Below are 105,223 nucleotides of genomic sequence, written 5' to 3' on the forward strand. Positions count from 1 at the left end.
TGAGAGTGAACTTCTAGGTAGGTTCGCCGTCTAAGGTGCGATGTGTCATTCGTTTGCTGTGCGACCTTCCGAATGCTGATTTGTAACGTTCTTGGGAATAACATCCAACTTGTCTAGCGCAGACGCTCCGCAGGCGGGGCGTCTTCAGGAGAACGGCGTGGCAAACGTCAAATTTTTTCAACCGATCGACATGCTCGGCGCATTGATCCTGCCCGGCGCGGTTATCGCGGAGAATGAGGAGCGGATCCTCACCGCGCATGGGCTCGGCGTCTATGTGAAATATACCGGGCACTTCGTCGAGAAGGCCAACGGGGACACCGGCGGAACGATCGATAACGTCACGGAATCGGCCTACGGCTTCAAAGTCTATTCGGCGCAGGACGCCTTCGCCAACGCGGCGCGGATCTTCAATGCGCACGATGGCGAGGACGCCTTCAAGATCCTCCTGCACGGGCCGGACCGGATGTTCGGGTCCCCCGGGCCGGACGAATTCTTAGGCTTTGCCGGCAACGACCTCATGCGCGGCCGTGGTGGGGACGACGCGATGTTCGGCGGCTACGGCAACGACACGCTGATCGGCGACGACGGCGACGATTGGCTGAATGGCGGCCCGCGCAACGATGTCCTCATCGGCGGTGAGGGGGCCGACACGTTCGTGTTCGACAGCAGAGCCGGCCTCGACGTCGTCAAGGATTTCGAGAGCGGCGACCGGATCTTGATCGATGCCTCGCGCGATTCCGATTTCGCCGGCGCGACGATCGACGATGTGTCGATCGTGGAGATGCGCGGTTCGGAATGGGTCGTGGTGTTCGATCAGCCGGTCGTCAAAGTCTATGGCGAGGCGGTCGACTATTCGGACATCATCTTCGTCTAGGACGGGGCCGCCAGGAGGCGCTTCTGCATGAGGACGAGGTCGAGATAGACCCCGTATTTCCAGCCCGCCTCCGGCAGGATCCCCGCCACGTCGAAGCCGACGGCCTTGTGAAAAGCGATGCCGTCGGCGTTCGCGCCGCTGACCCCGGCGACGAGGGAGTGAACGCCCGCCGCGCGCCCGTGCGCTTCGAGCGCCCCCATCAAAGCGCGGCCGAGCCCGTGTCCGCGCGCCTCCGGCGCGAGATTGATCGACAGCTCCTTGGTGCGCGCATAGCCAGGGCCGCCGCGGAAGGCGCTGTAGGTCGCAAAGCCGACCACCGCGCCGTCCGCCTCTCCGACATAAAACGCCTCGCCCGCCGCCTGGCGCTCGGCGATCATCGCGCCGATGCCGTCGACCGTCTTCAGCACCGTCGTGAACGTGATGTGCGGATCACGGATGATCGCGTTCCAGATCTCGACGATCGCGGCCGCGTCGGTGAGGAGGGCGGGGCGGGTGTTCATCGCGGGCCGCCGGACGGCGCGGCAAGACGGGTGCTCATCGGTGGGGGTCGATCCTTGCGTTGGCGTGCAACCGGTCCATTCGCGATGGATCAGGGCCGATGCGCAATATCATATTAGTGCAATATGAGCCGCCCCGGCGGACTTTTTGCACCGACGCCCCACCGGCGACGTGACGGTGGGAGGCGCGGTTTCGCGTGCCGCGGCCCGCATTCGCGGCCGGATCGGCGGGCGGCTCGGACTGTCACATCGCCATTAAGAAGGGGGAATAAAGCTCGGCGGAAAATTCCCCGCGAGGACCTCATGACGATCCGTTCCTTTACGCTTTTGGCCGCCTTGATGGCGACGACGGCCGCCGCTCATGCCGAGACCTTCAACCGCATCGCGAGCTTCGAGGTCCCGCGCAATCTTCCGGACGGCACCCCCTCTGAGACGCCGACCTCCGCCGAGATCATCGCCGCAACGGCCGACGGGATGATGCTCGCTTATACCGACAGCCCCCTCGGCGCCGTCGGCCTCGTCGACATTTCCGACCCGAAGGCGCCCGCGGCGGTCGGCGCGATCATGCTCGGCGGCGAGCCGACCTCGCTCGCCATTTTGGGCGAGTCCGCCTTCGTCGCCGTCAACACCTCCGAGAGCTACACCGACCCGTCGGGCATCCTGAAGGTCGTCGACCTCGCCGGGCGCACGGTGAGCGACAGTTGCGATCTCGGCGGCCAGCCCGATTCCGTCGCCCTCGCGCCCGGCGGCGCCTTTCTCGCGATCGCGATCGAGAACGAGCGCGACGAAGACCTCGATGACGGCGCCATTCCCCAGATGCCGGCCGGCAATGTCGTGATCATCCCGCTGTCGGAGGAAGGGCCCGATTGCGACGCGATGATTACCGCCGACCTCACCGGCCTTGCCGAGATCGCGCCGGAGGATCCGGAGCCCGAGTTCGTCGACATCAATGCGGCGGGCGCGATCGCGGTGACGCTGCAGGAGAACAACCACATCGTGATCCTCGCCCCGGACGGCACGGTGACGGCTCATTTCCCGGCCGGCGAGGTGACGCTCGACAAGGTCGACACCGCGCGCGACGGGGCGATCGACCTCACCGGCACCGTCACCATGAAGCGCGAGCCGGATTCGGTGAAATGGATCGGGGAGGATCATCTCGTCGTCGCCAACGAGGGCGATTATGAAGGCGGCGCCCGCGGCTTCACCATTTTCGGGGTGGATGGGACGGTCGCTTATGAGGCGGGCGCGAGCCTTGAATATGCGTTGATCGGAGCCGGCCATTATCCCGACAAGCGCTCCGACAAGAAGGGCATCGAGCCCGAGGGCCTCGAGGTCGCGACCTTCGGCGAGACGACATATCTCTTCGTCCTGTCCGAGCGCGGCTCGGCGGTCGGCGTCTATGCGCTCGATGAGACGGACCCGACGCTGACAGGCATCCTGCCCTCCGGCATCGCGCCCGAAGGTGCCGTCGCGATCCCGCAGCGCAATCTTTTCGTCACCGCCAATGAGGCCGATCTCATCGAGGACGGGGGCGTGCGCGCCCATGTGATGATCTACGCGTTGCAGGACGCGCCGGCGGCCTATCCGACGATCGTCGCGGCGGCCTCCGAGATCCCGGCATTCGGGTGGGGCGCGCTCTCCGGTCTCGCCGCCGACCCGGCGAACCCGACGACGCTCTATGCCGTCAGCGATTCCTTCTACTCCGCCAATCCCGCGATCTTCACCATCGACGCCGCCACGACGCCCGCCACGATCACCGCATCGACGACCGTGACGCGCGACGGCGCGCCGGCCGAAAAGCTCGACCTCGAGGGGATCGTTTCCGACGGGGAGGGCGGCTTCTGGCTCGCCAATGAAGGCAACAGCGAGAAGGACGTGCCGCACGCGCTCTATCATGTCGACGCGAGCGGGGCGATCATCGAGGAGGTGCCGTTTCCGGACGCGCTCCTCGCCGGAGAGCGTCGCTTCGGGGCCGAAGGCGTGACCAAGATCGGCGATCGTCTCTGGATCGCGATCCAGCGTGAATGGGGCGACGATCCGAAGGGACACGTGAAGCTCGTCAGCTACGATCTCACCGACGGGAGCTGGGGCGCGGTGCGCTATCCGCTCGAGGCGGCCGAGACGGGTTGGATGGGCCTTTCCGAAATCACGGCGTTCGGCGACACCGTCTACGTGATCGAGCGCGACAATCAGATCGGCTCGGCGGCGAAGGTGAAGGCGATCTATGCGATCCCGGCGGCCGAGCTCGAGCCGCAGCCGCTCGGCGGCGAACTGCCGACCGTCACCAAGACCCTCGCTCACGACGCGATCCCGGACCTTGCGCGCTTCGGCGGCTATACCGTCGACAAGCTCGAAGGGTTTGCGGTCGGGTCCGACGGGACGGCCTATTTCGTCACCGATAATGACGGGGTCGACGATTCGTCCGGCGAGACCTTCTTCTGGTCGGTGGGCGATTTCGCGAACTGACGGGATGGCCTAGCGGCGCGGCGGCTTGGTTGCCGCGCCGTGGCTCGATGCCATGGCCGTGCGTGTGGCGCGGCCGTGGCGCTCCGACTTCACCAGAAAACAGGGGGGAGCGCCTGTTTCCCGGAGCCAGCCATCGCTGAGTGATGCCCTGAGGCGGATGGCGAGGGAGGGCAAGGGACGCTGCGCTCTTCGCCCTTGCCCTCCCTCACCATCCCCCTCTTCACGGGCCTCAGCGATGGCTGGCTCCGGGAAACAGGCTGAGGACCGCCTTTTGCCTTCGGGGGGGCTGACAGGCCGTGCCCCGCATCAGAGCGCGGCGTCGCGGTCGATGGGGTGCGGTGGACGGTCTCTTGTTGCGTTCGCCGGGGCGGCCGTGCTGTTTCTGTGAGCGCGCCATCATGGCGATCGATCGAGGCGATCGTCGGAGCCGGGTTTCCGGCGCTGACGCGCTCTTCCCGGCCGTCTTCTCTCAGCGGTTCATGCCGGCTTCAAGCGCCGGGCGCGTCGGCGGCGGCGGGGTCGCCGTGCCGGGTGGATTCGCGGGAATACGGCGCGCCGTGCGATCATCGACGAAAATGGAGGAACCGGAATGTCCGACACGATCTACCACACGCTCGAAGGCTTTCCGCGCTCGATGTCGCCGAGCAGCCACGCGACGGAGGCGGACGGGTTCGTCTTCCTGACGGGGCAGTTTCCGCGCGACCTGTCCGACCCGGAGAAGGATCTTCCGGTGGGGATCATCGCCCAGACGCGGCAGACGCTGCAGAACATGGAGGCCGCGCTCGGCGCGCTGGGGCTCGGGCTCGCGCACGTGATGAGCGTCCGGGTCTTCCTGACCGAGTTTAAGCGCGATTATGACGACATGAACGCCGTCTATGCCGACTTCTTTCAGGGCGAGGCGCGGCCGGTGCGCACCTGTGTGGGCGTCACCGATCTCGTGCGCGATTCGTTGATCGAGATCGACTGTATCGCGCGCCGTTGAGGCCGCTCACGCGGTGTGGATCGCCTTCAGCTCTTCCGCGACGAGATGCTGGAGCGCCCACAGATTTCGGTCGCGAATGCCGTATTCCTCAAGGTGCGCCACGGTGTTGTAGAGATATTCGGCGCACGAGCCGACGCTGCCGCAGGCGCGGGCGAGGATATAGGCGATCTCCTCATGGCTGAGCTTGTCGGTGACGCGCTCGCCCTTCGGCCCCGCCCAGAAGGTGAGGACGCGCCGGTTGCCGGTCTCCGTCCGCACCGTGATCCACCGCACCATGTCGCGATTTTGGTGAAAGCGGACCTCGCGCACCAAGGCGGCGCGGATTTCCTCGAGGCGCCCCTCGTCGGGCAGGCGATAGATCAGCCCGTCGCAGCGGCCGCCGCGCTCGAGCGCCATCATCAGGCCCGGCTGCTCGGGTGAGCCGCGAAAGCGCCGCAGCTTGAGGCAGAACGAGCGGTGCCAGCCGAAGGCGGTCGCCCGTTCCTCGGCGACATGCGCGAAGCCGGGTTTCCAGATCAGCGAGCCATAGGCGAAGATCCACAGCGGATCGGAGCCGCATTCGGCGTCGAAATGGCGGGCGAGGGCGTCAAGCTCGTCGTCCGTCAGGAGGGTCCAGCCGGGCTCCGGGCCGAGATCGGGCTCCTCGCGCAGACTGAGCGCGACGAGCTCAGGGGTCAGCATCATCGGTCGTCGTCAGTCCTTGTCACGGCGGTGGCGGGCATTGCGGGTTGAGACCAAGGGTCCATCGGATTCAGTTAGGTGCGCAACCCGTGCCATGCCACTTTTGTGCCGAACGAACCGGCGAACCGGAATATCGCGGACGCGGCCGGGCTCACATCACCCACATGCGCAAGGGCATCCAGATCGCCATCACGATCATCATGATGTTCTCGGTGAGCGAGACGAAGCCGAGCGGCACGTTGCTGCTTCCTCCGACACAGGCGCATTTCAGCTCCCGCTTGTCGATATAGACCGCCTTGAACACAGATACCGCGCCCACGGTGCCGATGAAGAGGGCGATCGGCGCGGCGACGACGGTGAGGACGCCCGCGATCATCAGGATGCCGGCGAGCGTCTCGCCATAGGGGTAGAGATAGCCGTAGCGCACCCACCTGCGGGCGAGGAGGTCGTAGTTGAGGAACATCGTCGAGAAGCTCTCGACGTCCTGCAGCTTCTGGATACCGAGAAGGCACATCGCGATGGCGATGAACCACTCCGGCAGGCGGATCGTGAGGATCGTTCCGGTCGCGGCCCAGGCGACGGCGAGCGCCATCAGGAAGGCGACCGCGAAGATCGCGATCACCGGGCGGTAGCTCGTCTCGGCCTTGTCGGGGCGAGCCACGCCGAAATAGGCGCGCGTCTCGTCATAGCCGCCGATCCGCTCGCCATCGATATAGACCTGGGGTGTCGTCTCGACGCCCTCCCGGGCCTGGAAGGCGTCGGTCTCGGCGCGCGTCGTCAGCCAGTGATCGTCGATGCGGTAGCCCTCGCGTTCGAGGAGGGCCTTCGTCTTGAGGCCGAAGGGGCAGAGATGGTCCTCCATCACCATGCGGTAAAGTGTGGCGCTCTTCTCCTTGGGCGCGGTCGCAGTCGCCATGGTACTCGCTCCATTGATGAAAAGGCGCATCGCCGTGGTGCGCGGTGTATGAGGCCAACGCCGTGCGGCGGTGTGGGTTCGGGGCGGGGCGCCATTGTGTTTTGCGCCGCGCTCGGGTTCCGTGCCCGCAGTCCTGCGCCCAAAGGCAATGTCTTTCCCTATGTCCAGCTCCCGTATCCTGGCGGCGCTCGCGTTCATCGCCTTCGTCAGTCTCGGCCTTCCGGACGGTCTTCTCGGCGTCGCGTGGCCTTCGATCCGGACGGATTTCACGCGGCCGCTCGATTCGCTCGGCACGCTCGTCGCGCTGACGACGATCGGCTATCTCGTGTCGAGCTTCATGAGCGGCGCGGTCATGCGCGTCCTGTCGATCGGCCTCGTTCTCGCTTTATCGACGGGGGCGGCGGCGACTGCGCTCCTCGGCTTCGCGTTCGCGCCGGCCTGGCCGGTCCTTCTCGCGTGCGGCCTTCTCGCCGGGCTCGGCGGCGGGGCGGTGGACGCCGCGCTCAACGCCTATGCCGCCCGCCATTTCGATGCGCGTTCGCTGAACTGGATGCACGCCTTTTATGGGGTCGGCGCGACCCTCGGGCCGATCATCGTGACGGCCGTGCTCGAAATGGGTCTTCAGTGGCAACGGGCCTATCTCGTCGTCGGGTCGGCTCAGCTGGCGCTCGCGATCACCTTCTTCCTGACTCGTGCGCGGTGGGGCGCCGCGCCGATGACGGTCGCGCATCAGCCGAAATCGGAACGGCTCGTTCACACGCTGAGCCGGCCGATCGTCTGGGCGGGCATGGCGGTCTTCTTCGTCTATGCAGGTGCGGAGGTCGCGACCGCGCAGTGGAGTTATTCGCTGCTCACCCTCGGGCGCGGGGTGGACGAGACGGCGGCCGGGCTCTTCGTGACGCTCTATTGGGCGAGCCTTGTCGCGGGCCGCGTCCTGTTCGGCATCGTGGCGCACCGGATCGCGCTCGTGCCGGCGCTGCGGGTCGCGATCATCGGCTCGATCGTCGGCGCGCTGCTCTTCTGGCTGGAGCCGACGCGGACACTGTCCCTCGTCGGCCTCATGACGATGGGGTTCCTGTTCGCGCCGGTGTTCGCTTCGCTGATCAGCCTCACGCCGGCCCGTGTCGGGCTCGCGCACGCCGACACGGCGATCGGCTTCCAGATCGCCGCCGCCGGCCTCGGCGCGGCGTGCCTGACGGGGCTGGTCGGCATCGGGGCGCAGGCCTTCGGGCTCGGGGCGATCGGCGTGTCGATCTTCCTCCTGACGCTCGTTTTATGGACGGCGTTCGAGCTCTTCATGTGGCGGCGCCCGGTCTGAGCGCGGTCAATCGAAGGCGAGTTGGATCTTGATCGTCTTGTGCGGCTCGTTCTCGAAGAGCTCGAAGGCGGCGCGAGCATCCGCCGCGGGATAGGTCTGGGTGACCATGGCGGCAGGGGCGAGGGCGCCGGTTTCCAGCCAGTCGACCACCTTCGGCAAAAGCTTGCGATTGAGGCGGGACCCATAGACGGTCAACTCCTTGGAGTTGATCTGCTGCTGGATGATCGTTGTCGGCTGGGGCGAGAAGCCCATGATGGCGACCCGACCGGCGGGCCCGGCGAGCCGGCAGGCGTCCTCCATCAGGGCCGGCACGCCCGCGCAGTCGATGACGAGGGTCGGGCCGAGACCGCCGTTCATCGCGCGCGCGAGGGCGTCGATATCGTCGACCCCGGTCCGGGCGGTGATGTCGGCGCCGAAGCGGGCCGCGCGTTCGAGACGGGCGCCGTCGGGATCGGCGATCATCACCCGCGCCCCTTCGAGCTTGGCGACCTGAAGCATCGTGAGGCCGACCGTTCCGGCGCCGTAAAGGAGGACGTGATCGGTCGGGTCGCATCCGGTGCGCAGGAGCGCGTTCGCGGCGATCGAGAACGGCTCGGCGAGCGTTGCGACATCGAACGGCAGGTCGGGCGACACCTTGATCGCGTTGTCCGCCGGGAGCGTGACGAAGGGGCGGAAGCCGCCATCGCGATGAACGCCGATCACCTCGAGCCGGGCGCACACGTTCGATCGGCCGATCCGGCACGGATAGCAGACGCCGCAGCTCACGACCGGATCGACGACCACGTGATCGCCTTCGCGCAGTCCCGTCACCCCGTCGCCGACGGTTTCGACGATGCCGCCGAACTCGTGACCGATGACGCGGGGATAGGTCGCGTAGGGGTTCGTGCCGTGGAAAATGTGGAGGTCGGAGCCGCAAATGCCCCCGCGCACGATGCGCAGCATCACCTCACCGGGGGCGGGCGGGATCGCCTCGCTCGGCACGAAATCGAGATGGTGGGGGGAGGTGACGGCGATCGCCATGGTCATGTCGGCGTTTCCTCTATCTTGGCGCACAGCGCCCGCCGACTTTAGACGATCGGGTGAGCCGCGAAACGGGGCGCGGCACACGTGTGGGCGGGGCGGGGCGTCCCGCTGCCCCGAAACGAAAAAAAGCGCCGCTGGCGCGACGCTTTTTCCAGATCGTGTGGTCGGGGCTGGTTCAGCCGCGGCCGACGAACGGCATTTTCGTCGCCATGATGGTGAGGAACTGCGCGTTGGCGGAGGCGTCGATGCCGGCCATGTAGAGGACGGTGTCGGCGACCACCTGGACGTCCATCAGCGGCTCGACGCGGATTTCGCCGTCGGCCTGGGGCACGCCCTTCGCCATGCGGGCGGCCATGTCGGTCATCGCGTTGCCGATATCGATCTGGCCGCAGGCGATGTCGAACTGGCGACCGTCGAGGCTGATCGACTTGGTGAGGCCCGTGATGCCGTGCTTGGAGGCGGTGTAGGCCGCCGAGCCGGGACGGGGGGCGTGGGCCGAGATCGAGCCGTTGTTGATGATGCGGCCGCCGCGCGGGTTCTGATCGCGCATCATGCGGAAGGCACGGTTCGCCATCAGGAAGGCGCCGTCGAGGTCGACCGACACCACATGGCGCCACTGGTCATATTCGATATCGCCGAAATTGGTGGTCGGGATGTTGTTGCCGGCGTTGTTGAAGAGAACGTCGATCCGGCCATAGCGCTCGCGGATTGCCGCGAAGAGGGCGTCGACCGTCGCCGGATCGGTGGCGTCGCAGGCAAAGGGCATCACTTCGCCGCTCGCCTCGGCGGCGACCGCATCGAGCTTGTCCTGGCCACGGGCCGCGATGACCACCTTGGCGCCGTTTTTGGCGAGCGTCAGGGCGCACGCCTTGCCGATGCCTTGGCTCGCCCCGGTCACGAGAATTACTTTGCCTTCGACTCCCACGGTCGCATCCTCCAATATGATTCTGACCCGTGGGTTAGGCCGTTCGTCGCGGCAGATCAATCTCTGCCGCGACGTTTCAGCGAGGATTTATGCGGGTTCGCCGACCGGCTGTGGCGGCACGACGGTCCACGCCTCACCCGCCCCGAGGACGCAGGATCGGCCCGATGGTAGCGTGATCAACGCGGTCCACGAGCCGTTCGGCGAGGCGTAGAGTTCGAGAATGCGCTTGTTGTTTTGCAGACCGAACGAGCGCTGCGTCTCACCGAATTTGCGCGACAGGATCTCGATGATCTCGTTGCGGTTCTTGCAGACGGTGGTGGCGGCTTGGGCCGGGATCGACGCCGTCGCCAGGATCAGGGTCGCGGCGAGGCAGGCGGATAGACGAGCTGACCGCATGGCGGCTTCCTTTCTATCGCTGGCGGCCGTCGCTCCGCGCGCCGCCTAACGGGTCCGAGATGTCATAGGTCGTTTATCGCGTTTAAACTCTAGATTGCGCTTGGTGGCCCGAGGATAACCTGACGGACATCGCCGTGGCGGCCATCGACATCGCGCCCCGGTGGCGTGCATCGCCAACGGAAGCCTCCCTTGGATTGTTCGAGCGGAGCGGCTGCCTATAGCGGCGGCCGCTCACCATTCGCCACAGCCTGCATCATCGCCCATTGGCGGGGCAGAATGTGGGGCAACGCATACTCGTCCACGATCGTGCGCCGGCTTACTTGCCCTAAGCTTGTGCAGTCGACGTCGCCGCGCAAGATCTCATCAATTCGTTCGGCGATATCGTCCACATCAAAGAAATCGGCGAGGATCCCGTTCTCGCCATGGCGGACCAATTCCTCCACCGGCGGGGTCTTCGAGCCGACGATCACCGCGCCCGTCGCCATCGCCTCCAGCATCGACCAGGACAGGACGAAGGGGACGGTGAGGTAAACGTGCGCGCGGGTGATTCGGAACATGTCGCGCAGCGTCGGGAGCGGGACGAGACCCATGAAATGGACCCGCGAGGTGTCGAGATCGAGCGTCGCGAGGGCGTGCTCGCGGTGGGTCTTGCCGTCCTCACGGGTGCGGCCATAGGCGGTGCGGTCCTGCCCGGCGATGAGGACATGAAGGTTCGGGCGCCGCTTTTGGAGCTTTTCCACCGCCGCCATGAATTGTGGAAAGCCGCGATAGGGCTCCATGCCGCGTGCGACGTAGGTGATCACCTCGTCGTCCTCCGTGAAGGTGCGGTCGCCGACGGTGACGCGCGCGGGGCCGGGGCAGAAAAAGTCGGTGTCGACGCCCTCGTGCAGGACGCTGATATTGTGCCTCAAATGCGGAGGGAACTGACGCCGCTGCCACTCGGTCGGCGAGGTGCCCCAATCCATCGAAGCGAGGTCGAGGAGGACGGGGACATTCTTGAAATGCGCCCGCGCGGCGACGTTATGGTCGATCTCTTCGAGGAAATCGGTGTCGCTCCCCCGCGGCTGATAGTACCACTCGAACAGGCTGAGGAGCTTCGTCTGCGGCCACAATTCCTTGATCAGCAGCGACGGTCCCCAGCCCGAATGGGCGCAGACGAGATCCGGCGTCCACCCTGATTTCTTCAGCGAATAGAGCGCCTGAAACGCGGCCTGCGCGGTGAGGACGGCACGCTCGGTGACGATGAGCATCGGATGGATCGCGGGGGTCACCTCGCGGTGCAGCGCGTAGTCGATCCGGCGAATGCCGAATTGTTGGGCATTCGACTTCAACGTTCCGGCCAACATCTCGACCCCGTCGACGGACTTGAGGTGTTGGGCGATCCGGCGGTACTGGCCAGGGAAGTTGTTGTGCAGGAACAGGATTCGCATGAGGGCGATCTCTAACAGGGCTGGTCGAGCTCGGTCGATTCGGGGTGGTCGCGACGATGATGCATAAGAGCACGTCGTTTGCGCCATCTTGCAATCAGAGACGCCTTCTAGGACAGTCCAACCGGCGCACGGCCCCTAAGGGTGCGCGGTCTTGCACCCAAGGACACATGCGAGGACGTCCATGCCTACCCCGATTCTGATGCCTGCTCTGTCGCCGACCATGGAGGCCGGTACGCTGGCCAAATGGCTCGTGAAGGAGGGCGACACGGTCTCCTCCGGCGACGTGATCGCAGAGATCGAGACCGACAAGGCCACCATGGAGGTCGAAGCCGTCGACGAGGGCGTCGTCGGCAAGATTCTCGTCGGCGAAGGCACGGCGGACGTTCCGGTGAACGAGCCGATCGCGCTGCTTCTCGGAGAAGGCGAGGACGCGAAGGATCTCGACGGTGCCGCCGCGTCGAAGCCGGCCAAGGCCGAGGCGCCGAAAGAGAGCGCGGCGAAGGAAGAGACCGCACCCGGTGGCGCGGCCGACGCGACGCGCACCTCCGCGAATGGTGCCGCCGCCCCGGCGTCCGCGCCGTCCCCGGCAAAATCCTCCGGTGAGCGCGTGTTCGCTTCCCCGCTCGCCAAACGGATTGCCGAAGAGGCGGGGCTCGACATCTCGGCGATCGATGGTACCGGCCCGCACGGCCGTATCGTGAAGCGCGACGTCGAAGAGGCGAAGGCGTCGGGTGGGGCGAAAGCCGCCAAGCCCGAGGCCGCGCCCGCCGCCGCCGGGAAGGCTCCGGCCGCCGCAGCCGCCGCGCCCGCCGGCATGTCGGACGATCAGATCCGCGCCATGTACGAGGCGGGCACCTATCGCGAGATCCCGCACGACGGGATGCGCAAGACGATTGCCCGCCGCCTGACCGAATCGAAGCAGACCGTCCCCCATTTCTACCTGACGGTCGATGTCGAGCTCGACGCCCTCCTCAAGGTCCGGGGCGAATTGAACGCCGCCGCGCCGACCGACGAGAACGGCAAGCCGGCCTACAAGCTTTCGGTCAACGACTTCGTCATCAAGGCGATGGGCCTCGCGCTGAAGGCCGTGCCGATGGCGAACGCGACCTACACCTCCACCGCGCGCCTCGTCCATGAAGGCGGGGTCGATGTCGGCGTCGCCGTCGCGATCCCCGACGGGCTCATCACCCCGGTCGTGCGCAAGGCCGACCAGAAGACGCTCTCCACCATCTCCAACGAGATGAAGGATCTTGCCAAGCGCGCGCGGGACAAGAAGTTGCAGCCGTCCGAATATCAGGGCGGCGCGACGGCGGTGTCCAATCTCGGCATGTTCGGCATCAAGGACTTCGCCGCCGTCATCAATCCGCCGCACGGCTCGATCCTCGCGGTCGGCGAAGGCTCGCCGCGTCCGGTGGTGAAGGATGGCGCGCTCGCGATCGCAACGGTGATGACCGTGACGCTCTCCGTCGATCACCGCGTGGTCGATGGCGCGCTCGGCGCGGAAGTTCTCCAGTCCTTCAAGGCGCTGATCGAATCGCCGATGCGCCTCTTCGTCTGAGGCTCCGGCCCGGCGCCCGTGCGCCGGGCGCCTCCATCGTCGCAAAATCAGCAAAGCCCGCCGCGCCCGTCGCGGCGGGCTTTCGCGTGCCGGGGTCAGCGCGAGGCGAGTGCGAGGAGCGTGTCCGTCACCGCCTCGAAATGCGCATCCCACCCTTGGGGCGGCACGATGGCGGCGGCCTTCTCGGCGACGAGGGCCGGATCGCGCGCATAGGCGAGGATCGCCTCGCGCCAGCCGAGTCCGTCGAGCGGTGATAGGAACAGCGTTGACGGCCCGCCGATCTCGCGGTGCGGCGCAATATCGGAGGCGATCACCGGAACGCCCATCACGTGCGCCTCGACGATCGGCAGCCCGAAGCCTTCCACGAAGGACGGCGTCAGGAGCGCCCGCGCCCCGGCGAGATGCCGCGCGACGTCGGTATCGCTGAGGCCGCCGGTCGCCGTCACGTGCGGCTGTAGCGCGTCGCACCGCTCGATGAGGTCGATCGCCGTGCCGTCGCCGCCGCGCTTGCCGATCACCATGAGATGCGGCGGATCGGGTTCACGCGCCACGATATCGCGCCAGACGTGGAGGAGCATCGCGAGATTCTTGCGCCGCTCAACACTCGACAGGTGCACGAAGGTCGGCCGGTCGGGGATGATCGGATCATCCGTCTTCACGAGCCCCGGCGCGACATGGACGACCGACGACCCGAAGTCGGCGTCGGGATAGAGCGCATGAAGCACCGACTGCGTCGCGGCCGACACGGTGAACACGTGGTCGGCGTGCGCCGCGAGGGTGTGGAGGCGCCGCTCGTGCAGCGCGCTCGCCCGCGCCGTCTCGTATTCGGGATGGGTGATCGGGATGAGATCGTGGAGAAGGGCGGCGAAGGGGCCGGGCAGATCGGCAAAGCGCGCCGCATCGTCGAGCCCGTCATGGCTGACATTGAGCGTCACGTTGGGCGCGCCGTCGGCATCGAGCGCCTTCGCGCCGCGCAGCAGCGAGAGGTGGCGCGTGCGGCCCGCGACACGCTCGGCCCCGAAGCGGAGAGGCGAGCGCCCGGCGCGGCCGAATTGCGGCGGCCGTCCGGACGTCCAGCGCGCCTCGAGCGTCGCGAGGACATGCTCGAGCGCACCGTCTCGCAGCATCACGAGACGGTGGCTCCAGCGTGTGACCGGGCGCACGGTGAAGGCGGTTTGCGTCCCGGCCCAGCGGGCGTACATCAGATCGATGCGGTCGATACCGGTCGGCCCGCCAAAATGCTCATAGCGGCGGACGAGACGGCTGACGTCGAGGAAAAGGACCGGGCGGCGCATGGATGTTGGAGTTGGGGCTGCCGCGAGGCGCCCGTCAAGTGAACCGTGCGCAACCGGCGCGCATTGAGGACGAAAACTGAGGACGAACGGGCAGGAGACGCGCCATGAGGGTCACGACCGTTGCCCGGATCGCTCGGCAGACCGCCCGGCCGATCGCCGTCGCGCTCCTCCCGGTTATCGTCCTCGCGTTCGCTGCCGCGCCCGCCGAGGCCCGGCCGGACACGCGGACGATGACCTGCGAGGCGGTGAACGGCTTCATCCAAAAGGAGGGCGCCGTGGTGATGACAACGGGGCGCTACACCTTCCGCCGCTTCGTCGCGAATCGCGCCTATTGCGACCCCTGGCAGTGGGCGCAGCCGGAATATGCGCCCACCCGCGACACGCCGAAATGCCCGGTCTTCGGCGTCTGCTATGATCCGCCGATCGACTTTCACACCTTCGACTGAGCGCAGCCTTGACCCCAGTCCTTCGCGCGGCCGTCGCCGCCTTCGTCACACTCGCCCCGCTCGCCACCATCGCGAAGGCGGATCCCAACCTTGCCGTCGGCCGGGCGAATCATGCCGGCTACGACCGCCAGCGTCATTGCACGATGTTCGCGATCGCCCCGCGCGTCGCAATCACCGCCTCGCATTGTCTGAGGGGCCTCGACGCGGCGCAGATGCAGCTTTTGTTCGGCTATGACCGGATGGGCTGGGCGCTCCACACCAATCCGACTCGGGCCGTCGATCTCGGCCGGGACGTGACGGCGCTCTGCCTGGCGCAGGACGCGCCCGCGACGCTCGCGATCGGCGAGGCGGACGGGGCGGAGACGGTCGACGTGATCGGCTATGCCCGGCGCCGCCAGCACGCGCAGACCGACTCCGCGTGCCGGATCGTCTCGCGCGACCGGGACAAGCTGCTCCTCGATTGCCCGCAAGATCCCGGCACGTCGGGCGGTCCCGTCCTCGGGGCCGATGGCGGCGTGATCGCCATGATGTCGGCGACGGCGCGCGACGCGTCCTTTGCCGTGCGGCTGCCGGCGGGCGCGGCCGAGGCGTGCCGGTGAGGAAAAGCGACTGATTCGACCGCGATTTTCGCGCGCCGGCAATGCAGCAATGCCGCGCGGGGCTTTCACCCCGCCGCGCCCAATGCTACCGACCGCGGACGCGATCGAAACCGGCGAACCGATGCCTGAACTCTTTGTCGAACTCTTGAGCGAGGAAATTCCCGCTCGGATGCAACGCCGCGCTGCGGGCGACCTCACGAGGCTCGTCACCAATGCGCTGGTCGATGCCGGCCTCACCTATGAGGGCGCCTATGCGACGGCGACGCCGCGCCGTCTCGTCCTTGCCGTCACCGGCCTTCCGCCGCGCTCGCCCGACCGGCGCGAAGAGCGCAAGGGACCGCGCGTCGGTGCGCCGGAGAAGGCGCTCGAAGGCTTTATGCGCGCCGCGGGCCTTGCCTCGATCGACGAGGCGGAGGTGATGACCGATCCCAAAAAGGGCGACTTCTATATCGCCCGCACGACGGTTCCGGGGCGGGACACGATCACGATCGCCGCCGAGGTGATCGAGGAGACCGTTCGCCGCTTTCCCTGGCCGGTGTCGATGCGTTGGGGCGAGCGTTCGGCCGATCCGGCGCCGCTGCGCTGGGTGCGTCCGCTCACCTCCATCATCGCGACCTTCGGGCCGGACAACGAGGACCCGGAGATCGTGCCGGTCGATCTGCCGGGCGTTCCGGTGGGCGACACGACCGTCGGCCATCGGTTCCACGCACCGGGCAAGATCCGCGTGCGGCGGCTCGACGATTACAAGACATCGCTCGAAAAGGCGCGCGTGGTGGTCGATCTCGACCGGCGGCGTGACCAGATCCTGCACGACGCGAAGAATGCCTGTCACGCGCTCGGCCTCGACCTCGTGGAGGACGAGGGGCTTCTGGAGGAGGTGGCGGGCCTCGTCGAATGGCCGGTCGTCCATATCGGCCGTTTCGAGGATTGGGCGCTCGATCTTCCCGACGAGGTGATTCGCCTGACGATCCGCGAGAATCAGAAGTGTTTCGTCACCCGCGACGCGGCGACCGGTGCGCTCGCCAACGCCTTCGTGCTGACGGCGAATCTCGAAGCGCCGGACGACGGCGTTGCGATCACCGCCGGCAATGAGCGGGTGGTGAAGGCCCGGCTGTCCGACGCGCGCTTCTTCTGGGAGCAGGACCGCAAGACGCCGCTCGCGACGCACGCGAAGAAGCTCGAAGCCGTTACATTCCACGAAAAGCTCGGCAGTCAGGCCGCGCGGGTCGAGCGGATCGCGGCGCTGGCACGCGAGATCGCGCCGGCCGTCGGCGCCGATCCCGACATCGCCGAGCGCGCGGCGCGCCTCGCGAAGGCGGACCTCGTGACCGGCATGGTCGGCGAGTTTCCCGAGCTGCAAGGCTATATGGGCCGCCGCTATGCCGAGGCGGAAGGTCTCGAAAGGGCGGTCGCGGCGGCGATCGAGGAGCATTATGCGCCGCTCGGCCCGAGCGACGCCGTGCCCGAGGCGCCGGTGTCCGTCACCGTCGCCCTCGCCGACAAGATCGACCAGCTCGTCTCCCTCTGGGCGGCGGGCGAGAAGCCGACCGGCTCCGGCGACGCGTTCGGCCTCCGCCGCGCGGCGCTCGGGATCATCCGCCTGATCCTCGCCAACGCGCTGCGCGTGCCGCTGGCCGGTGGCGGCGCGGAGACGGTGATCGCCAAGACCTGGGCGCAGCTCCGCTCGCTCGACGTCCACGCCGAGATGACGGCCGCGAGCGAGGCCGCGTCGGACGCATCCGGCGCGCCATGGATCGTCGATTTCATCCTCGAGCGCTTCATCGTCCAGCAGCGCGACGCCGGCGTGTCGGCGGACACGGTGCGGGCGATCATCCCGGTGCTCGCCACGATCGATCTCGTCGACATCGTGAACCGGATCGCCGCGCTCTCCGATTTCCTCGCGAGCGAGGATGGCGCGACGCTGATGGCCGGCTACCGCCGTGCCACCAACATCCTGCGCGCCGAGGAAAAGAAAGACGGCCCCGTCTCGGGCGCGCCCGATATGGGCGTTCTCATCGAGCCGCAGGAGATTGCGCTTGCCGAGGCTGTCGCGCGGGTGAAGACCGACGTCGCCGAGGCCGTGGCGCGGGAAGACTATGCCGCCGCCATGGAGGCGCTCGCCGCGCTCCGTACGCCGGTCGACACCTTCTTCGACACCGTGCTCGTCAATGCGGAGGATGCCTCGCTGCGGTTCAACCGGCTGCGGATCTTGGCTGCTCTGCGGGAGACGACACTTCAAGTGGCGGACTTTTCCGCCATCTCCGGCTAACCTTGCGTCATAAGGACGACCCTTCGGAGGAATATAATGGCTGACAACGGCTCCGCGTACGACGTCATCATCATCGGGTCGGGGCCTGGCGGCTACGTCACGGCGATTCGTGCCGCCCAGCTCGGTCTCAAGACCGCGATCGTCGAGAAGAAGCATCTCGGCGGCATCTGCCTCAACTGGGGCTGCATCCCGACGAAGGCGCTCCTGCGCTCGGCCGAGGTCTATGACCACGCCAAGCACGCCAAGGATTATGGCCTGACCGTCAAAGATGTGAGCTTCGACATCGCGAAGGTGGTGGAGCGCTCGCGCGGCGTCTCCAAGCAGCTCAATAACGGCGTCGGCATGCTTCTGAAGAAGAACAAGGTCGACGTGATCTGGGGCACCGCCAAGGTCGAGAAGGCGGGGACCATCACCGTCGAAGAGGCGCCCGATGCGCCGAAGGGGGCGTTGAAGGGCGGCACCTACACCGCCAAGCACATCATCATCGCGACCGGCGCCCGCCCGCGCGCTCTGCCGGGTCTCGAGCCGGACGGCGAGGCGATCTGGACCTATTTCGAGGCGATGGTCCCGAAAGAGATGCCGAAATCGCTGCTCGTCGTCGGCTCCGGCGCGATCGGTGTCGAGTTCGCGAGCTTCTTCAACTCGATGGGCGCGAAGGTCACGATCGTCGAGGTGCTCGACCAGATCCTGCCGGTCGAGGACGCCGAGATCGCGGCGCACGTCCGCAAGCGGCTCGAAAAGCAGGGGATCGAGATCCTGACGAGCGCGAAGGTCACGAAGGTCGACAAGGGCAAGACCCAGAAGGTCACCATCGAGAAGGACGGCAAGACCGAGACGCGCGAGGTCGAGAAGATCATCTCCGCCGTCGGCGTCGTCGGCAATATCGAGAATCTCAATCTCGAAAAGCTCGGCGTGAAGACCGAACGCGGCTGCATCGTGATCGACGGCTATGGCCGCACGAACGTCGACGGGATCTATGCGATCGGCGACGTCGCCGGCCCGCCGATGCTCGCCCACAAGGCCGAGCATGAGGGCGTCGTGTGCGTCGAGGCGATCGCGGGTCTGAAGCCGCATCCGCTCGACAAGCTGAAGATTCCGGGCTGCACCTATTGTCAGCCGCAGGTCGCCTCCGTCGGCCTCACCGAGGCGAAGGCGAAAGAGGCGGGCCGCAAGGTCAAGGTCGGCCGCTTCCCCTTCATCGGCAACGGCAAGGCGATCGCGCTCGGTGAACCGGAAGGCATCGTCAAGACGGTGTTCGACGCGGAGACGGGCGAGCTTCTCGGTGCGCACATGGCGGGCGCCGAGGTGACGGAGCTCATTCAAGGTTTCGTTGTCGCGATGAATCTCGAGACGACGGAAGAAGACCTGATGCACGCCGTCTTCCCGCATCCGACCTTGTCGGAAATGATGCACGAATCGGTCCTCAACGCGTACGGCCGCGCCATTCACATCTGATTTTCGTCATCCTCGCGTCCCATTCAGCTCGCATACATTTGCAAGCACGCAATCGTCTCCGGTCGGGCTTCGGCCCGAGCGGGACAAAAGCGCGCCCCTGGTGATTCCATCGCCCCGCCCGGTCGCCGGACGGGGAGGGAGCACTAGGTGAGAGCGTGTGAATGAAAGGAAGGACGACATGGGACAGATGACGAAACTGGGTGTGGCAGCGGTGCTCGTTGCGGGATTGACCGTGCCCGCCTTCGCCCACGTCGCAGACGGACCGCAGCGCCAGACGCGTGACAGCGCCTCGCAGGAGACGTCGCTCGTGGTCGCGCAGCTCACCGACAAGGAAAAGGCCCGCCGCCAGCGCCAGGTCGAGGCCGAGCGCAACCGCCAGGCGCGTGAGGCTGTGCGCGACAAGAACCAAGCCGCGCGTGAGGCGACGCGTGACAAGAATCAGGGTGCCCGGCAAGCCGAAGCGCAGCGTACGCAGCAGCGCAGTGTCGATCGGCTCCAGGCCGAGATCGACGCGGAGAATAAGAAGGCTTTGATGCCGTCGCAGTAAGCCGACCAAGGCCTTCTTTCCCCTAAGTCTGATCGATACGACCAATTGGCTCCGGGTTTACTCGGAGCCTTTTCGTATGGCGGATGGCCGCAATGCAGCGTGTCGGTCCGCGCGAAGGCCCGTCGGCGGGGACGGTCAATCTTAAGTGTCTTTTATCGATGTTCGGTGCGGTCCGAAAGCATTGGATGGTGCGGAACGGACACGTGATTCAGCGGTTCCCGTTGGGTGGTAAGTCTCCTTCTGTGTTCATGACGAACGTGGACGTCTCGGCATCTGAAACTCTACCGCGGTGTGGCAGCGCAAGACGCGGTTCACCGGGGTGAATGCAATCTGAGCGGCCCATTCAGGAAGCATACAGAACGTGGCGACTAAAGAGCACTTTGTGCAATGCGAAAGGATGGGCAAATGCGTCATGTGGTGACATGCGCGCTGGCGGGATTAATGGCCACGACGGCCATCCCGGCGTCCGCGCGCTATGTGGGCCCGGAGGTCGCGACGATCGCGGCCCCAGGCGTCACCTTGGTCCAAGACAATTCCGAGGAACGCAAGCAGCGACGCGAACAGATCCGCGAACAGCGGCAACAGCAGCGCCAGGAAAGGCGCGAGCAGCGGCAGGAACAGCGCGCCAATCAAGGACAACCCAACGAGCAGCAGCGTCAGCGTCAGGCCGAACGCCAGCAGGAGCGCCAGCAGCAGCAGCGGGCGCGACAGGCCGAGGTTCAGCGCCAACGCCAAGAGGCGCAGCAGGCCGACCGCCAGCGTCAGCGCCAAGAGGCGCAGCAGGCTGAGCGGCAGCGTCAGCGTCAAGAGGCGCAGCAGGCCGATCGGCAGCGCCAGCGGCAAGAGGCGCAGCAGGCCGATCGGCAGCGCCAGCGGCAAGAGGCGCAGCAAGCCGAGCGGCAGCGTCAGCGGCAAGAGGCTCAGCAGGCCGATCGGCAGCGTCAGCGCCAGGAGGCGCAGCAGGCCGAGCGGCAGCGTCAGCGCCAGGAGGCGCAGCAGGCCGAGCGGCAGCGTCAGCGTCAAGAGGCACAGCAGGCCGAGCGTCAGCGTCAACGCCAAGAGGCGCAGCAGAACGAGCGCCAGGCTGAGCGTCAGCGTCAGCGCCAGCGTCAAGAGGCGCAGCAGAACGAGCGCCAGGCTGAGCGTCAGCGCCAGCGGCAGGAGGCGCAGCAGAACGAGCGCCAGGCTGAGCGTCAGCGTCAACGCCAAGAGGCGCAGCAGAACGAGCGTCAGGCCGAGCGTCAGCGCCAGCGGCAGGAAGAGCGTCAGGCCGAGCGCCAGCGCCAGCGCCAGGACGCGCAGCAGAATGAGCGGCAGCGTGAGCGCCAGGAGGCCGTGCAGGCCGAGCGGCAGCGTCGCCAGGAGGCCGTCCAGGCCGAGCGCGCAGAGCGTCGCCAGGAGCTGAACCGGAGCGATCGACAGAACGCCGTTCAGGAAGAGCGCCAGCGTCGTCGTCTCGACGAGCTGCGCGAAGAGCGCCGTGCCACGCGCGAGCGTGACAATCGCCAGGGCGCCGGCCAGGACGAGCGGGAGCGTCGCCGCGAAGCGATCCGCGAGGACCGTCAGCGCGAGCGTCAGGCCGATCGCCAGCGTGATCGTAACGACCAGCGCGATCGTAACGACCAGCGCGAGGCCAACCGCGAACAGCGTCGGCTCGATGCGCTGCGTGATGAGCGCCGCGAAGCCCGCCGCGACGCGCGTCAGGACGAGCGCCAGCGTGAAATCCGCCTGGAGCGTCGCCGTGAGGTCCAGCGTGCCCGTGCGGAAGATCTCCGCGAGGCCAACCGCCGGTCCGAGCGCCGCGCCGACGAGCTGCGCAACCGTCGCCAGGAGCTCCGCCGCGAGTTCCGCCGTGACCAGCAGGTCGCCGAGCGTCGCCGCGAGCGCGATCGCAACCGGTATGAGCGCGTGCGGGATTGGGAGCGCCGCGAGGCCGACCGTTACCGTGATGGTGGCCGGTGGGATCGTCGCGACTGGCGGTTCTTCGACGACGCCGACATCGTGCGTCGTGGCCGTGACCGCGTCGTCTACCGCGATTATGGGCGTCCGTTCATCGTGAACGCGCACCCGAACCGCTTCCGCTGGCGGGCCGATCGCTATGACGTCTACGGCTTCAACAATGGTTGGACCGAAACCGTCGTCGTCCGTCCGAACGGCGTGCGCGTCGTCACGATCAGCGACAGCTATGGCTTGCCGATCCGCCGCTATCGCGAGACGCCGGGCGTCGGGATCGTCACCCTGTTCAACAACATGCCGCAATGGTGGGGCGGCAATCAGGACGTCATCGTCGACGTCCGTCCGGTCACGGTGAACATTCCGCGCAACGAGTACATCGTGGAGCCGTCGCGTGCGCCGGTCGAGCAGGTCTATCAGGCGGTGACGGCCGAGCCGGTCGCCCAGCTCGACCGCTCCTATACGCTGAACCAGGTGCTCTTCAATGAGAACCTGCGGGACTACATGCCCCGCGTCGATATCGACACGATCACCTTCGCCATGGATTCGGCCGAGGTGCCTTACGAACAGATCGACACGCTCGAAGTCATCGGCGCGGCGATCGAGGAGGCCGTCGCCGACAACCCGCAGGAAGTGTTCCTCATCGAGGGTCACACCGATGCGGTCGGCGCGGATCTCTACAACCTCGAACTCTCCGATCGCCGGGCCGAATCGGTCGCGACGATCCTGACCGAGTATTTCGAGATCCCGCCGGAGAATCTCGTCTCGCAGGGCTTCGGCGAGCAGTATCTGAAGGAGCAGACCGACGGGCCGAGCCAGGTCAATCGCCGGGTCGCGATCCGCCGGATCACGCCGCTCCTGTCGACCGATGACGAGATCGCCGGTCTCGACCAGGACGACCTCGCCAACATCGAGTAGGCCGGGTCACCGCACAAACAAGAAGGGCCTGCCGTCCATGACGGCAGGCCCTTTTTTTGTGCGCGCGCCGCCGCGTCAGGCGCTGCGGAGAATGCCTTCCATGGCCAGCGCGGCGGCAAGCACCGTCTCGTCCTCTCCGGCATTGGCCGAGACGAGGAAGGAGACCGGCAGCGGCGAGGGGCTCGACATTGGCATCGCGACGCCCGGAAGGTCGAGGAAGTTGCCGACCATCGTGTTGCGCAGCGACTTGAGGTTGACCGTGTTGAAGAGGTTCGGGTCGGCGTCGAGCGGGGCGATCTCCGGTGCGACATGCGGCACGGTCGGCCCGACGAGGAGCGCGCCCTCGAGCGAGGTCTTGAGGCTCTTCGCGAGGCTGACGCTCGCCCGCATGACGGTCAGAAGATCGTGCGCGCTCATCTGCTTGCCGCGCAGGATGCGCGCGACGACGCGGCCGTCCATCTCTTCGACGTCCGCCCCCTCGACGCGATCGCGGTGATAGTCGTAGGCCTCGACCGCGGTCACGGTGCCGTAATCGGCCATGATGCGCGCGGCTTCGCCGAGTTCCGGCACGACACGGGTCGAGACCTTCGCCCCGGCGCGCTCGAGCCGTTTGATCGCGGCCTCGAAGGCGTCGATCACAGCCGGCTCGCAATCGTCGAGGAAGAGGGTTTCGGAGATCACGAGGTGGAGGCCCGCGATGTCGGCGCGTGCGATCGTCGGCGCGACCCCGCGCATCGCGGCGTCGAGGAGGACGCAATCCTCGACGGTGCGGGCGAGGGGGCCGACACTGTCCAGCGAATAAGAGAGGGGGGTGACGCCCCTTTTGTCGATGCGGCCGACGGTCGACTTCGCGCCGACGACGCCGTTGAAGGCGGCCGGCACGCGCACCGAGCCGCCGGTGTCGGAGCCGATCGCGGTCGTTGAGAGCCCGGCCGCGACGGCGACCGCGGAGCCGGACGACGATCCGCCCGGCGCACGCGGCGTCACGTCGTCATGCGGGTTGGGGCAGGTGCCATAATGCGGATTGAGGCCGAGGCCGGAATAGGCGAACTCGGTGAGATTGGTCTTGCCGAGCGCGACCATTCCGGCGGCTGCGAGCTGGGCGACGACGGGGGCGTCGGTCTCGGCCGGGGCGGCATGGCGCAAAAGCTCCGAGCCGGCGGTCGTCACCTCGCCCGCCATGTCGAACAGATCCTTCCAGGCGACGGGGACGCCGTCGAGCGGGGAGGCGGGGCGGCCGTCTTTGTAGCGGGCTCGGGCGGCTTCGGCCTCGCGCAGCGCGCGCTCTCCGGTGACGGCGAGGAAGACCGCCGATCCCTCCGAGGCGGCGATGCGGTCGAGCAGCACCTCGGTCACGGCGACGGGATCGGCATCGCCCGTCAGATAGGCGCGCGCCAGCGGCGCGGCGGCGAGATTGGCGGCGCTATCGGAAGTCAGATCGGTCACTCGGGAGCCCCCTACGGATTGGCATTCTTCTTTAGCGCATCGCCGGGGCGGATTGCACGGCGCGCGGCAAAATGGGGATGGTGCGCCGCCTCGCCCCGCGCACGGCGAGCGTCACCGCGTGGCCCGCCGCGGGGAATGGTCGGCGGAGGCGGAAGGCGTCGCCGGCGATTTTGCCGGTCTCGGAGCGTGGGCGGGCCGGACTACGGGCGGAGGCTCAGGCCAGGACGGCCTTCGGGGCCTCGCTGAGCACACCGGCGGCTGCCTCGGGCGCCGGGCCGCCATGGGCCCAGTCGAGCAGCTCGATCGTGTGGACGACGGGGCGCGTCTCGCTGCCGAGCTGGGTCATGCAGCCGATATTCCCGGTCGCGACGAGCGTGGCGCCGGTCGTCTCGATATTGGCGAGCTTGCGCTCGCGCAGGCGCGCGGCGATCTCGGGCTGCATGATGTTGTAGGTGCCGGCCGAGCCGCAGCACAGATGTCCTTCCGGCACGTCCTTCACGGTGAAGCCGGCGGCGGTGAGGAGCGCCTTGGGCAGGCGGGTGATCTTCTGCCCGTGCTGCATCGAGCAGGCGCTGTGATAGGCGATCGGCGCTTCGGGCGTGCGCACCGGCGCGCCGAGATCGAGATCGCCGAGGACTTCGGTGATGTCCTTGGTGATCGCCGACAGCGCCTTCGCCTTCGCGGCATAGATCGGGTCGGTCCGCAGCATGAAGCCGTAATCCTTCACGGTCGTCCCGCAGCCGGACGCGGTGATGGCGATCGCGTCGAGCCCACCGTCTTCTTTGACGGTCCACCAGGCGTCGATATTGGCGCGGGCGGCGGCGAGCGCGTCGTCCTCGCGTCCCATATGGTGGACGAGAGCGCCGCAGCAGCCTTCACCCTCGGGGAGCACCACCTCGACGCCGGCCCGGTTGAGAAGGCGGATCGTCGCCTCGTTGATCGACGGGGCGAGGACGCTCTGGGCGCAGCCGGTCAGCAGCGCGACGCGCTTGCGCCGCTTGCCGATCGCCGGATAGGCGCCGCGCTTGGGCGTCGCCTTTTTGGGCATCTCGGCCGGGGCGAGGGACAGCATCGCCGACAGGCGGGTGAAGATGCTCGGGATCGGGGCCACCGTGCGCGCGCTGTTGACGACCGCCGGCGCGGCGAGGCCCTTCAAAGAACGGTTTTCGTTGTCGACCCGGCTGTTGCCGGCGGCCTCGGCGTGCGGGCGCGCCGGATTCGGCAAGAAGAGGCGGGCGAGCGGCCGGGTGAAGCGCGCCATCGCCAGCGCGGTGCGGAAGCGATCCGGGTAGGGCAGGATCTTGGCGAGCATGATGCGCAGCAAGCGATCGGTGAAGGGTCGCTTGTAGGTCGCCTCGATATGGTCCCGCGCATGGTCGACGAGGTGCATATAATGAACACCCGACGGGCAGGTCGTCATGCAGGCGAGGCAGGACAGGCAGCGGTCGACATGGCGCACGTCCGCCTCCGTCGCCGGCCGGTTCTTCTCCAGCATGTCCTTGATGAGATAGATGCGCCCGCGCGGACTGTCCCTCTCGTCGCCGAGGAGGACGAAAGTGGGGCACGTCGCCGTGCAGAAGCCGCAATGAACACAGGCGCGTAGCACCTGGTCACACGTCTTGATGTGCGGATCGGCGAGCTGCTCGGCTGTGAAATGTGTCTGCATGGTTTCGACGCTGTTGCGGAACGTATTGTTGTTCCAGTTTCTGTTTCCGCTTGGACTGAGACGGCGCGCGCCGTCTAGATGAAGAACCCGTACGGGTCCTCGATCTCCAGCCTTTGCGCGACATTGATCAGGCCCTTGACCGATCGTGCCACCACCCAAACCGCGATCAGCGGATAGAGGAGGAGGCCGATACCGACAAGGGCGAGAACGCTTGCGACGATATTGGCCGCAAAGCCGATCCAGAAGGTTCGGACCTGGTAGGTATAATGCGTTTCGAGCCACGCCGCCGGATGCGCGCGCCGTGCCTGATGGGCGAAGACGGCGCCGAGGATCGCGACGAGCGGCAGCGCGAGGCTCGCGAGATAAGCCGCATAGATCAGCTTCACATTGACGACGCCCGGACGCACCCGGAACGGGTTCCAGGCCGACCGTTTGCCGCGGCGGCCCGCCCCGTCCCTCATCTCGTCCTTCGCCTCGTCCCGCCATGGCGCCTCGGCGCCGGCTTCGGGCCGTGCCGTGTCAGCGTCGCCGGGGATCGGGGATGCCTTTTTGCGCAGAGTGGCCGGCGAGGCGGTCGTGGCGGGCGACTGGGACGGGGTCGCGCTGCGACGCTTACGGGGCTTCTTCGCCGGCGCCTCCGCCTCGGATGCGTGCGCTCGGGCGCCGATATTCGGCACGCTGGAGCCCGGGGTCGGGCGTCGGGTTGAGCGCTCGTTCATCGCCGGGACAAGGACCGTGACCGTATTGCGTGAGCGTCGAAGCATCGCAGGATCCTGCTTAGCGTGCCATACGCCCTGGGTTCAAAACCGCTTGGGGATCGAACGCGTTCCGCAATCGTTCGGAAAGCGCCTTGAGGGGGGCAGGTGAGGGATGGAAGGTCGCCACCTCGGCGCGCAATGTCGCCGGCGCGCGGATCAGCGTCGCATGGCCGCCGCCCGCCGCCGCGACCGCGCCGCGCAGCGCAGCGGCGCCCGCGTCCCCCGTGATCGGAGCCTCGACCCACAACAGGCCGCCCGCCCAGTCGAACATCACGCGGCTTCCGGCCGGCGCGGCCTTCGCGACCTCAGGCCCCGCCGTCGGCGCGACCGAGATCCGCCAGACCGCGTGTCCGGTGCCGACAAAGGGCGTCACGTCCCTGACGGCCGACCAGAGCGCCCGCGAGGCCGCCTCGTCGAGAACCGAGAGGGAGGCGGCCGCGAACATCGTTTGAAGATGCGACAGCCGCGCCGAGACCGACGGGCCGAAGCCTTCGAGGCGGAGCGCCGTCGCCGGGCCCGTCACGCCGTTCGGCGCGACCTCCGCCGGCAGATGGGCCGCGCCCGACACATCCGCCGAGGAGCCCATCGCGCGCGACATCGCCGCGACCGCCTCATCCGCCGTGAGGCCGGCGAGGACGAGGGTCACTTCGGTTTCCGGCCGGGGAAGAACCTTGACGGTGAGCTCCGTCGCGACGGCGAGCGTGCCCCACGAGCCGCAGAGCGCGCGGGAGAGATCATAGCCCGTCACGTTTTTGACGACCTTGCCGCCTGCCTTGAAGGCCTCGCCGCGCCCCGAGATCGCGTGGACGCCGAGCATATGGTCGCGCACCGCGCCGGCCGTGAGGCGGCGCGGGCCGGCGAAGTTGGTGGCGAAGGTGCCGCCGAAGGTCGCTTCGCCCACGGCGCCGAGAAGCGGGGCGAGGTTCGGCGGCTCGAAAGCGAACATCTGACCCTTCTTGTCCATCTCGGCCGCGAGCTCGGCCATCGTGGTGCCGGGCCGCAGCGTCAAAACGAGCTCTTCCGGCTCATAGGCGACGATGCCGTCGAGACCCGACACGTCGAGCGTCGCGGCGGCCTGGGTCGGCGGACTGATGGAACGCTTCGTTCCATGGCCGACGACCTCGAACGGCTCGCCTGCGTTGATCGCCCAGACGATGGCCTCGCGCACCTCGTCCTCGGTCTGAGGGGTCAGCGTTCCGCCCAACGGTTCATTCTCCTCGCAGCTTCGAACCTGATACCGGATTCGGCTGCCCATGCGTTCGGTGAAATGTCGGCTCGCGGGGCGGCGGTGGCCGTCGCCCCCGGTTTGCCTCGCCGAACCGCGTCGTCAAAAACGTGGAATGTCGGGGAAGGGGAGCTTGCCGTGATGAACGTGCATCCGGCCGAGCTCGGCGCAGCGGTGAAGCGTCGGGAAGACCTTGCCGGGATTGAGGAGGTGGTGCGGATCGAACGCGCACTTCACCCGCTGCTGCTGCTTGAGGTCGTCCTCGGTGAACATTTCCGGCATCAGGTCGCGCTTTTCGACGCCGACGCCATGCTCGCCGGTGAGGCAGCCGCCGACTTCGACGCACAGCCTCAGAATATCGGCGCCGAACGCCTCGGCCCGCTCGAGCTCGCCCGGCTGATTGGCGTCGAAGAGGATGAGGGGGTGAAGGTTGCCGTCACCCGCGTGGAAGACGTTCGCAACCCGCAGGCCGTGCTTGGTCGACAGATCGGCCATCCCCTGGAGAACGCGCGCGAGCTCGCGGCGCGGGATCGTCCCGTCCATGCACATATAGTCCGGCGAGATGCGGCCGACGGCGGGGAAGGCGGCCTTGCGCCCGGCCCAGAACGTCGCCCGTTCCTCCTCCGACTGGGAGACGCGGACATGGGTTGCGCCGAATTGGTGGGCGATCTTTTCGACGCGCTCGAGGAGATGGTCGACCTCCACCTGCGGTCCGTCGAGCTCGACGATGAGGAGCGCTTCGACATCGCGGGGATAACCGGCATGGACGAAATCCTCCGCGGCGTGGATCGCGGGCTTGTCCATCATCTCCATTCCGCCGGGGATGATGCCGGCGGCGATGATCGCGGCGACGCAGGAGCCGGCATTTTCCGTATCGGGGAAGCCGACGAGGACGGCGCGCGCCGTCTCCGGTGAGCGCAGGATCCGCACCGTCACCTCGGTGACGACACCGAGAAGGCCTTCCGAGCCGACCATGAAGGCGAGCCAGTCATAGCCTTCCTGGTCGAGATGCTTGCCCCCGACGCGCAGCACCTCGCCCTCGATGGTGACGATCTCGAGGCCGAGCACATTGTTGGTGGTGAGGCCGTATTTGAGGCAATGGACCCCGCCCGAATTCTCCGCGACATTGCCGCCGATCGAGCAGGCGATCTGCGAGGAGGGGTCGGGGGCGTAATAAAAGCCTTCGTGCGCGACGGCCTGGGTGATCGCAAGGTTGGTGACTCCGGGCTGCACCGTCGCGCTGCGGTTCGCGAAGTCGATATCGAGGATGCGGTTGAAGCGCATCATCGACAACAGGACCGCGTCGCCGAGCGGCAGGGCACCGCCGGAGAGCGAGGTTCCGGCGCCGCGCGGCACGACGCGGATCTCGTTCTCGTGACAATATTTCAGGACGGCGGCGACCTGCTCGACCGTTTCTGGCAAGACGACGACGAACGGGAGCTGCCGATAGGCGGTGAGCCCGTCGGATTCGTAGGTTCGCATTCCGGTCTCGTCGTCGACCGTGCCTTCGCCCGGAACGATGGCCCGCAGGGCGGCCACGATTTCGGCGCGGCGTGCGAGCGTTGCCTCGTTGAGGGCCGGCATCGCCAATCCGGACATCGTCCACTCCCTTGTTCGCGTTCGGCGCAAGCTGGCGTGAACGGGCCGCGAACGCAAGCCGCGCAATCGTGCGGCGCGCGAACGAATCGGTGTTCGGGCGGGCGCGAGACTGGTGCGATGCTTGATCGCGCCCGGCGGGCGGGCAAGGACAACGCGCCTCACGCCAGCGATTAAAGCTGTGATAGATTGGGTGCGGTGCAACAAAGCGTCCGGCCGAAAACACTGATCGGAGCGATCAATTCCTGGACCGTTGAATCTCTATGGAATTGGCCGCGCCTTTGTTGCCAGCATCCACCCTTACGACTAGAACGCACCTGACTCAGACTGGGGGAGATTTGGCGTGGCGACTGTGGCTCATGACACGATTGACAGCACGGCCGATGCAGCGGGCGACGCTCCGCGGACCGATTTTGCCGATCATCAGCGGACGTATGAGGCCTTTTTGCGGCTCTCGAAGTGGACGATCCTCCTGATCGTGCTGCTCCTGTTCGGAATGCTGATCTTTCTCGTTTGACGCCTCCGGTTTGAGACGACCCTAAAAAGAAATTTTCTCCAATGATTGGGGGCCGATTTTGAAGATCGCCGTAGCCGCTGAGGCGGAAGATACGCGCGTCGCCGCAACACCCGACGTGGTGAAGCGCTATGTGAATGCCGGTGCCGATGTCGTGATCGAGACCGGCGCCGGCGCGAAGGCGCGTGTCACCGACAGCGCCTTTCAGGACGCCGGGGCGACGATCGCGGCATCCGGTGTCGAGGCCGTGAACGGGGCCGACATCGTGTTGACCGTCCGCCGTCCCGCACCCGAGACGCTCGCCGCGATGAAACAAGGCGCGATGGTGATCGGCGCGCTCGACCCTTATGGCGACGAAGCCGGCCTCAGGGCGATGGCGAATGCCGGTGTCGCGTCCGTCGCGATGGAGCTGATGCCGCGCATCACCCGCGCCCAGTCGATGGACATCCTGTCGAGCCAGGCGAACCTTGCCGGCTATCAGGCCGTCATCGACGCGGCCGAGGTGTTCGACCGCGCCTTCCCGATGATGATGACCGCCGCCGGCACGGTTCCGGCCGCGAAGGTGTTCGTGATGGGCGCGGGCGTCGCCGGCCTCCAGGCGATCGCGACCGCCCGCCGTCTCGGTGCCGCCGTCAGCGCGACCGACGTGCGCCCCGCGGCGAAAGAGCAAGTCGCCTCGCTCGGCGCGAAGTTCATCGCGGTCGAGAACGACGAGTTCAAGCAGGCCGAGACCGCCGGCGGTTACGCCAAGGAAATGAGCGACGATTATAAGCGCCAGCAGGCTGAACTCGTTGCAAGCCACATCGCCAAGCAGGATATCGTCATCACCACGGCGCTGATCCCCGGCCGCCCTGCGCCGAAGCTGATCAACGCCGCGATGGTGAATGCGATGGCGCCGGGTTCGGTGATCGTCGACCTCGCGGTGGAGCGCGGCGGCAATGTCGAGGGCGCGGTTCCGGGTGAGGTCGTCACCATCGGCGGGACGACGATCATCGGCCATCTCAACGTGCCGGGCCGCATCGCGACCACCGCCTCGCTGCTCTACGCCAAGAACCTCTTCACCTTCATCGACACCTGTCTCATCGACAAGGAATCGAAGGCGTTCTCGCCCAAATGGGACGACGAACTCGTGACCGCGACGCTGCTGACCAAAGACGGCGCGCTGGTCCACGAACGCTTCGGCGGAGCCAAGCCCCAGAGCGCGGCCTGATAGGGACCCACCATGAAAGCCTATGCACAAGAGGCGGCCACCGGCGCCGCCGATTCCGCAGCGCAGGCGGCTGACGTCGCGGCCGAGGCCGTCGCCGCAGCGACCGGCGGTGCGATCGATCCGACCGTGTTCCGCCTGTCGATCTTCGTCCTCGCGATTTTCGTCGGCTACTATGTCGTGTGGTCGGTGACCCCCGCCCTCCACACGCCGCTGATGAGCGTGACCAACGCGATCTCCTCGGTGATCGTCGTCGGCGCCCTTCTCGCGACCGGCGTCTCCTTCATGGAGGCGGAAGGCGCGATCTGGGCGAAGGTGTTCGGGTTCATCGCCCTCGTGTTGGCGAGCGTGAACATCTTCGGCGGCTTCCTCGTCACGCAGCGCATGCTGGCGATGTACAAGAAGAAGAAATGAGCGAGCAGTCCATGCGGGCGATGCGGCCCGCCGACGGCGTCCCGGCCGTCTTCACTGCGAACGCCCCCAACGCCAACGAATCGAGAGCGCGATGACCGCCAACCTCGCAGCCATCCTCTACCTCGTCTCCGGGGTTCTCTTCATCCTCGCGCTCCGGGGCCTTTCGCATCCGGAAACCTCCCGCCAGGGCAACTATTACGGCATGATCGGCATGGCGATCGCCGTCGTGACGACGCTCGCCGCCGGCGTGCCCGACGGGCTCGGCTGGGTCCTGATCGTGATCGGCATCTCGATCGGCGGCGCGATCGGCGCGATCACCGCCCGCCGCATCCCGATGACGGCGATGCCGCAGCTCGTCGCCGCCTTCCACTCGCTGGTCGGTCTCGCGGCGGTGTTCGTCGCCGCCGGGGCGCTTTATGCGCCGGAAGCGTTCGGCATCGGCCATCCAGGCCACATTCACGGTGCCTCGTTGATCGAAATGTCGATCGGCGTCGCGGTGGGCGCGCTCACCTTCACCGGCTCGGTGATCGCCTTCGCCAAGCTCGACGGGCGCATGTCCGGCAAGCCGATCATGCTGCCGGGGCGGCACATTCTGAACCTTGCGATCTTCATCCTGCTGATCGTCCTCGTCGTCTTCTTCGTGCAGACCGAATCCGTCATCGGACAGCGGTCGCTCTTCTGGGCGATCACGATCGTCGCGCTGATCCTCGGCGGGCTCATCATCATCCCGATCGGCGGGGCGGACATGCCCGTCGTCGTGTCGATGCTGAACTCTTATTCGGGGTGGGCGGCGGCCGGCATCGGCTTCACGCTCGGCAACACGGCGCTGATCATCACCGGCGCGCTGGTCGGCTCCTCGGGCGCGATCCTGTCTTACATCATGTGTAAGGGCATGAACCGCTCCTTCATCTCCGTGATCCTCGGCGGGTTCGGCGGCGAGAGCGCGGGTCCAGCCGGCGATCTCGGCGACCGCACCGTGAAGCAGGGTTCGGCCGAAGACGCGGCCTTCATCATGAAGAATGCCGGCAAGGTCGTCATCGTGCCGGGCTACGGCATGGCGGTCGCCCAGGCCCAGCACGCGCTGCGCGAGATGGCCGACACGCTGAAGGAAGAGGGCGTCGAGGTGAAGTATGCGATCCACCCCGTCGCGGGTCGTATGCCGGGCCACATGAACGTCCTCCTCGCCGAGGCGCAGGTGCCCTATGAAGAGGTCTTCGAGCTCGAAGACATCAACTCCGAGTTCGCCCAGACCGACGTCGCCTTCGTCATCGGCGCGAACGACGTGACCAATCCCGCCGCGCGCGATGATCCGTCCTCGCCGATCTACGGGATGCCCATTCTCGACGTCGACAAGTCGAAGACGGTGCTCTTCGTGAAGCGTTCGCTGGGGTCGGGCTATGCCGGCATCGACAACACGTTGTTCTACAAGGACAACAACATGATGCTGTTCGGCGATGCGAAGAAGATGGTCGAAGAGATCGTCAAGTCGCTCTGAGCGGCGCGCTCCTCACCACGACGAAACGGCCCCGGACGGTGCACCGTCCGGGGCCGTTTTCGTTCCGGCAGGCTCAGCGCCGGCTGCCGATCTCGACCGTGAAGCGTCCGGTGTCGAGCGATGCGACCGGCACCCCGCCGCTCGGCGTCACGCAGTGCGGGTAGGAGCTGCGGGCCGCGGCGAGCGACAGGAGATGCAGCGAGGACGCGAAGTAGGTCGTCGGACGGAAGCGCTGGATCGCCGCCGGCAGCGGCTCGGAGCGGGCGGCACAGGCGGCAAGCGCGGCGATCGCGCGGTAGCCGGGATCGCCCATGGTGGCGAGCGGGGTGTCGGCGGCGAGGTCGTAGTCGATCGGCGCACGGTTGCCGCGGACGTTCCAGGCATTGTCGAAGGGCCGGAACTCGCTCGCCGGGACCCGTCCGCCGAGCGCCATGTAAAGCGGGATGCGGACCGCGTCGTAGGAGGATTTCGGCGCGAAGCCATTGGCGGTGGCGAGAAAGCGGTCGCGCCGCAGGGTGATCCAATCCGGTGCGAGACCTTCCCGGCCGGTCAGTGCGGCGGCGGTGAGGCGCAGCCCGCTCTGCCAGGTCTCGAGCCACGGATGCCGGCTGTCGACGTGACCGAACATCAAGAACGCGCCATAGACATAATAAGAGAGGTTGACGACCGGACCGTCGGCGCTGTCCCCCTCGTCGAAGCCGAATGCGCCCGGGCGCAGGCGCACGATGCCGCCCCGCGTCTCGAGGAGGTGACGGCCGATCGCGTCGATCAGCGGCGCCGCCGCCGCGAGATAGCGCGTGTCGTCCCACTTCAAGGCCGCGAGGACGAGCGCGTAGGCGATCAGGAGGTCGCCATCGCTCGCGTTGTTGCGGTCGACGATCGAAGGAAATTGGCGCGGATCGTAGAGCCAGGAGACGAGCCCGTCTTCGCGCAACCGCATCCGGCTCCAGGTGAACGCGACGATGCGATCGAAGGTCGCCCGGTCGTCGGCATAGACGGCGAGGAGAAGCCCGTAGCCCTGGCCCTCGCTGTGCGACTTGCCACCCTTCTCGCGGTCGATCACACGGCCGTCCGCCTCGATGAAGGCGCTGCGATATGCGCGCCATTCCGCTTCATGGAGAACCGTCGGGACCACATCGACCGGCGCTGCGACGCCCCGTTCCGCCGAGACGGCGCAAGCGAGGAGAAAGAACGCGGCGAGGATCTGCAGGGCCCAACGTGGCATGTCACCAACTCCATCGAGTGTTCGATAGAGCGAGAACGCGTGATCCGACCTTTGGTGCGGATCGAATTTGAAAGAACGGCGAATATCAGCATTGGGTAAAAGTAAAATCGAACGAAATGTAAGATATGAATCTCGAAAATTGATGAAGATGTTAAATAAATACTACTGACATTTTCGGGGGCTCTCGGATATGCGCCGTCGGGCGCTGGTCTGCGTCCGGGGCGCGCATCGCATCGCCGGCAGGGTGCTCTTTCGGTCCCTTGCGCGCCCCGATATAGACGGAACCGACGGCAGGCCGCGCACGCACCGCTTATAAGCGGGGCGTCGATCCTGCTCGGCGCGCACGGACCTGCGAAGAAACGAAAGCGGAGACGACATGACGAGTGATCTTGCCATCGCCCAGAACGCCACAATGCGGCCCATCGGCGAGATCGCCGCCCGTCTCGGCCTGTCCGACGACGACATCATCCCCTATGGCCGCGGCAAGGCGAAGCTCGCGCATCCTCCGGCGGGCGGCAACGGCAAGCTCATTCTCGTCACCGCGATCAGCCCGACGCCAGCGGGCGAGGGGAAGACCACCACCACCATCGGCCTCACCGACGCGCTGCGCCATGTCGGCCAGAATGCCGTCGCGTGCCTGCGCGAGCCCTCGCTCGGCCCGTGCTTCGGCGTCAAAGGCGGGGCGACCGGCGGCGGCTATGCCCAGGTGCTGCCGATGGAGGACATCAACCTCCATTTCACCGGCGACTTCCACGCGATCACTTCGGCCCACAATCTCCTCGCCGCGATGGTCGACAACCACATCCATTGGGGCAACGAGGCCGGCATCGATCCGGGCCGCGTCACCTGGCGCCGCGTGCTCGACATGAACGACCGCGCCCTGCGCGATATCGTCGTCGGTCTCGGCGGCCGGGCGAACGGGCAGACGCGGCAGAGCGGGTTCGACATCACCGTCGCCTCCGAGGTGATGGCGATCCTCTGCCTCGCCCGGGACAAGGACGACCTTCAGCAGCGGCTCGGCGAGATCATCGTCGGCCAGCGGGCGGACGGGTCGATGGTGCGCGCCGCCGAGATCGGAGCGCAGGGGGCGATGGCCGCGCTCCTCAACGAGGCAGCGCTTCCCAATCTCGTGCAGACCCTCGAGGGGACGCCCGTCCTCATCCATGGCGGACCGTTCGCCAACATCGCGCACGGCTGCAATTCGGTGATGGCGACCAACGCCGCTCTCGGTCTCGCCGACTATGTCGTCACCGAAGCGGGCTTCGGGGCCGATCTCGGGGCGGAAAAATTCTTCGACATCAAGTGTCGCAAAGCCGGCCTTGCCCCGTCGGCCGCGGTGGTCGTCGCGACCGTCCGCGCCCTCAAGATGCACGGCGGCGTCGCGCGGGCCGACCTTCAGACGGAAAATGTCGATGCCGTCGTCGCCGGGGCGGCGAACCTCGTGCGCCATGTCGAGAACGTCAAAGGCTTCGGCGTTCCGGTCGTCGTCGCGATCAACCGCTTCACGGCCGACAGCGAGGCCGAGCTCGCGGCCGTCGCCGAATGCGTCGAGGGGCTCGGCGTGAAGGCCGTCCTTTGCGAGCATTGGGCGAAGGGCGGGGCCGGCGCGACGGGGCTCGCCGAGGAGGTGATCCGTCTCGCCGAGGCGCCGAGCGGCTTTGAGGTGCTCTATCCCGACCGGATGCCGCTGTGGGACAAGATCGAGACCGTCGCCCGGTCGATCTACCGCGCCGGCGAGGTGATCCCTGCCGCTGGTGTGCGCGAAAAGCTCGCCCAATGGGAGGCGGCCGGGTTCGGCGCGCTGCCGATCTGCATGGCGAAGACGCAATCGTCCTTCTCGGCCGATCCCAAGCGGCTCGGCGCGCCGACGGGCTTTGCGCTGCCGATCCGCGAGGTGCGTCTTTCGGCCGGCGCGGGCTTCGTCGTCGCCCTCACCGGCGAGGTGATGACGATGCCGGGTCTTCCCCGCCATCCGGCGGCCGAACGCATCGGTGTCGTCGACGGGGCCATCACCGGGCTCTCCTGAGGCGGATTGCGCCTTGCGGCGGGATGGCGGGATTGCCTAAACGATCCTGCCGGCCTCTCGCGCAATCAGCGATGGATGAGGCGACGAGGTGAGGTGCTCTCTGCCGTGACCGTGTTGCGATGAAGAGGACGTCAAGACGCACGGAAGACGGCGGGTGGAGTGTCGACCGCAGCCGCCCGCTCGCCTTTCGCTTCGACGGGACGGCGCTGACCGGGTGTCATGGCGACACCATCGCCTCCGCGCTTCTCGCCAACGGCATTCGCAGCGTCGGAGGCGTTCCGATCGCCGCCGCCGGCCCTCGGGCCGGCGCCCCTCCGCGTGCCGCCGCCGATGCGCGAGCCAACGCTGATGCGCGAGCCGACGCTCATGAGCAAACTGGCGCCGATGCTCGGGCCGACGGCTTTGCGCAAGCCGGCGTCTATGCGCGAGCCGAGGCCTATGTGGTTTGCGGCGCGGCGATCCTTCCGGTCGCCACGACGGCGCTGGAGGAGGGGATGGCGCTCACGCCGCCACCCGGTCCATCGCCCCGATTGGCGTCCTCGATCACCGCCGATGCGGGCCGGACCCCGGACGCGGCGGGCAGGTCGCCTGCCATGGTCCTGCCTTCGAGCCCGGCGAACAGCGTTCGCCGTGCCTGGCCCGCGCGCGTCCTCGGCTGGTTCCGAAGGCGGACGTCGCCCCCTCCCGCGCGCAGTCCGTCGGACGTGCGAAAGCCGACGTCCGACCATATCACCGCCCATGTGGATATCCTGATCGTCGGCGGCGGCGCAGCGGGGCTTGCCGCGGCGCTGACCGCCGCCCGTGGCGGCGCACGCGTCCTCCTTGCCGAGGCGATGCCGTCGGTCGGCGGCCGTCTCCTCACGCTTGCCGATACCGCCACCATCGATGGCCGCCCGCCGGACGCCTTCCTCGCGCGGACGGTGAGCGCGCTCGACCAGCTCGGTGCGCTGATCCTCACCGATACCGTCGCGGGGGCCGATGATGCCGGCGTCTTTCTGTATCAGCGGAGCGGCGGCGGGCACCTCTGGCGGGTCCGTGCAGGGGCCTATGTCTGGGCGGCGGGCCATGCGGCAGATGAGGCCGATCGCGAGCCGGAGGGCGTGATGTCGGCCGCGGCGGCGCTCACCTTCGTGCGCCGCTTCGGCGTCGCGCCCGGCGCGCGGGCTGTCGTGGCGGCGGAGGCTGAGGCCGATGGCGCGGCGATGGTCGCCGAGATCTTGCGCGACGCGGGCGTCGAGGTGGCCGCCATCGTGGGTGAAGGCGGCGACGAGGCGCACCGCGGTCACCGGATCGCCGCGTGCGATGGCGGCGCGCGGCTCACCCATGTCCGCATCGCGCCGGGCGCGGGCGGACGGGGCGAGCGGATCGCCTGCGATCTTCTCGTGCGGGTCGGTGCGCTTCGGCCGGTCGCTCCGCCCGACACCGGATGCCGGGCGACCTGGCGGCCGGCGGTCGGCGCGGGGCTCGCCGAGGCGCTTCAGGCGGGATCGGACGCCGGCGTCGCGGCCGCGCGCGCCGTGGGGATCGAGGCCGAACCCGTGAGCCTCCCGGTCGCCGACGGCGCGACCTTGCCCGTCGCGCGTGCGGGGAGCGTTTCGCCGGCCCCGATCGCGTTACCCGACGCGGTGCGAGACGGGCCCTATATCGGCGCGATGGCCGAGCCGGTGCGCTTCGTCCCGGCCGACCCCTGGCACCGGGAGCGCGCGGTCTATGAGGCGCTGGGCGAATGGCGCGTCCCGTCGGCCTATCCGGGGGCGGGCGAAAATGTCGAGCGAGCGGCCTACCGCGAAGCGCTCGCGGCGCGGGAGATCGGCGGCATAGCCGACATGTCCGCCGCCGAGCGGTTCGAGATCGTCGGCCCGCGCGCGCTCGCAACGATCGACGGCATCGTCTTCGGCGGCGCGCCCCGGCTCGGCCTCGATCAGGCCGCGACCGCTCTCGCGCTCGGCGCGGATGGACGGGCGCTCGGCTTCCTCCGTGTCGACCGGGTGGCGCACGATCGCTTCGAGATCCTCGCCGACCCTCGCCTCGCGGCGGTGCGGGCCCGTTTCGCGCAATCGCCCGTCACGGTCACGGATCTGTCCGACACCTATGCCAGCGCCGTGGTCTGCGGGCCGGAGCGCGGGCGCATCCTCGCGGCCGTCTTCGTTGAGGCGTTGCCGGCGCTGCCCAAGGGAACGCGCGTTCTCGTGCGCCTCGACGGGGTGGAGCTTTGGCTCCTGAAAAGCTCCCAATTCGGGCATGGAAGCGTCGAGATCATCAGCCCGGCGCGCTATGGGCTCGCGCTCTGGGAGCGGCTCGTCGCCGCCGGCGCGGCGATCGGCGCGGCGCCGATCGGTCGCGCCGCGATGCGTCTGTTGTGGATGGAGGAGGGGCGGGTCGACGTCACGCCGGCACTGCGCCTCGATCCGGCGGCCCTCGGCCCCGCCTTCGCCGATCCGGCGCGCCCGCACGCGTCCCAGTCGGTGATCGGCCTCGTTCCGATGCGGCCTGTGGTGCTCGAGCCCGGCGCGCGGCTCCTGACGCGGACGAAAACGCCGCTCGGCGCGGTGCTCGCGGGCGCCGTCTCACCGTTCCTGAAGCGGCCGATCGCCCAGGCACTCGTCGACGCGAGCCCGCCGCCCGCCTTCGGCTCCAAGCTCTTCGCCGAAGGGCCCGATGGGCGGACCGTCGCGGTCCGTGTCGTTCCCGCGCGCGTCTTGGAGGAGCGGCCATGAGGCGGTTGTCGTGGACGAGCGCGCTCGGCGGCCTCGATCTCGCCGCCCCGGACGGGTCGGTGACATTGCGGGAGGCGGACGCGCGCAGCCTCCTGCGGCTCGATGTGCCGGCGAGCGAGGCGGTTGCGGTCGGCCAGGCGATCGGCGCGCCGCTGCCCGAGCCGGGACGCGCGGCGTACGCGCGGGCACCGCGAGGGCCGGCGCGCGAGACGGAGGTCGCGATCCTTGCCGAGGATGGCGGCTATCTCGTGATGGCGCGCTTCGGCCTCGCCGCCGCGTTGGCTGCGGAGATTTCGAGCGTCCTCGCCGCGACGCCGCATCATCTCGTCGACCGCAGCGGGGCGCTCTCCGTGCTCGTCCTCACCGGCGGTGTCGATCATATCCTCGCCCGCATTTGCGGCGTGGATCGGTCCGCCCTCCGCCCCGACGACGTCGTGCGGACGATGGTGGCGCGGACGCCGGCCACCTTGTGGTGGCGGCAGGAGCGGTGCGAAATCATCGTAGGCGCGTCGCGCGCGGCGTTCGTCGCGTCCCATCTTGCCCAGGCGGGCCGGGCGCTCGGCTTGCCGGCGGCGGCGCTTCCCGCGCACCGGCTGGTGCCGTAAGAAACGCCGAAACGAAAAAACCCCGCCGGCTCGGCGGGGTTTTCGTCATCCTAGCAAACAGGCTCAGGCCGCTCGGATGGTCTTCTTCGCGCGCAAAGCGAGAGCGCGATCGAGAAGGCCCGTGTCCGAGAGGAGGCTGAGCCGCTCTTGCGGCTCCAGCCAATCGGCAAGCTCCTCGAGGCTTTCCGCCTCGTCGAGCTTCACGGTCGCGAGCGCGGTGGCCGCATCGAATTTGCCCCGACCGCGCTCGCCGGGTTCCAGCGAGAGACGGTGTGCCCAGCACAGCTCCTGATCGTCCGCGAGGGTGATGAGGGCGTTCCCCGGCAGAGCAGCGGGGAAATAATGGGCCAGGCGCCGTGCCGTACGCAAAACCTCCGGCGGCTCGGCTTCCTGTGGGGTGATCATCAGATAGGCGCGCCGCAGCCGCCGTCCAAGCCATGGCGAGCCCATCGCCTTGGAAATCGGCACCGCGAAGATGAGCGCCACCAGGGTCGGCGACATCCAGGCCGCGAGTTCGGGCGAGTGGAACCACGCGATCGCGGCGAGCGCGATGCCGACGAGAACGTGCAGCATGTGATAGCGGGCGACGATCGCCCACGGCACGCTCGCCCCTTGGCGGGCCTGCGGCGTCCAGCCCACGGCACGGCCAAGCATGATCGAGAAGACGATCTGCGTCTGCGCGAGCATCATGATCGGCGCGATCATGGTCGAGATCAGGAGCTCGACGAAGGCGCCCGCGACGAGGAAGGCGGAGCCACCGGCGGCGCGGCGCGTCGGACCGTGCAGGATCGCGCGCATGAGGCCCAAGGCCTTCGGCAGCAGCAGGACGCCCATCGACAGGATGAAGAGCTGGATCAGCCGCTCCACGTCGAAGGCCGGCCAGTTGGGGAAGAGGGCGAAGCCGTGCGGGAAATATTCGGGCCGGATGAAGGTCGCCTGCACGGCGAGCGCCATACCGGTGAGGATCAGAAGCAGCCAGATCGGGCTCATCAGATAGGCGAAGATGCCCATCAGGAAGTGCACGCGGCTCGCCGCGGTGAGGCCGGCCGCGCCGACGATGCGGCCGTGCTGCAAGTTGCCCTGCGCCCAGCGCCGGTCGCGCGTGATGATGCCGAAAAGATCGGTCGGCGCGCCCTCATAGGAGCCCTTGATGTCGTTGCGCAGCGTGACGCTCCATCCGGCGCGGCGGATGAGGGCGGCCTCGACGAAATCGTGGCTGAGGATGGTCCCGCCGAAGGGCGGCTTGCCGGGAAGTTGGGGCAGGCCGGCCGCGCTCGCGAAGGCCTCCATGCGGATGATCGCGTTGTGCCCCCAATAGTTGCCGTCATCCCCCTGCCAGGCCGAGACGCCTTCGGAGACGACGGGGCCGGTGATGGTGTTGGCGAACTGCTGGGCGCGGGCAAACGGGGTGGTCCCGCCGATGAGGATCGGGCCGGTCTGGATGATGCCGGATTTCGGATCGTCGATCATCGCCTGGCGCAGCTCGGCGAGGCATTTGCCGGTCATCAGGCTGTCGGCATCGAGGACGACCATGTGGTCGTAACGGCCGCCCCAACGGCGCACGAAGTCGGCGACGTTGCCGGCCTTGCGGTGGGTGTTGTGACGCCGGCGGCGATACCAGACGCGCGTGCCGCCCGCGAGGCGGCGCAGATTGGCGAGCGCCCGCTCTTCGGCGATCCAGGTTTCGGCGTTCGTCGTGTCGGAGAGGATGAACACCTCGAAATGGGCGCGCGCCTCGCGCGGAAGATCGTCGATCATCGCCGCGAGGGCGCTGAACACCTCGCGCGGGTTCTCATTATAGACCGGCATCACGAGAGCGGTGAGGCCGCCTGTAGCGCCACCCGTCTTGATCCGCTTCGGATGGCGCACGGCAAAGAGCGCGCCAGCGACCGCGGTTCCGGCGCTGAAGCCGATCCAGGCGCTCGTGACGGTGAAGACGATGATGAGGAGCCACTCGAGGCTCGCCATTCCGCCGACATTTGCCGCAGCATACATCTCGTGCACCGCGAACGCGGTGACGAGGATCGTCACCAACGCCACGGTGGTCCGGGCGGCGGCGGTGCGCCAACCCGGCCAGCCGAAACCGGCGAGATGGTCCGTCGGCGACCGCGTATACCAATCGAGGTTCTGCTCGGGCATGCGCAAGGGCGCCGGAGTCGGCGTGAACGTTATGTTGTCCATCTATAGAGCCACTGCTCAGCAGGTTGGCCGTCCGCCAGCGTGAGTTGAAGTCTCAATTCCGCAAGCGTCTCGGCGTCGGAGTCGAGTTCGAATGTGATGCGGAGCGTGTCAGGCTCCGGGGTCGGGAAATGGGTGAGATTGACGATCTTGCCGGCAGAGGTCTCGACGTTCACCTCCACATCCTCAATCGAGTGCCCCTTCATCGCGTAATCAATTACGAAGAGTTCCCGAGTGGCGAATTGGTTCCGTCCGATGCGCGTATTTGACACCCGCGGCCCGTCCGGGGTCGCCGGGGCATCGGCGTTCCAGTGGATCCGGTAGGTGATTTCGTACGGTTCTCCCGCCTTGATCGGGGCGTTCGGCTGCCAGTAAGCGACGACGTTGTCGTTGAATTCCTGGCCGCTCGGAATTTCGAATAGAACGACGGCGCCGGACTGCCAGTCGCCGATCGGCTCGACCCACGCCGAGGGGCGCGTCTCGAACCGGGCGGCGGCGTCCTCGTAGTCGTCATAGTCGCGCTTGCGCTGGATGAGGCCGAATCCGCGCGGTGTCGTGTCGACGAAGGCGGAGACCTGCAGACGCGACGGATTGGACAGGGGACGCCAGAGCCACTCGCCGTTGCCGGTGTATATGGAGAGCCCGTCCGAATCGTGCACGGCGTTGCGGTAGTCGTCGAAATTGCTGCGGTTCACGCCGCTGAAGAGGAACATCGACGAAAAGGGCGCGAAGCCGATCGTTTTGATGTCCCGGCGCGGGAAAAGCGTCAGCTCGACATCGGTCACGGTTGCGTCACCTGGTCGCACCGTGATCCGATAGGCGCCGGTCGTCGACGGTGAATCGAGGATCGCGTTCACGACGACGGCCTTGGCGCCCTCCTGCGGTCGCTCGATCCAGAAGGACCGGAAGACCGGAAATTCCTCGCCCGTCGGCTGTCCGGTGTCGATCGCGAGACCGCGCGCGGACAGGCCGTAATTCTCCCCGGCGCCGACGGCGCGGAAATAGCTCGCCCCCTGGAAGACGGCGAACTCGTCGAGCTTGTCGGGCGAATTGATGGGGGCGCGGAGGCGGAAGCCGGAGAAGGGGATATTGCCTTCCGGCGCTTCGGTGTCGGCCGGCGGGTCGAAAATATAGGTCGACCGATCGAAGACCACGCGCTGGGCCTGATCGCCGGTCACGAGCCACAGATCGACGGGCTGGTTGAACACGAAGCCGGCGAGCAGCGCGTCGAAGAAGAAGCGGTCGTCGGAGGAAAGGGGGATCGGCCAATCGGGCCCCGGCCGCATCGCGCTGTAGGCCTGATAGCTCATGGTCCGCAGCGCCTCGGGAATCTCGTCGCGACGGTCGACGAACGGCTTCGTCGAAAGCGCGCGCGCCGCGACGATCATCTTGTCGCGCGAGAACGGGACGGATTCACCGAAAGGCTGGGCATTTGCCAGCGTCGCGAAGGTGAGGGGCGAAACACCGAATGCGGCGGCTGATGCTCCGGCAGCCGCACCCTTGATGAGGTGCCGTCGGTCAACGGACATCCGGGCAATTCCTTCTCGGACGAATTTCTGCAGGGGGTCTAGAAAGCGATTTAGACACGATGATGACCGCGGACGGTTCAATGTCTGGATTATATGCCTGGGACTATACGCGGGTCAGCTTACAAAAAGGCTGCCTTCGTGAACGCGCGCTGAATTGCCGTAACGAGGGGCGCATCGGCCGCGGGCATCGGGTAATCGGCGAGCGCGTCGGCGCGGACAAATTGCACGTCGGCAACCTCTCGCGGCGTGGGCGTGCCCGTCCACGCCCGCACCGCGTAGAGCGGCATGAGGAGATGAAACGCATCATAGCGATGGCTCGCGAAGGTGAAGGGGACGAGGGTCGCCGGATCGACATCGACGTCGATCTCTTCCTTCAATTCCCGAGCGAGGGCCGCTTCGGGCGATTCGCCCGCCTCGACCTTGCCGCCGGGAAATTCCCAGAGGCCGGCCATCGATTTGCCGGTCGGCCTTTGCGTGATGAGGATGCGGCCGTCCTCGTCGATGAGAGCGGCCGCGACAACGAGAAGAAGCCGCATGGCGGGCGTCAGGTCCGATAGTCACCGTTGATGGCGACATATTCCTTGGTGAGATCGCAGGTCCACACCGTGTCACGCCCGCCGCCGAGGCCGAGATCCACGCGGATCGCGATTTCGGGCTGGCGCATCACGGCTGACGCCGCCGCTTCGGAATAATCCGGATCGCGTGCGCCGTCGAGTGCGACGCGTACGTCGCCGAACCAGATCGCGAGGCGGTCCCGGTCGGCCGGCTCGCCGGCTTTGCCGACGGCCATCACGATGCGGCCCCAATTGGCGTCTTCGCCGGCGATCGCGGTCTTCACCAGGGGCGAATCGGCGATGGAGCGGGCGATCTTCGCGGCGGAGGCGTCGCTTTCGGCGCCCTCGACGGTCACCGCGACGAATTTGGTGAGACCCTCGCCGTCCTTAGTGACGAGATGGGCAAGCTCCAGCGTGAGGCTCGCGAGCGCCTCGGCGAATGTCGCGCCGTCGGGGCTCGCCGTATCGTCGATCACGACGCCGCTCGCCCCGGTCGCGAAGGCGAGGACGGTGTCGGAGGTCGACGTGTCGGAATCGATGGTGATCTTGTTGAAGCTCTTATCCACAGCCTCCTTCAGCATCATCTGAAGGACGGGAGCGGAAATCCGCGCATCGGTCGCGATGAAGGACAGCATCGTCGCCATATTGGGCGCGATCATGCCGGCCCCCTTGGCGATTCCGTTGATGGTGACGGGATTGCCGTCGAGCGTGACGGTGCGGGTGACGACCTTCGGAAAGGTGTCGGTCGTCATGATCGCCCGCGCGGCCTCGGCCCATCCGGCAGGCTTCAGCCCGGCGACGAGATCGTCCATCACGCCGGCGAATTTATCGGCGGACAGCGGCTCGCCGATCACGCCCGTCGACGCGAGCATGACGTGTTCGGCCGCGATCGACAGCCCATCGGCGACGAGGTCGGCGGAGCGCTGCGTCGACTCGCGCCCCTTCATGCCGGTGAAGGCGTTGGCGTTGCCCGAATTCACGAGCAAGGCCCGGCTCGCCCCGCCCGACAGGTGCGCCTTGCACCAGTCGACCGCGGCGGAGGGGCAGCGCGAGGTCGTGAAGACACCAGCGACGCTGGTGTCTTCGTCGAACGCCATCAGGAGCACGTCCGTTCGCCCCTTGGTCTTGATGCCGGCCATGGCCGTGGCGATCCGTACACCGCCGATGACGGGCGGCTCGTCGATCTTCGTCGGGGCGAAAGGAGATGGCGTCATGCTCGGGTCGCTTACTGCTGGCTCTCTTGGGTGTCGGTCGTGTCGTCGGTGCCGGTCGCGGCGGCCTGGTCGGGCCGTTCGATCGTCGCGTCCTGTTTTAGACGATCCAGCTCCTCGACATAGGCCTCACGAACGAGAACCTGTTGAATTTGCTCCGAGACCTGCTCGAAGCTCGGCACCTCGACGGGGCGCTTCTCGTCGACTTTGATGATGTGATAGCCGAAGCGCGACTGCACAGGCTCCTGCGTCATCTCGCCGGGTTCGAGCGCGAAGGCGGCCTCCTCGAAGGCCGGGACCATCTGGCCCTTGCCGAAGAAGCCGAGCGAACCGCCGCGGCTCTTGGAACCGGGATCGGTCGAATATTCTTCGGCGAGCGCGGCAAAATCGCCGCCGGCGTCGAGCTCTTCGATGATTCGCTTCGCCGTTTCCTCGTCCTCGACGAGAATGTGGCTCGCGCTCACCTCCTCCTCGGGTTCGATCTTGGCGACTTCCTCGTCATAGCGGGCGCGGACGGCATCGTCGGTGATGGCCTCGCCGATCACTTTTTCCATGTAGGCCTCGCGCAGCGCCTGGGTGCGCAGATATTTCATGCGGGCCTTGAAGTCGGCATCGTCCTCGAAGCCTTGCTCTTCGGCAGCGGTGGCGAGGATTTCCATGTCGATCAGAAGGTTCAGCACCATTTCGTCGCGCTGACCTTCCGGCACGCGGTCGAGGGTCTCGCCGAGGGTGGTGTAGGCGAGGGCAACATCGGCCATCGTGATCGGTGCCCCATTGACGGTCGCGAGCACCTGGTCATCTTGAGCCATAACCGGAGTCGTGGCGAGGGCTGCGGCAATGGCCACAGTTCCGTAAATACGCTTAAACATGGGTAAGGTCCCTGTGGGTGGGCCGAGGAGCGCTTGTTTGACATGCCCTCCGGCCAAACATATGTCGGATCGCGCGCGCTAGACAGCATTTTCGCCGCCCTGCGCTGGTTTCGTTGCCGCGCGCCGCTCCGCTTCGACGAAGGACATTGGATGCTCGGCACCCTGACCAAACGCCTCTTCGGTTCGGCTAACGACCGCCGAGTGAAGGGCTACCGCAGCCGCGTTGATGCGATCAACGCCGCCGAACCCGAATTCCAGCGCCTATCAGACGCTGAGCTGAGGGCAAAGACGCAAGAGTTCAAGGACAAGCTGGCCGCCGGCGCCAAGCTCGACGATCTGCTTGTCCCCGCGTTCGCCACCGTTCGGGAGGCGGCCAAGCGCACGCTCGGCCAACGCCATTTCGATGTGCAGCTCATCGGCGGCATGGTCCTCCACGAGGGCGGCATCGCCGAGATGAAGACGGGTGAGGGCAAGACGCTCGTCGCCACGCTCCCCGTCTACCTCAACGCCCTCACCGGGCGCGGCGTCCACGTCGTCACCGTGAACGACTATCTCGCCCATCGCGACGCCGACTGGATGGGGCAGGTCTACCGCTTTCTCGGCCTCGAGGTCGGTATCATCGTCCACGGCAAGACCGACGCCGACCGCCGCGCCGCCTATGCCGCGGACATCACCTACGGCACGAACAACGAGTTCGGCTTCGACTATCTGCGCGACAATCTGAAATATGACATTCGCCAGATGGCCCAGCGCGAGCACAATTTCGCGATCGTCGACGAGGTCGATTCGATCCTGGTCGACGAGGCGCGTACCCCGCTGATCATCTCCGGTCCGCTCGAGGACCGCTCCGAGTTCTACAACACGATCGACGCGTTCGTGCCGAAGCTCGAGGAAGAGGATTACGAGATCGACGAGAAGATGCGCACCGCGCACTTCACCGAGATCGGCAACGAGAAGCTCGAATCGCTGCTGTCCGAAGCGGGCCTCATGAAGGGCGATTCGCTTTATGACGTGGAAAACGTCTCCGTCGTCCATCACCTTCAGCAGGGGCTGAAGGCGCACAAGCTGTTCCAGCGCGATCGCGATTATATCGTGAAGAACGGCGAGGTGATCATCATCGACGAGTTCACCGGCCGCATGATGCCGGGCCGCCGCTATGGCGAGGGCCTGCACCAGGCGCTGGAGGCGAAGGAAAAGCAGCCGATCCAGCCGGAGAACCAGACGGTCGCCTCGATCACCTTCCAGAACTATTTCCGCATGTACAACAAGCTCGCCGGCATGACGGGCACGGCGGACACCGAGGCGGAAGAGTTCATGGACATTTACGGGCTCGAGGTGCTCTCGATCCCGACGAACGTGCCCGTCGCCCGCGTCGACGAGGACGATCAGGTCTACCGCACGCAGGATGAGAAATACGCCGCGATCCTCGAGGTGATCCGCGAGGCGCACGCGCGCAATCAGCCGATTCTCGTCGGCACGACCTCGATCGAGAAATCCGAGCAGCTCGCCGAGCGCCTCAAGAAAGACGGCTTCCGCCAGCGTGACGTGACCGCCCCCGACGCTGCGGTGAAGATGGGCGCGACCTCGAAGGGCGGCAAGCCGACCTTCCAGGTCCTCAACGCCCGTTATCACGAGCAGGAGGCCCGCATCATCGCGCAGGCCGGCGTTCCGGGCGCGATCACCATCGCGACCAACATGGCCGGCCGCGGCACCGACATTCAGCTCGGCGGCAATGCCGACATGCTGATCGCCGAAGAGCTCGGCCCGCGGGTCGATGGCGGCGACACCGACGCCGAGCGCGCGGAGAAAGAGGCCGAGATCCGCGCCCGTGTCGAGGACATGAAGCAGAAGGCGCTCGAAGCCGGCGGCCTCTTCGTCCTCGCGACGGAGCGGCACGAAAGCCGCCGCATCGACAACCAGCTCCGCGGCCGTTCCGGCCGTCAGGGCGACCCCGGCCGCTCGCGCTTCTACCTGTCCCTTCAGGACGACCTGATGCGCATTTTCGGCTCGGAGCGCATGGACGGGATGCTTCAGCGTCTCGGGCTCGAAGAGGGCGAGGCGATCGTCCACCCGTGGATCAACCGCGCCCTCGCGAAGGCGCAGCAGAAGGTCGAGGCGCGCAACTTCGACCAGCGCAAGAACGTCCTCAAATACGATGACGTGATGAACGACCAGCGTAAGGTCGTGTTCGAGCAGCGCCGCGATCTGATGCGCGACGACAGCGTCCGCGACGCGATCAACGAGATGCGCGACGACGTCGTCGACACCCTGGTCGCCAAGCACATCCCCGAAAAAGCCTATCCCGAGCAGTGGGACACGCAGGGCCTCCACGACGAGGTGCAGCGCGTCCTCGCCCTCGACGTTCAGGTCATCGAGTGGGCGAAGGAAGAGGGGATCGCCGACGAGGAGATCCGCGAGCGCTTGAAGAAGGCCGCCGACGAGGCCGCCGCCCGCAAGGTCGCCAAATACGGCTCCGAGATGTGGCGTCAGGTCGAAAAGTCGGTCCTTCTCCAAACGCTCGACCATCTCTGGCGCGAGCACATCGCGGCCCTCGATCATCTGCGTTCGGTGATCGGCTTCCGCGGTTATGCCCAGCGTGACCCGCTGAACGAGTACAAGACCGAGGCGTTCGAGCTCTTCGATGCAATGCTTCAGGAGCTTCGCATGGCCGTGACGGCCCAGCTCATGCGCATCGAGATCCAGGTGACGCCGAACGCTCCGCCCATGCCGACGGACGACGGGGAGGTCTACGAGGGCCACCACATCGACGCCGACACGGGCGAGGACGAGTTCGCCTCTCCGGAATATACCGAGCAGAAGCCGGAGCCCGCTCCGATGGATGCCGAAGAGGGGGACCTCGCGCTCGTGGACGACACGCGGGCGGCTAGCGCTTCAGGCGCGACGGCGACGAGCCGCAAGGCGGCCGCCGGCGGTCGCGATCCGTCCGACCCGCGCACCTGGGGCAAGGTCAGCCGCAACGAAGCGTGCCCCTGCGGCTCCGGCAAGAAGTACAAGCACTGCCACGGCCGCACGGGCTGAGGCTGAGCGACGGCGCGCCGTTCCCCACGAGGGCACGGCGCGGCGCCGGGCGAAACCACGACCGGACGGGCGCCGGCGATCGCCGTGCCCGGACGGCAAGAGCGCCGGCCCCCGAACGCCCGCACGGGCCGAGCCGGCCCATCACGGGCGCGCCGGGGCGTTGAAGGCACGATGGTCCGATGCTGTCGAGATTGATCGCGGAACTCGAGGAATTTCTTGCGATCAGCGCGCTCGAGGATCGCCCTTTCCGGTCCGTCTTTGCCGAGCTGTGCCGCCGCACGCGCGAAGGCGGCGTTTCGTTGAGCCGCGCCTCGATCGGCTGGCGACTCCTCGATCCGGTGTTCTTCAGCCAGAATATCGTCTGGCGGGCGCACGCGGACCTCGAGGTCGAGCGGTTCGAGTATTCGGCCGAGGGGCGGCCCGACGTCTATCTGCGCTCGCCGTTGCGCCATGTCGTCGAGAACGGGATTGCGTTCTTTCGCCGCCGGATCTGCGATCCGGACACCCCGCGCGACTTCGAGATTCTATCCGATCTGGCCGACGCCGGAATCTCCGACTACATCCTGATGCTGATCGGGTTCGGACGTAACGCGCCCGCGAACGTGCCGGGAGCGGGCGTCATCTTCGGGGCCGCCTCGGATGCGCCGGGCGGCTTCACGGACGACGAGATCGCCTTCCTGAAGCGCGTTCGTTATATGATCGCGGTCGCCGCCCGGATGCAGATGTTGCGCGAGGCGGCCGAACAGCTCGCCTCCACCTATCTCGCGACCTCGGCCGGCCGGCGCGTTCTCAATGGCGAGATCCGTCGCGGCGACGGCGAGGTCGTCGAAGGGGTGATCTGGTATTGCGATCTACGTGGCTCGACGGCGCTGTGCGAACGCCTCGGAACCGAGCGTTATATCGACCTTCTGAACGACTATTTCAGCGCCACCGCCGGCCCTGTCGCGGCGGCCGGGGGCGACGTTCTCGACTTTATCGGTGACGCGGTGCTCGCGATCTTTCCCCATCGCGAAGACGGGGTCGCGCGCGCCATCCGGGCGAGTGAAGAGGTGCGGCTCGCGCTCGGGGCATTGCTCGAACGGCGGCGCGAGGAGCTTGCGGACCGGGCCGAAGTGGCCGATCTCGTCGGCATCGCGATCGATGTCGGGCGGGTGATGTACGGCAATATCGGCATTCCGAATCGCCTGACATTTTCCGTCATCGGCTCGACCGTCAATCAGGTGACGCGGATCGAGCGCCTCACCAAGGAACTCCACGTCCCGCTCCTCGTGACGGCGCCGATCGCGGCGATCGAGCCGGCCCGCTGGACGAGCCGCGGCACCTATGCGCTCGACGGGGTGTCGCGCCCGCTGGAGCTGTTCTCCGAGGCTGCGCCCGTGCCGGACAGCGGGTTCTCCGGATCCCAGCGATAGCGGATCGTCTCGAAGCGCGAGGCGCGCGCGTCGAAGAGGAGGAGCGTTTCGAAGAGCGGCTCGCCGATCCCCAGTATGAGCTTCAACACCTCGTTCGCCTCGATCGTCCCGATGACGCCGGTGACGACGCCGAGAATGCCGTTCGCGACGCAATTGTCGACGAAGGCGTCCGGCGGGGGCTCCGGGTAGAGGCAGCGATAAGTCGGGTAGGGCGTTCCGTCCGGCGCGGTGAGGTGGGGGGCGAAGGTGGTGACCTGCCCGTCGAAGCCGGTGACGGCGGCGCTGATGAGGGGGATGCCGGCGCGGAAGGCCGCGTCGGAGAGGTCGTAGCGGGCGGCGGCGTTGTCCGTCCCGTCGACCGCGATATCGCAACCGGCGAGGAGGGCGGCGGCGTTTTGCGCATCAAGCCGCGTCTGGTGCGTGACGACATGGACGTGCGGGTTGAGCCGCGCCACCGCCGCCGCCGCTCGCTCCACCTTCGGCGCGCCGATATCGTCGACGCCATAGAGAATCTGCCGCTGGAGGTTCGAGAGGGACACGGTGTCCTCGTCGACGAGGACGAGCGTGCCGACGCCCGCGGCCGCCAGATATTGGATGACCGGCGTGCCGAGCCCGCCCGCGCCGAGCACCAGAACACGCGCCGCCTTCAGTTTGGCCTGCCCCGGCCCGCCGACCTCGTTGAGGACGAGATGGCGCGCATAACGCTCGACCTCTTCGGGCGCGAAACTCATCGGCCGGTGGAGCCGAAGCCGCCCGCGCCGCGCGCCGTCTCGTCGAGCGTGTCGACGGGGACGAGGTTGGCCTGGGTCACCGGGGCGATCACCATTTGCGCGATGCGCACGCCGCGCTCGATCAAAAACGGCTCGTCGGACAGGTTGACGAGGATCACCTTCACCTCGCCGCGATAATCCGCGTCGACGGTGCCGGGCGAGTTGAGGACCGTGACGCCATGGCGGGCGGCGAGGCCGGAGCGGGGGCGCACCTGCGCCTCATATCCCGCCGGCAGCGCGATCGCGATCCCCGTCGGCACCATGGCGCGCTGCCAGGGGGCAAGGGTCATCGGCGCGTCGGCCGGAAGGGCGGCCGCGAGGTCGAGCCCGGCGGCGCCCTCGCTCGCATAATGCGGCGTGAGGCCGTCGCCATGGGGGAGGGTGAGGATGGGAACGTCGATCATTCTGCCGATGTAGCACGGCCCGCGCCGTCCTTCATGTCCTCCGTGCGGGCCGTCCGTCGCGGCTTCCGCCCCGCCGGGGGCGATCGGCGGGGACGGCGCCGTTCCTTGGCGATGGTCGGAGCATCGGGCCGGCGCGGGGCGGATGGGCTAGCGCCCGTCGACCTCCAGGATCGTGTCGAGGAGGACTTGCGCGCCGGCGGCGCATTCGTCCTCCGTGGTGCTTTCCTCCTCGTTGTGGCTGACCCCGCCGGCGCAGGGGACGAAAATCATCCCGGTCGGACACGTCGAGGCGAGATAGAACGCGTCATGACCGGCGCCGGAGATGATGTCGCGCGCGGCATAGCCGTTTTTCTCCGCCGCCGCCGCGACCGCGCCGACGATCGCCGGATCGAACACGATCGGATCCTTGCGCCAGACCGGGGTGAGGTCGATCTCGACCTTGCGCCGGGTCGCGATCGCCGCGAGGCGGGCGTTGAGGTCGGCCTCCATCGCGGTGAGGCCGGCGGCGTCCGGGTGGCGGAAATCGGCCTTGAAGCGGGTCGTGCCGGGGATCGTGTTGCGCGAACCCGGCAGCGCGAACACCTCGCCGACGGTGGCGCGGCCGCCCGGCGCATGGTCGAACGCGATCGCCTCGATGGCGAGGATGACCTCGGCGAGGGCCGCGAGCGCATCATGACGCATCGTCATCGGCGTTGCGCCGGCATGGCTGTCCTTGCCGGTGATCGTTCCGTCGAACCAGAGAATGCCCTGTCCGCCGGTTACGATGCCGATCGTCTTCGCCTCCTCCTCCAGGATCGGGCCCTGCTCGATATGGAGTTCGATATAAGCCCCGAAGCGGCGCGCCCCGACCGGCTCCGTCCCGCGATAGCCGATCCGATCGAGCTCGGCGCCGAAGGTCTTACCGTCATTGTCGGTGGTGGCGAGAGCCGCATCGAGGCCGATCTCGCCGGCATAGACGCCGGAACACATCATGGCGGGAGCGAAGCGGGCGCCTTCCTCGTTCGTCCAGTTGATGAGGGTGAGGGGCGCGGTGGTGCGGTAGCCGGCTGCATTGAGGGTGCGAATCGCCTCGAGGCCGGCGAGGACGCCGAGGATCCCGTCAAACTTGCCGCCGGCCGGCTGCGTGTCGAGATGGGAGCCGAAGGAGATCGGGGCGGCGTCGGGGTCGGTGCCGGGCCGGGTCGCGAACATGTTGCCGAGCGCATCGATTTCGACGGTCATGCCCTCGGCCTCGCAGGCGGCCTTGAACCAGTCGCGCACCGCCTTGTCCTCGTCGGACAGAGTGAGGCGGCGGATCCCGCCCTTCGCGGTCGCGCCGAATTGGGCGCTGTCCATCAGGCTCGACCAGAGCCGCTCTTTGTCGATCCTCAAGTTCGTCGCCATGCGTCCTCCACCGGTTCGCCGAAAGTCTAGGCGGGCGGATGCGCGGAGAAAAGCGACGTTCCCTCTGCCTTGCGCGACCGCATCGCGAGGAGGATGGTGGCAAACCGCGTGCCGAACGGGTGGTCTTTTTGCCTCTTTCTTCGGCTCTGGTTCGCGCCGCCCCCTTTCGCCGGGGGCCGAAACGCCTGTAGTGAGACGGAAACGGTAGTTGGAGGGCGGAATGCGCCAAGTCGGACACTTCATCGGGGGCAAGGTTGTTGCGGGCACGTCGGGCCGCGAGGCGGACGTATTCCGGCCCGCGACGGGAGAGGTCCAGGCCAAGGTCGCTCTCGCGACCGCGGACGAGGTGCGGGCGGCGATCGCCAACGCGGCAGAGGCCCAGCCCGCCTGGGCCGCGACCAACCCGCAGCGCCGCGCGCGGGTGATGATGCGCTTCGTCGCCCTCCTCAACGAGAACATGGACGAGCTCGCCGAGCTTCTCGCCTCCGAGCACGGCAAGACCGTGCCGGACGCCAAGGGCGACATCCAGCGCGGGCTCGAGGTCGCCGAGTTCGCGGTCGGCATTCCGCACCTCATGAAGGGTGAATATTCGGAGAGCGCCGGGCCGGGGATCGACATGTTCTCGGTGCGCCAGCCGCTCGGCGTCGTGGCCGGCATCACGCCGTTCAACTTCCCCGCGATGATCCCGATGTGGAAATTCTGTCCGGCGATCGCCTGCGGCAACGCCTTCATCCTGAAGCCGTCCGAGCGTGACCCGTCCGTGCCGAACCGCCTCGCCGAGCTGATGATCGAGGCGGGCCTTCCGGCCGGTATCCTCAACGTCGTGCACGGCGACAAGGTGGCGGTCGACACGCTGCTGACCGATCCGCGCATCATGGGCGTCGGCTTCGTCGGCTCGTCGGACATCGCGCAATATGTCTATTCGACCGCGGCCGCGCACGGTAAGCGCGTCCAGTGCTTCGGCGGCGCGAAGAACCACATGATCGTGATGCCGGATGCGGACATGGAGCAGGCCGCGAACGCGCTGATCGGCGCGGGCTACGGCTCGGCCGGCGAGCGCTGCATGGCGGTCTCCGTCGCGGTGCCGGTGGGCGACAAGGCGGCCGATGCCCTGATGAAGACGCTGGTGCCGAAGGTCGAGGCGCTGAGGATCGGCCCGTCACACGATCCTGACGCCGATTTCGGCCCGCTCGTCACCCGCGCCGCGGTGGACAAGGTGCGCCGCTATGTGGATCTCGGCGTCGAGGAGGGGGCGAACCTCGTCGTCGACGGGCGCGGCTTCAAGATGCAGGGCTACGAAGACGGCTTCTATATGGGCGGCTGTCTGTTCGACAACGTCACGCCGGACATGACGATCTACAAGGAAGAGATTTTCGGCCCGGTCCTCTCCGTCGTCCGCGCGAAGGACTATGAGGAGGCCGTCCGCCTTCCGACCGAGCACGAGTATGGCAACGGCGTCGCGATCTTCACCCGCGACGGGGACACGGCGCGCGATTTCGTCTCGCGGGTCGAGGTCGGCATGGTGGGCGTCAACGTGCCGATCCCGGTGCCGCTCGCTTATCACACGTTCGGCGGTTGGAAGCGGTCCGGCTTCGGCGATCTCAACCAGCACGGGCCGGATTCGATCCGCTTCTACACCCGCACGAAGACGGTCACGACCCGTTGGCCGAGCGGTGTGAAGGAAGGCGCCGAGTTCTCGATGCCGATCATGGGCTGATGCCGAAGGGGCCGTTTCGGCGGCCCCTTTTTCATCGACGGCCGGTTGAGGCCGGTCGGTGGCGCGATCAGACGTTCCCGCTGGGGGCGGAAATGTACATCACCCCGGCGGGCTCATAGACGTCGATGAACTCGGTCACGAGGGCATTGTTCGCCTCGCGCCGCTGCATCGGGACGAAATGCGCGACGACGGTCATGCCGTCGCTGCCTCTGAGGCCGAGCGTCGAGGCGCGGCGTTGGGACAATGTGGCGCGGATCGCGTTGTCGATCGCGCTCGCATTGAGGTGTGAGGGCGAGGTCACGGTGCCGCCTTCGCCGAGACGGACGGTGGTGTTCGTGGCCATGAAGGCCTCCGCCGCGCTATTGACGCGGATGATGCGGCCCGCATCGTCGAACACCAGCGCCGGCACGGCGAGGTTCATGATCGCGCCGTCGATGCGCTGCTGGTTGAGCAGCGCCGTCCCCCGAATGGCGAGGCTGAAGGCGCGATTGGCGTGCGGCGCGATGGCACGATGGAGCTGCATGCCGCTCGGGATCGTCGTCGTCTGCTCCCGGTAGGCGTAATGGAAGGCGAGGATCGCGTAGTGGTTTCGCGAGCGCGCCAGAAAATTGTTCGACGTTGCCCGGATGTCGTCGCATTTAGACAGAAGCTCATTCCAAAATACGGTGCGCACCAACTCGTCCTGAGGAACAAAATCCGTGGACAGCCACACATCGTGCCTTTTCGCACTCTCGGTCGCGACCCGGAAGGCGTTCATTTTCGAGTAGGTCTGCATGTATTGGCGGACCAAGTCATGGTCTAGATTGGCAAATCGAACGATTTGCGCCCGCTGGGGCGACCATGTTTCGATGTTGAGTGTCGGGCGCAGCTCGGGAATATTTTGTGCGATCGTTTCGATGACCCGATCCCACGCCAGGGGGTCGAAGATCCCATCGTAGAGTTCCGTAATCACATCGGCCTGCGTGTCCGCGATGACCTGGGGTGATATCATGGTCTGCACATCGGTCCGCCTGGGCCGGGGGCGGTCCGTCTCCCTGCCAGGCAGAACCCTCCGGACAATTTCTCGATGTGGCAATAAAGAGGGAAATCTTAGGCTTATGCAACATTCTTCAGGCGTATTATTTATTCAGAATGCCATGCGGTCAGATAATCTAGATTGAATAGGGCGCATTTCTGTCGGTTTGTGACGCTTTTTTGTCAGGAAACCGACGTCTGAGGCCTCCGTTCGGTATCAATGTTGCGGCGCCGCGGGCCAACCCGCTCGTCCGTCGCCCGTCCCGTGCGCATCAGCCCGAGCGGCAATCGATTGCCTGAGGTTGTGCCGACCCTGGCTGCTGGCGCGTGGCCGTCGCGCCGCTCTTTTATTGGGGGCGCGGCGCGGGCTGGGGCGTATCACGGTGCGGGCGGGCGCGGTGATTGCCGCGTGCGGTGTCGCTCGCAGCGCCGCGGGGGAGGAGATTCGCGCGAATCAGCGGCCAGTTGATCGCCAGGAAGACGAGATTGAGAACCGGCGACACCGCCTTGAACACGGCCCAGATCTCGGTCGAAAAGGCCCGCCGGACAATCTCGTTGAGGATCGCCATCAGCGCCAGATAAAGGGCCATCCGCCAGGTGAGCGTCCGCCACGCCGAGTCGGTGAGGCGAAAGCCGGACTGCAGCGCGTTCTTGAGGAAAAGATGCCCGGTGAAGAGCCCGGCGGTGAGTGCGGCCGCGCCGCCGGCATTCACCAGCGTTGCTCGAAACTCGATATAAAAGGCATTCCCGAAGGCGATGGTCGCGGCACCGAACACCGCGGCCATGAGAACCATGCCGGCGGGGATGTAAGGAAAGTGCCCGGTCTGATACCAGGAATAGGTTGCCGTCGCCGCACACGCCACCACGAACAGGATCGTCGCCACATTCAGGTTTACGATGAGAAGAGCGGCGACGAAGAGCAATGCCGGCCCTATCTCGATCGCGAAACGCTCCAGGAGTTTCCCTTTGTCGACTTCATCCCAAGCGCTCGCCATGATCTCTCCTTCGTGCGACGAAGAGGACAACGTGCGAGGCGAGCGCAGGATCCCGTTTGCGTTTCGCGTCACACCTTCATAGATAGCGGCCTCAGGACTAGGACAGGACGCGATGCCGATTCTCCCCCGCTTCGACGACGAAGACGACGACGACGAGAAGCTGAAGGCGCAGCAGTCGATACCCGTCGACAAGCACCTCTTCGAGGCGCGCCAGGTCATGATCGTCGGTCAGATATCGATGGATCTCGCACGAGACGTGTGTCAGCGCCTTCTCGCGCTCGCCCACGTTTCCGACGACCCGATCACCGTGATCGTGTCTTCACCCGGCGGCCACGTCGAATCGGGTGACATGATCCACGACACGATCGGACTGATCCGCCCCAAAGTGAACATTCTCGGTATGGGCTGGGTCGCCTCCGCCGGGGCACTGATCTACATTTCGGTGCCCAAGGAGCGGCGCTATTGCACGCCGAACACCCGCTTCCTCCTCCACCAACCCTCCGGTGGTGCGGGCGGTGCGGCCTCCGATATCGAGATTCAGGCCCGCGAGATCATCAAGATGCGCGAGCGCCTCAACGTCCTTTTCGCCAATGCGACCGGCCAGCCGATCGAGCGGATCGAGAAGGACACCGATCGCGACTATTGGATGAGCGCTGAAGACGCTGTCTCCTATGGTCTCGTCGGCAAGGTCGTCAAACAGACGACGGAACTTTCCTGATCGTGACGGCGCGGGCCGCCCCGGCGGTGGCCCGGTCGTCTCACTCCAACCGAGGACATGACGAGTGGCGGCAACGTTCAACGTAGCAGGCGTGTCGATCCCCAAGCTCGGGATCGGCACCTTCGAGCTCCACGACGAGGTTTGCATCAAAGCCGTCTCGTCCGGTCTTCAGGCGGGTTACCGCCATGTGGATACGGCCGAGCGGTACGAGAACGAATATGCGGTCGGTGAGGGCGTGCGCGCCTCCGGCCTTCCGCGCGACGAGGTCTTCATCACCTCCAAGGTCTGGCACGATCATCTCGCCGAACGCGACATGATGGCCGCGGCCGAGGCCTCGCTCGAGCGGCTCGGTATCAGCCAGTTCGACCTTTATCTCATCCATTGGCCGAGCCGGGACGTGTCGGCCGCCGACGCGGTGCGCTCGCTCTGCAAGGTGCAGGAGAGGGGCCTCACCCGTCTGATCGGGATCTCGAACTTCCCGGTCGCGCTCATCGAGGAGGCCGTCGCCGCCTCGACGGTGCCGCTCGCGGTGAACCAGGTCGAATATCACCCCTTCCTCGACCAGGACAAAGTCCTCGAAGCGGTGCGCAAGCACGGCATGGGCCTCACCGCCTATTGCCCGCTCGCGCGCGGCAAGGTGCTCGACGATCCGGTGATCACCGGTATCGCCGAGAAGCTCGGCTCGACGCCGGCCGCCGTCACCGTCGCGTGGCTCCTCGGTCAGGACAATGTCCTCGCGATCCCGCGCAGCCGTTCCCCCGAGCGCCTCGTCGACAATCTGAACGGCGAACGCCTCACCCTCTCGGCCGAGGATCGTGCGGCGATCGACGCGCTGCGCTCGCCCTCCGGCCGGCTGATCTCGCCGGATTTCGGTCCGGATTGGGACTAGCCGAAGCGTGAGCGGTCCGGAGCTTCTGTTCGCGGCGCTTCAGCCGTCGAATCTGCTCCTGTTCCTGTTCGTCATCGGCCTCGTTTTGTCGATCTGGTATCGGCGGGCGGGGCTGGTGCTTCTGGGCATCGGAACGGCGCTCTATACGGTCCTCGGCTTCCTGCCGACGGGCCGCATCATGATGGCCCCGCTCGAAGCGCAGTTCGATTTCGCCGGCGTCACCGAGGCGCCGGACGGGATCATCGTCCTCGGCGGCTATCTCGCGCCGTCCCGCTCGGCGACGCAGCATCATGTCGTGTTCAACGAGAATGCCTCGCGCTTTACCGAGGGTGCGGCGCTCGCGGTGCGCTTTCCGGATGCGAAGATCATCCTCACCGACGGCGCGGAGATCGATGGCGGACCCTCCGGGGCCGAACTCGCGGCGGCGAAGATGCGCGAGCTCGGGATCGATCCGGCGCGAATGATCGTCGAATCGCGCTCGCGCTCCACTTACGAAAACGCGCTCTTCAGCCACGATCTCGTCGAGCCGAAGCCGGGCGAGCGCTATATCCTCGTCACGAGCGACGCCCACATGCCGCGCGCCATCGCGACATTCGCGCAGCTCGGATGGCCGGGCCTCGTCGCCTGGCCGGTCGCGGGGCTCGATGACGGGGGCGCGCTTTGGCAAAAGGTCGGCGGCCCGGCGGCCACCAATCTGAAACTCGTCGACGATGCGACGCGCGAATATATGGCGCTCCTCCTCTACCGGATCCTCGGGCGCACGGATGCCCTGCTTCCCGGCAAAGAGCTTCTCTCGAAATGAGCCTCCGCCTCGTCATCGGGAACAAGAATTATTCGTCCTGGTCGATGCGGCCGTGGCTGGTGCTCGATCATTTCGGCTTCGCCTTCGAGGAGACGCTGATCCCGCTCGATATGCCGGAGACGGCGGACGCGATCCGGGCCCATTCGCCGGCGGGCCGCGTGCCGGTGCTGATCGATGGCGGGCTCACTTTGTGGGAAAGCCTCGCGATCATCGAATATCTTGCCGAAAAGGCGCCGGACCGAGCTATCTGGCCCGCCGATCCGGCGGCGCGGGCGATGGCGCGGTGTCTCGCATCGGAAATGCATGCCGGTTTCATGGGACTGCGCGCCGCCTGTCCGATGAACATACGGGCGAGGCGGAGCCACCGGCCGCGCGGCGAGGCGGAGACGGCCGATGTCGCGCGCTTCGAGGCGCTCGTCGCCGATGCGCTCGGCACGCATGGCGGACCGTTCCTCTTCGGCGATTGGTGCGCGGCGGATGCGATGTTCGCCCCGCTGGTGTCGCGCCTGTCGACCTATGGCTGGCCGATCGCCGAGACGACGCGCGCCTATGTCGATGCGGTGGAGAGCGAAGCGAGCTTCCACCGTTGGCGCGAGGCCGCGCTTGCGGAAGAATGGGTGCTGCCTCGCGAAGAGGTGGAGTGAGGCGAACGGGAAGGGAGACGGGCCGGTGAACGACATTCGACATGACAAAGAGGGTGTCGCCATCGATCCGCCGATGTTCGACCCCACCGCCTTCCGTCTCACCGATTTCGAGGCGGAGTGGACCGCGAAGGCCCGCGCTTTGGGGCCGACCTTTGCCGGACGCGCCTTCGAGATCGATCGGGACGCGCGCTTTCCGACCGAGAATTATCAAGACCTTCGCGAGGCTGGCCTTCTCGGCATCTGTGTGCCGGAGCGCTTTGGCGGGCAGGGGGCGGACTATCGCGCCTATTCGCTCGTCGCGGCGGAGATCGGTCGCTATTGCGGCGCGACTGCGCTCACCTGGAACATGCACGTCTGCTCGACGCTGTGGTCCGGCCTGCTCGCCGACGATCTCGACATGGACGAGGCGACCCGCGCCGCGCACGAAGCGCGCCGCGCCCGGCATTATGCCCGCATCGTCGAGGACGGTGCGATCTACGCGCAACCCTTCTCGGAAGGCGGCGCCGCGGCGGCGGGCGCCGTCGCCTTCTCGACCGAGGCGGTGCCGGTGGAGGGGGGCTGGCTGGTGCGCGGCAAGAAGATCTTCGCCTCGCTCTCCGGCAATGCCGACTATTATGGCGTCCTCTGCACCGAGACTGACGGTTCGGGCAAAAAGAGCCGGCGCAACACGCTCTATCTCGCGGTCCCGGCCGATGCGGACGGCGTGTCGGTCGTCGGCGATTGGGATCCGCTCGGAATGCGCGGGACCGTCTCGCGCACGCTCCTTTTCGACGACGTCTTCGTCGGCAAGGACGAGGCGCTGATGCCGCCGGGGGTCTATTTCCAGGCCGCCTCGAACTGGCCGCACATGTTCATGACCTTGTCGCCGACTTATATGGGGCTTGCCCAGGCCGCCTACGATTTCGTCGTCACCTACCTCCGGGGCGAGATGCCGGGCACGCCGCCGGTCAAGCGGCGCCAATATCCGACCAAGCAGCTCGCGGTGGCGGAGATGAAGATCAAGCTCGAGCAGGCGAAGGCGCTGTGGTTCCAGGCGATCAGCGAGGCGTGCCCGCGACCGTCCAAGGATCAGGTGATGCGCGCCTGGGCTGCCCAATATACCGTGATGGAATATGCGAACGATCTCGCGCGGCTCGCGATTCGAACCTGTGGCGGGCAGTCGATGCTGAAGTCTCTCCCGCTCGAGCGCATCTATCGCGACAGCCGCTGCGGGGCGCTGATGCTGCCATGGACCGCGGAGCTCTGCCTCGACCGGATCGGCAAGGCGGCCCTCTACGAAGATGGCGAGGGAGACGATTGATCGACCTGTTCGCGCCGATCGAACGCCATGCGGTGTTCGATCCCGGCAAGATCGCGATCCGCTTCGAGGGGGAGGCGACCACCTACGCGGGCTTCGCCGCTCGCGTTCGGGCGATCGCGGAGGCCTTCGCCGCGTCCGGGGTGGCGGCGGGCGACCGGATCGCCGTCCTTGCGGAGAACCATCCCGACACGCTCGCGATCCTCTACGCCGCCGCGCGGCTCGGCGCGATCATGGCCCCGCTCAACTGGCGCCTCGCCGATGACGAACTCGCTTATACGCTCGCCGATGCCGCTCCCAGGATCCTCGCCTATGGGCCGGGCTACCGGGAGCGCGCCGAGGCGCTCGCCGCCCGGTCGGCCGGCCTCGCGCTGCGCGCCATGGGGCGCGGGGGCGACCTCGTGTCGGCGCCCGACGGTGCGCCGCCACGGCGAGGGCATCCGGGGGCCGAGTGCCTCCTCGTCTACACCTCCGGCACGACGGGGCGGCCGAAGGGGGCGTTGATCTCGCAAGGTGCGCTGCGGGGCAACGCGGTCCAGTCGCATCATATGCACCAGATGACGGCGGCCGATCATATTCTGACGGTGCTGCCGATGTTCCATGTCGGCGGCCTCAACATCCAGACGACGCCGGCGCTGATGGCCGGGGCGACGGTGACGATCCATCCCCGTTTCGATCCCGAGGCGACCTTGCGGGCGATCGTCGAGGACCGGCCGACATTGACGCTCCTCGTGCCGACGACGATGCAGGCGCTCCTTGCGCTGCCGGGGTTCGCCGCCGCCGATCTCTCCGCCCTGCGGGCGCTGTCGACGGGATCCACCATCGTCCCGGAGGCGCTGATCGAAGCGTTCGAGGCGCGCGGCCTTCCGGTCCTCTCAGTCTATGGCGCGACGGAGACGTGCCCGATCGCCGCCTATGACCGGCTCGGCCTTCCGCGCCGCGTCGGCGGCACGGGCCAGGCGGGTCTTTTCTCCGATATCGCGATCTTCGACGATGCGGGAAAGGTGCTTCCGACGGGCGGACATGGCGAGATCGGCGTCAAGGGGGCGATCTTCTCGGGTTATCTCGACAATCCGGCCGCGACGCGCGAAGCCTTCCGCGATGGTTATGTGATGACTGGGGATATCGGCAGCCTTGCGGCGGACGGAACGCTCACCGTTCACGACCGCAAGAAGAACATGATCGTTTCGGGCGGGGAGAACATCTACCCGGCAGAGATCGAGCGTGTCCTTTCCGCTCACCCGGCAGTCGCCGAATGCGCGGTCGTCGGCTGGCCCGATCCGCGCTGGCAGGAGACGCCGGTCGCCTATGTCCGCCTCGCCGCGCCGGCGACGCCCGAGGCGCTCGTCGCCCACATGAAGGGGCTCCTCGCCTCCTTCAAGGTCGCGCGTGACGTGCGGATCGTCGACGATTTCCCCCGCACCGCGCTCGGGAAGATCCGCCACGACGTGTTGCGCCAGATGGCGCGCGAAGGCGGGGTCTGAGCCGGCCGCCGGGCAAACTTTGGATAGCCGGCCCTCAATCGCGAAGAAGCGGCGAGAAGGCCTTGCCACTCCGGCTCAAGCGTCGTATGTGACCCGCCTCTGGGGGCGCGTAGCTCAGCGGGAGAGCACCTCGTTCACACCGAGGGGGTCACAGGTTCAATCCCTGTCGCGCCCACCACAGTTTTCTTGACGTTTTCCAAAATCACCTAGACCCATAGTACCGGCTTTAGTCCCGTTTCGCAGGCCGACCAATGGCCCGGTGCACGGTCGACTGGTGATTTTCGCTGTGATGGCCATAGACCCGCTCGACGACGGGAAGGCTCACACCGAAGAAGCCGGACACCTCCCACTTGTCTGCCCCGTTCTGCATCGCCCAGGTGATCGCCGTGTGCCGCAGGGTGTGCTGCGTAACATCCGATCCAAGTCTTGCTGCCGTGCGGGCACGGGCGAAGGCCTGCTTCGTCGACTTCACCGGCTGGCCGTTCCACTCGACCACGTATCTCATCGGCCGGCCCCGCCGCTGGGCGGAGACGACCCAGGACCGGATGTGAGCAATCAGGGGTGCCGGAAGGCGGATGGTCGGCTTCCTCTTGTTGGTCGGCTTCTCCATGGCGGATGCGCGGTAGAAAACACCGTTGGTCAGGTCGACCCACCCGCGGCCCGTCTCCGGCCAGAGGGAGGCGTTGCAGATCGCGCTCGCGCGCGTACCGGTGTATCGGGCCATCAGAATGAACCTCGCGACGTGGCGACGCGTGTGACGCCCTGGCGTGCCCTTCTGGTCCTCGCGATACCTCCAGCAAGCCCAGAGCAGGGTAGCCATCTCATCGCGCGTCAGCCACCGCTCGCGAGCGGCGCCGCGCTTCGGCAGCGTCACCGGCACGAGCTGGGAGATGCGGCGATGAGTGAACGCGTGGCCCACGGCGGCGCGTAAGTCTTCCAGTTCTCGCCGGGCGCCGGCCTCCGAACCTCGCGAGGCGACATAGCTCGCGCATTGGTCCGGGTTGATGTCGTTGACGCTCCAATCGCCCCACCATTTCGTCAGACGGTGCAGGCGCGCCCTCAGCTCGTGCGGTCGAGCGGTGAGATCCTGCTTCGCCTGCCAGTAGCCGAGCAAGATGTCCGCGATAGGCACTTCGTCGATCGGGGCGTCACGACGGTCGCGCGCCTGGCGGGCGTGCTTCGTGGCCACATACCGGGCTAGCGCTTGTTCAGCGCCCCGAAGATCGTCAGGGCCGCATCCCGTGCTCTCGCGGTGGTCTCCGTCCTTGATGTAGTAGAGCGATCGCGCGCCGCGCTGCCGCCTGAGCCACAATCTGGAGCCTTTCGATCGCTGCGACACCGCTGTCTCCATGCGCGGATTTCGGAGGGTGTGACATACAAGCGCCTTCCGAGACGCTCGACAATGAGGTCTCCCCGCCGAGCAGCTTCCCGAAGCGTTCGTTCCGACACGCGGCCGCGCAGGACGATCTGGCTCGCCTCGGTGAGCGTCAGCGCCTCGTCGTCGGGGAGATCGGCGGTACGGTCAGCGCGGCCAGTCATAAATGCCCGCCGTAACCTCTGCGAATCATGGCATCGGCGTGGGCATAAGCCTCTCCCGCAATCCCTTGATCCCAGACATTGTTCTCCCCGCCATGGTGGGCGAGTAGCCCAGCAAGAGCCTGACCCGCGAACCAATCGCGCAGATCCATACCGCCTGGGCCGGACAGAGTCGGCGTCACGCGATTGTGGCTCTCACCCGTCATCGATTCCGCGACCAAGTGGCGAAGAGGGGGCGTGTAGTCGGGAGGGAATCCAGTCATGAGAACCCCGCTGATTTGAAGATGAGGAGCCCGGCGTAGACCGTGAGGAAAGCGATGCTCGCAAGGGCGGCGACGGTGCCGGAATGATCCGAGTCGCGCTCGCGACGCTCATGCATCAACCTTCTCCCTCTCCCTTAAGATGATGCGGAGATGTGCCATCCCCCTAGGCTTTCGGATGCGATATCGCAGGATAACCCCGCATTGCCTCGACGGATCGGTATTCATCCAGGCTGGGTGGCCGATTGTCGCTCGGATCACGCGGCCTTCCAGAGTGCAGTGCGAGCCTCCGTATCTGATCCCAGAAACCTGCGCCCACTCACCTAGGCGCAACGGACATGGGCCGTGGTCATGCGAGACCCACGGCCCCCATTTATCGGGATCGATCATTCTGCACCTCGTCGAATGCAGGGTCGGCATAGCCTTCCCACCGCGTCGCCCGGCAATATGCTTCGTCCTCGCCGAGCGCGGTTGCATTCGCGATCCGGTCAAAGATGGTCCAAGGCTCGCGGCTCGGGTTGCCGTGCGAGTAGGTGATGCCGAAACCGATCGGGCCGATTGCGATCGTGCGCCGGCCGCCGAAGACGTCCTCGGTTCGGTCGATGCCGAGCCGCCACGGCCAGACGAAGAACGCGACGTCGATCTCGAATTCGCGGCAGTTGCGCCAGTGCCAACGGGGATCGGGGACGGGCATCATCCGCACCACCGCGGAAAGCTGATCTGGTCCGAGGTGAGGGCAATCCGGGCACATCCCGCAGGGTCTTCGGCCGTTCCTTCAGCGATGGCCAAGAGGACTCGGGAGCGCAACTGATCTTCTAGGCTGTGCGCCGCCTCCGGATCGTCAGTGAACCTGCGGATCTCTTGGACCTCTTCCGCGACAATGGCGGGCGTCAGCTGGGTTGGGTGCGTCATCGTTGATCCGCTTCCGCAAGAAGTTCGGAGAGGCGCACCCACACAGTTTCATGAGCGCGTCGATACCGCGCTTCGGCGCAACGACGATCTGTGAGCGGTGTGGCCATCTTGGCCGCGAGATCCACGCGAAACGCCTCGAGCTCGTCCATAGGTCCGACGCGGATCACGCGGAACTCGTCCGATAGTTCGCGCGGCCGGGCAAAGATCGTCCCAGCGCCGCCATACCTCAGAACATCGATCGAATCAGGATTCCCGACCAGGACGATGCGCCAGTCGTTGGGATCGTCGCTCCAGCCGATCAAGCAATATTCGCCGGCTTTCGGCAGCTCCTCCGTAGGCCGTCGCATCATGCCACCTCCTGCGTGGTGTTGCCCCACGCGTTCGGAATGGCACGGAGCTCGAATGACTTCTTCGCGACCGCCTCTAGCGCTTCAATCCTCGCTGCGATGGCTTTGGAGGCCTTTGCATCGACGAGCTCGAACCACGCGATTTCGGTGGCCATTGATTGGCGCCGCATTCGTCGCCCTTCGTGGCAGGTCTCGAGCGTTCCACGGGCGATCACCTCGCTCGCGAGGATCACATACTGCCGCGAGTGGTTCTCCATGCACGAAACTGTCATACGGCCGTCGGCGTCTGGCGCCGGCGTCAGGAGTTCCATAATTCGCCATTTGTCCGGAAAGATCTCATCGAACGCGACGAGAACGAATTCACGGGTGGGGGTCATGCTGCCACCTCGAGGGAAAGATCTGCGGCTATCGCATCGGCGATCACCGCTTCGTGCCGCCTCACGCTTTCCTCGAGCGCGAGTTGCCGCGACAGGTCATAGGTCCAGTGCATGATCCGAGCGCGGGCCTTCTCTCTCCGAAGTGCCTTCCTGAGGCGCTCGAGGTTTCGCCGAGTGAGGGCGAGGGAGGTGGAGTTGGTGACGAGAGGGTAGGCCGGCGTCGAGGCGAGGGCGCTCATGACGGGATCTCGGCAGATCCGAAATTGCGGACAGCGCGCTCAAACGCAGCCGCCATGATCGCATAATCTGCAGTGGCGACCGCATCCTCGATCGCCTCGACCTCGCGCATGATGGGAGCGAGCTGCGTCGGGCAGTTGCTGGACGACAAGACGAAGGACGGCTTCTCGTCGGCCCTAGCGATCGCTCCGGCCTTCGCGTTGAAAGCGCGGTATTCCTCCACGGGCCAGCCCATGGCTTGCACCGTGTTCTCGCGTCGAATCTGTCGATGGACCTTCAGGGCGATCGTTGCAGGATCGAAGCCGCTTTCCGGAGCGTAGAGGACGGGCATGATCGCGGAGCCCGTGCCGAGAATGGTGTTGTTTGTCGTGAGCACTGTATGGCCTCCCATCGTTGGTGATGGGGGATAGAATGACAATTTAATTGGTAATTGCAAGGAGATATGACAAAAAATTTGTCAAATGTGTCTGGCGGTGGTGCTTTGCAGATTCCACAAATCATACAAACTGGACACGCGAGTTACGGCTTGTCGGACTTTTTGGCCTTGTTGGGGGTAGCCGCAGCCAGCTCGTCATAATCCGCATCGTCGAAGTTGACCGGCGGAATGTGTTCAACGAGCCGGTTAAGGTAGTAATCGATCAGCTCTTTCAGCTCGTCGGGTGTAAGATGGTAGTCGACCCCTTCTTCAAGCTTGACGCCACCCCTTCGCGTAGCGCGTTCCTCAGCCCTGTCTGCTCTAATCTTTTCGTCTCGCACCGCCTCCTTAAGGCGATCGATTTCAGTGTTTAAGTGCAGGGCGCCTTGCTTGAGGTGGTCGACCTCATCAAGAAGGCGATGCCATCCTTCGAGTCGGGCCACGACCTCCGCATTCATCGTCCGCTGATTTGCCTTCGCCGCGGCCTTCAATTCGTCGCGCATCCCCTCAGGAAGGCGGACGACGAATTTATCTTGGTTTTGCGGAGATTTACGGCTTCCCGTCAATTCCAGCCCCTTTAAAAAGTGGCTCTGAGCCATTTTTTGCATTGACGCCGCTGTGGCTCTGAGCCATGTTTGCTCTTGCCTACACCGCAGGAGCGCAAATGTCACCACCCTCTGCTGCAATCCCGACCGAGGAACGGATCACGATCCGCGCACCTCGTGGCTTGCGATCTCAGTTGAAAATCCGTGCGATCCACAATGGTCGCTCGCTAAATGACGAAGTTCTGGACCTTATAGGCGCCGGCCTTCGCACCAACGAAAAAGCGGCCGACGAGCGCCAACTCGCCGACCGCTGATCTTCGACCCGCTGTTGAAGCAGCGGGATCAATGACAACCACATCCAAAAAGGACTGTCACAGTGACAGATAGCGAATTTGCGCCCAATTGCCAACCCTTTTTGTTGGCCTCGCTCATCCGTGATCCGATGGTGCGTGCCGCCTTCGAGCGCGCCGATCGCGACAACGGCGCCGCGCCCATATTCGTCCCCGCCAACCCCAAGGCCCCGGTCCTCACCGGCGGCGAGCTGGTGGAGGCGTGAACATGGCAGTCGCCGATCCCATCAAATCGTCCGTCACCATGTCGAGCCTCGAGATCGCGGAGCAGACGGGTAAGCGGCACGACAACGTTATGCGGGATATCCGCAGCATCCTTGTCGAACTGCATGGTGAGGCAGATGCCCTCACTTTTGAGGGCATCTATCTGGACGCCTACGGGCGCGAAAAGCCCTGCTACCAGCTACCCGAGCGGGAGCTGATGATCCTCCTCACCGGCTACAGCATTCCGCTTCGGGCAAAAGTCATTGACCGATGGAAGGAGCTGGAAGAGGCGGCCAACAATTCGGAGCGATCTAAGTTGAACTTAGACCGCTCGTCTGGGTCGGGTTCGTTATCCGTCGCTGAGTCTCTTCAGATTGTCCGCGAGGCGAAGGACGTCGGCGGCGCTCAAGCTGCGAAAGAGGCATGGCTGGCGCTCGACAATCTTCCGAAGATTCCGTCGTTCGCAAATGCGTCGGAGCCGGAAGCGGCAAGGCGGTATCCTCAGATCGGAGGACACCCCCTGAAGGCCGGCCAGGGAGTGACCACGACCCGGTTGCGGCATCCGATCCGGTTCCCGGACGTGCCGTCGTTCGTCGCCAGCGTGATCCGTGACGCCGGAGGGATCGCACGATCCGATCTTATGGCGAAAACCGGCAACTATCTCCGCAAAGACGATCTGGATGTCGCGATCGACAGGCTCTCGTCCGACGGGGTTGTCATCGCCACGGCCGAGCCGCCGGTGGGCATGATCGGCCGCGCCCGAACCGTCTACCATTGGAAAGGCGGCAGGTGATGACTTCCTCCGCTCTTTCCCGTCGGTCCTTCATTGCCGGCACAGCCATCGTCGCTTCTGTCCCTATCGCCGCTGAGGCAGTCGGGGATGGGCCTATCATCCAGCTCTATCAAGAGTTCCGGCGGCGCGAAGCCGCTATCGACAACTTGCCTAGGGACGCGACACAGGCCGAGTCCGACTGGATGCGCGCCCCGCTGGACGAGGCGATGGCGACCACCCCGGACGGCAACGCCGAGTGGGCCGCCATCATCACGATGGCCATGTGGGCCACCGGTGCTGATGCGGATCCAGGGTGGAGCGAAGTGGCAGAACACTGCCGCGCGAGGGTCGTCTAAGCCTGATCCTCGACGTGGTTGGTCTTGGAGGTGTGCGCATCCTCCTGCTCGCGCTTCCACTCCAGCCACGCCTGACGCAGGGCCATCGGCAGATTGTTGGTGTCCCCAAGGTACAGGAAGTCGAGGCTCAGCCCGAAAGCTCTATTCAGCGCAATTGCGCCATCGAGCGACAGGCGATGCGTGCCAGTCTCCCAATTCGAGAGCTGCGAGCGCTTCGCGTTCAGGATCTCGCCGTAGCGGTCCTGGTTCATCTGCTCCACGACTTTGCGGTGCCAGGTGACCCGTTCCGCGACGTCCGCCCAGGGGCGTTCGACGTTCTCTGACTTGGTTCTTGCCATGCCAGAAAATTTAGATCGCCAAATTGATTGGTAATACCCTCTATCGTGTGGCTTGATCGATACCAAATTATTTGGTAATGATCGTCCATGTCCAAGGCTCAAGTTGTTCATGTGATCGACACTCTCGGGAGCGAGTTGATCCAACAAGCCGTCTGCGTCGGGCCTCATGCTGTCCGATACGCCCGCAATGACGGAGCGTTCCCGGCGGCATGGTTCGACCAACTCGACAAATTGTGCGCGACCGCCGGCATCGAATGCCCGCGATCGGCCTTCAATTGGAAAGCGCCGAAGCGGCTCTCTTCCGAACAAACGGTGTGAAGGTTCATTGCGGCTCATGTGGATAGAAAATCTCGCATCGGCAAGTGACGAGTTCAGCTCTCCGCGCAGAACGTCGCCTGAAGTGTCTGCGTCGGCCGGGGAGCCCGCATGATGGGCTGGTCAGTTCTTTTGGCCGCCGTCTGCCGGCGGCTCCGCAAGCAGGATGCTCTTGTCGAGCGTATCGCGAAGCCCCTTGGCCGCCTGCAGGTTCATCCGCAAAGAAACGACGGGGTGAAGCGAGTTCTTCAGCATGTCACCGGAAACGGTGAACGAGAGCTGACCCATAGTGACGTGAACGATGCCGTTGTAGTGGCCGGCCGAGATCACCTCGTCGATGAACACCAACGGAACTGCGCTGCTGGCGCCCAATGCCCCAGGAGTTTCGGGGTTGTCGTTATCGCTCATGGTGCTCTCCAAGGTGATGCTTTCCGGAACGCTGCTGCGCCGTTTGCCCAGAAGTCAACCGGCATGCGCGCCGAACGCTTGGCGGCACGGCCATGGTGAGGGCCTTCACGAAGCCTGAAAGCGTCGTGACGACGGGGGAGCCTGGGCGGGCCCATCCCATCGCTCTCACCATGCCCATGCCGCCGAGCCTGAATAATGCGTACCGGAATCTCCGCAAAGGCGGCCGTGCGTTGACCGATGCCGCCAAGGACTGGAAGGCGCATGCGCTCTGGCACGTCAAGTCGCAACGCCTCCCTGTCGTTTCCGGATCCATCGTCCTGATCTTCGGGTTCGAGCGATCTGCCGCGATGCGATCGGCCGACGTCGATAACCGGATCAAGTTCGCCACCGACGCTCTCGTGAGCGCCGGGGTGATACCTGACGACAAGCATGTCGTCGGGGTGGCGGCCTCCTGGCTGCCGCCTGCCAACGGCCTCGCGCATTGTCTCGTGATGCGTGCGCACGAGGCCGACTTCACATTCCAGCCATCACCCGACGGCGCATGCGGTGGCTGGCTCTATTCCGCGCCACAACTCATGGAGACCGCCTGATATGGCGATCAAGCTTGCATCCCTGAAACGGGTGACGGCACACAAACCGCCGCGGATCTTGATCTATGGCCCGGCTGGTATTGGCAAAACAAGTCTTGCCGCCGAGTTTCCGGACGCCGCGTTCGTGCGCGTCGAGGATGGCATTCCGGCCTCGGCAGAGGTGTTTGCGTTCCCCGTCGCTGGCTCGTTCAATACCGTCATTGAGCAACTCGGAGAACTCTACGAGGCCGAGGACAGCGGCGTCCGCACAGTCGTCATCGACAGTGTGACGGAGCTGCAGAAACTAATCTTCGCCGAGACGTGTGCGCGCGGCGACGACAGCGGCAATCCGAAAGCCAACATCGAGGATTTCGGGTTCGGAAAGGGCTATGTCCGCGCGAAAGCGGTCATGGCCGAGTTCCTCGACGCCATCAACATGCTGCGGAATGATCGCGGCATCACGGTCATTCTGATCGCGCATTCGGTCGTGTCGCCCTACAGCGATCCCGAAACCGAGGCCTATGACCAATTCTCGATCGATCTGCACAAGCAGCTCGTTGGGATCGTTGAGCGTGAGATGGACGCCATCCTGTTCATGCGCTCGCCAGTTCAGGCCGCCAAGGCCAGCGAGGGCGCACCAAAAGGTGGCCGCGTGATCGGCAAGGGTGGCCGCGTCCGGAAGACCTATACCGAGGGCACACCGGCGTTCGTCGCCAAGAACCGCTACGGGCTTCCGACCGAGTTTCGGTACGATCTGGGCAAAGGCTATTCCCAGCTCGCGCCCTTCCTTCCGACCCACAACAAAACCGAGACCGAGGCCGCCGGGAGCCCGGCCGAGCTGGAGGCTGCGTGATGGTTGATCTCGCTGGCGCCTACGATCCGAACGCCGAGGCCGGCGGCGGTGATTTCGAAGCCATCCCGGCGGGGCAATACACCGCCTGCATCATTGATGCTGAACGAGCGCCGCAATCGACCCGAGAGGGCGCTCCGGACCACGGCGACGTTCTCAAGCTGACTTGGAAGATCACTGAGGGTGAATACGCCAATCGGCTCATCTGGCAGCGCCTGAACCTTTGGTGGACCGGCCCGGAAGAGATGTTTTCCGAGCGCACGGGGAAGCCCTACAATCCGCGCAAGATTGCTGAGGGTCAGTTCGCATCGATCCGCGAGGCAATCGGGATCAACAGCCCGAAAACGACGGACGAGATCCTGGAACGGCCTTGCAGGATCACTGTGAAGGTCCGGCCGGCGACGGGGCAGTACCGAGCCTCGAACGACATTTCAAACGTGAAGGCCCTCGGCGGTGCCGTGCCTGCCGCTCGCGCTCCCCGACCTCAGTCCACGGGCCGCCCGACGCCGCCGGGCGCTGGTGGCGGGACGGTGTTCCAGCGGGCCAAAGCCGCGCAGCGCGCGTAGCTAAGCCGCCGGCCGGGCGCTCTGTCGCCAAACCGAAGCCCGGCCGGCTTCCCCCTGCAAATCCATTCCAGATCGCAAGGAGTTTCCTGCGTGACCGATATCCTACGGCCATTCAAGAGCGAACATTCCAATCGCCACTGCGTCGACCGCCTCGGCTTGCTCCGGGCGCACGTCAAATCAGCGACCGCGCTCGAGAAGGATCTCAAGAATGAGGTCTGCGCGCTGATGGGCGAAGCCGACAGCCTCGGCGGTGACGAGTTCATCGCCCAACAGCGCCTTCAAGAACGCAAAGGTGGGCTCGACGAGAAAGCCATCGCTAAGGCCCTCGGCGTCGACAACCTCGATGCCTACCGCAAGCCATCCACTACGTCGCTGGTTCTCGACGTCAAACAGCGTGTCGAGGAGGAGGCATGACCACGCGCCAGCACGAGACACCCGACGAGGTGGCGCGATTCCTCCTGCCGAAGTCCCTGCGTTCCATCGCAGCGCTGCGCGTCATCCGCCAGTGCGCCGAGCTGTATGGGTGGCAACTGGTGTGGCGCGCCACGGTGGATCTCACCTATGCGCCACGCCCGGTTGAGCCCGAACTTATGACGATGGCGCTGTCGCAGGCTTGCGCTGCTCGCGCGGAAAGCGAGCCGGCATGAACACCACAGAAGCCGCCCGCATCCTGACCAACTTCTATCAGGTCGAAGGGACATACGAGTTTGGCCACCCGGTTGACGCTCGTTCGCAGCTTCCCCGCCACGTCAGTGAGGCGTGGGGGCAAATGCTCAAAACCGCCTCTCGTAAACTGAAGGGGGAAGACGAATGACTGTCGACCTTTCCAACGTCGTCGACCCCATTGCCTCTATGGTCGACGCCGCGATCGAGGCTGCACACAACGAGGAGGAGCGCACCTATCTCGGTGCCTCCGTCATCGGCGATCCGTGCGAGCGCAAGCTCTGGTACGGCTTCCGATGGGCGCTGGAGGCGGAGAAGTTCTCCGGACGCATGCTCCGTCTGTTCGAGACCGGGCACCTCGAGGAAGCCCGGATGATCGAATGGCTACGCGCCATCGGCATCAACGTGACCGACCGGGACGAGGAGACGGGCAAGCAGCTCGCGATCTCCGACATCGGCGGGCATTTCCGTGGCCACCTCGACGGTGAAGCGATCGGCGATCCGCGCGCGCCGATGACCGTCCACGTCACCGAATTCAAGACCGCGAACGCCAAGTCCTTCGCCGAGATGAAGCGGCACGGCGTCGAGGTCGCCAAGCCGATGCACGCGGCGCAGATGCAGGTCTACATGGAGAAGCGCGGCCGAAGCCGCGCCCTCTACGTCATGAAGTGCAAGGATAACGAGGAGCTGCATAGCGAGCGGCTGAAGCATGACGCGACGCGTGCGCTGAACCTCCTCGCCAAAGCCGAGCGAATCGTGGTCGCGGACGAGCCCCCGGCGCGCATCGCCGACAACGAGGACGATTTCCGCTGCCGGTTCTGCCACGCGAAGGCGTTCTGTCACTCCGGGGGCTGGGCGCGCCGCAACTGTCGCACGTGCCTTCATTCGGAGCCCCGCATGAACGGTGACGGCTTGTGGTGGTGTTGCCGCCATGAGTGCGAGCTCTCCGCGGACATGCAGCGCGCCGGATGCGAGCTTCATCGCTATCTGCCCGGCCTGGTGCCCGGCACTCCCGTCGACGCCGACGAGGCTACCGAGACCGTCAGCTACGAACTTGCCGACGGTTCCATCTGGACGGACGGGGAACTGCGAGCATGAAGCCCTGCATCACGCTCTTCGCGGACGCATCGTCATCCCCTGAGCGCGAGAGCGCAGGGTGGGGGGCTTGGTGGAAGGGTGACGAGCGCCCTTCAATGACCGCCGGAGGCCCGGTCGACTCGTGGCACAAGTCGATGTGCGTGCTCGAACTCGCCGCGCTCGCTTTGGCCATGGAGACGGCGGAGGCGCGCCGATACTTCCGAGCCTCGGATGCTCTCGTGCTTCTGCAGAGCGACAACCTGTCGGCCCTCTGCGCGCTGCGGCAGGCTCACCCGGCGATCCAGGAGAACCGGCACGCTGAAGGCGCCCGGACTTTCCCGCGGTCCAAGAAGCCGTGCGAGCGGATCTGCGAGTGCACCGGCCGTATTCTGGCGGTCGCGGACCGGCAAGGGGTCGCCCTTTCGGTGCGCCACGTCCGCGGCCATAAGGATGGCGGCGGCCGCAACTGGGTCAACCGCATGTGCGACAGTCTGGCGAAAGAAGGCCGCCGGGCCGCCGAACGCGCGAATGCCGGGGGTGTCGCATGAGACTCCAGCTTCGTCACTACCAATCCGAAAGCGTCAACGCGTTCTTGAACCATTGGGCCGACGGTGGCGGCAACGCGCTCGTCGACCTTGCCACAGGGACCGGCAAATCCTGCGTCATCGCCGAGCTGTCTCGTCATATCGTCGAGGCCGACGGCCGCGTGATGGTTCTGACGCACGTCAAAGAGCTGATCCGGCAAAACGCGCAAGAAATGCTCTCGCTCTGGCCACGCGCAAACATCGGGATCTACAGCGCCGGCCTCAACAAGCGCGAAGCGCACCGCGACATCACCTTTGCTGGCATTCAGACCGTATGGAAGCGAGCGCCAGAGTTCGGCCGCATCGATCTCATCCTCATCGACGAATGTCATCTCGTGCCGATGAAGGATGCCGGTCGGTATCGTCGGTTCCTCTCTGACATGCAGACAATCAATCCGACCGTTCGGGTCGGCGGACTGACAGCCACTCCCTATCGCCTCGGCGAGGGGCGTCTTGACCGTGGTGATGATCGGCTGTTCGAGGAAACGCTCTTCACTTACGGCATTGCCGACGGCATCCGTGACGGCTTCCTTTCGCCACTCGTCAGCAAGGCCGGCGTCGCGGAGATCGACGTCACGCGCGTTGCCAAGTCGGGCGGCGAGTTCAAGGCAAGCGAGCTCGAGCGCGCCGCCCGGACGATCACAGAACAGGCCGTCGAGGAGATCGTGGAGCGTGGGGCCGATCGAAAGGGTTGGCTCGTGTTCTGCTCCGGCGTTCAGCACGCCAACGAAACCCGTGATGCAATCCGGCGATCGGGGATCTCGTGCGAGACGGTCACAGGCGAGACGCCGGCGGCCGAACGCGAGCGGATCATCAACGCCTATAAAGCCCAAAAAATTCGCTGCCTCGCGAGCGTCGGGGTTCTGACGACAGGCTTCAACGCCCGGCATGTCGATATGGTCGTGTTTCTCCGATCGACACTCTCAACGTCGCTCTACGTCCAGATTATCGGCCGCGGGACGCGTCTCTATCCCGACAAGGAAAACTGCCTCGTGCTCGACTATGGCGGCAACGTTCGCCGACACGGACCCGTCGATGCGATCGAGCCCCGAGAGCCGGGCAGGGGATCGCCGAAAGAGGAGGGAGAGGAGGGTAAAGTCGCCGAAGCGGATGTGCGGGCGAAAGAATGCCCGGATTGCGACGCACTCGTCCACGTCCGAGCGGCGAGTTGCCCGATTTGCGGACACGAGTGGGCGACCGAGCCGCGGCATGAGGCAGAGGCCGATGGTGATACACCGATCCTCACAACAGAGGCGATTAAGCCGCGCTCGTTGCCGGTCGTGTCGTGGTCGGCGAAGTGGCACGAGAAGCCGGGCAAGCCGCCATCCATGCGTGTCGACATCGTCGCAGGCCTGGTCAGCATCCCTGAATGGGTCTGCTTCGAGCATGGCGGCTTCGCTGCGCAGAAGGCCTGCCAGTGGTGGACGACGCACGGAGGCGCGCAGCCGTTCCCGGAAACTACGGTTGAAGCCATCGAGCGGTTCGATGCTGGCGAGCTGATGATGCCAGCGACCGTGAGCGTGAAGCCCGAGGGGCGGTTCTCCAAGATCGTCGGCCGCGCGATGCCGGAAAGGGCGGCAGCATGAGCGCTCCTGAACTCATCAATATCATCGTGCAGATTCATGCGATCACCGAACGTGCCGTATTGGTATCGGACGACGGAGAGGAGGCGGGGGCTACTTGGTTGCCGCTCTCACATATCGAGCTCGAGAACCGGGCTCGAGGTGTCGCGGAGATCACGCTGCCGGAATGGCTCGCCATCGAGCGGGGCCTGGCATGAGCGGGGGCGACGTGGCGGAAAAGCTGAAGGTCGAGCGGATCGTGTGGCGCGCCGGCGGCGACGAGGCGCTCTTAATGGGGGCCTTCAACCTCACTCGTGAGCCGCCGGTCGACCATCTCACCACGAACGAGGACAAGGCGGCTGACAAAGCCGTCGAGGAGCTCGCGGAGTGGCTCGCCGGGGAGGTGGGATCAACGGACCTCGCCGAGCTCACCGAGGAGCAGATGTACGAGTTCAAGCGCCGTATGATCTGCGGATATCGCGCGGCGCTTTGGGACATCGTGAAGAGCGAACCCCCGTTCTGATGATGGCCGAATGGGCAGAGTTTGACCGCGTTCCGGCACTCGTTGAGCTCGCACATCATCGTCAGTGGGTGTGCTGGCGATATGAACGGAAGGATGGGAAGGACAAGCCGGACAAGGTGCCGATCATGCCGCGCACCGGCTTTCGCGCGTCCTCAACCAACCCGACGACGTGGGACACCTACGAGGCGGCCAAGGTGGCGGCGATCCGGCGCGGTTACGATGGCGTTGGATTCGTCGTCTCGGCCGGTGACGAGTTCACCGCCATCGATCTCGATCGGTGCGTTGCCGAGGATGGGACTGTCGCCGGTTGGGCGCAGGAGCTGCTTGACCATCGAGAGACCTATGCGGAAGTCAGCCCCAGCGGCACCGGCATTCGCATGTTCACTCGGTCCGAGGCGCCGACCATTGCCCGCTCGAAGGCGTGCGGCGTCGAGATCTACACCAGCGGCCGATTCGTCACCGTTACTGGCGATGCTATCGGCGCCGTCGGCGAGATTGGCAACGCGCCGAAGACGATCGCGGCGCTTGTCGCGCGCTATGAGGCGTGGCGAGAGGAGGAGCGCCAGGCTGCACCGCGTGAGCCATCTGCGCCGCTGCACGAAGTCGCTGGGGTCGAGGAACTCGCCGAGCTTCTGACCTACCTCGACGCCGATTGTGGCTATCACGAATGGGTCGAGGTGGGGATGGCCGTCCACGACGCCACCGGCGGCGGCAGCGCCGGCCTTGCGCTGTGGGACGAGTGGAGCGGAACCGGTGGCGACGCATACCCGGGCGGCAAAGAAATTGCGCGGAAATGGCGTTCGTTCACCAAATCGGGGATCACGTCGGCCACGATTGCGGACATGGCTCGTACCCGCGGAGCCGACCTTGCCGAAATTTCCTCTCGCCACCGGCGTTCGGTGCTGGAACATGACGACTTCGACCCGTCAAAGATGGAAGTCCCCAAGCGACAGCCGGCGAAAGTGGTGGAGCTCCCCGCTCCGGCCGAGATGGAGCGGAAGCAATATGTCGAGCCGCTTTGGTGCCAGCCTGGCGGTCTCATAGGAGAGATCGCTGATTGGATCCTCGAGACGAGTACGCAACCAAATCGGCCACTCGCAGTGGCGTCTGCCATCAGCATCGTAGGCACCCTGTGCGGCCGCCATGTCGCGACGCCGACCGGCTGCGGGACACAGCTCTATGTTGCCTGCATTGGGCAGACTGCAATCGGAAAGGATCGGCCCTTAAAGGCTGTGATGCAGGTTATGGACGCCATTGGTGTACCGATGCTCGCCGGCACCGCAAAGTTCAAATCCGAGAGCGCGCTGGAAAGGGATCTGCAGGCGTCTCCATGCTATTGCTCGATCGCTGATGAGATCGGTCATACGCTTCTCGCGCGCATTAGTTCCGGTCGAGCCTCGACGCACGAGGCGGCCCTAGGGCCGCTATTGCGCGAGCTGTGGTCCGCGTCATTCTCGACACTCACTTTGTCGTCACGTGCGATGGACGTGAGCGGCCAGCCAAAGCGCCTGGAGGCCCCCGCCTTCTCAATCCTCGGCGCGAGCACCGAGCAGCAATTCTATGGCTCTCTCGGGTCTGGAGCGATCGAGAACGGCACAATGAACCGTTTCACGATCGTGAAGGCGGCTCCGCGCACCGAGTTTCGCTCCGTGGACATCAACAAGGCCCAAAAAGTCCCGGCGAATGTAGTCGAGAATTTGCAGACGATCATGCCGCAGCCCTCGGGAGATCCGGTGGGGAAGGGGGTGCAACTCGGCGTCGGCGCCAACGGCTATGCCGGAGCGCCACCACACATCACCACGATCGCATGGGCGGACGGGTCCGTGTGGGACGCCTATCGCACGTATGTCGAGAACATCCTCCACCGGATCGATAAGCGAGCCTCGCTCGCCAATTATATGGGACGCACCGCCGAGATGGCGATCCGTCTGGCGACGATCCACGCCGTCAGCCGCGCAGGCCTGGATGCGACCGTGGCACACCTCGATCTCGAATGGGGCATGTGCATCGCCGAAGAGAGCGCACACGTCATGATGACGGAAGCGGCGGAGCACATTCACTCGAACGAGCAGCAAGGCCGCTACATGCTCGTGAGAAGCCTCCTGAGGCGCCACGGGCCGAAGGTAACGCGAAACCAGCTTGTGAGGGCCATCAAGGGCAGGATTAGTGCTCGTGACCTCGAACCCATTCTCCGCGATCTGGATGATAGCGGCTTCATCGAGATCGGCCGCGAGCAGGGGAGGACGAAAACGACGATTGTATACACCGTCCTGAGCGACTTCGAGGACATCGAATGACGTTGCAGGAAGGTCAAATCAGGCATCCGAGAGCCCGGCCCCAGGCCGGGTTTTTTGTTGGGAAAACGTCTCCCGATGAGAGGGGACGTATTCGGAGAAACGTCCCCAATACGTCCCCGTTGTCGCGTCCCGCCCCCCAGCGATCACGGTAAGGTGATCAAATATGTCACCCGACGAGGGAAAACGTCACCAATTCGTCCCTAATACGTCACCGGTCCGATTTTCGGAATTTCTCAATAAAAACAATAATATAATCTATATATATAGAATACGTAGAATACGTCTCCCCTCTATTGAGAGAGTGAGTCTCTAGGGGGGGCGCGTAAGGGGCTATGGGGAAATTGGAGACGTATTCGACGTATTCCCGACTGGGCCATGGCAACCGCTTCATGTGGGCATCGAGCTTTAGGAGAATGCAGCCTACAACCCTGCCGCCTTCTTCAGGGCCTGGTTAATCCGGCTTTGCCATCCGGGACCGCCTTCCTTGAACTTGTCGACCACATCCCGATCCAGGCGGATCGAGACCGCGACTTTGGTCGCCGTAGACCGTGGGCGACCGCCGGCGCTCTTTCGCATCTTCTGAGCAAGGGCCGGAAAGGCGTCGGCAAATGGCTTAGCATGCTTGATCTGCTCGTCAGTGATCTCCGGCGCATCCGGGTCACTTGCGATCATGCGCTGGACCTGCTCCTCCGTCGGCTGCTTCCGGGTCATATGAGCCTCCTCTCCTTCTTGCTTGCCGGGCGCATCGAGATCACAGAGATGCCCTCGTCACCGAGCACCGCAAATACGACTGCGATCGCGCCATCAGCGAGCCTGCCAATGGCCATGTGACGGCCGCCCTGGACGGGGACGACGGTCGACGACAGGAAGAATTCCTCGTCAAGATCCGAAAAATCCAAGCCGTGCTTGGAGAGGTTCGTCTGCCGCTTCAGTTCGTCCCAAACGATCATCATGGGTTTGTGTATATACAAAAACTATGATCGCGTCAATTGGTTGTATATACAAAAATGATCAATTTGGCCTTCAGCGCCAGGAAGGAACCGGTTGTCAAAAGTTAACGTTGGCGGGCGTTCATAAAGTTGCCGAACTGTTGCCGAATTCATCGTCTAGTCAGACGCATTGAGGTTCCTTGGGGGAGGCACACTCAATGGACGCAAAGCAGTTTCGAGAAATCGGGGTCGCACTTTACGGCCCGCGATGGACCGGCTCCTTCTTAGAAGCCACTGGACTGACCGAGGAACTCCTACAAGCATGGCTCGAAACGAGGGGAGAGCTTCCACCCTTGGCGACCCTCGTGATGGAACCATTGGTCTGGCAACGCGGTGGCGACTTCAGGCCGTTGGCCAATATGTTGCGACGCGAAGCATTAGAGGCTCATCGCAGCAGCACGAACCCTAAATAGATCGGCGGGCAGCCGCCGAAGTGGAGCGAGAAGGACGCGGAGGCAGGTCTGAATTCCGCCTCCGCTGCCGCGACGATTATCGGTTGGATTTCATCTCTTTCAGCGCCTTGGCGCAGCCAACCGACATTTCATTCTTGTGCTGTTGCAGGCATTGCAGGATGCGCTTGCCGCCAGGCTGAACGCCTGCGCAAAGTCGCTGGACATCGGCCTTGCAGTACTTTGCAATGGCGGATTGCTGGGCCATGGCGTGGCCGGAGAGGGCAATTCCAGACATCACGATCAAACTGGCAAGTACGAATCGCATGACGTTTCCTCATATTGTTACGGCAGAATGCAGCGATCGAACCTAACTTCGACTTGCAACGGATGCCACAACGTGAGCTTGTCGGTATGAGCGCGAGCTCTATTTACTTAATTGGTGGTAAACCGAGCGCCGAACGTGGGAGGTTGTGATGGGCAGCTTCAACGACTGCACTTGTCCGGTTTGTGGTGCGCAGGATGCTTTGGCTCAGTACCAAAAACATGTGCATCGGCAAATGTATGACTGCAATCACTGTGGCCCATTTGAGATAGGTGGACCTGCGCTGTTCGAGCTCGTCGGTATGAGCCGAAGTGATCGGATGGCATGGCTGGAAGCGGCGAGGTCGGAAATCAGCTTCAGCCAACCGGTGCCGCTTGTTTCAATCGGACAGGTTCGACCGACCGCCGCCTGAAAGCAAATTTCTGGTTGCGTTCTGACAAGCTCGAGGGCAGGCTCTCTTTAGAGCCCGCCCAGCTCCACCCGTCGCCATGACGCTTGCCGGACAAAGGCAAGCCGATGACGACCTTGACGACCACGCCGTCGACCTGGACCAACCCGGCGACGGTTCGATCCTCCGGCCCTGGTTTGGCCAACGCTGTCGTCGCTCAGCTACACGCAGCGCATTGTGCCCGGCAAAAGGCGTTCAACGCGCCGCGATCTGGGCCACGTCCGTGCTCACATCCTGCACGCCACGCCCTGCCGCTCGCTCGTCGCGACGAGCCGCTTGGGCCGCCCGTCCCTGACGAAATCCACGCCGCCGAAGCCCAGCGGCTTCGTGAAGCCAATCCGGCACTGGCGGGGCTCAGTCGAAATCAGATCGGCCGACATGCCGTGAGATTCGCCGCCGAGCATTTCGCGGTGCCGGTGAACGATCTTCTCAGCCGCCGCAGAGCGCGGACGATCACCCGACCGCGCCAAATTGCGATGCTCGTGGTCCACGAGCGCACGAGCCTATCACTGCCGCAGATCGGTCGGTTGTTCGATCGCGACCACACGACGGTCCTTCACGGTATCGATCGAGCAAAGCACCTCATCGATCAATCCGACGAGTACCTGGTGGCCTACGATGCCATTCACCACAACATCGACCTGTTGCTTGGGGATTTGACGTGAACGAAGTTTCGGCGGCCGTTTGGCATATCGTACATACCAATCCCCGCAGTGAGATTGCTGCCGCATGCCGTCTTGGCGAGGCAGGCTATAGAGCGTTCGCGCCGCATTGCTACGTGAGTAAGGTGCGTGATCGACGTGCGCCGCACATTCGTCATCTTGTTCGACGGCAGGTCTTCAGTCGCTACGTTTTCCTGGGCGTGATCAATCCCGAGCAGGGTTTATGGGCAGCGTCTCACTGCGCTGGCGTTCAATCGCTTCTGAAGAACGGCGACAAGCCTGCCGTCGTATCGCCGCGCTTTATGGCTGCAATGTTTGCTCGTTGTGAGCCTGACGGGTGGATGCGGGAGGCTGACGACAATCCGACTGTGATGGAGCAATATCAGATCGGACAGAAGGTGAGGATTACATTCGGGCCTCTGGAAAACCTTATTGTCAGCATCGCACGACTTGACGGCCGTTCTACCGCGGACGTAGAGGTTGAAATGTTCGGGGCGTCGCGTCCCGTAAATGTTCCATTGTCCGGGATTGCCGCCGTCGAGGCGTAGCGTCTCGGAGGTGCGGAGCGTTGTCGACCTCCTCCCTTTGATTGTTGGCCCGCATTAGAAGGGCAAGGCAATGGGTCTTGCACGGCGCAGAGCTGATCTCGAGCGGATGAAGCATAGGGCTCGCAAGCTCTATCCTCACGATGTGAAGGCTCGCAACGCCAACCACCTCGCCAAATGCTCCTGCTGGATGTGCGGCAACCCGCGCAAGCATCTCGACGACCGGACCATGCAAGAGAAGCGGGTCTCACAGGAGCGCCACCAGGGCGGCTGACACCAAACAACCCACTCCGAAGCCTCGGCACAGGATTGCCCGCAACGGTGAAACCGGGGTGAACATCAGCAAAGCCCGGACAAGAGAGGCGCCATGCGTGGAAATGATGCGCGCCATCGGTCGACAATGACCAAACTCACAGACAAGCAGGCGCGCTTCGTCGAAGAGTATCTGATCGACCTCAATGCCACGCAGGCCGCGATCCGCGCCGGCTATAGCCCGAAGACGGCGACAGCGGCCGGGTCCAAGAATCTAGCGCTTCCTAAAATCGCCGCGGCGATCATGGAGGCGAAGGAGGCCCGCTCGGAGCGCACGAAGGTGGACGCGGACTGGCTTCTTAAGCGCCTCGCAGAGGAGGCCGAGGCAGATCTCGCCGATCTCTACGCCGAGGATGGCGCGCTTCGGCCGGTTCGCGACTGGCCGAAGGTCTGGCGGAAGGGCCTCGTTGCCGGCATCGACGTCGAGGAGATCCGGGAGGAGGGGGTTGTCATTGGCCTCGTCCGCAAGGTGAAGCTCTCCGATCGGGTTAAGCGGCTCGAGCTGATCGGTAAGCATGTCGACGTCCAGGCCTTCCGCGAGCAGGTGGAGCACCGGGGCGGTATTGCGCTCACCGTCTCCCAGGACGACGCCGAGCTTTGACCGCCGTCCTCACGCCGAAGCAGCTGGAGGCGAACCGCCTACTCGGCAGCCCGGCGCGGAACATCATGCTCCGGGGCGGCTCTCGTTCCGGGAAGACGTTCATCCTCATCCGGGCGATCATCCAGCGAGCTATCAACGCGCCTGGCTCGCGGCACGCGATCTTCCGGTTCCGGTTCAACCACGCGAAAACGTCGGTCTGGTCGGACACTCTGCCAAAGGTGCTCGATCTGTGTTTCCCCGCGCTCCGGGTGCGCTTCGACAAGACGGACTTCTTCGTCGAGCTGCCGAACGGTTCGCAGATCTGGATCGCCGGCCTCGACGATAAGGAGCGAGTCGAGAAGATCCTCGGCCAGGAATACGCGACACTCTATTTCAACGAGAGCAGCCAGATCCCTTGGGGCTCTGTTGAGACGGCGATGTCTCGCCTTGCCCAGAAATGCACACTGGCCCCGGAGATCGCCAGGGCTACGGGGCGCGCCTTCCTGGCGCTCAAGGCCTACTTCGACTGCAACCCGCCGTCTAAGCTGCATTGGTCGTTCCAGATGTTCCGGGCCAAGGTTAAGCCCGGGACAAAGGAGGCTCTACCAAACCCGGCCGACTATGCCGAGATGCTGGTGAATCCGGCGGACAACGCCGAGAACCTGCCGCCCGAGTATTTCGACGTGCTCGCCAGCATGTCCGCGGCGAAGCGGTTGCGGTTCGAGCAGGGCGAGTGGGCGAGCGAGGTCAACGGCGCGCTGTGGGCGCTCGAGGATCGCAAGGCACCGGACGGCAAGCGGATGCCAGGAATCGACAGCCTGCGCGTCGTGGCTGCTCCGGAATTGCAGCGCATCGTGGTGTCGGTCGACCCATCTGGCACCCGCGGCGATGGCGCAGGCGACGATATCGGCATCGTGGTCGCCGGCAAGGGCATGGACGGTGCGGCCTACATCCTCGAGGACGCCACCTGCCAGATGTCGCCCGAGGGATGGGGCCGCCGCGCCGTCGAGAGGTACGACCACTACCGCGCCGACCGTATCATCGGGGAGCGCAACTTCGGCGGCGATATGGTGCGCTTCACCGTCGCCACCGCCGACCGGCGCGCTGCCTTCCGGGAGGTCGTAGCGAGCCGCGGCAAGGCTATCCGGGCCGAGCCGATCAGTGCGCTCTATGAGCAAGGCAAGGTCCACCACGTCGGGAGCTTCCCGGACCTAGAGGACCAAATGTGCAACTTCACCGCCTCGGGCTTCGTCGGCGAGGGGTCTCCTGACCGCGCCGACGCGATGGTCTGGGCACTCACCGACCTGATGCTGACCGACGGCTACGACCTCGTTTCCGCGACAGGGTAGGCAATGCAGATCAGCGACACCTTTCGCGGGCTCGTCAACGCCATGTCCGGGCTCGGCGGGGAGAGGGACAAGGCTGTTGCTGGCACTTGGGCCTTTCAACCACTCGAGCGGCAGCAGTTGGAAAGCGCATATCGATCAAACTGGATGGCGCGGAAGGCTGTCGACATCCCCGCATTCGATATGATGCGAGAGGGATGGGCATGGCAGGCCGACGAAGCCGTCGTTGGGCAGATCGAGAACGAGGAAAAGCGTCTTGGTGTCCGCCGGCATGTGCTTCGCGCGATCAAGTTGGCGAGGCTCTACGGCGGCGCTGCCATTATCGTTTCGGATGGATCCCACAATCATTCGCTGCCGCTCAACGTTGAGCGGATTGGCCAGCGTGGTGTGTCCTTCATCAAGGTGCTGGATCGCTATCATCTGTTGTCGGGCGATCTGAACACAGACCCACTATCGCCGAACTATCTGGAGCCAAATTACTACGACGTGGCGAGCACAGCCGGTGGCTCGACACGTGTCCACCCGTCGCGTGTCATTCGTTTCATCGGCGTAGACCTACCCACCGAACTGGAGACCCTCACCGATCGCTGGGGCGACAGCATCCTTGATGCGGTCGAGACCGCGATTCGTGACGCGACGTCTGGTCAGCAGGGCATCGCAGCGCTGATCCAAGAGGCGAAGGTCGACGTCTTCCGGATCGACGGCTTCATGCAGCGCATTCAAGACGCGCGTTACAAGCAGGCAGTCCAGGACCGATTTGGTCTCGTCAGCCGCATGAAGTCGCTCGTGAATGCCGTCGTGCTCGACAAGAACGACGAGTACGAACAGAAGACGGTGAATTTCTCGGCGCTGCCAGATGTGCAGCGGCTCCAACTTCAGATCGTGAGCGGCGCGGTCGATATCCCGGCGACGCGTTTCTTGAGCCAAGCTCCGCAGGGGATGAACGCCACCGGCGAAGGTGACGAGAGGAACTATTATCAGCGCATTGGTGCCGATCAGGAATTGACGCTCCGCGACCCGTTGGAGCGTCTATTTGGCTTCACAGTGCGATCCGCACTCGGGACGTATCCCGACGATCTCTGGTTTCGTTTCCGCCCGCTCTGGCAGATGAGCGACAAGGAGCGCGCCGAGATCTTTAAGACGAAAGCCGACGCGGCCCGCACTCTCGCAGGCACCGGTGGGATGTCGCCGGAAATCCTGCCGATCGAGGCGCTGTCCGACGCCATGGTCAATACGCTCGAGGAAGATGGAACGCTGATCGGCCTCGCCGACGCGATCGATGAGTACGGGAAGCTCTCCGAGCAAGAGGACGATCCGGCTGAAATCCAAGCGGCGATGACGCCGCAGTTGCCGCCCGCCGCCGGCGAGGGGGACGACGATGAGGCAGTGGCCGATGCCGCGCCTCGAGCTCTCTACGTCAGTCGGAAAGTGCTCAACGGCGACGCCATTGTGAGCTGGGCGAAGTCGCAAGGCTTAGGCAGCGTTCTCCCTGCCGCAGACTTGCACGTGACGATCGCTTTCAGCCGCGCGGCACTGGATTGGATGAAGGTCGGCGAGAGCTGGAATGGCGAGCTGAAGATCGCCGCCGGCGGTCCTCGGATGATGGAACGCTTCGGCGATGCCGTCGTGCTGCTCTTTGCGTCGAGCGAGCTGTCCTGGCGCCACGAGGCCATCCGTGCGGCCGGCGCGTCCTGGGACCACCCGGAATACCAGCCGCATATCACGATCAGCTACGCGGCCGACGGTGTCGACCTCTCGAATGTGGAGCCCTACCGAGGCGAAATCGTGCTGGGGCCGGAGATCTTCGCTGAGGTCGAGGACGACTGGTAGGCTGGGATCCGCGAGGAGTAGAGCTACGGGCTACGGGCCTTCAGCCAAGCCGCTGCAGCTGGCTCGACGCCCCACGTCCCCCAATCGAATGGATGCACCAGCTGGATCACTGCGAGACCATCGTCAGCGTCGATGTGCCTTCGGATCGTATCTCGAACCCCTGAAGCAGATCCGCTCAGCTCCGCCAGATAGACTGACTCGAGCAGCATCACAGCGTTCCATTGCCCGAGGCAGTGATAGAGATCCGTGTAATTCCGCTGCTTGCGTAGGTCATGCGTGATCAGAAACGACGCCATTCAATCCTCCCTGTGGGTTTTATCCCGCAATTTGAGCACGAGTTCGGACCTTTATGCAATTCACGGATGCTGTAACCGTCTCGGGGGCGCGGCGGCGCGATGACGGCTACCTTGTCGTCGACGCCCGCGTCGCCCGCACCGGCATCCAGACCTATGCCGGCTTGGAGGTCGACAAGCCGGACGTGCCGCTGGTGCGGGTCTACCGGCCCGAGGACGAGGTGTTCTCCCGCGAGGCGATGGCGTCGTTCGCGCACCGACCGATCACGAACGATCATCCGGCGGAGCCTGTCAGCGCGAACAATTGGAAGGCGCTCGCGAAAGGCTACTCGGCCGACGAGATCGCCCGGGACGGCATGTTCCTACGCGTGCCCCTCATGGTGGCCGACGCCGCGACCATCGCCGAGATCGAGAGCGGCAAGCGGGAGTTGAGCGCGGGCTACACCGCGGTCCTCGACTGGATGTCTGGAACCACGCCTGACGGCGAGGTCTACGACGCCGTGCAGCGGCGCATCCGCGCCAACCACATCGCCGTAGTGCACCAGGCGCGCGGCGGCGCTGAACTCCGCATCGGCGATGCCGACTCAAAAGCATGGGGCGCGAGCCCCGTCCATGACGCAGCAACGGAGGATTCCATGAGCTTGCGCAAGATCATGGTGGATGGGCTCCAGGTCGAAGTGACCGATGCCGGCGCCCAGGCCATCGAGAAGCTCACCGGGGAGCGCGATGATGCCCGGAAGTCCCTCTCCGATGCCGAGGCCGCGCATATCGCTTCGGTGAAGGCGAAGGACGAGGAAATCGGCACGCTGAAAGCCGAGGTCCAGAAGGCGCAGGACGCTGCACCGACGCCGGCTGACCTCGACCGCATGGTCGCCGATCGCGTTGCGCTCGTCACCACGGCCAAGAACGTCGTGGCCGACGTGAAGCACGAAGGTCTGACCGACGCAGAGATCCGCAAGGCGGTTGTCGCTGCGAAGCTCGGTGACGAGATCGTCGACGGTGCGTCCGACGACATGGTTGCCGGCATGTTCAAAGCGGTGGCCGCCGACGCCAAGCCGGTGGATCCGCTGCGAGCCACCGGCGGCGTCCAGGCCAACGACGGTGGCACGTCTTGGAATGACGCTGCGTTCAGCCGCGCCGGCGTCAAGATGAAGGGGGCCCGCTGATGGTCACGCTCACCGAAGGTATTCGCAACGCCTCCTTCCTCGTGTCGGAGGCCAACGGCATGTATCGCAGCCGGGAAAAGGTCACGGTGACCGTTCCCAGCGGCGGGATCGCGGCCGGCACCGTGCTCGGCGCGATCACCGCTTCGGGCAAGTACGTCCGCCACGACTCCGGCCTTTCGAACGGAGCCGAGACCGAGGCCGGCATTCTCTACGAAACGCTGACCGCAGCCGGTGACGCCGAAGTGACCATCATCGCGCGCGATGCCGAAGTGGTCGGCGCGCACCTGACCTACGAGGACGGCGCCGACGCCGCGGCCATCACCGCGTCGAACACGGCCCTCGCCTCGCTGGGCATCATCGTCCGCTAAAGGAGGGACCGTCGAAATGGCGTCCATGGACATCTTCAACTCGTCCGCCTTTTCGATGACGTCCCTGACCGGGGCGATCGACAAGGTGGACTATGTTCCGCAGCTGCTTGGTCAGCTCGGGATCTTCGAGCCCATGCCGGTGCGTACCCGCACGGTGTGGGTGGACCGTCGCGATGGAGCGCTGACCCTTATCCCGACTTCGCCGACCGGTGCGCCGCCGGAGGAGCTGGTAAAGGACGATCGCGACGCGGTCGCCCTGAAGGCCACGCGCCTCGCGAAGGGGTTCACGCTCTACGCCGAGGAGGTGCAGGGCATCCGTGCATTCGGCTCCGAGACGGAGTTCATGCAGGTCCAGGCCGAGTACTTGCGCCGCATGGCCGACGTCCGGACCGATATGGAGCTGACGCACGAGTATCACCGCCTCGGCGCGCTGCAGGGCGTGCTGCTCGACGCGGACGGCTCGACTGTCATCTACGACTATTTCGACGAGTTCGGGGTGGCCGAGGCCGCGGCGATCAACTTCGAGCTCGACGTGGATACGACCGACGTCCACAAGGCCATCAAGGACCTCGTCCGCTCGATGATCCGTGCCTCGCGCGGCGCGTTTACGCCGGGCACCACGATCCACGCGATCTGTGGCGACGACTTCTACGATGCTCTCGTGTCGCATCCGAACGTCGAGAAATTCTACCTCAACCAGCAGGCCGCGCGTGAGCTACAGGCGGCGCAGGGGCAGGTGTGGGAAAGCTTCCGCCTTGGCGGCGTGACCTTCCACAACTACCGCGGTACCGACGACAACTCGACGGTCGCGATCGACACGGACGAGGCGAAGTTCTTCCCTGTCGGCGCTCGAGGCGTGTTCAAGAAGGCGATGGCGCCGGCCGAGTTCGGCCCGTACGTCAACACGATGGGGCAGGATGTCTACGCCATGAACATCCCGGACCGGGATCGTCAGGCTTGGACGCGCGGCGAGCAATATTCGTACCCGCTTTATCTCTGCCAGCGCCCCGAGGTGCTGCGGAAAGCCACTCGCACTTGATCGGCGGACTGGGCGGAGCTTCGGCTCCGCTCAAACTGTGACATTGGAGGATAGACCGCGATGGCCACACTGCAGGTGGAGAACGGCGCAATTCGCGCCAAGGCGTTCAAAGTGTACGGCGGCTTCGTGCGCGTCCGTCCGGGCAAAACCGCTATAATCAAAGACGCTGCCGAGCTGACCCACGATCGCATTGCGGCGTTTGATCGAGAAGGCGTGAAGGTCACGCAGATGGTCGACGAGGCGCGCGAGAGTGCCGGCGATCAGCTGCCAGTAGCGCCGCGGATATTCGAGTCGAAAGCATGGGCTGCAGAGGTGGAGGCGATTGCCGCGGCGGCAGTTCGTAAGCTGCTCGACGAGCATCCGCAAACGCAAGAAGACGCAGCGGTTGCGCAGCCCGCTGATCCGGGACCTTCCCCGCCTCCGGCCGAGGCAAGTGCGACCGTGGTGCCTTTGGCAACGACTGAGCCAGTACCCCCGCGCGCGGCGTTTGAGGCGAAGCCGTCCTTCACCGTCATCGACAAGGGGCGCGGCTGGTACGTCATCACCGCCGACGGCAAGGAGCTGACCAAGTCGCTTCGGAAGGAGGACGTCGACGGCTTCGACGCTCTGTCCGACGAGGACAAGGGAGCCTTCGTCGAGGCTCACAAGGTCGAAGGCTGACCCATGGTCTACGGTGACGCCGCGGGCTTCTCGGCATACGCGGCTGCGAACGGGTACACGTCGCCCGCCGGTGATATCGACGCCGCCCTTGCCCGCGCGACCACGTATCTGGATGGCCTTTACGGCCGGCGTTTCTCAGGCGCGCCTATTGGCGGCGCCGCGCAGAATCGTGAATGGCCCCGTGCTGGCGCTGTCGACGTCTACGGCTATGCCCTTCCGCCTGAGGTGGTGCCGGCGCGGGTCATCAACGCGACTTATGAGGCAGCGCTCCTGGAGCTCGCTTCCCCTGGCTCGCTCTCGGCAACGATCACCCCGGACCAGCGCAAGGTGCTGACGAAGGTGGACAAGATCGAGTGGGAGATCGTGCCGGGCGGCAAAGACGGTGTCGAGGGCGCCACGCCGACGTCGACGCGGATCGAGGGCATTCTTTGGCCGCTCCTGATGCGGGCAGATCTGCCAGCCGCGATGGTGGTCTGAGATGGCCGAGAACTGGACCACCATTGCCGCCGAGGTTGCCGCCGGGCTCGCCGAGGTTGCCGACGTCTCGCAGTCGGGCGGTTATCCGGTGACGCTGCGTAAGACGTCGACGACTGGCGGAGACCCGTGGGATCCCGGCAGCGGCACCACCACTGCGGTCGACTCGACCCTGACCGCGGTCGAGACACTGCGCCAAGTGCGCGACCTGACCGGCACATTGACCGAACGCACAGTGAGAACACTGTTGGTGAATGCCAATTCCGGCGTCGCGCCGAGCGATGACGACATGATCGCATTGGGAGTGGCGGCTGACGACGTCGAACCAGAAACTCCGTTTGAGGCGATCGATGCGGTGAGGGCACTCGCGCCAGCTGGGATCGCCGTTCTCTACGAGATTGATCTGAAAACGTAGGGATGCATCCGCATGGCCCGCAAGGTATCCATTCAGAAGCGTCTGGAGGCCATCGCCGCACGTCTTGAGCCGGGAATTCAACAAGCGTTCATCGATGCGATGCGGGCATCAGTGACAGCATTGGAGTTGCGGACCTTCATCGATCGTCTGTCTGAAGGCGATATTGAAGGAGCAATCTCCCTCATCGAGGTGGATGAGGGTGCCCTTTCGCCAATGATCGAGCAAATCAGGCAGTCCTATAGCGAGGCTGGAAACGAAGCGGCCGGCGACATCCCGAAACTTCAAGATCGCACCGGTCGGCAAGTCGTGATTCGCTTCAACATGCGGTCACCGCGCGCCGAACAATGGCTCGCCGAAATGTCGAGTCGTATGGTGACGGAGATCCGCGCAGAACAGCGCCAAATGATCCGGGCCAACCTGACGGAAGGCATGGTCGACGGCAGAAATCCGCGAAATGTGGCGCTCGATCTCGTTGGCCGCATCAATAAGGTGACGGGCCGCCGCGAGGGGGGCGTAATTGGGCTCACGCGGCAGCAAGCGCAATGGGTCGCCAATGCGCGCGAAGAGCTATCAGGTGGACCTGACCAATTAGCCACCTTCCTCGGACGCTGCGGCCGTGACAGACGCTTTGACCGGACGATCACGGCAGCGATGCGCGAAGGCCGGGCGCTATCCGTCACGCAGGTCAACCGGATTTCCGGTCGGTACGCCGATAGGCTCTTGCAGTTGAGGGGCGAGACGATCGCGCGCACAGAGATGCTCGGCGCGCTCAATTCCGCGTCGAAAGAGGCGTTTGACCAGGCGCTCGACACAGGGATTGTACGCGAGGAGCAGGTGACGAAGACGTGGCGTTCGGCAGGGGACGGGCGAGTGCGCGAAAGTCACCAGCGGCTGAACCGCGAGACCGTCGGGCACAATGAGCGGTTCTCAAACGGCCTGCTTTACCCCCACGAGCCTGGTGCACCGGCAAGGGAAGTCATCCAGTGTCGGTGCATTGCCTCCCGACGGATCGATTTTCTCGCTGGGTTCCGAGCACAGGGCGATTGATCGATGGCCGCGAAGTCCTTTGCTGCGCAGGTCGAAGACATGGTGACGCGCAGCAAAGCGAAGCTCGAGGCTGTGTGGAAGCAGTCAACGCAAGACGTGGTGGATCTAATCCAAACGACGGCCAACGAGGGTGGCCGGATGCCGATTGACACCGGCTATCTACGCGCTTCGCTGCAAGCCTCGCTCGACGATTTCCCAATGGTGGCACGTGAAGGTCCATCGCTTGATCAGCGGTATGAGAAGAATGCCGAGGAAATATCGCTGGTGATCGCTTCAGCTGATCTCGGTGGCAAGGTGATGTTCGGCTTCGTCGCGGCGTATGCCATGCGCATGGAGTATGGCTTTGAAGGCACCGATGAACTCGGCCGCCAGTATCATCAATCCGGTTTTGGTTTCGTTCGTGGTGCCGTCGACGAGTGGCAGTCAATCGTCACGAAGAACGCGTTGAAGGTGAAGGGCCTCGGCGCACTTTGACTTCGGTTTGAGCGCGTTCGATGGCATCGGCTGCGTCCTTCGCTGCGAAGGATGCGCCGCATGCGGCCAATATCTTTCGCGCGGCATCGAGCACCGAATTGCCGAAATGAGTGTCGCCCGCTTCGTCGCCGAGCGCACACCACGCGTTTTGCAAACGAATGCGGATCTCGTCATCGGACAAACGGTCATCAGCCATAGCCAAACGATAGCAGGCGCCGACCATGGCCGAAAAGCAAATCTTTACGGTGCTTGCCGACCGGCTGGGAACGCTCGTGCTCTCGCCGACGCTCCCGATCGCGTGGCCGAACGTCGATTTCACTCCGCCGCCGCGCACAGGCGTGGGGAAGGGCGCCTATCTCAGAGCGTCACATATCCCCACGACTACTGATCAGATCACGCTCGGTGACAGTGGTTACAATCGACACCGCGGAATCTTCCAAATCGATGTCGTGTGGCCTGCGAACGGTGGGTTGGTCGCGCCAATGAAGGTGGTCGACGCGATCATTGCGCACTTTCAGCGCGGCACCGTCCTCACTGAGGGCGGCCACATCGTTCGGATTTACGCGCCGCCCCATCCTGGGCCGGTCATTTCTTCGCCGCCGCAAATTCAGATCCCCGTATCGGTCCGCTACCAGGCCGACGCGCCCAATCCATCCTGACGAGGACATCATGACGAAGACGGTGACGATGGTCGCCTCGCGGGCTTTCCCGTTGAGGGACGAGAACGGTGACGGCGTGCGCCGGGCCAAGCCTGGCGAAACGCTTCGCGTCGGCGAGAGTGAAGCGCGCGCTCGTGAAGGCGCTGGCAAGGCGGAGCGTGTGGTGGCGCCCCAGATGTCTGACAAGGAGGGCTGATCAATGCCGTTCGCAACTGGCGCACGCCACGGGCTTAGCTACGTCGCGGAGTCGACGTACGGCACCACGCCGGGCTCGCCGTCCATGCTGGCGCTACGACATACATCGTCGTCGTTGCAGCTCAACAAGGACAATTTCGTCTCCAACGAGATCCGCAACGATCGGCAGATCGAGGACATGCGTCACGGCACCAAACAGGTCGGCGGCGACATTGGGATCGAGCTGTCCTATGGAGCCTTCGACGACATCCTTGAGAGTGCGCTGTTCGGCTCCTGGGCAACCGATGTGCTCAAGGCCGGAACCGCCGTGAAGTCCTTCACGATGGAGCGACAGTTCGGCGACATCGGACAATACGAGGTGTTTACCGGTTGTCTCGCGAACACGTTCAGTCTGTCGATTTCACCCAACGCGATGGTGACGGGAACGATCGGCATCATGGGGAAGGACGCAACTCTGTCCGGAACCTCCCTTGGCGCGCCCGGTGCTGCCGCGTCGAATCCGCCCTTTGACGGATTTTCTGGGACGCTTTCGGAGGGGGGCTCCGCGATTGCGAACGTGTCCGCGCTGGAACTGACGCTCGACAACGGCATCACGCCTGCATTCGTCATCGGCTCTGACGTGACGCCGCAGATGATTGCCGGACGGTCGAACCTCACGGGTACCCTGACGGCCTATTTCGAGGACTTGGCGCTCCTGAACAAATTCATTGACGAGACGGAAAGCTCGCTTGAGCTGACCCTTGAAGGAGCATCGGGTGGCGATCTCACGATCACTATCCCTCGGATCAAGTACACGGGCGGACAGAACCCGGTGAATTCGGCCGAGGAAGCCATTCCGCTGACGATGCCGTTCCAGGCGCTCCGGTCGAGCTCGGATGGAACTAACCTGATCCTGACGCGGACCCCGGCCTAAGCGTCGGGGCTAGCGCCCTTTTTTTCTCGATTCATCCCCCTGCAGAGACCGTGGACTATGGCGAATTTTGACGTTTCCAAGCTCGATGAGATCACGAATCAGACGCTCGACGAGGTCGAAATCACGATCACCCATCCCAACGGCCAGCCGCTCGACATCCGCTTTCGGATCGTTTCGACGGATCATCCGCGCGTGCGCAAGGTGGTCAAGCGCAACATCAATTTGATGCAGCGCGCACAGCAACGCGGCCGGCCGCTTTCGGCTGAACAGGTCGAAGATCTGGCGACCGATGTCGTGGTGGCGCATGTCGTGTGGTGGAACCTCGAAGCCCATGGCGAGCCAACCCCGTGCACCGAAGAGAACGTCAAGGCGATCTTGAACGCGCACCGCTGGATCGAGCGCCAGGTGGTGGAGGCGCGCGACGACGCCGCGACGTTTCTCCGAGGATCTGACGACTGAGCTTTGCGCTGCCGTCTTGGAGCGCGTGCGGCTCGAATTCCCGGACGCAAACGGGACCATCCTTCTCGATCACTATGCACAATTGGGGATCGACTTTGATCTTCCCGAGCCGCCCGAATGCGCGGCGCACGTGTGGGCGTGGTTTTGGCAGTTGTCCAATGCCCGGGGCGGGGGCGGATTCTCCATCGCTTCGATCGCATATTCCGAGATCGCGGCATGGGGTGAGCTAACCCTTGCAGATCCGACGCCGACCGAGATTGGCATGATCAAGGCCATGGATGCCGCTTTCCTCGATGCGGTCGAGAAACGTCGAAAGGTCGGGGCAAAACCCGGCAAGAAGTAGGGGCCGGCCATGATCGACGTCGCTACGCTGGGCTTTGAGTCTGACAGCAGTGGGCTAGTCAAGGCCAAGCGCGATTTAGACCGGATCGTCCCCTCGGCGAAGAACGCCGAGAAGGCGGCGGACGAATACGGGAAGACGGCCAAAGAAAGCGGCGACAAGGTTGAGAAGTCGACCACCAAGGCGAAGGCGAGCACGGAAGCGCTCGGCCGCGCTTTCGGAGGGCTCCGCAATCAGGCGGTCGCGTTCGGCGCGGCGTTCTTCGCGTCCATGGCGGCGGCGTTCAGCACCAAGCCGCTCTTTGAATTCTCCACCGCCCTTGCCGAGGTGTCGACGCTCGTCAATGTCGCCACCTTCGACATGGCGGGGCTTCGTCAATCTGCGCTTCAGCAGGCCGCGGCGTTCGGCACCGCGCCGACGATGCAGGTGCAAGCCTTCTATCAGGCGATCTCGGCCGGCGCGTCGGCGGCGGCCGATGCGGCCGAGACGCTGGATGTTGCCAACCGCCTCGCTATCGGCGGCGTCACCGACATCACCACGGCGACTGACGGCTTGACGTCCATCATGAACGCGTACGGGGACAAGGTCGCGAGCGCGACCGCGGTTTCGGATGCGATGTTCGTCGCGATGCGCGCCGGCAAGACGACGATCGGCGAACTCTCCTCAACCCTCGGCCAAGTCGCGCCGCTCGCCGCGCAGACGGGGGTTTCCTTCGACGAACTCACAGCCGCGATTGCCGCGCTGACGAAAGGCGGTATTTCGACATCGCAGGCGGTCACCGGCGTTCGCGCGATCCTCGCCGCTGTGGCGAAGCCGACCTCGGAAGCCGCGAAGCTGGCCAAGCAACTCGGCCTCGATTTCACTGCGTCCGGCCTCGCGTCGAAGGGCTTCACCAGCTTTCTGAATGACCTTCTCGAAGCGACTGGCGGGAGTACAGAACAGCTTTCCTTGCTCTTCGGCGGTGTTGAAGCATTGGTGCCTATCATGGCCTTGTCGGGACAGGCTGGGCGCGATTTCGCTGCGGTCCTTGATCAGATGGCCAATAAGGCGGGCGCGACCGCTGAAGCCTACCGCAAGTTGGAGAACACGCCAGCGTTCCAGGCAAATCGCGTCTGGGCCGCCTTGCAGGTGGAAGTCCTCGGCCTCACGACGGCCATGGGTGGCGGTCTCACCGCGGCGCTGCGCGAAGTCGCGGACAACTTCGGCATTGTGGCGAGCGTCGCGAAAATCACCGGAGCGACGCTCCTCGTTGCCTTTGGTCCGGCGATCCTCGGCGCGGTGAAGGCGCTCACGGTCGCGATCGGCACGGGCCTTGTGGGGGCTTTCCGCGCCCTCACCGCTGCGATGATGGCGAACCCCCTCGGGGCGCTAGCCATCGCCATCACAGCAGTGATCGCCACGGCCTGGGAGTTCCGGGACGAGATCAACCGCATCTTCGGCGTCGATCTCGAAAGCGCGGTCGGGGGCTTCTCCGACTATCTCCGCGTCGAGATGCGAACCGCTTTCGATCAGGTCAAAATGGTTTGGGCCGCGCTTCCTGATCTGTTCGGCGATATCGGCCTGCTCGCCGCCGAGCGGCTGGTCAACAATACGCTATTCGGCATCCGCAAGGTGTCCGAGGGCGGAAGCTGGATCTGGAAGCAGCTTGGCTTCGACGTAGCGTCGATCCCGGAACTCGATTTGTCGGATTTCCTCTCTCCGGCGGGCAAGGCCCTTCGTGAGGAAATGAGGCGAGCGCGGGAAGCGAACGCCGCCGCGGTCGCCGGCGAGCGTGGATCAGCGGAAAACCCGATCGTGCTCGACGAGATCATCGTTCCGCCCACCGCGGGCGGCGGCTCTCGATCGGCGGCGAGTGCGATGCAGGAACTCACCGACAAGCAGAAAGCCTTGCAGAAGGCCTATGCTGATATCGTCGCCGGGGCGAAGGACCACATCGTCCAACAACAGCTTGAGCGCGACGCGCTGTCCATGACGGCCGAGGAAGCCGCGACGCTCCGGTATGAATACGACCTCCTCAACCAAGCGAGGCGGGCCGGCATTCAACTTGGACCGGAGCAGATCGGCGACCTTCAAGCGCTCGCGCGCGGGATGGCCGCGGCGGACACGCAGGCAAAGGCCGCGGCCGATGCCGTGGCGCGCGTCCAAGAGGGAATCGACGCGAGCAAAGAGGCGACGCGGGGCTTTATCGGCGATCTCGTCGGCGGGCTTCGCGAGGGCAAGCGCATGGTCGACGTGTTGCGTGACGCCTTCAACAACCTGTTTGACCGCATCCTCAATCGCGCGATGGATATGTTCGTCAATGCGATCTTTGGCGGGCCGGCCGGCGCAGGCGGTGCTGGCGGCGGGGGCATCTTCGCCGCTCTGTTCGGCGGTGCGGCGGGCGGCTCAACGGCCGGCGGCGGATCGGCAGCGACGGCGGTCGCGCAGGCGATATCTGGATCGCTTCCGGATGCGATCGCGCGGACGTCTGTCCCGTCCGTTGGTTCGGCCGTAGCCGGCGGCGCGGCCTCCACCGCTCTCGCGGGAGGGGTGCGCGGGGACACGATCGGCCGCGCGTCCCAATATCTCGGGCTCAATGAGAGCGCCAACGCCACTGCGATCAGCAACTTCCTGGCCGGTGCGGGGAATCGGCTTGATCCGAAGAAAACGGCGTGGTGCGCCGCGTTTGCTGATGCGGTACTGGCCGCTGAGGGCCTGCCCACGCAAGGCAGCCTTTGGGCTCGCGATTTCATGAACTACGGCACCGGAACGGAAAACCCGGTGCCGGGCGATCTCGCCGTGTTTAAGCGAGGTTCCGGTGGCCATGTCGGCTTTTTCAATGGCTATTCCGAGGACGGCCGAATTCGTGTGATCGGCGGCAATCAAGGTGGCTCTGCCATGGGTGGTGGCGGTGTGACCGAAGCGCTTTACGGGACCGATAACCTTCTCGGCTTCCGTAGCGTGGGGAGCCCGCAACAGACGATCGACGCCGCGGCGCAGCAGATGGCGACGGCGGCGGCCGGCGCGGCCGAAGCGGCGACCAACCTGCAAACCGGGCTGACACAGTCGTTCACGAGCACGGTCGAAGGAATGAGCGAGGCCGGCAGCGGCTTCGTCTCGCAGTTCGGCGGGGCTCTGCAAAGCGTCGTCGGCGGCATCGGAAGCGCCCTATCATCGGCGAGTATCGGCATCGTCAAAAGCCTGACCTCGGCGGGTGTTGGCGGCCTGTTCGCCAACGGCGCCGCCTTCTCCAATGGCAACGTCGTCGCGTTCGCCAATGGTGGTGTCGTCGGCGGGCCGACTATGTTCCCGATGTCCGGCGGGCGAACGGGGCTGATGGGTGAAGACGGGCCGGAAGGCATCGTCCCGCTCAAGCGTGGCCGCGATGGTCGGCTCGGCGTTTCCATGCACGGTATGCAGCCGCAGGTGATCGAGCGCGAGCGCTTGGTAATCGTCAACGCGGGCGTCGAGCGCAACGGCAATCTCGAGCTCTTCGTCGACGAACGGGCCGACCGTATTGCCTCGACGAAAAGCAACGAGGTACGTGGCGAGATCGGCCCTCGGAGCGAAGCCGCTCGCCGACAGAATGAGCGGCGCCGCATCCAACCTGCCAGAGGCGTTTGATGGTCGTGCGTCGTCTGTTGCCGTGGCCGGAAGGCGTCGGCGTTTCCTACATCGAACCCATGTCCGGGCCGGCCGTGCGCGGGTCCGGACAGAACACGTTCCTAACCGGCGACGAGCAAACCTTCTCGACGCCGGGCGATCGCGTCTCATTCAGGCTCGAATTCCCGCCGATGCAGGGGGAGACGGCGCGGCGCTTTCGGGCGTGGAAAATGGGGCTTGCGAACGGCGCAAACTGGACCCGTTTTCGCGTCCCGGACGGCGACCGGGCGCAATGGTCTGAGATCGGCATTTCTGGTCAGACGGCACTCTGGAACTATCAGCAGACGTGGTCAGATGGGAACCCGTGGGAACCACACATCGGCATCGTCGGTGTCGGCGGTGCCCGCGCGGCCGGTTCCAACACGGTGCGCCTCCAAAACAACAATTGGGCGAACGCGATCGCCGTCGGCTGGATGCTCGGCTTCGTGCCGTTTCACTTCGGTTGCTATTGGGTGACGGAGGTCTTGGAGGATCGCGAATTCAGGATCTGGCCGAACCTCCGATCCACTCTGCCGGCCAATGCCGCCGCGACGCTACAACCCGTCCTGGCTATGGCGGCCGTGCCGAACTCGGCGAGCGGCGGGCGAGGCATCAACTCGACGGAGGGTGAAAGCGTGGCCCTTCGCGAAGTCATCAACCCCTACGTTCAAGCGGCGGCGTTCTTCTGATGGCATACCTTTTCGACGCCACCGACGAAGCCGCGCTCGATGCCATGCACGTTTGCCGGGCGTGGTTTGCCGACGTCGTCTTGCCGACGGGCCGGAGGCGGCTCTGGACTGGCGACGGGCCGATCACCATCGGCGGGGTGACATGGGACGGGACCTCGGATCCGTTCGGCGGCCAGCTCGTCAGTCTCACCGACGTGCAAGAGGTCCGGTTCGGCCAAGCGCCGGCCGCGGTGGCGGTGATCAGCGGCGCCAACCGCTCATGGCTCAAAGCCGTGTGGGACAGTGACGGCGTGATCGGTGCGCAATGCGATCTCTATTTCGCCGTCTTCGATCAGGAGACGCTCGGGGCTCTGGTCGATCTCAAGCTCATGTTCCAAGGCAAGATCACGGGCGTTCACTTCGAGATGGGCGGCGGGCTCGTGACGCGCGCCATCGTCGTGCGCATCGGGTCTTGGGAAGAGGCCCTAAACTACGCCGCGCTCGCGACCGACTGGTCGCCGGACGGTCAGCGATCGCGGCAGGCCGTGGACCGAGGTCTCGATTATGTCGGATCGAAAGCGCAGGTCGATTTCCGGCCATGATTAGCGCGACGATGAAGGATCGAGGCGAGAAATTGCGCGCCGCAGTGGCTGCACTCGACGGCGTTCCGGTGACGTGGGGTGTCGACGACTGCTCTGCCTGGCCCGCCTCGTGGGTCGCAGGGGTCACCGGGTGGGAGGTCTTGTGGCCGGCCTACGCAAGCGAGGATGAAGCGCACCGGCTGATCGACGACGCTGGTGGACTCGACGTCTTGTGGTCTGAGATCGCGGGCGAGTGCGGCTTGCGCCGGCGGGTGAAGGGCGAAGAGCCATGTCTCGGCGACGTCGGACTTATCCGAACGGCCTTTCATGATGCGATGGTCGGCGTCGTCTTCGCGCACGGTCGCACAGCTTGTTGGCGGCATGTTGCTGGGGTTCACCGCTTGTCCGTCAGGCATCAAACGATCGTCGCGGCGTGGGCGGTCCCGCTGTGAAGGGGTGGTTCAAGGTTTGGCTCTACGGGACAACCTCGGTTGTCGCGATCACCCCCACCGCCGCGCACGCGGATCCGGTTTCGATCGGCGGGGTGGTTCTAGGCATCCTCGCGCCGTCCCTTGCCGCCTCGACGGTCGCATCCGGCATTGTCGGTGGCCTGCTTCTCGGTGCGCTCGGCATCGCCGCCAACCTTCTCTTCGCGCCGAAACCGCCGAAGACACCGACGCCGGACACGCTCAAGAATAGTTTTGAGCTCGAAGAGGGGCCGGGCGTCTTTGCCTTCGGCCGCGTCCGCGCCGGTTGGAAGATCGCGTTCGGGAGGACGGACGGCTATCTGATCTATCAGCTCGGCTTGCATTATTTCGGGCCGACGGGGGCGAGCGCCGTCGAGACCTGGATCTATGATGATCGCGAAATCGTGGTCGAGGCGAATGGCGCTGTCTCTTCGCCGCCTTGGACCAAATACAACGGCTCGTGGATGACGCTGAAGACGAAGATCGGCGACGGCAGCGAGAACGCTTGGCCGGAACTTGTTGCCGCCTTCGACGGATGGACCACGAACCATCGCGTGCGCGGCATCGTTCAGACGCTCGCGATCTTCGAGAACCCTGGGTTCTCGGAGAACCCGACGAAATTCAACCGGCTCTATTCGCAGGGCATCAAGGCCGTCGAGCGGATTGAGCGGGCCGGGCTTTTCTATGATCCGCGCGACCCCGCGCAGCACATGAACAACCCGGCCACGTGGACTTGGACGATGAACGCGGTCTTGATCGCGCTTCACTTCCGCCGCAAGCGGCCTGGCGTCGTGAATGCCGATTTTGACTTCGCGCTGATCGGCGCTGCGGCGGACGCGGCCGACGCGCTCGTCGAGACGCGCGCCGGCGAAAACGTATGGCTCGGCGGCGCCGCGCCCGACGGAATCGTCGACGATCCAGGCGGCGGGACGGGAGCCTACAACCCGACGACGCGGACCTTTTCGTGCACGGGGAGCGGGGGTACGTCCTCCGCGCGGCCTTTGTTCCGCTGGATCGACGCCGTTGAGCCTGGAACGCGCTATCTCGTCGGTTTCACCTTCACCGGCGATGCCGATCGCCTTAATTCGATCGTGCTCGGCGACGAGACGGTCCCGCTCACGGCGACCCCCGTCACGGTCGGGGGGCAACCGGCGATCCAGTACACGGGCGAGGTGGTCGCGACCGATAACGATTTCATCCGGTTCACCTGGGATGGGCGCTCGGCATTCTCGGCGACGGCCACCTCCGGCTATGTCCGTGAGAAGCGCTTCGAGCCGCGCGCGCGCCTCTCGGGTGGCGGGCAAGGGCAGATTACGACGGACTTTATTCAAGCGCTTTATCGAAGCGGGGGGCTCGAAGAGTACCGGACCGCGCAGAACAAGATCGCGATCCGGGTCGTCGACGATTATCCCGCGGCCGAGGGGGTGATCCGGGCAAACCGCATCAAGCGGATGCGGGTCAACAAGGGGCTGGAGAGCGTCGACCGGCCGAACGTCTTCCAGGTCGAGTTCTATTCGGCCGAGCGGCAATATGTGGTCTCGCGCGTGCCGCTCCACGGCATCAACCAGGCGGGCGCCTATACCGGGCCGGACTGGGCGCGCTTCGAGAGCGAGATCGCGCTTACTGAAGAGCGCGAGGAGACGCTTTCTTACGAGTTTTGCCCGTCCGCCTATCAGGCCCAGCGCCTCGCGCGGCGCGAGGCCTACATGATGCGCGCCGATACAGGCACGCTCGTTCTGAGCATGTTCACGGCCTTGGCGTTGTGGGGCAAGCGCACCGTCGATATCGAGTTTCCCGACTTCGGAGCGGGCGATGGTGACGTGGTCACGAAGCGATGCAAGATCGACGCGCCGCGTGTGGACGACGAGACTGGCGAGGCCGAGGTCGCCTTCGCAATCATCCCCGATGCGCTAACCGGCGACTATCTGCCGAACACTTACGAGCGCGCCGCGCCGCCGGTCCTGCCGCTCGAAAGCTATGAGGCCGTGCTCGACACGCCGGACCCGCCGAACTTTGCCGTCGGGATCAAATATCTCCCTGGCGGCGCACGGGCGGGGCGCAATGAGGTTCGTTTCCGCATGACGCCGGTCACCGACGCGCATCGCGCCGAGATCAACATGCGGACCTACACGGGAGCCCTGCCGGATCTGTGGCAGGGCGCCAACGAGCGCGGGCTCGCGATGGCCTGGAAGGCCGGGGATTTTGAGGGCCAGAAACTCGACGCTCGATTGCGCTACTTCGACGAGGATCTCGAGGGATCGTATTTCTCGGACCTCTTAGAAGTCGGATCTCTCAGCCGGACCAACAACGCGCCGGGCGTTCCCTTCGTCGTCGTCACGCCGGAAGGGGAGAACACTGGAGGCGGAGGCGAGCCGCTCGATGGGTGGACGGTCGACGCGACCGCTCCGACGGGCCTATCCGTCGTCGCGATCCGTGTCACCGCGTCATCATCTGGCGGTCCCGGCACAGGCGAGTTTTTCCGCGAAACCGTCGACGTATTCCCCGACGAGAACGTGACGATCACTGTGCCGTGGGCGGACACGGGCCTCAACCCTGTCGTCATCGAAGTCTCGGCCCTTTCGAGCGACGAAACGGCGAGCTCGGCCCCCGCCTACACCTGGACGCCGCCGGGGCCGTAACCCCAACCAGACAATCGGACGTGATGAATGGCTTACACCTATTCGGGTCGTGAGGCTGCGAACTCGCGCGATACGACCATCCTCGGCACGTATCTCGAAGAGATCGGCGTGCAGGCTGCGGTCGGCGCATTGGGTCTGCGGCTCGGGCGCCCGACGCGGGCCTCTCTCCCGGCGACCGGGAACGCCGTCGACGACCTCGTCGCCGTCTTCAACGACACACCGGGCAATAATGGGGTCTATCGCTGGAACGGGTCGGATTGGGCGCGGATCGGTCCGTTGCCTGGCATCACCGGGCCGCAGGGTGATAGCGCCGTAATTGACTTTGCGACCCTCGCCGAGGCGCAAGCCGGAACGGCCAGCAATAAGGTTATGTCGCCGCTGCGGGTGAGCGACTACATCATCGCGATCCGCGCGTCGCTTGCCGAGGCCGGGGCGGGGGAGCTCGACAACAAGCTCGCAACTCCGCGCGGCGTGAAAAGCCATGTCGACACCCGCCGCGCCGACGAGGCGACCGCAGTCGCGGGCACCGACAACACCACGCTGATGACCCCGGTTCGCGTGAACCAGTACATCAACAACCGGCGATCGGACCTTCTGACGGCCGAGACTGGCACCGATCACACCACGATCATGACGCCGCTGCGGGTCTTTCAGCAGATCACCGCGCGGCTCGCGGATGAAGCGACGGCGGTTGGTGGCGCCGACAACATCCGGTTGATCACGGCCGTTCGGCTCCAGCAATACATCAACAACCGGAGAGCGTCGGCGCCTCAAGCCGCGGCCGGCGAAGACGCCTTCGTCCTCATGACGCCGAACCTCGTCGCCCATTATGTCGAGCAACGGCTCGCGACGCTCGAAGAAGCCCGGGATCGGTCGAACCTCATCAAGCTGATGTCGCCGGCGCGCGTCGCCCAGCAGATCGATGATCGCCGCGCCGATCAGGCGACCGCCGAGGCCGGCGTCAACAGCCTCGCGCTCCTCACCCCTTTGAGCGCCCGCTGGTTCGTCGAAAAATTCGTCGCGGATCGATGGGCGAGCATCGAAACGGCCGCGATCGGCCTCGAGGAGACGCAATTCATCAATCCGCGCGGCGTGAGGGCCTATGTCGATGGGCGCCTCGCGACGCTCGAAGAGGCGCGGGAGGGCAACAGCAACGTCAAGCTGATGGCCCCGAACCTCGTGCGCGAGTACGTCATCGGCCAGCGCGCCGGCGCCGCCGACATGGACAATGTCGTCGGCAATCGCCTCGTCACCCCGCAGTCGATGAAATACGGGATCGACATCCGCCGTGCCGATTTGGACGAAGCCCGGGCGGGCACCGATCACACCAAGATCATGACGCCGCTGCGGGTGAAGCAGCACGTCGACCAGCGCCTCGCGAACGACCCGATCAACTCGGCGACGCAGGCCGCCCTCAACGAGAAGGCCTCGCTCACGGCCCTCAACGCGGTGACGGCGAGCCTCGCGGGCAAGGCGGCGGCTGCCCACACCCACGATGTCGGCGCGATCGACGGCCTCGAGGCGATCCTCGCAACGCGCGGCGCCGGGCTCGGCACCCGCCCCGGCGAGGCGCCCACCGATTGGCTCTCGTCGGTCGACGGCGCCGATACCGCGCTCGCCCATTATGACGCCTCCGCCGTCGCGGTCGGCCAGCACGGCGCGGTGCTCCGCATCAAAGGGCAGGGCGTCGTGGCGCCCGCCGTCCCGCGGGCCTTCGAGAGCTGGCACATCTATCGCCTGCGCGCCGCCTTCCGCATGTACCATCGCGGCAGCGATCCCGCCGGCGACACCGTCACCGTCGGCGTCGTCTGGCTCGACCGGAACAAGAAGCCGATCGGGACCGCGACCTTCGAGGAGATCCGCATCCTCGACGTGCCGGCGCGCTATGTGGCGGGGCCGTTCCACATGGCCCTCGATGCGGGCGAGGGGGTCGAGGCGGTCGCGCCGAACGGCACCGTCTATGCCCGGCCCTTCGTGCGCAGCTTCTCGGCCGACGCCGTCCTCGATGTCGAGGTGATCGAGACCGTCGACACCTGGGATCTCGTCACCTGGACGCCGAGCCTCGTCGGCGCCACCAACGCCGTCGCAGCGCTCGATGCCTCCGTTTCCGCGCTCGCCGCCGAGACGACGGCGCTTGCCGAGAAGATCGACCTCGCGCCGCGCACCGCGCGCCTCACCGTGCCGAACAACGCCGTCGTCGCGGTCGCGCTCGGCGCGCTGACGATCGGCCGCCTCGGCATCACCGGCCCGACCGACGCGCTGTCGGGCGATCTACGCATCAACACACCGGAAACGGGCCTCGCCAAAGCCTGGGGCCTCGGCGGGGTCGAGCTTGCGACCGGCGCCCATTCCGGCACGACCGGCGATCCCGGATCCGTCACCGTCAGCCTCGACGCGCCCGAGCGCCTCCTCGTCGAGAACCGATCCGGATCGACCTTGACCTTCATCACGACGCTCGTGGGGTAACGGCAGATGACCAATCTGACAGCGCGCACCAACGCCGACTTCTTCGCGGCGCTGCGCATCGGCGACGAATACACCCGCGGCCGTCTCGACGATTGGAAGATCGTCATGATGATCCGCGAGAGCGCCGACGCGGCCGGCTTCCTGCACGCCGTCTCGACGACCGGCGGCGGGCTCACGATCACCGATCCCGTCGGCCGGACCGTCGAGATCAACATTCCGATGGAGACGATCGAGGCGATCGGCGTCGGCCGCTACGTCTACGACCTCCAGCTTCAGAACAAGACGACCGAGGTCCGATCATCGACCCCGACCGGCGACTTCGAGATCGTCCAGGGCATCTCGCGCTTCGGAGACCTCGCATGAACGTGCCGATCACCAAGATCGCGATGGAGCGGACCGGCCGCGACGGCCTCGGCGTGATCACCGGCGACGGTGCGCC

109 protein-coding genes and 1 tRNA gene (1 of these 110 only partly in view) are annotated in these 105,223 nt (G+C 65.5%); 71 read left to right on the forward strand and 39 right to left on the reverse strand.

Annotation, left to right across the window (positions count from 1 at the left end; translation table 11 throughout):
• Positions 1-3, forward strand: the end of a protein-coding gene (locus L1787_RS12610; RefSeq protein ID WP_235709217.1) for a calcium-binding protein. 723 nt of this gene lie to the left of the window's left edge; 3 of the gene's 726 nt are visible here — the last part of the coding sequence; its start codon lies off the left edge, out of view; it ends in the stop codon at positions 1-3.
• Positions 4-157: 154 nt separating this feature from the next.
• Complete coding sequence (locus L1787_RS26075; protein WP_235709218.1) at positions 158-874, forward strand: calcium-binding protein; 717 nt, start codon at positions 158-160, stop codon at positions 872-874.
• Here L1787_RS26075 and L1787_RS12620 read toward each other — a convergent pair.
• Positions 871-1,374, reverse strand: coding sequence for a GNAT family N-acetyltransferase (locus L1787_RS12620; protein ID WP_235709219.1), 504 nt, complete (start codon positions 1,372-1,374; stop codon positions 871-873). The genes L1787_RS26075 and L1787_RS12620 overlap by 4 nt on opposite strands.
• Before the next feature lie 300 nt (positions 1,375-1,674).
• Between L1787_RS12620 and L1787_RS12625 the strand changes: the two genes are divergently transcribed.
• Positions 1,675-3,837 (forward strand): esterase-like activity of phytase family protein, encoded by a 2,163-nt coding sequence (locus tag L1787_RS12625; RefSeq protein WP_235709220.1) that lies wholly within the window; start codon positions 1,675-1,677, stop codon positions 3,835-3,837.
• A gap of 589 nt (positions 3,838-4,426) precedes the next feature.
• Positions 4,427-4,819: a RidA family protein gene (locus L1787_RS12630; RefSeq protein ID WP_235709221.1), complete on the forward strand. Its 393-nt coding sequence runs from the start codon at positions 4,427-4,429 to the stop codon at positions 4,817-4,819.
• A gap of 6 nt (positions 4,820-4,825) precedes the next feature.
• Here L1787_RS12630 and L1787_RS12635 read toward each other — a convergent pair whose 3' ends face one another.
• Together L1787_RS12635 and L1787_RS12640 are read right to left on the reverse strand one after the other, a co-directional pair.
• Positions 4,826-5,503 (reverse strand): gamma-glutamylcyclotransferase, encoded by a 678-nt coding sequence (locus L1787_RS12635; RefSeq protein WP_235709222.1) that lies wholly within the window; start codon positions 5,501-5,503, stop codon positions 4,826-4,828.
• 148 nt (positions 5,504-5,651) lie between these two features.
• Complete coding sequence (locus L1787_RS12640) at positions 5,652-6,416, reverse strand: MauE/DoxX family redox-associated membrane protein (protein WP_235709223.1); 765 nt, start codon at positions 6,414-6,416, stop codon at positions 5,652-5,654.
• Between the two features lie 160 nt (positions 6,417-6,576).
• Between L1787_RS12640 and L1787_RS12645 the strand changes: the two genes are divergently transcribed.
• Complete coding sequence (locus L1787_RS12645; RefSeq protein ID WP_235709224.1) at positions 6,577-7,734, forward strand: MFS transporter; 1,158 nt, start codon at positions 6,577-6,579, stop codon at positions 7,732-7,734.
• Positions 7,735-7,740: 6 nt separating this feature from the next.
• Here L1787_RS12645 and L1787_RS12650 read toward each other — a convergent pair whose 3' ends face one another.
• The 4 genes from L1787_RS12650 to L1787_RS12665 form a co-directional block, all read right to left on the reverse strand.
• Positions 7,741-8,760: a zinc-binding alcohol dehydrogenase family protein gene (locus L1787_RS12650; RefSeq protein ID WP_235709225.1), complete on the reverse strand. Its 1,020-nt coding sequence runs from the start codon at positions 8,758-8,760 to the stop codon at positions 7,741-7,743.
• Between the two features lie 172 nt (positions 8,761-8,932).
• Complete coding sequence (locus L1787_RS12655; protein ID WP_235709226.1) at positions 8,933-9,682, reverse strand: SDR family oxidoreductase; 750 nt, start codon at positions 9,680-9,682, stop codon at positions 8,933-8,935.
• Between the two features lie 87 nt (positions 9,683-9,769).
• On the reverse strand, positions 9,770-10,078 hold the full coding sequence (locus tag L1787_RS12660; RefSeq protein WP_235709227.1) for a hypothetical protein: 309 nt from the start codon (positions 10,076-10,078) through the stop codon (positions 9,770-9,772).
• Positions 10,079-10,293: 215 nt separating this feature from the next.
• Positions 10,294-11,508: a glycosyltransferase gene (locus L1787_RS12665; protein WP_235709228.1), complete on the reverse strand. Its 1,215-nt coding sequence runs from the start codon at positions 11,506-11,508 to the stop codon at positions 10,294-10,296.
• Between the two features lie 181 nt (positions 11,509-11,689).
• Here L1787_RS12665 and L1787_RS12670 point away from each other — a divergent pair, with 181 nt between their 5' ends.
• The gene (locus L1787_RS12670) at positions 11,690-13,066 is read left to right on the forward strand and encodes a pyruvate dehydrogenase complex dihydrolipoamide acetyltransferase (RefSeq protein WP_235709229.1); all 1,377 of its coding nucleotides are present in this window, start codon (positions 11,690-11,692) and stop codon (positions 13,064-13,066) included.
• Positions 13,067-13,161: 95 nt separating this feature from the next.
• Here L1787_RS12670 and L1787_RS12675 read toward each other — a convergent pair whose 3' ends face one another.
• Complete coding sequence (locus L1787_RS12675; protein ID WP_235709230.1) at positions 13,162-14,361, reverse strand: glycosyltransferase family 4 protein; 1,200 nt, start codon at positions 14,359-14,361, stop codon at positions 13,162-13,164.
• 104 nt (positions 14,362-14,465) lie between these two features.
• Between L1787_RS12675 and L1787_RS12680 the strand changes: the two genes are divergently transcribed.
• From L1787_RS12680 to L1787_RS12700, 5 genes are all read left to right on the forward strand, one after another.
• The gene (locus L1787_RS12680) at positions 14,466-14,807 is read left to right on the forward strand and encodes a hypothetical protein (RefSeq protein WP_235709231.1); all 342 of its coding nucleotides are present in this window, start codon (positions 14,466-14,468) and stop codon (positions 14,805-14,807) included.
• 8 nt (positions 14,808-14,815) lie between these two features.
• Positions 14,816-15,406: a trypsin-like serine peptidase gene (locus tag L1787_RS12685; protein WP_235709232.1), complete on the forward strand. Its 591-nt coding sequence runs from the start codon at positions 14,816-14,818 to the stop codon at positions 15,404-15,406.
• 121 nt (positions 15,407-15,527) lie between these two features.
• A complete protein-coding gene (gene glyS / locus L1787_RS12690) occupies positions 15,528-17,675 on the forward strand; it encodes a glycine--tRNA ligase subunit beta (protein WP_235709233.1) in 2,148 nt (715 codons plus the stop codon).
• Between the two features lie 36 nt (positions 17,676-17,711).
• Positions 17,712-19,130: a dihydrolipoyl dehydrogenase gene (lpdA, locus tag L1787_RS12695; protein ID WP_235709234.1), complete on the forward strand. Its 1,419-nt coding sequence runs from the start codon at positions 17,712-17,714 to the stop codon at positions 19,128-19,130.
• Positions 19,131-19,308: 178 nt separating this feature from the next.
• On the forward strand, positions 19,309-19,677 hold the full coding sequence (locus tag L1787_RS12700; RefSeq protein ID WP_235709235.1) for a hypothetical protein: 369 nt from the start codon (positions 19,309-19,311) through the stop codon (positions 19,675-19,677).
• 438 nt (positions 19,678-20,115) lie between these two features.
• Here the strand turns inward: L1787_RS12700 and L1787_RS12705 are convergent, their stop codons facing one another.
• Complete coding sequence (locus tag L1787_RS12705) at positions 20,116-21,744, reverse strand: hypothetical protein (protein ID WP_235709236.1); 1,629 nt, start codon at positions 21,742-21,744, stop codon at positions 20,116-20,118.
• On the opposite strand from L1787_RS12705, the gene L1787_RS12710 reads away from it, so the two are divergent.
• A complete protein-coding gene (locus L1787_RS12710; RefSeq protein ID WP_235709237.1) occupies positions 21,733-22,548 on the forward strand; it encodes an OmpA family protein in 816 nt (271 codons plus the stop codon). The two genes, L1787_RS12705 and L1787_RS12710, sit on opposite strands and share 12 nt — an antisense overlap.
• Before the next feature lie 75 nt (positions 22,549-22,623).
• Here the strand turns inward: L1787_RS12710 and L1787_RS12715 are convergent, their stop codons facing one another.
• The 5 genes from L1787_RS12715 to L1787_RS12735 form a co-directional block, all read right to left on the reverse strand.
• Positions 22,624-23,994, reverse strand: a complete 1,371-nt coding sequence (locus L1787_RS12715) for an amidase (RefSeq protein ID WP_235709238.1) — start codon at positions 23,992-23,994, stop codon at positions 22,624-22,626.
• A 214-nt stretch (positions 23,995-24,208) separates the two neighbouring features.
• Positions 24,209-25,660: a heterodisulfide reductase-related iron-sulfur binding cluster gene (locus L1787_RS12720; protein WP_235709239.1), complete on the reverse strand. Its 1,452-nt coding sequence runs from the start codon at positions 25,658-25,660 to the stop codon at positions 24,209-24,211.
• A 74-nt stretch (positions 25,661-25,734) separates the two neighbouring features.
• Positions 25,735-26,337 carry a DUF4870 family protein gene (locus tag L1787_RS12725; RefSeq protein WP_235709240.1) on the reverse strand — a complete coding sequence of 201 codons (603 nt, stop codon included), beginning with the start codon at positions 26,335-26,337 and terminating at the stop codon, positions 25,735-25,737.
• A 100-nt stretch (positions 26,338-26,437) separates the two neighbouring features.
• Positions 26,438-27,622, reverse strand: coding sequence for a glycolate oxidase subunit GlcE (gene glcE, locus L1787_RS12730; protein WP_235709241.1), 1,185 nt, complete (start codon positions 27,620-27,622; stop codon positions 26,438-26,440).
• A gap of 123 nt (positions 27,623-27,745) precedes the next feature.
• The gene (locus L1787_RS12735) at positions 27,746-29,242 is read right to left on the reverse strand and encodes an FAD-linked oxidase C-terminal domain-containing protein (protein ID WP_235709242.1); all 1,497 of its coding nucleotides are present in this window, start codon (positions 29,240-29,242) and stop codon (positions 27,746-27,748) included.
• A gap of 340 nt (positions 29,243-29,582) precedes the next feature.
• Here L1787_RS12735 and L1787_RS26080 point away from each other — a divergent pair, with 340 nt between their 5' ends.
• The 4 genes from L1787_RS26080 to L1787_RS12755 all read left to right on the forward strand — a co-directional run bounded on the left by L1787_RS26080 (position 29,583) and on the right by L1787_RS12755 (position 32,869).
• Positions 29,583-29,756: an aa3-type cytochrome c oxidase subunit IV gene (locus L1787_RS26080; protein ID WP_235709243.1), complete on the forward strand. Its 174-nt coding sequence runs from the start codon at positions 29,583-29,585 to the stop codon at positions 29,754-29,756.
• Positions 29,757-29,814: 58 nt separating this feature from the next.
• Positions 29,815-30,963: a Re/Si-specific NAD(P)(+) transhydrogenase subunit alpha gene (locus L1787_RS12745; protein ID WP_235709244.1), complete on the forward strand. Its 1,149-nt coding sequence runs from the start codon at positions 29,815-29,817 to the stop codon at positions 30,961-30,963.
• Positions 30,964-30,975: 12 nt separating this feature from the next.
• Complete coding sequence (locus tag L1787_RS12750) at positions 30,976-31,374, forward strand: proton-translocating transhydrogenase family protein (RefSeq protein ID WP_235709245.1); 399 nt, start codon at positions 30,976-30,978, stop codon at positions 31,372-31,374.
• 91 nt (positions 31,375-31,465) lie between these two features.
• Entirely contained in the window at positions 31,466-32,869 is a 1,404-nt protein-coding gene (locus tag L1787_RS12755) for an NAD(P)(+) transhydrogenase (Re/Si-specific) subunit beta (RefSeq protein WP_235709246.1), read from the forward strand.
• Positions 32,870-32,942: 73 nt separating this feature from the next.
• Here the strand turns inward: L1787_RS12755 and L1787_RS12760 are convergent, their stop codons facing one another.
• Positions 32,943-34,094 (reverse strand): family 8 glycosyl hydrolase, encoded by a 1,152-nt coding sequence (locus tag L1787_RS12760; protein ID WP_235709247.1) that lies wholly within the window; start codon positions 34,092-34,094, stop codon positions 32,943-32,945.
• A gap of 376 nt (positions 34,095-34,470) precedes the next feature.
• Here L1787_RS12760 and L1787_RS12765 point away from each other — a divergent pair, with 376 nt between their 5' ends.
• From L1787_RS12765 to L1787_RS12775, 3 genes are all read left to right on the forward strand, one after another.
• Positions 34,471-36,120, forward strand: a complete 1,650-nt coding sequence (locus L1787_RS12765; RefSeq protein WP_235709248.1) for a formate--tetrahydrofolate ligase — start codon at positions 34,471-34,473, stop codon at positions 36,118-36,120.
• A gap of 119 nt (positions 36,121-36,239) precedes the next feature.
• On the forward strand, positions 36,240-38,837 hold the full coding sequence (locus tag L1787_RS12770) for an FAD-dependent oxidoreductase (RefSeq protein WP_235709249.1): 2,598 nt from the start codon (positions 36,240-36,242) through the stop codon (positions 38,835-38,837).
• Positions 38,834-39,442, forward strand: coding sequence for a hypothetical protein (locus L1787_RS12775; RefSeq protein ID WP_235709250.1), 609 nt, complete (start codon positions 38,834-38,836; stop codon positions 39,440-39,442). The genes L1787_RS12770 and L1787_RS12775 overlap by 4 nt, the downstream gene beginning before the upstream one ends.
• 63 nt (positions 39,443-39,505) lie before the next feature.
• On the opposite strand, the gene mdoH is transcribed toward L1787_RS12775, so the two are convergent.
• From mdoH to L1787_RS12800, 5 genes are all read right to left on the reverse strand, one after another.
• Positions 39,506-41,623 carry a glucans biosynthesis glucosyltransferase MdoH gene (gene mdoH, locus L1787_RS12780; protein ID WP_235709251.1) on the reverse strand — a complete coding sequence of 706 codons (2,118 nt, stop codon included), beginning with the start codon at positions 41,621-41,623 and terminating at the stop codon, positions 39,506-39,508.
• A complete protein-coding gene (locus L1787_RS12785) occupies positions 41,611-43,149 on the reverse strand; it encodes an OpgD/OpgG family glucan biosynthesis protein (RefSeq protein WP_235709252.1) in 1,539 nt (512 codons plus the stop codon). The genes mdoH and L1787_RS12785 overlap by 13 nt, the downstream gene beginning before the upstream one ends.
• A gap of 119 nt (positions 43,150-43,268) precedes the next feature.
• Positions 43,269-43,685, reverse strand: a complete 417-nt coding sequence (locus L1787_RS12790; protein ID WP_235709253.1) for a (deoxy)nucleoside triphosphate pyrophosphohydrolase — start codon at positions 43,683-43,685, stop codon at positions 43,269-43,271.
• A gap of 8 nt (positions 43,686-43,693) precedes the next feature.
• Entirely contained in the window at positions 43,694-44,917 is a 1,224-nt protein-coding gene (argJ, locus tag L1787_RS12795) for a bifunctional glutamate N-acetyltransferase/amino-acid acetyltransferase ArgJ (RefSeq protein ID WP_235709254.1), read from the reverse strand.
• A gap of 11 nt (positions 44,918-44,928) precedes the next feature.
• Positions 44,929-45,723 carry a peptidylprolyl isomerase gene (locus L1787_RS12800; RefSeq protein WP_235709255.1) on the reverse strand — a complete coding sequence of 265 codons (795 nt, stop codon included), beginning with the start codon at positions 45,721-45,723 and terminating at the stop codon, positions 44,929-44,931.
• Positions 45,724-45,933: 210 nt separating this feature from the next.
• Between L1787_RS12800 and secA the strand changes: the two genes are divergently transcribed.
• Both secA and L1787_RS12810 read left to right on the forward strand, forming a co-directional pair.
• On the forward strand, positions 45,934-48,822 hold the full coding sequence (gene secA, locus L1787_RS12805) for a preprotein translocase subunit SecA (RefSeq protein ID WP_235709256.1): 2,889 nt from the start codon (positions 45,934-45,936) through the stop codon (positions 48,820-48,822).
• A gap of 179 nt (positions 48,823-49,001) precedes the next feature.
• Positions 49,002-50,234, forward strand: coding sequence for an adenylate/guanylate cyclase domain-containing protein (locus L1787_RS12810; RefSeq protein ID WP_235709257.1), 1,233 nt, complete (start codon positions 49,002-49,004; stop codon positions 50,232-50,234).
• Here the strand turns inward: L1787_RS12810 and L1787_RS12815 are convergent.
• The 3 genes from L1787_RS12815 to L1787_RS12825 form a co-directional block, all read right to left on the reverse strand.
• Complete coding sequence (locus L1787_RS12815; protein WP_235709258.1) at positions 50,144-50,965, reverse strand: HesA/MoeB/ThiF family protein; 822 nt, start codon at positions 50,963-50,965, stop codon at positions 50,144-50,146. The two genes, L1787_RS12810 and L1787_RS12815, sit on opposite strands and share 91 nt — an antisense overlap.
• Entirely contained in the window at positions 50,962-51,408 is a 447-nt protein-coding gene (gene dut / locus L1787_RS12820; protein ID WP_235709259.1) for a dUTP diphosphatase, read from the reverse strand. Before dut ends, L1787_RS12815 begins: the two co-directional genes overlap by 4 nt.
• A gap of 147 nt (positions 51,409-51,555) precedes the next feature.
• Positions 51,556-52,791, reverse strand: coding sequence for a Zn-dependent hydrolase (locus tag L1787_RS12825; protein ID WP_235709260.1), 1,236 nt, complete (start codon positions 52,789-52,791; stop codon positions 51,556-51,558).
• 220 nt (positions 52,792-53,011) lie between these two features.
• Here L1787_RS12825 and L1787_RS12830 point away from each other — a divergent pair, with 220 nt between their 5' ends.
• Positions 53,012-54,508 carry a CoA-acylating methylmalonate-semialdehyde dehydrogenase gene (locus L1787_RS12830; protein ID WP_235709261.1) on the forward strand — a complete coding sequence of 499 codons (1,497 nt, stop codon included), beginning with the start codon at positions 53,012-53,014 and terminating at the stop codon, positions 54,506-54,508.
• 67 nt (positions 54,509-54,575) lie between these two features.
• On the opposite strand, the gene L1787_RS12835 is transcribed toward L1787_RS12830, so the two are convergent.
• Positions 54,576-55,181 (reverse strand): nitrogen regulation protein NR(II), encoded by a 606-nt coding sequence (locus tag L1787_RS12835; RefSeq protein ID WP_235709262.1) that lies wholly within the window; start codon positions 55,179-55,181, stop codon positions 54,576-54,578.
• 688 nt (positions 55,182-55,869) lie between these two features.
• On the reverse strand, positions 55,870-56,517 hold the full coding sequence (locus L1787_RS12840) for an inner membrane-spanning protein YciB (protein ID WP_235709263.1): 648 nt from the start codon (positions 56,515-56,517) through the stop codon (positions 55,870-55,872).
• A gap of 112 nt (positions 56,518-56,629) precedes the next feature.
• On the opposite strand from L1787_RS12840, the gene L1787_RS12845 reads away from it, so the two are divergent.
• The 7 genes from L1787_RS12845 to L1787_RS12875 all read left to right on the forward strand — a co-directional run bounded on the left by L1787_RS12845 (position 56,630) and on the right by L1787_RS12875 (position 62,529).
• Complete coding sequence (locus L1787_RS12845; protein ID WP_235709264.1) at positions 56,630-57,235, forward strand: ATP-dependent Clp protease proteolytic subunit; 606 nt, start codon at positions 56,630-56,632, stop codon at positions 57,233-57,235.
• Positions 57,236-57,299: 64 nt separating this feature from the next.
• Entirely contained in the window at positions 57,300-58,124 is an 825-nt protein-coding gene (locus L1787_RS12850) for an aldo/keto reductase (RefSeq protein ID WP_235709265.1), read from the forward strand.
• Between the two features lie 7 nt (positions 58,125-58,131).
• The gene (locus L1787_RS12855; RefSeq protein ID WP_235709266.1) at positions 58,132-58,926 is read left to right on the forward strand and encodes a YdcF family protein; all 795 of its coding nucleotides are present in this window, start codon (positions 58,132-58,134) and stop codon (positions 58,924-58,926) included.
• Entirely contained in the window at positions 58,923-59,570 is a 648-nt protein-coding gene (locus L1787_RS12860; RefSeq protein ID WP_235709267.1) for a glutathione S-transferase family protein, read from the forward strand. The genes L1787_RS12855 and L1787_RS12860 overlap by 4 nt, the downstream gene beginning before the upstream one ends.
• Before the next feature lie 73 nt (positions 59,571-59,643).
• Positions 59,644-60,870 carry an acyl-CoA dehydrogenase family protein gene (locus L1787_RS12865; protein ID WP_235709326.1) on the forward strand — a complete coding sequence of 409 codons (1,227 nt, stop codon included), beginning with the start codon at positions 59,644-59,646 and terminating at the stop codon, positions 60,868-60,870.
• Positions 60,870-62,351, forward strand: a complete 1,482-nt coding sequence (locus L1787_RS12870) for a class I adenylate-forming enzyme family protein (protein WP_235709327.1) — start codon at positions 60,870-60,872, stop codon at positions 62,349-62,351. The genes L1787_RS12865 and L1787_RS12870 overlap by 1 nt, the downstream gene beginning before the upstream one ends.
• Before the next feature lie 103 nt (positions 62,352-62,454).
• Positions 62,455-62,529 (forward strand) — tRNA-Val (locus L1787_RS12875).
• Positions 62,530-62,577: 48 nt separating this feature from the next.
• On the opposite strand, the gene L1787_RS12880 is transcribed toward L1787_RS12875, so the two are convergent.
• The 7 genes from L1787_RS12880 to L1787_RS12910 all read right to left on the reverse strand — a co-directional run bounded on the left by L1787_RS12880 (position 62,578) and on the right by L1787_RS12910 (position 67,043).
• Positions 62,578-63,702, reverse strand: a complete 1,125-nt coding sequence (locus tag L1787_RS12880; protein WP_235709268.1) for a site-specific integrase — start codon at positions 63,700-63,702, stop codon at positions 62,578-62,580.
• A gap of 818 nt (positions 63,703-64,520) precedes the next feature.
• The gene (locus tag L1787_RS12885; RefSeq protein ID WP_235709269.1) at positions 64,521-64,844 is read right to left on the reverse strand and encodes a hypothetical protein; all 324 of its coding nucleotides are present in this window, start codon (positions 64,842-64,844) and stop codon (positions 64,521-64,523) included.
• 211 nt (positions 64,845-65,055) lie between these two features.
• Positions 65,056-65,409, reverse strand: a complete 354-nt coding sequence (locus tag L1787_RS12890) for a hypothetical protein (protein ID WP_235709270.1) — start codon at positions 65,407-65,409, stop codon at positions 65,056-65,058.
• Entirely contained in the window at positions 65,406-65,783 is a 378-nt protein-coding gene (locus L1787_RS12895; protein WP_235709271.1) for a hypothetical protein, read from the reverse strand. The genes L1787_RS12890 and L1787_RS12895 overlap by 4 nt, the downstream gene beginning before the upstream one ends.
• Positions 65,780-66,022: a hypothetical protein gene (locus L1787_RS12900; RefSeq protein ID WP_235709272.1), complete on the reverse strand. Its 243-nt coding sequence runs from the start codon at positions 66,020-66,022 to the stop codon at positions 65,780-65,782. The genes L1787_RS12895 and L1787_RS12900 overlap by 4 nt, the downstream gene beginning before the upstream one ends.
• The gene (locus tag L1787_RS12905) at positions 66,019-66,351 is read right to left on the reverse strand and encodes a hypothetical protein (RefSeq protein WP_235709273.1); all 333 of its coding nucleotides are present in this window, start codon (positions 66,349-66,351) and stop codon (positions 66,019-66,021) included. Before L1787_RS12905 ends, L1787_RS12900 begins: the two co-directional genes overlap by 4 nt.
• Positions 66,352-66,539: 188 nt before the next feature.
• Positions 66,540-67,043, reverse strand: coding sequence for an Arc family DNA-binding protein (locus L1787_RS12910; RefSeq protein ID WP_235709274.1), 504 nt, complete (start codon positions 67,041-67,043; stop codon positions 66,540-66,542).
• A 56-nt stretch (positions 67,044-67,099) separates the two neighbouring features.
• Here L1787_RS12910 and L1787_RS12915 point away from each other — a divergent pair, with 56 nt between their 5' ends.
• The 4 genes from L1787_RS12915 to L1787_RS12930 all read left to right on the forward strand — a co-directional run bounded on the left by L1787_RS12915 (position 67,100) and on the right by L1787_RS12930 (position 68,662).
• Complete coding sequence (locus L1787_RS12915; protein ID WP_235709275.1) at positions 67,100-67,294, forward strand: Arc family DNA-binding protein; 195 nt, start codon at positions 67,100-67,102, stop codon at positions 67,292-67,294.
• 62 nt (positions 67,295-67,356) lie between these two features.
• The gene (locus L1787_RS12920) at positions 67,357-67,536 is read left to right on the forward strand and encodes a hypothetical protein (RefSeq protein WP_235709276.1); all 180 of its coding nucleotides are present in this window, start codon (positions 67,357-67,359) and stop codon (positions 67,534-67,536) included.
• A gap of 2 nt (positions 67,537-67,538) precedes the next feature.
• Entirely contained in the window at positions 67,539-68,327 is a 789-nt protein-coding gene (locus tag L1787_RS12925) for a Rha family transcriptional regulator (RefSeq protein WP_235709277.1), read from the forward strand.
• Positions 68,327-68,662: a hypothetical protein gene (locus L1787_RS12930; protein WP_235709278.1), complete on the forward strand. Its 336-nt coding sequence runs from the start codon at positions 68,327-68,329 to the stop codon at positions 68,660-68,662. Before L1787_RS12925 ends, L1787_RS12930 begins: the two co-directional genes overlap by 1 nt.
• On the opposite strand, the gene L1787_RS12935 is transcribed toward L1787_RS12930, so the two are convergent.
• Positions 68,659-69,336 carry a helix-turn-helix domain-containing protein gene (locus tag L1787_RS12935; RefSeq protein WP_235709279.1) on the reverse strand — a complete coding sequence of 226 codons (678 nt, stop codon included), beginning with the start codon at positions 69,334-69,336 and terminating at the stop codon, positions 68,659-68,661. The genes L1787_RS12930 and L1787_RS12935 overlap by 4 nt on opposite strands.
• Positions 69,337-69,438: 102 nt before the next feature.
• Positions 69,439-69,723: a hypothetical protein gene (locus L1787_RS12940; RefSeq protein ID WP_235709280.1), complete on the reverse strand. Its 285-nt coding sequence runs from the start codon at positions 69,721-69,723 to the stop codon at positions 69,439-69,441.
• A 176-nt stretch (positions 69,724-69,899) separates the two neighbouring features.
• Between L1787_RS12940 and L1787_RS12945 the strand changes: the two genes are divergently transcribed.
• The 12 genes from L1787_RS12945 (at position 69,900) to L1787_RS13000 (ending at position 78,414) form a co-directional block, all read left to right on the forward strand.
• A complete protein-coding gene (locus tag L1787_RS12945) occupies positions 69,900-70,313 on the forward strand; it encodes a RusA family crossover junction endodeoxyribonuclease (protein WP_255720508.1) in 414 nt (137 codons plus the stop codon).
• Between the two features lies 1 nt (position 70,314).
• Positions 70,315-71,145: an ATP-binding protein gene (locus L1787_RS12950; protein WP_235709282.1), complete on the forward strand. Its 831-nt coding sequence runs from the start codon at positions 70,315-70,317 to the stop codon at positions 71,143-71,145.
• Positions 71,145-71,708, forward strand: a complete 564-nt coding sequence (locus tag L1787_RS12955) for a DUF669 domain-containing protein (protein WP_235709283.1) — start codon at positions 71,145-71,147, stop codon at positions 71,706-71,708. Before L1787_RS12950 ends, L1787_RS12955 begins: the two co-directional genes overlap by 1 nt.
• A 90-nt stretch (positions 71,709-71,798) precedes the next feature.
• The gene (locus L1787_RS12960; RefSeq protein WP_235709284.1) at positions 71,799-72,122 is read left to right on the forward strand and encodes a hypothetical protein; all 324 of its coding nucleotides are present in this window, start codon (positions 71,799-71,801) and stop codon (positions 72,120-72,122) included.
• The gene (locus L1787_RS12965; RefSeq protein ID WP_235709285.1) at positions 72,119-72,355 is read left to right on the forward strand and encodes a hypothetical protein; all 237 of its coding nucleotides are present in this window, start codon (positions 72,119-72,121) and stop codon (positions 72,353-72,355) included. Before L1787_RS12960 ends, L1787_RS12965 begins: the two co-directional genes overlap by 4 nt.
• Positions 72,352-72,522 (forward strand): hypothetical protein, encoded by a 171-nt coding sequence (locus L1787_RS12970; protein ID WP_235709286.1) that lies wholly within the window; start codon positions 72,352-72,354, stop codon positions 72,520-72,522. The genes L1787_RS12965 and L1787_RS12970 overlap by 4 nt, the downstream gene beginning before the upstream one ends.
• Positions 72,519-73,469: an oxidoreductase gene (locus L1787_RS12975; RefSeq protein WP_235709287.1), complete on the forward strand. Its 951-nt coding sequence runs from the start codon at positions 72,519-72,521 to the stop codon at positions 73,467-73,469. Before L1787_RS12970 ends, L1787_RS12975 begins: the two co-directional genes overlap by 4 nt.
• Positions 73,466-73,996 carry an RNase H family protein gene (locus tag L1787_RS12980; protein WP_235709288.1) on the forward strand — a complete coding sequence of 177 codons (531 nt, stop codon included), beginning with the start codon at positions 73,466-73,468 and terminating at the stop codon, positions 73,994-73,996. Before L1787_RS12975 ends, L1787_RS12980 begins: the two co-directional genes overlap by 4 nt.
• Positions 73,993-75,618, forward strand: a complete 1,626-nt coding sequence (locus L1787_RS12985) for a DEAD/DEAH box helicase (protein WP_255720510.1) — start codon at positions 73,993-73,995, stop codon at positions 75,616-75,618. Before L1787_RS12980 ends, L1787_RS12985 begins: the two co-directional genes overlap by 4 nt.
• Complete coding sequence (locus L1787_RS12990) at positions 75,615-75,812, forward strand: hypothetical protein (RefSeq protein WP_235709290.1); 198 nt, start codon at positions 75,615-75,617, stop codon at positions 75,810-75,812. Before L1787_RS12985 ends, L1787_RS12990 begins: the two co-directional genes overlap by 4 nt.
• A complete protein-coding gene (locus L1787_RS12995; protein WP_235709291.1) occupies positions 75,809-76,117 on the forward strand; it encodes a hypothetical protein in 309 nt (102 codons plus the stop codon). Before L1787_RS12990 ends, L1787_RS12995 begins: the two co-directional genes overlap by 4 nt.
• Positions 76,117-78,414, forward strand: a complete 2,298-nt coding sequence (locus L1787_RS13000) for a PriCT-2 domain-containing protein (protein ID WP_235709292.1) — start codon at positions 76,117-76,119, stop codon at positions 78,412-78,414. The genes L1787_RS12995 and L1787_RS13000 overlap by 1 nt, the downstream gene beginning before the upstream one ends.
• Positions 78,415-78,834: 420 nt before the next feature.
• On the opposite strand, the gene L1787_RS13005 is transcribed toward L1787_RS13000, so the two are convergent.
• From L1787_RS13005 to L1787_RS13015, 3 genes are all read right to left on the reverse strand, one after another.
• Positions 78,835-79,125 carry a BrnA antitoxin family protein gene (locus L1787_RS13005; RefSeq protein ID WP_235709293.1) on the reverse strand — a complete coding sequence of 97 codons (291 nt, stop codon included), beginning with the start codon at positions 79,123-79,125 and terminating at the stop codon, positions 78,835-78,837.
• A complete protein-coding gene (locus L1787_RS13010) occupies positions 79,122-79,367 on the reverse strand; it encodes a BrnT family toxin (protein WP_235709294.1) in 246 nt (81 codons plus the stop codon). The genes L1787_RS13005 and L1787_RS13010 overlap by 4 nt, the downstream gene beginning before the upstream one ends.
• Before the next feature lie 525 nt (positions 79,368-79,892).
• Positions 79,893-80,120 carry a cysteine rich repeat-containing protein gene (locus L1787_RS13015; RefSeq protein WP_235709295.1) on the reverse strand — a complete coding sequence of 76 codons (228 nt, stop codon included), beginning with the start codon at positions 80,118-80,120 and terminating at the stop codon, positions 79,893-79,895.
• Between the two features lie 148 nt (positions 80,121-80,268).
• Between L1787_RS13015 and L1787_RS13020 the strand changes: the two genes are divergently transcribed.
• From L1787_RS13020 to L1787_RS13045, 6 genes are all read left to right on the forward strand, one after another.
• Entirely contained in the window at positions 80,269-80,529 is a 261-nt protein-coding gene (locus L1787_RS13020; RefSeq protein ID WP_235709296.1) for a hypothetical protein, read from the forward strand.
• A gap of 104 nt (positions 80,530-80,633) precedes the next feature.
• On the forward strand, positions 80,634-81,230 hold the full coding sequence (locus tag L1787_RS13025; RefSeq protein ID WP_235709297.1) for a helix-turn-helix domain-containing protein: 597 nt from the start codon (positions 80,634-80,636) through the stop codon (positions 81,228-81,230).
• Entirely contained in the window at positions 81,227-81,775 is a 549-nt protein-coding gene (nusG, locus tag L1787_RS13030) for a transcription termination/antitermination protein NusG (protein WP_235709298.1), read from the forward strand. Before L1787_RS13025 ends, nusG begins: the two co-directional genes overlap by 4 nt.
• 397 nt (positions 81,776-82,172) lie before the next feature.
• Positions 82,173-82,685: a terminase small subunit gene (locus L1787_RS13035; protein WP_235709299.1), complete on the forward strand. Its 513-nt coding sequence runs from the start codon at positions 82,173-82,175 to the stop codon at positions 82,683-82,685.
• Positions 82,682-84,013: a phage terminase large subunit gene (locus L1787_RS13040; protein ID WP_235709300.1), complete on the forward strand. Its 1,332-nt coding sequence runs from the start codon at positions 82,682-82,684 to the stop codon at positions 84,011-84,013. The genes L1787_RS13035 and L1787_RS13040 overlap by 4 nt, the downstream gene beginning before the upstream one ends.
• 3 nt (positions 84,014-84,016) lie before the next feature.
• The gene (locus tag L1787_RS13045) at positions 84,017-85,840 is read left to right on the forward strand and encodes a phage portal protein (RefSeq protein ID WP_235709301.1); all 1,824 of its coding nucleotides are present in this window, start codon (positions 84,017-84,019) and stop codon (positions 85,838-85,840) included.
• A gap of 23 nt (positions 85,841-85,863) precedes the next feature.
• Here the strand turns inward: L1787_RS13045 and L1787_RS13050 are convergent, their stop codons facing one another.
• Entirely contained in the window at positions 85,864-86,136 is a 273-nt protein-coding gene (locus L1787_RS13050; RefSeq protein WP_235709302.1) for a hypothetical protein, read from the reverse strand.
• Positions 86,137-86,189: 53 nt separating this feature from the next.
• On the opposite strand from L1787_RS13050, the gene L1787_RS13055 reads away from it, so the two are divergent.
• Genes L1787_RS13055 through L1787_RS13090 form a run of 8 tightly spaced genes read left to right on the forward strand, consistent with a single transcriptional unit; the run spans position 86,190 to position 91,776 of the window.
• Positions 86,190-87,299 (forward strand): DUF2213 domain-containing protein, encoded by a 1,110-nt coding sequence (locus L1787_RS13055; protein WP_235709303.1) that lies wholly within the window; start codon positions 86,190-86,192, stop codon positions 87,297-87,299.
• Complete coding sequence (locus L1787_RS13060; RefSeq protein WP_235709304.1) at positions 87,299-87,667, forward strand: head decoration protein; 369 nt, start codon at positions 87,299-87,301, stop codon at positions 87,665-87,667. The genes L1787_RS13055 and L1787_RS13060 overlap by 1 nt, the downstream gene beginning before the upstream one ends.
• 25 nt (positions 87,668-87,692) lie before the next feature.
• On the forward strand, positions 87,693-88,706 hold the full coding sequence (locus L1787_RS13065; protein WP_235709305.1) for a major capsid protein: 1,014 nt from the start codon (positions 87,693-87,695) through the stop codon (positions 88,704-88,706).
• Between the two features lie 60 nt (positions 88,707-88,766).
• Positions 88,767-89,366, forward strand: coding sequence for a hypothetical protein (locus L1787_RS13070; RefSeq protein ID WP_235709306.1), 600 nt, complete (start codon positions 88,767-88,769; stop codon positions 89,364-89,366).
• A 3-nt stretch (positions 89,367-89,369) separates the two neighbouring features.
• Complete coding sequence (locus L1787_RS13075) at positions 89,370-89,843, forward strand: DnaT-like ssDNA-binding protein (RefSeq protein WP_235709307.1); 474 nt, start codon at positions 89,370-89,372, stop codon at positions 89,841-89,843.
• A 1-nt stretch (position 89,844) separates the two neighbouring features.
• Positions 89,845-90,255 (forward strand): hypothetical protein, encoded by a 411-nt coding sequence (locus L1787_RS13080; protein ID WP_235709308.1) that lies wholly within the window; start codon positions 89,845-89,847, stop codon positions 90,253-90,255.
• A 12-nt stretch (positions 90,256-90,267) separates the two neighbouring features.
• Positions 90,268-91,302 (forward strand): phage minor head protein, encoded by a 1,035-nt coding sequence (locus tag L1787_RS13085; RefSeq protein WP_235709309.1) that lies wholly within the window; start codon positions 90,268-90,270, stop codon positions 91,300-91,302.
• A 3-nt stretch (positions 91,303-91,305) separates the two neighbouring features.
• Positions 91,306-91,776: a hypothetical protein gene (locus L1787_RS13090; RefSeq protein WP_235709310.1), complete on the forward strand. Its 471-nt coding sequence runs from the start codon at positions 91,306-91,308 to the stop codon at positions 91,774-91,776.
• On the opposite strand, the gene L1787_RS13095 is transcribed toward L1787_RS13090, so the two are convergent.
• A complete protein-coding gene (locus tag L1787_RS13095; protein WP_235709311.1) occupies positions 91,733-91,972 on the reverse strand; it encodes a hypothetical protein in 240 nt (79 codons plus the stop codon). The genes L1787_RS13090 and L1787_RS13095 overlap by 44 nt on opposite strands.
• Positions 91,973-91,997: 25 nt before the next feature.
• Between L1787_RS13095 and L1787_RS13100 the strand changes: the two genes are divergently transcribed.
• From L1787_RS13100 to L1787_RS13160, 12 genes are read left to right on the forward strand one after another with little or no spacing between them, the layout of a single operon-like run.
• Positions 91,998-92,435 (forward strand): DUF4128 domain-containing protein, encoded by a 438-nt coding sequence (locus tag L1787_RS13100; protein WP_235709312.1) that lies wholly within the window; start codon positions 91,998-92,000, stop codon positions 92,433-92,435.
• A gap of 10 nt (positions 92,436-92,445) precedes the next feature.
• Entirely contained in the window at positions 92,446-92,631 is a 186-nt protein-coding gene (locus tag L1787_RS13105; protein WP_235709313.1) for a hypothetical protein, read from the forward strand.
• Positions 92,632-92,634: 3 nt separating this feature from the next.
• Positions 92,635-93,543, forward strand: a complete 909-nt coding sequence (locus L1787_RS13110) for a phage tail tube protein (RefSeq protein ID WP_235709314.1) — start codon at positions 92,635-92,637, stop codon at positions 93,541-93,543.
• Between the two features lie 57 nt (positions 93,544-93,600).
• Positions 93,601-94,002, forward strand: a complete 402-nt coding sequence (locus L1787_RS13115) for a hypothetical protein (protein ID WP_235709315.1) — start codon at positions 93,601-93,603, stop codon at positions 94,000-94,002.
• A gap of 25 nt (positions 94,003-94,027) precedes the next feature.
• The gene (locus tag L1787_RS13120) at positions 94,028-94,345 is read left to right on the forward strand and encodes a phage tail assembly chaperone (RefSeq protein WP_235709316.1); all 318 of its coding nucleotides are present in this window, start codon (positions 94,028-94,030) and stop codon (positions 94,343-94,345) included.
• A gap of 9 nt (positions 94,346-94,354) precedes the next feature.
• Positions 94,355-97,945 carry a phage tail tape measure protein gene (locus L1787_RS13125; RefSeq protein ID WP_369415094.1) on the forward strand — a complete coding sequence of 1,197 codons (3,591 nt, stop codon included), beginning with the start codon at positions 94,355-94,357 and terminating at the stop codon, positions 97,943-97,945.
• Positions 97,945-98,652, forward strand: a complete 708-nt coding sequence (locus L1787_RS13135) for a hypothetical protein (protein WP_235709317.1) — start codon at positions 97,945-97,947, stop codon at positions 98,650-98,652. Before L1787_RS13125 ends, L1787_RS13135 begins: the two co-directional genes overlap by 1 nt.
• A complete protein-coding gene (locus L1787_RS13140; RefSeq protein WP_235709318.1) occupies positions 98,652-99,233 on the forward strand; it encodes a transcriptional regulator in 582 nt (193 codons plus the stop codon). Before L1787_RS13135 ends, L1787_RS13140 begins: the two co-directional genes overlap by 1 nt.
• The gene (locus tag L1787_RS13145) at positions 99,230-99,664 is read left to right on the forward strand and encodes a DUF6950 family protein (RefSeq protein WP_235709319.1); all 435 of its coding nucleotides are present in this window, start codon (positions 99,230-99,232) and stop codon (positions 99,662-99,664) included. Before L1787_RS13140 ends, L1787_RS13145 begins: the two co-directional genes overlap by 4 nt.
• Complete coding sequence (locus L1787_RS13150) at positions 99,646-102,318, forward strand: hypothetical protein (RefSeq protein ID WP_235709320.1); 2,673 nt, start codon at positions 99,646-99,648, stop codon at positions 102,316-102,318. Before L1787_RS13145 ends, L1787_RS13150 begins: the two co-directional genes overlap by 19 nt.
• A 27-nt stretch (positions 102,319-102,345) precedes the next feature.
• Positions 102,346-104,784, forward strand: a complete 2,439-nt coding sequence (locus L1787_RS13155) for a hypothetical protein (RefSeq protein ID WP_235709321.1) — start codon at positions 102,346-102,348, stop codon at positions 104,782-104,784.
• A gap of 6 nt (positions 104,785-104,790) precedes the next feature.
• Positions 104,791-105,147 (forward strand): hypothetical protein, encoded by a 357-nt coding sequence (locus L1787_RS13160; protein WP_235706465.1) that lies wholly within the window; start codon positions 104,791-104,793, stop codon positions 105,145-105,147.
• Positions 105,148-105,223 lie beyond the last annotated feature (76 nt).

It is taken from the genome of Acuticoccus kalidii, from assembly GCF_021556395.1.
In the GTDB taxonomy this organism is placed as follows: domain Bacteria; phylum Pseudomonadota; class Alphaproteobacteria; order Rhizobiales; family Amorphaceae; genus Acuticoccus; species Acuticoccus kalidii.

Bases quoted from the DNA above. Each gene is read 5' to 3' on its own strand.
- L1787_RS12620 (WP_235709219.1), bottom strand. From the start codon at position 1,374: ATGAACACCCGCCCCGCCCTCCTCACCGACGCGGCCGCGATCGTCGAG.
- L1787_RS12625 (WP_235709220.1), top strand. From the start codon at position 1,675: ATGACGATCCGTTCCTTTACGCTTTTGGCCGCCTTGATGGCGACGACG.
- L1787_RS12630 (WP_235709221.1), top strand. From the start codon at position 4,427: ATGTCCGACACGATCTACCACACGCTCGAAGGCTTTCCGCGCTCGATG.
- L1787_RS12635 (WP_235709222.1), bottom strand. From the start codon at position 5,503: ATGATGCTGACCCCTGAGCTCGTCGCGCTCAGTCTGCGCGAGGAGCCC.
- L1787_RS12640 (WP_235709223.1), bottom strand. From the start codon at position 6,416: ATGGCGACTGCGACCGCGCCCAAGGAGAAGAGCGCCACACTTTACCGC.
- L1787_RS12645 (WP_235709224.1), top strand. From the start codon at position 6,577: ATGTCCAGCTCCCGTATCCTGGCGGCGCTCGCGTTCATCGCCTTCGTC.
- L1787_RS12650 (WP_235709225.1), bottom strand. From the start codon at position 8,760: ATGACCATGGCGATCGCCGTCACCTCCCCCCACCATCTCGATTTCGTG.
- L1787_RS12660 (WP_235709227.1), bottom strand. From the start codon at position 10,078: ATGCGGTCAGCTCGTCTATCCGCCTGCCTCGCCGCGACCCTGATCCTG.
- L1787_RS12665 (WP_235709228.1), bottom strand. From the start codon at position 11,508: ATGCGAATCCTGTTCCTGCACAACAACTTCCCTGGCCAGTACCGCCGG.
- L1787_RS12670 (WP_235709229.1), top strand. From the start codon at position 11,690: ATGCCTACCCCGATTCTGATGCCTGCTCTGTCGCCGACCATGGAGGCC.
- L1787_RS12675 (WP_235709230.1), bottom strand. From the start codon at position 14,361: ATGCGCCGCCCGGTCCTTTTCCTCGACGTCAGCCGTCTCGTCCGCCGC.
- L1787_RS12680 (WP_235709231.1), top strand. From the start codon at position 14,466: ATGAGGGTCACGACCGTTGCCCGGATCGCTCGGCAGACCGCCCGGCCG.
- glyS (WP_235709233.1), top strand. From the start codon at position 15,528: ATGCCTGAACTCTTTGTCGAACTCTTGAGCGAGGAAATTCCCGCTCGG.
- lpdA (WP_235709234.1), top strand. From the start codon at position 17,712: ATGGCTGACAACGGCTCCGCGTACGACGTCATCATCATCGGGTCGGGG.
- L1787_RS12700 (WP_235709235.1), top strand. From the start codon at position 19,309: ATGGGACAGATGACGAAACTGGGTGTGGCAGCGGTGCTCGTTGCGGGA.
- L1787_RS12720 (WP_235709239.1), bottom strand. From the start codon at position 25,660: ATGCAGACACATTTCACAGCCGAGCAGCTCGCCGATCCGCACATCAAG.
- L1787_RS12735 (WP_235709242.1), bottom strand. From the start codon at position 29,242: ATGTCCGGATTGGCGATGCCGGCCCTCAACGAGGCAACGCTCGCACGC.
- L1787_RS12750 (WP_235709245.1), top strand. From the start codon at position 30,976: ATGAAAGCCTATGCACAAGAGGCGGCCACCGGCGCCGCCGATTCCGCA.
- L1787_RS12755 (WP_235709246.1), top strand. From the start codon at position 31,466: ATGACCGCCAACCTCGCAGCCATCCTCTACCTCGTCTCCGGGGTTCTC.
- L1787_RS12760 (WP_235709247.1), bottom strand. From the start codon at position 34,094: ATGCCACGTTGGGCCCTGCAGATCCTCGCCGCGTTCTTTCTCCTCGCT.
- L1787_RS12765 (WP_235709248.1), top strand. From the start codon at position 34,471: ATGACGAGTGATCTTGCCATCGCCCAGAACGCCACAATGCGGCCCATC.
- L1787_RS12770 (WP_235709249.1), top strand. From the start codon at position 36,240: ATGAAGAGGACGTCAAGACGCACGGAAGACGGCGGGTGGAGTGTCGAC.
- L1787_RS12775 (WP_235709250.1), top strand. From the start codon at position 38,834: ATGAGGCGGTTGTCGTGGACGAGCGCGCTCGGCGGCCTCGATCTCGCC.
- mdoH (WP_235709251.1), bottom strand. From the start codon at position 41,623: ATGGACAACATAACGTTCACGCCGACTCCGGCGCCCTTGCGCATGCCC.
- L1787_RS12785 (WP_235709252.1), bottom strand. From the start codon at position 43,149: ATGTCCGTTGACCGACGGCACCTCATCAAGGGTGCGGCTGCCGGAGCA.
- L1787_RS12790 (WP_235709253.1), bottom strand. From the start codon at position 43,685: ATGCGGCTTCTTCTCGTTGTCGCGGCCGCTCTCATCGACGAGGACGGC.
- argJ (WP_235709254.1), bottom strand. From the start codon at position 44,917: ATGACGCCATCTCCTTTCGCCCCGACGAAGATCGACGAGCCGCCCGTC.
- L1787_RS12800 (WP_235709255.1), bottom strand. From the start codon at position 45,723: ATGGCTCAAGATGACCAGGTGCTCGCGACCGTCAATGGGGCACCGATC.
- secA (WP_235709256.1), top strand. From the start codon at position 45,934: ATGCTCGGCACCCTGACCAAACGCCTCTTCGGTTCGGCTAACGACCGC.
- L1787_RS12810 (WP_235709257.1), top strand. From the start codon at position 49,002: ATGCTGTCGAGATTGATCGCGGAACTCGAGGAATTTCTTGCGATCAGC.
- L1787_RS12815 (WP_235709258.1), bottom strand. From the start codon at position 50,965: ATGAGTTTCGCGCCCGAAGAGGTCGAGCGTTATGCGCGCCATCTCGTC.
- dut (WP_235709259.1), bottom strand. From the start codon at position 51,408: ATGATCGACGTTCCCATCCTCACCCTCCCCCATGGCGACGGCCTCACG.
- L1787_RS12825 (WP_235709260.1), bottom strand. From the start codon at position 52,791: ATGGCGACGAACTTGAGGATCGACAAAGAGCGGCTCTGGTCGAGCCTG.
- L1787_RS12830 (WP_235709261.1), top strand. From the start codon at position 53,012: ATGCGCCAAGTCGGACACTTCATCGGGGGCAAGGTTGTTGCGGGCACG.
- L1787_RS12840 (WP_235709263.1), bottom strand. From the start codon at position 56,517: ATGGCGAGCGCTTGGGATGAAGTCGACAAAGGGAAACTCCTGGAGCGT.
- L1787_RS12845 (WP_235709264.1), top strand. From the start codon at position 56,630: ATGCCGATTCTCCCCCGCTTCGACGACGAAGACGACGACGACGAGAAG.
- L1787_RS12860 (WP_235709267.1), top strand. From the start codon at position 58,923: ATGAGCCTCCGCCTCGTCATCGGGAACAAGAATTATTCGTCCTGGTCG.
- L1787_RS12865 (WP_235709326.1), top strand. From the start codon at position 59,644: ATGTTCGACCCCACCGCCTTCCGTCTCACCGATTTCGAGGCGGAGTGG.
- L1787_RS12880 (WP_235709268.1), bottom strand. From the start codon at position 63,702: ATGGAGACAGCGGTGTCGCAGCGATCGAAAGGCTCCAGATTGTGGCTC.
- L1787_RS12885 (WP_235709269.1), bottom strand. From the start codon at position 64,844: ATGATGCCCGTCCCCGATCCCCGTTGGCACTGGCGCAACTGCCGCGAA.
- L1787_RS12890 (WP_235709270.1), bottom strand. From the start codon at position 65,409: ATGATGCGACGGCCTACGGAGGAGCTGCCGAAAGCCGGCGAATATTGC.
- L1787_RS12895 (WP_235709271.1), bottom strand. From the start codon at position 65,783: ATGACCCCCACCCGTGAATTCGTTCTCGTCGCGTTCGATGAGATCTTT.
- L1787_RS12900 (WP_235709272.1), bottom strand. From the start codon at position 66,022: ATGAGCGCCCTCGCCTCGACGCCGGCCTACCCTCTCGTCACCAACTCC.
- L1787_RS12905 (WP_235709273.1), bottom strand. From the start codon at position 66,351: ATGCCCGTCCTCTACGCTCCGGAAAGCGGCTTCGATCCTGCAACGATC.
- L1787_RS12910 (WP_235709274.1), bottom strand. From the start codon at position 67,043: ATGCAAAAAATGGCTCAGAGCCACTTTTTAAAGGGGCTGGAATTGACG.
- L1787_RS12915 (WP_235709275.1), top strand. From the start codon at position 67,100: ATGTCACCACCCTCTGCTGCAATCCCGACCGAGGAACGGATCACGATC.
- L1787_RS12925 (WP_235709277.1), top strand. From the start codon at position 67,539: ATGGCAGTCGCCGATCCCATCAAATCGTCCGTCACCATGTCGAGCCTC.
- L1787_RS12930 (WP_235709278.1), top strand. From the start codon at position 68,327: ATGACTTCCTCCGCTCTTTCCCGTCGGTCCTTCATTGCCGGCACAGCC.
- L1787_RS12935 (WP_235709279.1), bottom strand. From the start codon at position 69,336: ATGAGCCGCAATGAACCTTCACACCGTTTGTTCGGAAGAGAGCCGCTT.
- L1787_RS12940 (WP_235709280.1), bottom strand. From the start codon at position 69,723: ATGAGCGATAACGACAACCCCGAAACTCCTGGGGCATTGGGCGCCAGC.
- L1787_RS12945 (WP_255720508.1), top strand. From the start codon at position 69,900: ATGCCGCCGAGCCTGAATAATGCGTACCGGAATCTCCGCAAAGGCGGC.
- L1787_RS12950 (WP_235709282.1), top strand. From the start codon at position 70,315: ATGGCGATCAAGCTTGCATCCCTGAAACGGGTGACGGCACACAAACCG.
- L1787_RS12955 (WP_235709283.1), top strand. From the start codon at position 71,145: ATGGTTGATCTCGCTGGCGCCTACGATCCGAACGCCGAGGCCGGCGGC.
- L1787_RS12965 (WP_235709285.1), top strand. From the start codon at position 72,119: ATGACCACGCGCCAGCACGAGACACCCGACGAGGTGGCGCGATTCCTC.
- L1787_RS12970 (WP_235709286.1), top strand. From the start codon at position 72,352: ATGAACACCACAGAAGCCGCCCGCATCCTGACCAACTTCTATCAGGTC.
- L1787_RS12975 (WP_235709287.1), top strand. From the start codon at position 72,519: ATGACTGTCGACCTTTCCAACGTCGTCGACCCCATTGCCTCTATGGTC.
- L1787_RS12980 (WP_235709288.1), top strand. From the start codon at position 73,466: ATGAAGCCCTGCATCACGCTCTTCGCGGACGCATCGTCATCCCCTGAG.
- L1787_RS12985 (WP_255720510.1), top strand. From the start codon at position 73,993: ATGAGACTCCAGCTTCGTCACTACCAATCCGAAAGCGTCAACGCGTTC.
- L1787_RS12990 (WP_235709290.1), top strand. From the start codon at position 75,615: ATGAGCGCTCCTGAACTCATCAATATCATCGTGCAGATTCATGCGATC.
- L1787_RS12995 (WP_235709291.1), top strand. From the start codon at position 75,809: ATGAGCGGGGGCGACGTGGCGGAAAAGCTGAAGGTCGAGCGGATCGTG.
- L1787_RS13000 (WP_235709292.1), top strand. From the start codon at position 76,117: ATGATGGCCGAATGGGCAGAGTTTGACCGCGTTCCGGCACTCGTTGAG.
- L1787_RS13005 (WP_235709293.1), bottom strand. From the start codon at position 79,125: ATGACCCGGAAGCAGCCGACGGAGGAGCAGGTCCAGCGCATGATCGCA.
- L1787_RS13010 (WP_235709294.1), bottom strand. From the start codon at position 79,367: ATGATGATCGTTTGGGACGAACTGAAGCGGCAGACGAACCTCTCCAAG.
- L1787_RS13015 (WP_235709295.1), bottom strand. From the start codon at position 80,120: ATGCGATTCGTACTTGCCAGTTTGATCGTGATGTCTGGAATTGCCCTC.
- L1787_RS13020 (WP_235709296.1), top strand. From the start codon at position 80,269: ATGGGCAGCTTCAACGACTGCACTTGTCCGGTTTGTGGTGCGCAGGAT.
- L1787_RS13025 (WP_235709297.1), top strand. From the start codon at position 80,634: ATGACGACCTTGACGACCACGCCGTCGACCTGGACCAACCCGGCGACG.
- L1787_RS13035 (WP_235709299.1), top strand. From the start codon at position 82,173: ATGACCAAACTCACAGACAAGCAGGCGCGCTTCGTCGAAGAGTATCTG.
- L1787_RS13045 (WP_235709301.1), top strand. From the start codon at position 84,017: ATGCAGATCAGCGACACCTTTCGCGGGCTCGTCAACGCCATGTCCGGG.
- L1787_RS13050 (WP_235709302.1), bottom strand. From the start codon at position 86,136: ATGGCGTCGTTTCTGATCACGCATGACCTACGCAAGCAGCGGAATTAC.
- L1787_RS13055 (WP_235709303.1), top strand. From the start codon at position 86,190: ATGCAATTCACGGATGCTGTAACCGTCTCGGGGGCGCGGCGGCGCGAT.
- L1787_RS13060 (WP_235709304.1), top strand. From the start codon at position 87,299: ATGGTCACGCTCACCGAAGGTATTCGCAACGCCTCCTTCCTCGTGTCG.
- L1787_RS13065 (WP_235709305.1), top strand. From the start codon at position 87,693: ATGGACATCTTCAACTCGTCCGCCTTTTCGATGACGTCCCTGACCGGG.
- L1787_RS13070 (WP_235709306.1), top strand. From the start codon at position 88,767: ATGGCCACACTGCAGGTGGAGAACGGCGCAATTCGCGCCAAGGCGTTC.
- L1787_RS13075 (WP_235709307.1), top strand. From the start codon at position 89,370: ATGGTCTACGGTGACGCCGCGGGCTTCTCGGCATACGCGGCTGCGAAC.
- L1787_RS13080 (WP_235709308.1), top strand. From the start codon at position 89,845: ATGGCCGAGAACTGGACCACCATTGCCGCCGAGGTTGCCGCCGGGCTC.
- L1787_RS13085 (WP_235709309.1), top strand. From the start codon at position 90,268: ATGGCCCGCAAGGTATCCATTCAGAAGCGTCTGGAGGCCATCGCCGCA.
- L1787_RS13090 (WP_235709310.1), top strand. From the start codon at position 91,306: ATGGCCGCGAAGTCCTTTGCTGCGCAGGTCGAAGACATGGTGACGCGC.
- L1787_RS13095 (WP_235709311.1), bottom strand. From the start codon at position 91,972: ATGGCTGATGACCGTTTGTCCGATGACGAGATCCGCATTCGTTTGCAA.
- L1787_RS13100 (WP_235709312.1), top strand. From the start codon at position 91,998: ATGGCCGAAAAGCAAATCTTTACGGTGCTTGCCGACCGGCTGGGAACG.
- L1787_RS13105 (WP_235709313.1), top strand. From the start codon at position 92,446: ATGACGAAGACGGTGACGATGGTCGCCTCGCGGGCTTTCCCGTTGAGG.
- L1787_RS13110 (WP_235709314.1), top strand. From the start codon at position 92,635: ATGCCGTTCGCAACTGGCGCACGCCACGGGCTTAGCTACGTCGCGGAG.
- L1787_RS13115 (WP_235709315.1), top strand. From the start codon at position 93,601: ATGGCGAATTTTGACGTTTCCAAGCTCGATGAGATCACGAATCAGACG.
- L1787_RS13125 (WP_369415094.1), top strand. From the start codon at position 94,355: ATGATCGACGTCGCTACGCTGGGCTTTGAGTCTGACAGCAGTGGGCTA.
- L1787_RS13135 (WP_235709317.1), top strand. From the start codon at position 97,945: ATGGTCGTGCGTCGTCTGTTGCCGTGGCCGGAAGGCGTCGGCGTTTCC.
- L1787_RS13140 (WP_235709318.1), top strand. From the start codon at position 98,652: ATGGCATACCTTTTCGACGCCACCGACGAAGCCGCGCTCGATGCCATG.
- L1787_RS13145 (WP_235709319.1), top strand. From the start codon at position 99,230: ATGATTAGCGCGACGATGAAGGATCGAGGCGAGAAATTGCGCGCCGCA.
- L1787_RS13155 (WP_235709321.1), top strand. From the start codon at position 102,346: ATGGCTTACACCTATTCGGGTCGTGAGGCTGCGAACTCGCGCGATACG.
- L1787_RS13160 (WP_235706465.1), top strand. From the start codon at position 104,791: ATGACCAATCTGACAGCGCGCACCAACGCCGACTTCTTCGCGGCGCTG.